General features: G+C 34.7%; 100 protein-coding genes, 1 pseudogene and 1 riboswitch. Of the genes and pseudogenes, 58 read left to right on the top strand and 43 right to left on the bottom strand.

Annotated features, from left to right (window positions below; genetic code table 11):
* Window positions 1-572 precede the first annotated feature (572 nt).
* The 4 genes from AC2YJL_RS25355 to AC2YJL_RS25340 form a co-directional block, all read right to left on the bottom strand.
* Window positions 573-2,303, bottom strand: a complete 1,731-nt coding sequence (locus AC2YJL_RS25355; protein ID WP_487375046.1) for a KAP family P-loop NTPase fold protein — start codon at window positions 2,301-2,303, stop codon at window positions 573-575.
* 151 nt (window positions 2,304-2,454) lie between these two features.
* Entirely contained in the window at window positions 2,455-3,660 is a 1,206-nt protein-coding gene (locus AC2YJL_RS25350; protein WP_487375045.1) for a hypothetical protein, read from the bottom strand.
* A gap of 1 nt (window position 3,661) precedes the next feature.
* Complete coding sequence (locus tag AC2YJL_RS25345) at window positions 3,662-4,495, bottom strand: serine/threonine-protein kinase (RefSeq protein WP_487375044.1); 834 nt, start codon at window positions 4,493-4,495, stop codon at window positions 3,662-3,664.
* On the bottom strand, window positions 4,496-5,149 hold the full coding sequence (locus AC2YJL_RS25340; protein ID WP_487375043.1) for a hypothetical protein: 654 nt from the start codon (window positions 5,147-5,149) through the stop codon (window positions 4,496-4,498).
* 429 nt (window positions 5,150-5,578) lie between these two features.
* Between AC2YJL_RS25340 and AC2YJL_RS25335 the strand changes: the two genes are divergently transcribed.
* From AC2YJL_RS25335 to AC2YJL_RS25300, 8 genes are all read left to right on the top strand, one after another.
* Window positions 5,579-6,775 (top strand): RES family NAD+ phosphorylase, encoded by a 1,197-nt coding sequence (locus AC2YJL_RS25335; RefSeq protein WP_487375042.1) that lies wholly within the window; start codon window positions 5,579-5,581, stop codon window positions 6,773-6,775.
* A gap of 909 nt (window positions 6,776-7,684) precedes the next feature.
* A complete protein-coding gene (locus AC2YJL_RS25330) occupies window positions 7,685-8,950 on the top strand; it encodes a Y-family DNA polymerase (protein ID WP_487375041.1) in 1,266 nt (421 codons plus the stop codon).
* Between the two features lie 13 nt (window positions 8,951-8,963).
* Window positions 8,964-9,296 (top strand): YolD-like family protein, encoded by a 333-nt coding sequence (locus AC2YJL_RS25325; protein WP_487375040.1) that lies wholly within the window; start codon window positions 8,964-8,966, stop codon window positions 9,294-9,296.
* Between the two features lie 51 nt (window positions 9,297-9,347).
* Window positions 9,348-9,497: a hypothetical protein gene (locus AC2YJL_RS25320; protein WP_162871457.1), complete on the top strand. Its 150-nt coding sequence runs from the start codon at window positions 9,348-9,350 to the stop codon at window positions 9,495-9,497.
* A gap of 161 nt (window positions 9,498-9,658) precedes the next feature.
* Window positions 9,659-10,402, top strand: coding sequence for an amidohydrolase family protein (locus AC2YJL_RS25315; RefSeq protein WP_487375039.1), 744 nt, complete (start codon window positions 9,659-9,661; stop codon window positions 10,400-10,402).
* 94 nt (window positions 10,403-10,496) lie between these two features.
* Window positions 10,497-10,961, top strand: coding sequence for a GNAT family N-acetyltransferase (locus AC2YJL_RS25310; protein WP_487375038.1), 465 nt, complete (start codon window positions 10,497-10,499; stop codon window positions 10,959-10,961).
* Between the two features lie 67 nt (window positions 10,962-11,028).
* Window positions 11,029-11,175, top strand: a complete 147-nt coding sequence (locus tag AC2YJL_RS25305) for a DUF8096 family protein (RefSeq protein ID WP_487375048.1) — start codon at window positions 11,029-11,031, stop codon at window positions 11,173-11,175.
* 27 nt (window positions 11,176-11,202) lie between these two features.
* Window positions 11,203-11,685 carry a hypothetical protein gene (locus AC2YJL_RS25300; RefSeq protein WP_487375037.1) on the top strand — a complete coding sequence of 161 codons (483 nt, stop codon included), beginning with the start codon at window positions 11,203-11,205 and terminating at the stop codon, window positions 11,683-11,685.
* Window positions 11,686-12,022: 337 nt separating this feature from the next.
* Here the strand turns inward: AC2YJL_RS25300 and ytvA are convergent, their stop codons facing one another.
* A complete protein-coding gene (ytvA, locus tag AC2YJL_RS25295; protein ID WP_487375036.1) occupies window positions 12,023-12,808 on the bottom strand; it encodes a YtvA family blue-light photoreceptor in 786 nt (261 codons plus the stop codon).
* 313 nt (window positions 12,809-13,121) lie between these two features.
* Window positions 13,122-13,439, bottom strand: coding sequence for a DUF3243 domain-containing protein (locus tag AC2YJL_RS25290; RefSeq protein WP_230932881.1), 318 nt, complete (start codon window positions 13,437-13,439; stop codon window positions 13,122-13,124).
* Window positions 13,440-14,005: 566 nt separating this feature from the next.
* Between AC2YJL_RS25290 and AC2YJL_RS25285 the strand changes: the two genes are divergently transcribed.
* Window positions 14,006-14,215, top strand: a complete 210-nt coding sequence (locus AC2YJL_RS25285; RefSeq protein ID WP_013084404.1) for an alpha/beta-type small acid-soluble spore protein — start codon at window positions 14,006-14,008, stop codon at window positions 14,213-14,215.
* Between the two features lie 137 nt (window positions 14,216-14,352).
* Here AC2YJL_RS25285 and AC2YJL_RS25280 read toward each other — a convergent pair whose 3' ends face one another.
* From AC2YJL_RS25280 to AC2YJL_RS25260, 5 genes are all read right to left on the bottom strand, one after another.
* Window positions 14,353-15,018: a hypothetical protein gene (locus AC2YJL_RS25280; protein WP_230932882.1), complete on the bottom strand. Its 666-nt coding sequence runs from the start codon at window positions 15,016-15,018 to the stop codon at window positions 14,353-14,355.
* Between the two features lie 50 nt (window positions 15,019-15,068).
* Window positions 15,069-15,218 carry a hypothetical protein gene (locus AC2YJL_RS25275; protein WP_155404215.1) on the bottom strand — a complete coding sequence of 50 codons (150 nt, stop codon included), beginning with the start codon at window positions 15,216-15,218 and terminating at the stop codon, window positions 15,069-15,071.
* A 43-nt stretch (window positions 15,219-15,261) separates the two neighbouring features.
* Window positions 15,262-15,996, bottom strand: a complete 735-nt coding sequence (locus AC2YJL_RS25270) for an alpha/beta fold hydrolase (RefSeq protein ID WP_230932883.1) — start codon at window positions 15,994-15,996, stop codon at window positions 15,262-15,264.
* Window positions 15,997-16,326: 330 nt separating this feature from the next.
* A complete protein-coding gene (locus AC2YJL_RS25265; protein ID WP_269067651.1) occupies window positions 16,327-16,452 on the bottom strand; it encodes a hypothetical protein in 126 nt (41 codons plus the stop codon).
* A gap of 30 nt (window positions 16,453-16,482) precedes the next feature.
* Window positions 16,483-16,758 carry a GlsB/YeaQ/YmgE family stress response membrane protein gene (locus tag AC2YJL_RS25260; protein ID WP_230932884.1) on the bottom strand — a complete coding sequence of 92 codons (276 nt, stop codon included), beginning with the start codon at window positions 16,756-16,758 and terminating at the stop codon, window positions 16,483-16,485.
* Window positions 16,759-17,210: 452 nt separating this feature from the next.
* On the opposite strand from AC2YJL_RS25260, the gene AC2YJL_RS25255 reads away from it, so the two are divergent.
* The 5 genes from AC2YJL_RS25255 (at window position 17,211) to AC2YJL_RS25235 (ending at window position 24,750) form a co-directional block, all read left to right on the top strand.
* Entirely contained in the window at window positions 17,211-18,752 is a 1,542-nt protein-coding gene (locus AC2YJL_RS25255; RefSeq protein WP_230932885.1) for a spore germination protein, read from the top strand.
* Window positions 18,733-19,836: a GerAB/ArcD/ProY family transporter gene (locus tag AC2YJL_RS25250; protein ID WP_230932886.1), complete on the top strand. Its 1,104-nt coding sequence runs from the start codon at window positions 18,733-18,735 to the stop codon at window positions 19,834-19,836. The genes AC2YJL_RS25255 and AC2YJL_RS25250 overlap by 20 nt, the downstream gene beginning before the upstream one ends.
* On the top strand, window positions 19,833-20,957 hold the full coding sequence (locus AC2YJL_RS25245; protein WP_230932887.1) for a Ger(x)C family spore germination protein: 1,125 nt from the start codon (window positions 19,833-19,835) through the stop codon (window positions 20,955-20,957). Before AC2YJL_RS25250 ends, AC2YJL_RS25245 begins: the two co-directional genes overlap by 4 nt.
* Window positions 20,958-21,522: 565 nt before the next feature.
* A complete protein-coding gene (locus AC2YJL_RS25240; protein ID WP_487375035.1) occupies window positions 21,523-24,171 on the top strand; it encodes an SGNH/GDSL hydrolase family protein in 2,649 nt (882 codons plus the stop codon).
* A 345-nt stretch (window positions 24,172-24,516) separates the two neighbouring features.
* Window positions 24,517-24,750, top strand: coding sequence for a cyclase (locus tag AC2YJL_RS25235; RefSeq protein WP_098792098.1), 234 nt, complete (start codon window positions 24,517-24,519; stop codon window positions 24,748-24,750).
* A 477-nt stretch (window positions 24,751-25,227) separates the two neighbouring features.
* On the opposite strand, the gene AC2YJL_RS25230 is transcribed toward AC2YJL_RS25235, so the two are convergent.
* From AC2YJL_RS25230 to AC2YJL_RS25220, 3 genes are all read right to left on the bottom strand, one after another.
* On the bottom strand, window positions 25,228-25,707 hold the full coding sequence (locus tag AC2YJL_RS25230; RefSeq protein ID WP_230932889.1) for a site-2 protease family protein: 480 nt from the start codon (window positions 25,705-25,707) through the stop codon (window positions 25,228-25,230).
* A 369-nt stretch (window positions 25,708-26,076) separates the two neighbouring features.
* A complete protein-coding gene (locus tag AC2YJL_RS25225) occupies window positions 26,077-26,202 on the bottom strand; it encodes a hypothetical protein (protein WP_269067652.1) in 126 nt (41 codons plus the stop codon).
* 30 nt (window positions 26,203-26,232) lie between these two features.
* The gene (locus AC2YJL_RS25220) at window positions 26,233-26,508 is read right to left on the bottom strand and encodes a GlsB/YeaQ/YmgE family stress response membrane protein (RefSeq protein WP_098792096.1); all 276 of its coding nucleotides are present in this window, start codon (window positions 26,506-26,508) and stop codon (window positions 26,233-26,235) included.
* A 279-nt stretch (window positions 26,509-26,787) separates the two neighbouring features.
* Between AC2YJL_RS25220 and AC2YJL_RS25215 the strand changes: the two genes are divergently transcribed.
* Window positions 26,788-27,228, top strand: a complete 441-nt coding sequence (locus AC2YJL_RS25215; protein ID WP_230932890.1) for a cell wall hydrolase — start codon at window positions 26,788-26,790, stop codon at window positions 27,226-27,228.
* Window positions 27,229-27,627: 399 nt separating this feature from the next.
* Here the strand turns inward: AC2YJL_RS25215 and AC2YJL_RS25210 are convergent, their stop codons facing one another.
* Complete coding sequence (locus AC2YJL_RS25210) at window positions 27,628-27,810, bottom strand: YolD-like family protein (RefSeq protein WP_487375034.1); 183 nt, start codon at window positions 27,808-27,810, stop codon at window positions 27,628-27,630.
* Between the two features lie 469 nt (window positions 27,811-28,279).
* Between AC2YJL_RS25210 and AC2YJL_RS25205 the strand changes: the two genes are divergently transcribed.
* Window positions 28,280-29,509: an NAD(P)/FAD-dependent oxidoreductase gene (locus AC2YJL_RS25205; RefSeq protein ID WP_230932891.1), complete on the top strand. Its 1,230-nt coding sequence runs from the start codon at window positions 28,280-28,282 to the stop codon at window positions 29,507-29,509.
* A gap of 225 nt (window positions 29,510-29,734) precedes the next feature.
* On the opposite strand, the gene AC2YJL_RS25200 is transcribed toward AC2YJL_RS25205, so the two are convergent.
* The 3 genes from AC2YJL_RS25200 to AC2YJL_RS25190 form a co-directional block, all read right to left on the bottom strand.
* A complete protein-coding gene (locus AC2YJL_RS25200; protein WP_487375033.1) occupies window positions 29,735-30,814 on the bottom strand; it encodes a lysozyme inhibitor LprI family protein in 1,080 nt (359 codons plus the stop codon).
* A gap of 230 nt (window positions 30,815-31,044) precedes the next feature.
* Window positions 31,045-31,266, bottom strand: a complete 222-nt coding sequence (locus AC2YJL_RS25195; protein WP_136790348.1) for a DUF3006 domain-containing protein — start codon at window positions 31,264-31,266, stop codon at window positions 31,045-31,047.
* A gap of 2 nt (window positions 31,267-31,268) precedes the next feature.
* The gene (locus AC2YJL_RS25190) at window positions 31,269-32,117 is read right to left on the bottom strand and encodes a ComEC/Rec2 family competence protein (protein WP_230932893.1); all 849 of its coding nucleotides are present in this window, start codon (window positions 32,115-32,117) and stop codon (window positions 31,269-31,271) included.
* A gap of 978 nt (window positions 32,118-33,095) precedes the next feature.
* Between AC2YJL_RS25190 and AC2YJL_RS25185 the strand changes: the two genes are divergently transcribed.
* Together AC2YJL_RS25185 and AC2YJL_RS25180 are read left to right on the top strand one after the other, a co-directional pair.
* Window positions 33,096-33,962 carry an Rpn family recombination-promoting nuclease/putative transposase gene (locus AC2YJL_RS25185; protein ID WP_211079995.1) on the top strand — a complete coding sequence of 289 codons (867 nt, stop codon included), beginning with the start codon at window positions 33,096-33,098 and terminating at the stop codon, window positions 33,960-33,962.
* Between the two features lie 225 nt (window positions 33,963-34,187).
* Window positions 34,188-34,397 (top strand): alpha/beta-type small acid-soluble spore protein, encoded by a 210-nt coding sequence (locus AC2YJL_RS25180; protein WP_013084404.1) that lies wholly within the window; start codon window positions 34,188-34,190, stop codon window positions 34,395-34,397.
* A 136-nt stretch (window positions 34,398-34,533) separates the two neighbouring features.
* Here the strand turns inward: AC2YJL_RS25180 and AC2YJL_RS25175 are convergent, their stop codons facing one another.
* Window positions 34,534-35,661 carry a 5-methyltetrahydropteroyltriglutamate--homocysteine S-methyltransferase gene (locus AC2YJL_RS25175; RefSeq protein WP_487375032.1) on the bottom strand — a complete coding sequence of 376 codons (1,128 nt, stop codon included), beginning with the start codon at window positions 35,659-35,661 and terminating at the stop codon, window positions 34,534-34,536.
* A gap of 81 nt (window positions 35,662-35,742) precedes the next feature.
* Window positions 35,743-35,843: riboswitch (SAM riboswitch) on the bottom strand.
* A 388-nt stretch (window positions 35,844-36,231) separates the two neighbouring features.
* Here AC2YJL_RS25175 and AC2YJL_RS25170 point away from each other — a divergent pair.
* The 4 genes from AC2YJL_RS25170 (at window position 36,232) to AC2YJL_RS25155 (ending at window position 38,978) form a co-directional block, all read left to right on the top strand.
* On the top strand, window positions 36,232-36,531 hold the full coding sequence (locus AC2YJL_RS25170; protein WP_487375031.1) for a hypothetical protein: 300 nt from the start codon (window positions 36,232-36,234) through the stop codon (window positions 36,529-36,531).
* 12 nt (window positions 36,532-36,543) lie between these two features.
* Entirely contained in the window at window positions 36,544-37,677 is a 1,134-nt protein-coding gene (locus AC2YJL_RS25165) for an FtsK/SpoIIIE domain-containing protein (protein WP_098792185.1), read from the top strand.
* A complete protein-coding gene (locus AC2YJL_RS25160; RefSeq protein WP_487375030.1) occupies window positions 37,674-38,369 on the top strand; it encodes a hypothetical protein in 696 nt (231 codons plus the stop codon). The genes AC2YJL_RS25165 and AC2YJL_RS25160 overlap by 4 nt, the downstream gene beginning before the upstream one ends.
* 288 nt (window positions 38,370-38,657) lie before the next feature.
* Window positions 38,658-38,978 carry a hypothetical protein gene (locus AC2YJL_RS25155; protein WP_016766664.1) on the top strand — a complete coding sequence of 107 codons (321 nt, stop codon included), beginning with the start codon at window positions 38,658-38,660 and terminating at the stop codon, window positions 38,976-38,978.
* A 576-nt stretch (window positions 38,979-39,554) separates the two neighbouring features.
* Here the strand turns inward: AC2YJL_RS25155 and AC2YJL_RS25150 are convergent.
* The 7 genes from AC2YJL_RS25150 to AC2YJL_RS25120 form a co-directional block, all read right to left on the bottom strand.
* A complete protein-coding gene (locus tag AC2YJL_RS25150) occupies window positions 39,555-40,130 on the bottom strand; it encodes an MEDS domain-containing protein (protein ID WP_308201977.1) in 576 nt (191 codons plus the stop codon).
* A 426-nt stretch (window positions 40,131-40,556) separates the two neighbouring features.
* Window positions 40,557-40,781 (bottom strand): helix-turn-helix domain-containing protein, encoded by a 225-nt coding sequence (locus AC2YJL_RS25145; RefSeq protein ID WP_016766661.1) that lies wholly within the window; start codon window positions 40,779-40,781, stop codon window positions 40,557-40,559.
* Window positions 40,782-41,595: 814 nt separating this feature from the next.
* A complete protein-coding gene (locus AC2YJL_RS25140) occupies window positions 41,596-42,489 on the bottom strand; it encodes a sigma-70 family RNA polymerase sigma factor (RefSeq protein ID WP_487375029.1) in 894 nt (297 codons plus the stop codon).
* 206 nt (window positions 42,490-42,695) lie between these two features.
* The gene (locus AC2YJL_RS25135) at window positions 42,696-43,484 is read right to left on the bottom strand and encodes a ParB N-terminal domain-containing protein (RefSeq protein WP_487375028.1); all 789 of its coding nucleotides are present in this window, start codon (window positions 43,482-43,484) and stop codon (window positions 42,696-42,698) included.
* Between the two features lie 109 nt (window positions 43,485-43,593).
* Window positions 43,594-44,895, bottom strand: a complete 1,302-nt coding sequence (locus AC2YJL_RS25130) for a replication protein (RefSeq protein WP_487375027.1) — start codon at window positions 44,893-44,895, stop codon at window positions 43,594-43,596.
* Between the two features lie 549 nt (window positions 44,896-45,444).
* Window positions 45,445-46,595 (bottom strand): IS3 family transposase gene (locus tag AC2YJL_RS25125; protein ID WP_487375026.1). Its coding sequence is split into 2 segments (ribosomal slippage): window positions 45,445-46,325 and window positions 46,325-46,595, totalling 1,152 coding nucleotides; the frame shifts between segments, so codons are not numbered across the junction.
* A gap of 113 nt (window positions 46,596-46,708) precedes the next feature.
* Entirely contained in the window at window positions 46,709-47,275 is a 567-nt protein-coding gene (locus AC2YJL_RS25120; RefSeq protein ID WP_078990593.1) for a hypothetical protein, read from the bottom strand.
* A gap of 819 nt (window positions 47,276-48,094) precedes the next feature.
* Between AC2YJL_RS25120 and AC2YJL_RS25115 the strand changes: the two genes are divergently transcribed.
* Genes AC2YJL_RS25115 through AC2YJL_RS25105 form a run of 3 tightly spaced genes read left to right on the top strand, consistent with a single transcriptional unit; the run spans window position 48,095 to window position 51,052 of the window.
* Window positions 48,095-49,075: an alpha/beta hydrolase gene (locus tag AC2YJL_RS25115; protein WP_136790475.1), complete on the top strand. Its 981-nt coding sequence runs from the start codon at window positions 48,095-48,097 to the stop codon at window positions 49,073-49,075.
* A 7-nt stretch (window positions 49,076-49,082) separates the two neighbouring features.
* Window positions 49,083-50,477: a sensor histidine kinase gene (locus tag AC2YJL_RS25110; RefSeq protein WP_335571173.1), complete on the top strand. Its 1,395-nt coding sequence runs from the start codon at window positions 49,083-49,085 to the stop codon at window positions 50,475-50,477.
* Window positions 50,465-51,052, top strand: a complete 588-nt coding sequence (locus AC2YJL_RS25105) for a response regulator (RefSeq protein ID WP_487375025.1) — start codon at window positions 50,465-50,467, stop codon at window positions 51,050-51,052. Before AC2YJL_RS25110 ends, AC2YJL_RS25105 begins: the two co-directional genes overlap by 13 nt.
* A 165-nt stretch (window positions 51,053-51,217) precedes the next feature.
* Here AC2YJL_RS25105 and AC2YJL_RS25100 read toward each other — a convergent pair whose 3' ends face one another.
* The gene (locus AC2YJL_RS25100; RefSeq protein ID WP_487375024.1) at window positions 51,218-51,613 is read right to left on the bottom strand and encodes a helix-turn-helix domain-containing protein; all 396 of its coding nucleotides are present in this window, start codon (window positions 51,611-51,613) and stop codon (window positions 51,218-51,220) included.
* A 150-nt stretch (window positions 51,614-51,763) separates the two neighbouring features.
* Here AC2YJL_RS25100 and AC2YJL_RS25095 point away from each other — a divergent pair, with 150 nt between their 5' ends.
* The 21 genes and pseudogenes from AC2YJL_RS25095 to AC2YJL_RS24995 all read left to right on the top strand — a co-directional run.
* Entirely contained in the window at window positions 51,764-51,976 is a 213-nt protein-coding gene (locus AC2YJL_RS25095) for a helix-turn-helix transcriptional regulator (RefSeq protein WP_487375023.1), read from the top strand.
* A gap of 37 nt (window positions 51,977-52,013) precedes the next feature.
* Window positions 52,014-52,262, top strand: a complete 249-nt coding sequence (locus AC2YJL_RS25090) for a hypothetical protein (protein ID WP_487375022.1) — start codon at window positions 52,014-52,016, stop codon at window positions 52,260-52,262.
* A 482-nt stretch (window positions 52,263-52,744) separates the two neighbouring features.
* Entirely contained in the window at window positions 52,745-53,209 is a 465-nt protein-coding gene (locus AC2YJL_RS25085) for a hypothetical protein (RefSeq protein WP_098919320.1), read from the top strand.
* A 28-nt stretch (window positions 53,210-53,237) separates the two neighbouring features.
* Window positions 53,238-53,486, top strand: a complete 249-nt coding sequence (locus AC2YJL_RS25080; protein WP_098383152.1) for a hypothetical protein — start codon at window positions 53,238-53,240, stop codon at window positions 53,484-53,486.
* A 21-nt stretch (window positions 53,487-53,507) separates the two neighbouring features.
* Window positions 53,508-53,813, top strand: coding sequence for a hypothetical protein (locus tag AC2YJL_RS25075; protein WP_280157782.1), 306 nt, complete (start codon window positions 53,508-53,510; stop codon window positions 53,811-53,813).
* 67 nt (window positions 53,814-53,880) lie between these two features.
* Window positions 53,881-55,005: a hypothetical protein gene (locus AC2YJL_RS25070; protein WP_487375021.1), complete on the top strand. Its 1,125-nt coding sequence runs from the start codon at window positions 53,881-53,883 to the stop codon at window positions 55,003-55,005.
* A 15-nt stretch (window positions 55,006-55,020) separates the two neighbouring features.
* The gene (locus AC2YJL_RS25065) at window positions 55,021-55,530 is read left to right on the top strand and encodes a hypothetical protein (protein ID WP_487375020.1); all 510 of its coding nucleotides are present in this window, start codon (window positions 55,021-55,023) and stop codon (window positions 55,528-55,530) included.
* Entirely contained in the window at window positions 55,520-58,102 is a 2,583-nt protein-coding gene (locus AC2YJL_RS25060; protein WP_487375019.1) for a VirD4-like conjugal transfer protein, CD1115 family, read from the top strand. Before AC2YJL_RS25065 ends, AC2YJL_RS25060 begins: the two co-directional genes overlap by 11 nt.
* A 20-nt stretch (window positions 58,103-58,122) precedes the next feature.
* Complete coding sequence (locus AC2YJL_RS25055) at window positions 58,123-58,329, top strand: hypothetical protein (RefSeq protein ID WP_029325363.1); 207 nt, start codon at window positions 58,123-58,125, stop codon at window positions 58,327-58,329.
* A gap of 23 nt (window positions 58,330-58,352) precedes the next feature.
* Entirely contained in the window at window positions 58,353-60,839 is a 2,487-nt protein-coding gene (locus AC2YJL_RS25050; RefSeq protein WP_487375018.1) for a pLS20_p028 family conjugation system transmembrane protein, read from the top strand.
* A 39-nt stretch (window positions 60,840-60,878) separates the two neighbouring features.
* A complete protein-coding gene (locus AC2YJL_RS25045; protein ID WP_097813629.1) occupies window positions 60,879-61,169 on the top strand; it encodes a DUF5592 family protein in 291 nt (96 codons plus the stop codon).
* Between the two features lie 15 nt (window positions 61,170-61,184).
* The gene (locus tag AC2YJL_RS25040) at window positions 61,185-61,898 is read left to right on the top strand and encodes a TraC-like domain-containing protein (RefSeq protein ID WP_487375017.1); all 714 of its coding nucleotides are present in this window, start codon (window positions 61,185-61,187) and stop codon (window positions 61,896-61,898) included.
* 17 nt (window positions 61,899-61,915) lie between these two features.
* Window positions 61,916-63,850, top strand: a complete 1,935-nt coding sequence (locus AC2YJL_RS25035; RefSeq protein WP_487375016.1) for a VirB4 family type IV secretion system protein — start codon at window positions 61,916-61,918, stop codon at window positions 63,848-63,850.
* 3 nt (window positions 63,851-63,853) lie between these two features.
* Window positions 63,854-64,966 carry a bifunctional lytic transglycosylase/C40 family peptidase gene (locus AC2YJL_RS25030; protein WP_487375015.1) on the top strand — a complete coding sequence of 371 codons (1,113 nt, stop codon included), beginning with the start codon at window positions 63,854-63,856 and terminating at the stop codon, window positions 64,964-64,966.
* Window positions 64,967-64,980: 14 nt separating this feature from the next.
* Entirely contained in the window at window positions 64,981-65,562 is a 582-nt protein-coding gene (locus AC2YJL_RS25025) for a MerR family transcriptional regulator (RefSeq protein ID WP_487375014.1), read from the top strand.
* A gap of 10 nt (window positions 65,563-65,572) precedes the next feature.
* Complete coding sequence (locus AC2YJL_RS25020; RefSeq protein WP_487375013.1) at window positions 65,573-66,460, top strand: hypothetical protein; 888 nt, start codon at window positions 65,573-65,575, stop codon at window positions 66,458-66,460.
* 258 nt (window positions 66,461-66,718) lie between these two features.
* On the top strand, window positions 66,719-66,976 hold the full coding sequence (locus AC2YJL_RS25015) for a hypothetical protein (RefSeq protein WP_487375012.1): 258 nt from the start codon (window positions 66,719-66,721) through the stop codon (window positions 66,974-66,976).
* The gene (gene mobP2, locus AC2YJL_RS25010; RefSeq protein WP_487375011.1) at window positions 66,973-68,169 is read left to right on the top strand and encodes a MobP2 family relaxase; all 1,197 of its coding nucleotides are present in this window, start codon (window positions 66,973-66,975) and stop codon (window positions 68,167-68,169) included. The genes AC2YJL_RS25015 and mobP2 overlap by 4 nt, the downstream gene beginning before the upstream one ends.
* Window positions 68,170-68,607, top strand: a complete 438-nt coding sequence (locus tag AC2YJL_RS25005; protein ID WP_369361709.1) for a hypothetical protein — start codon at window positions 68,170-68,172, stop codon at window positions 68,605-68,607.
* Between the two features lie 47 nt (window positions 68,608-68,654).
* Entirely contained in the window at window positions 68,655-68,930 is a 276-nt protein-coding gene (locus AC2YJL_RS25000) for a hypothetical protein (protein WP_407819257.1), read from the top strand.
* Window positions 68,923-69,906: pseudogene (locus AC2YJL_RS24995) on the top strand (ImmA/IrrE family metallo-endopeptidase); the annotation flags it as partial. The gene AC2YJL_RS25000 and the pseudogene AC2YJL_RS24995, both read left to right, overlap by 8 nt.
* A gap of 460 nt (window positions 69,907-70,366) precedes the next feature.
* Here AC2YJL_RS24995 and AC2YJL_RS24990 read toward each other — a convergent pair.
* Window positions 70,367-70,522 (bottom strand): hypothetical protein, encoded by a 156-nt coding sequence (locus tag AC2YJL_RS24990; RefSeq protein ID WP_186317061.1) that lies wholly within the window; start codon window positions 70,520-70,522, stop codon window positions 70,367-70,369.
* A 262-nt stretch (window positions 70,523-70,784) separates the two neighbouring features.
* Between AC2YJL_RS24990 and AC2YJL_RS24985 the strand changes: the two genes are divergently transcribed.
* The 7 genes from AC2YJL_RS24985 (at window position 70,785) to AC2YJL_RS24955 (ending at window position 75,407) form a co-directional block, all read left to right on the top strand.
* Window positions 70,785-71,531 carry a hypothetical protein gene (locus tag AC2YJL_RS24985; RefSeq protein WP_487375010.1) on the top strand — a complete coding sequence of 249 codons (747 nt, stop codon included), beginning with the start codon at window positions 70,785-70,787 and terminating at the stop codon, window positions 71,529-71,531.
* A gap of 114 nt (window positions 71,532-71,645) precedes the next feature.
* Window positions 71,646-72,599 carry a toprim domain-containing protein gene (locus AC2YJL_RS24980; RefSeq protein ID WP_487375009.1) on the top strand — a complete coding sequence of 318 codons (954 nt, stop codon included), beginning with the start codon at window positions 71,646-71,648 and terminating at the stop codon, window positions 72,597-72,599.
* Window positions 72,592-73,257: a restriction endonuclease gene (locus AC2YJL_RS24975; RefSeq protein ID WP_487375008.1), complete on the top strand. Its 666-nt coding sequence runs from the start codon at window positions 72,592-72,594 to the stop codon at window positions 73,255-73,257. Before AC2YJL_RS24980 ends, AC2YJL_RS24975 begins: the two co-directional genes overlap by 8 nt.
* A 414-nt stretch (window positions 73,258-73,671) precedes the next feature.
* On the top strand, window positions 73,672-74,232 hold the full coding sequence (locus AC2YJL_RS24970; protein WP_078990618.1) for a L,D-transpeptidase: 561 nt from the start codon (window positions 73,672-73,674) through the stop codon (window positions 74,230-74,232).
* A gap of 109 nt (window positions 74,233-74,341) precedes the next feature.
* The gene (locus AC2YJL_RS24965; RefSeq protein ID WP_144635439.1) at window positions 74,342-74,560 is read left to right on the top strand and encodes a hypothetical protein; all 219 of its coding nucleotides are present in this window, start codon (window positions 74,342-74,344) and stop codon (window positions 74,558-74,560) included.
* A gap of 116 nt (window positions 74,561-74,676) precedes the next feature.
* Entirely contained in the window at window positions 74,677-74,928 is a 252-nt protein-coding gene (locus tag AC2YJL_RS24960) for a hypothetical protein (RefSeq protein ID WP_234483878.1), read from the top strand.
* A 197-nt stretch (window positions 74,929-75,125) separates the two neighbouring features.
* Entirely contained in the window at window positions 75,126-75,407 is a 282-nt protein-coding gene (locus AC2YJL_RS24955) for an AbrB/MazE/SpoVT family DNA-binding domain-containing protein (protein ID WP_034655538.1), read from the top strand.
* Between the two features lie 140 nt (window positions 75,408-75,547).
* Here the strand turns inward: AC2YJL_RS24955 and AC2YJL_RS24950 are convergent, their stop codons facing one another.
* On the bottom strand, window positions 75,548-76,027 hold the full coding sequence (locus tag AC2YJL_RS24950) for a hypothetical protein (RefSeq protein ID WP_047932933.1): 480 nt from the start codon (window positions 76,025-76,027) through the stop codon (window positions 75,548-75,550).
* A 287-nt stretch (window positions 76,028-76,314) separates the two neighbouring features.
* On the opposite strand from AC2YJL_RS24950, the gene AC2YJL_RS24945 reads away from it, so the two are divergent.
* Together AC2YJL_RS24945 and AC2YJL_RS24940 are read left to right on the top strand one after the other, a co-directional pair.
* Entirely contained in the window at window positions 76,315-76,920 is a 606-nt protein-coding gene (locus tag AC2YJL_RS24945; RefSeq protein ID WP_025753554.1) for a recombinase family protein, read from the top strand.
* A gap of 236 nt (window positions 76,921-77,156) precedes the next feature.
* Entirely contained in the window at window positions 77,157-77,360 is a 204-nt protein-coding gene (locus tag AC2YJL_RS24940; RefSeq protein WP_371400299.1) for a L,D-transpeptidase, read from the top strand.
* A 162-nt stretch (window positions 77,361-77,522) separates the two neighbouring features.
* Here the strand turns inward: AC2YJL_RS24940 and AC2YJL_RS24935 are convergent, their stop codons facing one another.
* The 3 genes from AC2YJL_RS24935 to AC2YJL_RS24925 all read right to left on the bottom strand — a co-directional run bounded on the left by AC2YJL_RS24935 (window position 77,523) and on the right by AC2YJL_RS24925 (window position 80,647).
* The gene (locus AC2YJL_RS24935) at window positions 77,523-78,704 is read right to left on the bottom strand and encodes an MFS transporter (RefSeq protein ID WP_025753555.1); all 1,182 of its coding nucleotides are present in this window, start codon (window positions 78,702-78,704) and stop codon (window positions 77,523-77,525) included.
* A gap of 734 nt (window positions 78,705-79,438) precedes the next feature.
* Window positions 79,439-80,011, bottom strand: coding sequence for a flavin reductase family protein (locus AC2YJL_RS24930; RefSeq protein ID WP_025753556.1), 573 nt, complete (start codon window positions 80,009-80,011; stop codon window positions 79,439-79,441).
* A 357-nt stretch (window positions 80,012-80,368) separates the two neighbouring features.
* Window positions 80,369-80,647, bottom strand: a complete 279-nt coding sequence (locus AC2YJL_RS24925; protein WP_025753557.1) for an ArsR/SmtB family transcription factor — start codon at window positions 80,645-80,647, stop codon at window positions 80,369-80,371.
* Window positions 80,648-80,954: 307 nt separating this feature from the next.
* Here AC2YJL_RS24925 and AC2YJL_RS24920 point away from each other — a divergent pair, with 307 nt between their 5' ends.
* Window positions 80,955-81,833, top strand: a complete 879-nt coding sequence (locus AC2YJL_RS24920; protein ID WP_025753558.1) for a LysR family transcriptional regulator — start codon at window positions 80,955-80,957, stop codon at window positions 81,831-81,833.
* A gap of 177 nt (window positions 81,834-82,010) precedes the next feature.
* On the opposite strand, the gene AC2YJL_RS24915 is transcribed toward AC2YJL_RS24920, so the two are convergent.
* A complete protein-coding gene (locus tag AC2YJL_RS24915; RefSeq protein ID WP_487375007.1) occupies window positions 82,011-82,430 on the bottom strand; it encodes a MarR family winged helix-turn-helix transcriptional regulator in 420 nt (139 codons plus the stop codon).
* Between the two features lie 237 nt (window positions 82,431-82,667).
* Window positions 82,668-83,855: an MFS transporter gene (locus AC2YJL_RS24910; RefSeq protein WP_427580485.1), complete on the bottom strand. Its 1,188-nt coding sequence runs from the start codon at window positions 83,853-83,855 to the stop codon at window positions 82,668-82,670.
* A gap of 757 nt (window positions 83,856-84,612) precedes the next feature.
* Here AC2YJL_RS24910 and AC2YJL_RS24905 point away from each other — a divergent pair.
* Both AC2YJL_RS24905 and AC2YJL_RS24900 read left to right on the top strand, forming a co-directional pair.
* Window positions 84,613-85,101, top strand: a complete 489-nt coding sequence (locus AC2YJL_RS24905; RefSeq protein WP_487375006.1) for a hypothetical protein — start codon at window positions 84,613-84,615, stop codon at window positions 85,099-85,101.
* 20 nt (window positions 85,102-85,121) lie between these two features.
* Complete coding sequence (locus tag AC2YJL_RS24900) at window positions 85,122-85,964, top strand: erythromycin esterase family protein (protein WP_487375005.1); 843 nt, start codon at window positions 85,122-85,124, stop codon at window positions 85,962-85,964.
* An 85-nt stretch (window positions 85,965-86,049) separates the two neighbouring features.
* On the opposite strand, the gene AC2YJL_RS24895 is transcribed toward AC2YJL_RS24900, so the two are convergent.
* From AC2YJL_RS24895 to AC2YJL_RS24855, 9 genes are all read right to left on the bottom strand, one after another.
* Window positions 86,050-86,556: a DinB family protein gene (locus tag AC2YJL_RS24895; protein ID WP_487375047.1), complete on the bottom strand. Its 507-nt coding sequence runs from the start codon at window positions 86,554-86,556 to the stop codon at window positions 86,050-86,052.
* A 146-nt stretch (window positions 86,557-86,702) separates the two neighbouring features.
* Complete coding sequence (locus AC2YJL_RS24890; RefSeq protein ID WP_487375004.1) at window positions 86,703-87,056, bottom strand: CPCC family cysteine-rich protein; 354 nt, start codon at window positions 87,054-87,056, stop codon at window positions 86,703-86,705.
* 140 nt (window positions 87,057-87,196) lie between these two features.
* Window positions 87,197-87,640: a hypothetical protein gene (locus AC2YJL_RS24885; RefSeq protein ID WP_487375003.1), complete on the bottom strand. Its 444-nt coding sequence runs from the start codon at window positions 87,638-87,640 to the stop codon at window positions 87,197-87,199.
* 278 nt (window positions 87,641-87,918) lie between these two features.
* A complete protein-coding gene (locus tag AC2YJL_RS24880) occupies window positions 87,919-88,197 on the bottom strand; it encodes a hypothetical protein (RefSeq protein ID WP_098804209.1) in 279 nt (92 codons plus the stop codon).
* Between the two features lie 56 nt (window positions 88,198-88,253).
* Window positions 88,254-88,736: a hypothetical protein gene (locus AC2YJL_RS24875; protein ID WP_354315527.1), complete on the bottom strand. Its 483-nt coding sequence runs from the start codon at window positions 88,734-88,736 to the stop codon at window positions 88,254-88,256.
* 94 nt (window positions 88,737-88,830) lie between these two features.
* Complete coding sequence (locus AC2YJL_RS24870) at window positions 88,831-89,496, bottom strand: DUF2711 family protein (RefSeq protein ID WP_487375002.1); 666 nt, start codon at window positions 89,494-89,496, stop codon at window positions 88,831-88,833.
* 277 nt (window positions 89,497-89,773) lie between these two features.
* Entirely contained in the window at window positions 89,774-89,965 is a 192-nt protein-coding gene (locus tag AC2YJL_RS24865) for a hypothetical protein (RefSeq protein ID WP_354315525.1), read from the bottom strand.
* Window positions 89,966-90,002: 37 nt separating this feature from the next.
* A complete protein-coding gene (locus AC2YJL_RS24860) occupies window positions 90,003-90,404 on the bottom strand; it encodes a hypothetical protein (protein WP_354315523.1) in 402 nt (133 codons plus the stop codon).
* Between the two features lie 178 nt (window positions 90,405-90,582).
* Window positions 90,583-90,840, bottom strand: a complete 258-nt coding sequence (locus tag AC2YJL_RS24855) for a SunI/YnzG family protein (protein ID WP_354315522.1) — start codon at window positions 90,838-90,840, stop codon at window positions 90,583-90,585.
* Between the last annotated feature and the right edge of the window lie 97 nt (window positions 90,841-90,937).

Below are 90,937 nucleotides of genomic sequence, written 5' to 3'. Positions count from 1 at the left end.
TTTCTTTCATGTAAGAAAGTTATCTTTTTTATCGTTCGTTTAAGTTTTAAAATAAATTACGAACGTCTTCTAATATTCATACACCTTTACGAACGTATTTGGTAGAATAATTGGAATATAAAAGTAAGATGAGTATAAAAATAGAAAATTATTTTTTTGGATACGTACGTATGAGTAGTTGAGAGAGGTGAAGTAGAGAAATTTTAAAACCTAGCTAAGCTCTTCTTTCTCTTCCTAAGATAAATATTTATGGATGTATCAAATATTAGAATTATTGATGGGCACTTCACGTTCAAACAAAATGGGCAGATGACGATATAGATAGTAACAGAGATTTTTATTTAGTTAATTCTTCTGGAAAGAAGGTCAATGCTTTTTCCAATGTCTCTTATGGAGTAGATGAATTTTGGAAAACAGTTCACGGGAATAACTATGTAGAATATATTTTTGATGCCAGTATGATACAAATATTAAAGTAACTCAATAAGTACTAAAAAAGGCTAAGTTTCTTATCTATAAGCTTAAGGAGCTTAGCCTTTCTATTTGAAAGAAGGAAGGAATTTTTAAAGGTGCTATCTAATAAGATTTTCTAGAATTCTATTAGATAAAACAATATATTCTATACGAATATTATCTAGATGTTCGTATAGTATCTTTGATTGTTTAGCATCAGACGTATCCTTATATTCTTCAGGGAAAAATATTAAATGTTTAACAAGTTTAAATTCCTTATATTGATTATAATTGTAATGGCTTTCTAAATATTTCATTATACAATTCGCAGTCTCAGGGTAGAAATATTTAATTATAAACCAAGGTATCTGTTCTTCAAGTTTTAATTTAAAACCTTTTTCTTTCAATCGATTTGTACTAATTAATCTTTCCTTAGATAATAGTAATAAATTTATGATCTTTTTCATTTCTCTTGGTGTAATATCTTTATATTTAGTTACTTGGGCAATCATCTTAGTTAAAACAGCCTTTTCCGCATCATCAAAGACATTGAATTGGTGAGTGTCAGACTTATCTGTTAATAAATGATTAATATAATTTTTATAATTCTTCTGATGTGGAAGATGATAGGGAATAGTAATATATTTTTCTAAATAATTTTTCCCAAAAATTAATTTTTCATCATTTGACACTATTTCTTGATCAAAGAAATGCAAGTTATTATTAGCAAGAGCAAAACATACAGCTTTTTGATTAATTGAAATTACAAAAATTATAGATTCTATTGGTAAGAAGAGTTGTAGAGCTTCAAAAAATTCTACTATAGTTTTCTCCGAACAACGATCTAATTCATCGACCATTACCACTATTTTGCCTTTATTTTTTCGTGTCCATACATCCGTTAAAATTTCTAGACTCTCTTTTACTTTTTCTCTAGTACCTAATAAATCTTTATAATTAGGATACTTTATTTGAGAAACTATCTTTTCAGACATTTTCTTTGTTGAAGATTTTATCTTTTTTAACATTGGCATGACTATATTGGTTGCAACCGTAATACTTGAAATTAAACCTACGATATTTGTATAGACAGAGTTTCCAGTTAATACTTCTACAACTGATTTATCTTTAGAATATACCGAAATCCAAACAATAAAAATACTTATTATTATTAAGTTAACTAAGTATTTCCATTCATTCTCTCTGTAAGACTTTTTAAAGAGAGAAAAACTATATTTTATTTTTGCTTTAATTCCTAATTCCTCTTCATACTTAGCAAATAATTGGCTTAACATGGAGAACCATATTTTATCTTGATCATCATACTCTGATGCATCAAACCTTACAACATAAGTTTTGCTGTATTTTTTTTTAGAAGTATCATTTTCTTTGATAGCTACATTAATTCTTTCCAATTCGCTTTCAATTAATTTTAAGAATGATGATTTTCCTTCTCCCCACTCACCGTAAATTCCTAAAGTTAACGGACTAAGAGTTTTTGTATTAGAAATAAGTTTACTAATTTCCTGAGCATGCTCCGTTCGCGAAAGTAAATCATTATTACTCTCACTATCACGTAAAATATACCCTTCTTTATAAATTCGATTATTAATCTCGCTTATCCTAAGTTTTTCTTCATCCTTGTATTCAATTTCCCGCAACTGATGCTCTAAATCTGTTAAAGTTTCGCTTATATCATCCAACTCATCTTTGAAAAGACTTTCATCAACTGGATAGTCTTCTTCTATTGAGGCTTCTTTTCCTTCTCTTTCATGGACAATGGCATTTATTCTCTCTGTATAAATCTCTATTGCTTCTTTTAATTCTTTTTTTCTTTCTAGGCTGTCCATACTTTATACTCCTTGAATTTTTTATTAATATCTTACTGAAAGATTAACTCTAATCATCCAGTATAGTAGCCTTTGACTTAATGATATGACCTTTTTATTATTGCTAAAATGATTAAAGGAAGCCCTTTTAAAAGGACTTCCCCTTATTTATTTATAAATCTTTTAACTGTTGTAAATCATACTTTCTATCACTTTTAATAGCGTATAAAGCATTCAGAGAACTCGATATGACTTTATCATCGAAAGCCCTACTACCTAATCTAAAGCCACTATCTTTTAGAGTAGTTATAGTTTCTTCTACATTCTCTAATAGCTTAATAATGTAGTCTATTCGTTCATTAACCTTAACATTTTGAGCTGATATCCATTGATTTCTTAATTCAAATAGATAATGTTTAAAAGCTTCTCCTTCTTTCCAAGGGACATTAGCAGGATTCTCACTTTTTAAAAGGTTACTACAGTAATCGCAGTGGGGACCAAAGTACTCACTTAACCCTCGTCTATAAGCTAAAGATAATTGTGGTATTTTAAATTCGCTAAATGTATTTGCATCATAATACCATATACCTTTTCTTTTAATATCTTCGTTTTCATCATCATCAAAGAAAATTTCTGGGTCAAAGGATCTTACATTTCTAAAATTCCCACTAGCAATAGACGTAACACCAGCTGCTCCATAAATTAAACATTGCTGATTAGAATAACCTAAAAGAACCTTTTTACCTGATAAGTTTAGACTAATGAAAGCATCTAATAAGGAATATAAGTACTCCTCATCATCAATTAAATAATCTTTTGGAGACTTTAAAACTATATAATAGCCTTCAACATCATACAGTGTACACCTACTTATGAGTTCGTCAAAACTTTCCTTATTTTTCACAAAGTCCGGACCTAATGGCAAAGTTAGGTACTTATTAAAGCCGTGTCCACTTTCTAAAGCACCTTCTATAAGGTATTCCTGTATATTGAACCAATCATCAGTGGGAGAGTTTGTGAAAATATTCGGAATAATCAACTCATCTACATTTAGATTTTGTATCTGATAATCTAATACATTTTTGCAAAATTGTTTTGCATATGTACTATTAAAATCTACTGTTGAATATTCTAATTCTTTAAAATAAGGAAATTTTAATATTTTCTCCATGTTAGTCCTTGGTACATAAAATTGCGGATCAAACAGTATTTTTACATTTTTCTTTTTTAATTGGTGGGCATGCTTCTCCAAATTTTCTATTTTTGTATTTTTTTGTAGAGATCTAGGTGATAATATAACCCCTAGGTTATTGACCTTATCAGCAAATTCTTTGTTAATTCCCATCATTCCATATCCTTGTTGTAAATAAAAAGACATTTTAGTACCTCTCTTCTGCTAAGATTTCTTTAATCTGAAATACTGAAGCAGGTCTTCTGTGTACAGCTTTTTCTAAGCATTTACTAATTATCTCATCAAAATTTTCTTTACCAGTCTTTAATTTAGGAACCTTTAAATTGAGGGTATTTAAAATTATCTCTTCGCGACTATTTACTCCATTGGTAAAAGGGTTATAACCTTTTACCATTTCATACATTATAATCCCCCAAGCAAATAAATCTGTTCTATTACAAATTATCTTCTTTTGATTTTTAATCTGTTCAGGTGCTGCATATCCAACAGTCATTGGTCCAAAAAACGCTAAATCTGCAGTTAAAGATTCCTTGGATAAATCCCTAGCTATACCAAAATCAAGTAATACTATACTATCTTCTGTCACGATAATATTTTCAGGCTTTATATCCCGGTGAACTAAATGACTTTCATGCACTTTTTCTAGAGATTTTAAGATAGCAATCCCTATATTAATTACCTGATTCACGGCAATATTTGTGTTTTCGTTCATATAAGACCTTAAAGTTTGACCTTGGATAAGTTGTTCAATTACATAAATATAATTTGTTTTTTCAAACGTGATAAAGTCGTATCCGAATATTTTAGGGTAATCTTCACCTTCTAAATTAGCAGTTATCTCTAACTCCCTTATTGCTCTTTTTGCTGTACTATCGGAATGTAATTCAATTAATTTTAAAACAACCTTTCCATGCTCACGATGAACCCCACTAAATACCTCTTTCTGACCTCCACTCCCAAAGCTATCGATATCCTCAATTTCTGTAAAATTACCTTTACAAAACTCTAAAAGTTTTTCCATTCATATATCCCCTTTAATTAGCTTCTCATTTAGTTCCCATAGTAAGGGAGTGTTTATTATTTTTTTTTCTAATGGTTTTAGTAAGTTTTTTATTTTGTTTTTCTCTATAATCGACATTCCGATTCCTATTTCTTTACATTTTTCCATACACTTATTTAATACACTGGGGGAGAGTTCAGGTAACAAAATAGATGATTCATTTGTAAACCAGAGATGTCTTTCTGCTTGTTCAATAACATATTTCCAATTAGCTAATTTTGCTTCATATACTTGAATATTTTTAATAACTAATAGCTCTTTAGCAGGTTTTGATTTTACTAAATTTCCTTTTAAATCCACTAAATTCATCGAATTCATTTGAAGGAGAATATTTTTTATCTCCTTTTCATTTAATGAGAAAAATTGTTGTAGCTTACCAATAGATACCCAACCTTTCTTAAATAAAAAAGACAAGATATAACTATGTTTCCTCGTAAAAGTAATATCGTACATATTACTTTTACGCTCACCATATTTCCATTGATTATATTGTATTATTACAATATCGGGCCTACCAAAATTAGTTTCAAGCTCTGTTATAATTCTGGTTTTACTACTATTTGATTTTGTTTTAAGAAAATATTGTACTAAATCTGCCTCACTGTTAAAGTTCATATTTTATACCTTTATACCTTTATACCTTTATACCTAGAAAATGTTAATAATATTTTACACTTTTTCCACTGAAAATGTAAGAAACTAGTTATAATTTCTCGTTATTCAATTTATTCTTGAAAAGAATCCCATCAGATAGTAATAATCGGGAAAAATTTATAATAATTCATTGATTAAAGAATGGAATTATACTAACTGAAACTCATTGAAGTATTTAAATTAAAGACCAAAATGAGGTTAAATGAAATAATTGATGTTCGCTTTATCTAAAGCTAAGGCTAAGGTGAAAACGAGTCTGTATTATATTGTTCTGTTTAGATATAAGTATATTTTACTTTAGGACAATTTTATCGTTAAAATTAGGAATGCGGAATTTGATTAAAACAAAAGTTTAATCGAAATATTAATATAACAGAGGTGTTATTATCAATGAATGATTGTCAACAGATTTTCTGTAGTAATTGTAAGGAATATAGAGTGGTTTTTGAAGTGCTTGAAGAATGGCAGATATATAATGTTCCTGAAACGGTAAGAGGATATGAATATAATAGCCTCAAAGAATGTCCAGAATGTGGTAATTCTATTATGCTTGGTACATATGTAATAGAAGACATTGAATTATTTACATGTTCAATTGGTGAATTAATAGCCGAGAAAATTAGTGAAACAGAGATTGGAGAATGCCAGTATTGTAATGAAAACATTATCCTATATACTCAAAAGCATGGAGATCCTTCTGATTTAGAAAATGTTCGCACATTAGTGGAAGGTCACGGATTTCCAACTGACATTTCAAGTGAAATATATTTAAATATCTACTGTTCTAATTGTGGAAATGAATTAGAAAGTGATGATCCTTACGTCACTGCTGAAGAAGTAGAAAACTGGTATTCTAATGATGTTGAAATCGTGATTAATACCTTTAGTGGAACAACTGAACATGAAGGAAAAGATTTCATGAATTATCTCTTAAAAAATCCAATGTTAGGTATGAACCATGAATTAGGTCAGAAGATTTTCTTCCAAATAAAAAGTGGAAATATACCTAATTTAATAACAATAGAGGCTGGAAATAGGTTTCTTCGTGGAAGAACTAGAAAAGATAATGAACGAATGGCAAACTATATTCCAGAGGAATTGTGGAATCCACCTGAAGGAATACCATCGCAAGGGCGATATAACCCTCCAGGCATATCTTCTCTCTATATGGCAAGTAGCATGGATGTTGTATGTAATGAACTTGGCTTTATATACAATGAAGGTAAGTCGATAGATTTTGCAGAATTTTTATTGTTAGAGGACATGAGAGTATGGGATGTCAGAGATTTGGATATTGAAATATTTAGTTCAATGCCTTCTTTAAATCAAGGACTTAAACTCTCATACGAGTATATATTCCCCAATTTTATAGCCCAATGTTTAATGGCGAATAACTACAATGGTATTATTTATAACAGTACACGCGGAGATGGATACAATTTTTGTTTATTCAACTTTAAACGAGATAAAGATGTAGTAGTTGAAAGAGTCATTCCCTATAACTCTATAGAGAATGAACTAAAGAAAATGGATAAATACCCCAATAAAATCATTGATGAAGAGGTTGATACGGATTTACCCTTTTAATATTTCTATCAACCCTTTATAAATTCTCTACATAAAACAAGGGAACTTAAATTGATTTATAACTAAGGAAAAAACCTAAGGATAGTAAGGGATAACTTCTTGCAAATAAAGAGAAATCCGAACTATGTGGCTCTTTTTACTATTGAATCCTACTACTTTTCCATACCAATCTACATCTTTTCTTAGCCTGTTTCTAAATAGAGTTTGAGGAGTATATATGATAATAAGAAAAACAATAATAGAAAGGCCCAATTCTATTTTAGCAATAAAGAACAGCCATCTCAGGCGAGGCATTAAATTATTTTCACATTGTGAAGGTAGATAAAAGGCAGCTGAATAATAATATTTAGCTGCCTTTTTCGGAAGAATATACAACTGAAATTACACTTTATCCTCATATATTACTAATTTTACATGAAATATGTATTATTCTGTAATCTCCAAACTTTTTAATTTCTCTTGAAAAGTCACTTTTCTTCAATTTTATTTTCTTGTTAGTACCATCTCTCAATGCAAGAATCCTCAAATGAATTATATAACAAGTTCTTCTTTCTAAAAAATTTCAATTATTTATAAAATCTTTTTAATTTTAAAAAACTGTCTTCATCTCTAATTATACAGGGGGAAAAGGAGATGTTTGCAGATTCCTCTTAAGATTTTAACAAAAAGAGGTGATCTTATGGATTTATTTTTACTTAGTTCCTTGATTAGTGTTACTAGTAATGCTCTTTATCATGTGATTTGAAGTTATTTTCTTATTAAAAAAGAAAGACAAATCATAAAAGTAAAAGGATAATTTTTATTTTAGTTCCGATAGGATAGCAATAATCGGGAAAAGATTCCATTGAATAAAGAACGTTTGTTCGTATATAATAAAGAACAAACGTTCTTTATTGAGGAGTTATTCCAATGGATTATGGGCAGCTACCAAACAGAGTCATTATTTGTATTGATATGAAAGCATTCTATGCTTCCGTTTCTTCTGTCATAAGGGGGTTAAATCCGTTGAAAACAAGGCTTGCTGTTGTAGGAGATATCAAACGGTCGGGATCGGTTGTGTTAGCTGCCACACCTTTATTAAAGAAAGAAGGGATCAAAACAGGAAGTCGCCTCTTTGAAATTCCTAAAAGGAAAGATATCCATGTGGTGAATCCATCCATGGAGAGATACATCAAGGCTTCGAACTATATTTCTAGTTTGGTGTTACAGTATGTGGCTCCTGAAGACTTTCATGCGTATAGTATTGATGAGTTGTTTATTGATGCGACTGCTTCTTTGCATTTATTTGCTGAAACACCAGAGGAGCTAGCTCATCGAATACGTAATGAGATCTATCGCAAAACAAGACTGACAGCTACCGCAGGAATCGGTCCGAATCTCTTACTGGCGAAGGTGAGCTTAGATCATGAAGCAAAGCATAGCCCAACAGGGGTTGCGTATTGGCGATATGAGGATATTCCCTTTAAGTTGTGGTCGATTCATCCAATGAAGGATTTCTGGGGGATCTCGTCAGCTACCGAAAGACGCTTAAACCGTTTAGGCATCTATACCATAAAAGAGCTCGCTCTTTCTTCTAAAGAGATGTTACAAAAAGAATTTGGCATCTTGGGGGAAGAGTTGCACCAACACGCGAATGGCATTGATTTTAGCCGCATTTCTGATGTGTACATTCCTAGCTCTAGGTCCTTCGGAAAGAGTCAGATTCTCTTTCGAGATTATACAAGCCGAAAAGAAGTGGAATTATTACTATTGGAGCTATTGGACGATGTTTGCTTTCGTTTACGCATGCATCAAGTGGTGTCTCAAACAATCCATTTATCGATTGGCTACAGCAAACAAACAGGTGGAGGCTTCTCCAGACAAAAGAAAATGGGGCGGGCTTCCAACTTAAGCCAAGATATCTTTCCGTATTGTTTAACCATTTTACATACATATGATTCTGGAATGCCGATTCGCTCCATTGGCATTTCCTTATCCAACACCAGCATTCAAGAAGAGGAGCAAATGAGCTTATTTGAGGACATTGATCAGCGTGAAAGAGCCTATGCTCTTGCGAAAACAATTGATGAGATTCGGATGCGTTATGGAAAGAATAGTTTGCTGCGAGCTTCAAGTCACCTCGAGCATTCAACCGTTCGTTATCGAAATGGCTTACTTGGAGGCCACAAAGCGTAAGGAGGACAAAAACATGGAACCTAGAGGAATGAAGAAATGGCGCCCTTTTGCTACGTTGCCAGAACAATACATAGGATTACAGGAGATTATAGATAAGCAAGTAGAAGTAACGCAACCTGTTTTAACAGAAGAGCAAATGGAACAGATGAATTTCACCTTAATTGAAGCCTTACATACAAATAAAAAAGTGTACCTTACCTATTATAAGAGAGGACAATGCATAACAGAGACAGGGTCCATTCAGTTTGTTGATTCTCTCGGAGGTTTATTTGTTTTCATCGATGATGTATTTGAGTTAAAGAACAAAATGAGGTTAAGCGAGCTCATCGATGTTAGCTTAGCTTAGTTCCTGAAGAAATCGTGTATACGAAGCATTTATTTTGGTGGAGGGACGTTTATGTACAATTTTAGAATATATACGTTACGTGACGGTTCGAAGAGAATTATTAAACTAAAAGAAGGAGAATCCTTTAAACAGGAGCTTCAAAGAGCCGGTATTCAAGAAACGCAAATTTTCCAGATGCAACTAGTGGAAAAAACAACGTAATTTCAACATAGCTCATATTAAAGATTGCTTATGTCCCGAATATATAAATATACTAAATTCAAGTTAATTCAATAAGTTAAACTTATGCGTTTTAATAAATAACATAACATTTTCTTTTCGTTAGAGAGGTGGTAAATTAAAGAAAAGGAAGGGGAATTATAATGAGACTTTTTGATTCACATTTTCATATTATTGATTTCAATTTTCCAATTAACGAGAATCAAGGGTATTTGCCTCCTAGTTATGTTGTAGAAGATTATAAAACTGGAACTGCGAATTTGGATGTACTCGGTGGAGCCATAGTATCGGGTTCCTTTCAAGGATTTGACCAAGAATATTTAGTAAACGCACTTAAACAAATGGGTCCAACATTTTGTGGGGTAACTCAATTACCTTTTACCGTAACGGACGAAGAAATTATACATTTACATCGACATGGAGTCAAAGCATTACGTTTCAATATAAAGCGTGGTGGTTCAGAAGATTTATCAAAGCTCGATTACTTTGCAAGAAGAGTTTATGATTTAGTAGGGTGGCATAGTGAGCTTTATATTGATTCAAAAGAGCTACCTGAAATTGCATCAACCATTGAAAAGTTACCTGCTATTTCAATTGACCATTTAGGGTTATCAGAAGAAGGATTACCACATTTATTAAAACTAGTCGATAAAGGCATACGTGTGAAAGCAACAGGCTTTGGACGTGTGGAACTAAATGTTGAGAACGCTTTAAAATACATATATGAGGCAAACCCTGATGCTCTTATGTTTGGAACAGATTTGCCATCTACAAGAGCGAAAAGACCTTTTGAGTATAAAGATATTGAATTGATCCAAGAGTTGTTTGACCAACAGGCTGCTGATAAAATTCTATATACGAATGCTTTTAACTGGTATTTCAAGTAATTGTCCTTTTATATTTTTTTAGCTAACCCTTTATCCATGGTCCCTATTATAGGGCAAAGTTATAAACTATTCGTCCATTAAGGAGGAGAATTTATTGGAAAAAGGAATTAACTTTAGAATAGCTGCGGAACAAGATTTGGATAGAATTGTTGAAATGCTTAGTGATGATGAGTTGGGAAAGACGAGTGAGCGTTATGAACAACCACTACCAGAAAGTTATATAGCAGCATTTCAAGCTATCACATCTGATCCTAATAACGAGTTAGTAGTGGCTTATCAAGGAAATGAAGTAATCGGTGTACAGCAAATTACGTTTGTTCCATATATTACATACCAAGGTGGATGGAGAGCTACTATTGAAGGAGTTCGAACAGCTCCATCTGTACGTGGAAAAGGAATAGGTACGGAACTTATAAAATGGGCCATTCATCGTGCTAAAGAACGTGGTTGTCACTTAATTCAACTTACAACAGATAAGCAAAGAGGCGATGCATTACGTTTTTATGAACGCTTGGGATTTAAACCCACGCACGAAGGGTTAAAAATGAAATTAGAATAAGCTAGCTTATGCAACAAACAGAGGCGTTTGTTGCATAAAAGGGTCCTTAAATATGTAAGGACCCTTAATTAATCTATACGATTTTAAGCTTTGTCATAATAATAAGGTAAGTGGTCGATACGGCAATTGCAATTCATCTTACTTCAAAAGTTCCGTAAAAGATGGCGTTTTCTTACGTGAATGTCGCCAATGCGGTATGAAGAAAAGTATCTAATCACGATGAGCTATAAGGAGTATGAATATGGAACACATAGTTGATATATTAGAAACTAAAAAAAACTCTCTAAGCGATAAAAATCAAGAGCTGTTAAAGAAATTGATACGAAAAATAAAATCATTTTCTACTACCCCACTCAATCGCAAACATTGTTTACGTATGGTGCCATTTGCTGGTTCTAAAGACATAACAGAAGTTGTGATCAATATTATACAACCATACGAGCTAAAGTTGCTTGGCGACAACTGCTTTCGTGGCTACGATAGCATTGGATATCACTATTGCATCGCATTACTTGCTTGCAGAGTTGCATTAAACGAGGTAGATGAATTAGAAGTTGTAACAGTGCTTGAACATGAAGTTGAGAAAAAATTGAAAGAACATGAACTGGTAGCCTCTAGAGGTGGAGAAAACTATCATGTAATGCTTCGTATTTTTAAGTGTTTAAAAAAAGATACAGATAGGTTAAATCATTTGATGATACGACTACAAGATCACAGGGATTGAGATGCAAAAGCATGTCATTTGCTTTAGTCTACAAAATATTAGGATAGAGATTGTGAAGGTACCGTTTTCTAGTGCTGCCTCCACGGTATTTAGAAAGGTGAAGGGGTAGCTAACCAAGTGCAAAGAAGAAGAACAGAAACTGAATAGATAAAGTAAATAACTCCTAAACTAGTAAGTTTAGGAGTTATCTATCCATGTCATAGACAAAAGGTTGTTGAGTCCCTTTTTAAAAAATATGATTATATTCCCCCAACAATGACTGATTTTTTGTTTTTCAAGAAAGTCACAAACTGCAACAAACGCAATGCAACATGCTCTCTAGTTTTGAACAACACTTCTATTTTTCTTTCTTTTCAATAAAAACTAATGCATTCTTCACATGAGTAAACGTTGTTAAGTCATCAAAAGTAACATACAAATCACCCATTTTCCTGGCTAACAAAGGCGTGATTCCGGTAATCATCACTTCAGTTCCTGTTAGACTAATTAAACGATTTAAGTTATAAATACACGAAACAGTATAGGTATCAATTTCTAGTAGTCCAGAAAAATCAACAATAAAGTAGTCATCTTTTGATTCTTCAATATACATCGATACTTTTTCCATCAACATGTCGTAACGTTGTTCATTTAACACGCCAATAATCGGTAAAATTGAAACGCCATCCTTCAATGGTACAATAGGGGTAGACATCTGTGTCATTTGTTCGTGATAATCAATAATAAGGTCTCCTTGCTTTACCTTTTCTGTTATATCTTTTTGGACACCCACAAAGTACAGTTTACTTTCCATCCATAAAGGATCAATATATAATTCATTCCAAAAGGGACGGTTGTCTTTCGTATAATTTAAAATTTGAACAGTGATTGATGAGCGTGCGGTAACAGCTTGTTTCATTTCCTTAACTGTGGTGGGGTTCGTTTGTTTACCTTGTAGAAAACGACAGTTTTTCCCCAGGATTTCTTCTATATCGTATCCCGTTAAGTCTAAAAATCCTTTATTTGCATAGATAATGGGGTTATCAGGCAAAGATGGATCCGTTATAATCAGACCAGCACGTGTATAATCAAGAGCTTTCTGAATAAATTGTAGTTCATTTATAGGATCTTTATATAGGACCATTACATGCTCCCCCTTATTTTCTTCATTCTTGATATAAAGTATATCAGTGAATGAATAATATACTATTATAAGTGTGCAGATACATATGTAATTCTATAACTCTGGGTTTACCGATACGAACGTGTAATACAATCATGTCCTGTCGGGAGGACGTATACAGCCTACCTTCTACTAAACGTCATTTACTTTCAAGCACATTTTTAGATTTTTATTGTGTAAGCAACGGATAATACATAAATAAAAAAGGAAGAATGAATTATTCATTCTTCCTTTAATAAATCATGTATTGTTAGTTTTCATTACGTAATTTGAATTATTCTTTAACCAATTTAACAAGCATATGAGCTAGATGATGTTTCTCCTCTTCATTCCCAACTTTCCATAACTGATGTAACAAGTATTGCTCTTCATTTTGTGGTTCTTCATGTTTAGCAAGATAATCAGCTATTTTTTTAGCACCTAAAGTTAATTGGTCATCATTTAAGCCTAGTTTCTCACCTTTTGTGACCTTATCTCCTAAGTATGTTTTAAATTCATTAAAACTAGAAAGAATGTTTTCCTTCTTCTCTTGGCTCATCTCATTTAATTTATTATCTACTTTATGTTCAACAGTCCCTGTATTAGTGTTCATTTTTTATTCTCCTCCTATTTAGATAGTAATGTTCTTACAAGGTGGATTCCCTAGTAGCAAGTATGTAAACATTTAATGATACTTGAATGTGCTCTAGAGAAATTTAGTGCTTTTAATCCCGCCACACTTATTAGTCTGGTGTGCAATTTCAATAAAAATAGACTGAATAAAAGATGTCTTCATATGTTGTGCAAAGACATGCTATAGAGCTGAAAGAAAAGGAAAAGAAGAAGCTATAAAATTAATGACCATTAGAATAATCCGAGAAGGTATAACGAGCAGCATAATCAGTAAATTGACAGGTCTTTTTTTAGAAGAAATTGAAAAACTTCGTCATCAATAAATATAAAAAAGAGCCGTATCTTTTGGGTACGGCTCTTTTTTCGAACATGGCAAATATTAATTTTCATGACAAGGAAATGAAACATCTAATTCCACTTTTAAAGTGTGATTTGTTCCTAAAAATTAGTATAAGAAACAGGTAAGAAAATAATACATCCATTATTTACCTTGTATGTACTTCTTCTATAATAGGAAACTTAAAAGAAACAAGGAGGTGACACAACATGGCAAACAACAAAAGCAGCAACAACAACGAATTATTAGTATACGGTGCTGAACAAGCAATCGATCAAATGAAATATGAAATCGCGAGCGAATTTGGTGTTAACCTTGGTGCTGACACAACTGCACGTGCAAACGGATCAGTAGGTGGCGAAATCACTAAACGTCTTGTACAAATGGCTGAGCAACAACTTGGTGGCGGACGTTTCTAATACAATTTTATAAAATGATGGCTGAAGGAAGAATGGGTATCCATTCTTCCTTTTCCTTTTTAAAATTGGATATATACTTATATTTTGAAATAAAGATTTTGTTAAGTGGAGTATCTCATAAGAATAAAAGCATTAGTTTAATTTTTATCATGTGTTGAAAAAGTAACATAACGCTGAGTTAAAAATAAAGAAAAGATAAAAAACACCTCAAATATATTTATGACAGCCGTACTTGGAAGGTTAAATGGTATAGCACTTCCCCCAACCATAAGTAATACTCCAATCATCATTATATTCCAGCCCATTTTACGGTATAGTGATATCCCAACAATAAGCAAAACGAATGCAACAATAATAACCATTAAAGGTGGACCAGCCCCTCCTACAAGAGTATAGCGAACAATACCATAATCTTGCATTATTTTTGGCTCTTTATTAATCGTTTGTACAATCTCGTAACTTATAAGAGCTAGTGTACTTATGAGGAAGATGATTTTGAATATAAGTTTCTTAGCCCATTGAAGATTGAAATGCTTAGCCACTCCATAAGCAAAAAGTACAAGAGTAGGCGTAAATAAAGCATGAAACCAAAAACGAAACATACTGAGAAGGAAAAGGATATTACCTTCTCCAATAAATGAACCTACAGAAAGGATGACATTATCATAAATTAAACCAGTTATTACAAGAGGTAAAAATGCCATATAAAAGGGTACTGGTCTTTTTTTGATGAGTTTTATGCTAAAAAGAAGCATCACTAAGTAACAAATACTAAACAGAAAATAGAGTATCGTATCAATCATTTTTTTCTCCTTAATTATCTCAGCAAACACTAAGAGTTAATTATCATAATTCATTTCAATGTCACATTTAACAATTGATTCTTTTCATTGAGCAGTTGGTAACTTTTCCACTCATTGCGCGTACTATTTTTTACTTTTATCTTTTGAACTGGAATGTTTTTTGCCCTTAAAGCTTTGATTAAAAGATCTATTGAACTCATAAAAATCACCCTTCAACAAAATTCTCTTATAACAAACCATCAATTAGTTAATACTTTCTTTTATCCATTTTGAAGTAACAGTAACCATTTCGTCCTGTTGTTTCTTTACAGATATAGACGATTTAGAGTCACCCTTCTGTGCTCCATAAATGCCAAATTGACCATGGTTACCACCTTTTATTTCATGCATGGTTGTTTTTTGGGACAATAAATGCTTTGTATCTTCAATTTTTTCTACGGTTGATAAACCATCTTTTTCACCATAAATCGAAAGCATAGGAAGTTTCTTATTTGAGAAATCAGTTCCTTCATCTGGATAAGAACCTAACAAGAATACACCATCAATTTCTTTAGAGTGATTATAAGCAAACTTAGATGCAGTAACTCCCCCTAAGGAATGACCACCTACGACCCATTTATGGATAGAGGAGTGGGCATCTATTATCTCCTGTGCTTTGTTAGAGTCAAATAATGCAAAGTTAAAGTTCACATTGGGTATAGCCACTAAATAACCTTGTTTTGCTAATTGTTTACCGTAATAGCTATACGCTTCCGGTTCTACTTTTGCTCCAGGATACAAAACAATTCCCACTCGATTATTCTTTTTCGAGTTGAAAATAACCCAATCTTTTTCATACTTAATGTCCTTTTTATTCACGAGTGTATAAAGTTTTTGAGATGGTTCATATGTTTGTTGTGACCAAGTAAAGAAACCAAGAAAACCTATTATGATTATTACAACTAAACCAATGGAGAGATAAGTGATTTTTCTTTTCATAGATATTCGTCCTTTCTTGCTGTAGATTCTTGTTGACTAATTGTGTTTATTACTGATGTTTTACTACCTAAAGACTTAGTTGAATATAAGTTAAATTTTATAAAGATTATAACTCTATAATTAATTATATATACCGGAAGGTTAATTAATCAACTAGTTAATTTTAACAATGATAAAATGCTCAAAATAAAAAAACAAGATGTGACTAAATAGACAGCTTAAATAAGCGACCTTGTATACACGTGAAGAACGTGACTAAGGTCGCTTATGCTCCATTCCTATTTATAATTTTTGGTTTCTTTTCTTTATAACAACATACCTGACTTCTAATTAAGCTTCCGATGTAATTTCACCCTCATGGTTGATTTTTTCGAATAAATAAGTAAGGTAGGAATCCAATTCAAATTGATTATCTTCAACAAAACCTGATAATACAGACTTACTATCTTCTCTCATCTTTAGTCCCTCCACTTTATATATGTTACATTATTTTGCATGACGACCATGATTATTGTTCTGACGCATTTTTCGCAAAATGAAGCTTACAATAAGTACTAAAACGATAGATCCGATAATCGCTGGAATGATGGCAAAACCACCGATAACAGGTCCCCAACTTCCTAAAATAAGGCCGCCTAACCATGAACCGATAAAACCAGCGATAATATTACCGATAATTCCTCCAGGAATGTCGCGCCCTGTAATTAAACCAGCAAGCCAGCCAATAATTCCACCTACAATTAGTGTCCATATAATGCTCATACATTATTCTCTCCTCTCTAAATAGTTAGTTGACTTTACCCCCAAATAAGAGCCATTAATCTTGTTATTTTCTTAAAAATGTAATTACGTAGTATATCTAATGCTTCTTTATGTTATTTATTTAGAAACCTTCTAGACAGCCAATTTAATCGTTGACCTCCACAGTCTTATCAAAAGAATAAGTAATCCAGAATTATATATAGCGTAGCGATAGATTATTGAGCATTCATTCAACTTATTTTTGACATAGTTTTGAATGTAAAAGCTACATAGCTATACGGCTTTCACGCTAATGTAATTAAACTTACAGACAGTCAATTTTAAGTTACTTGTCGATTTCCCTCACATTGTAAAAAACACGTAAAAGAAAGTGAAACAACTGGAATCTTTTACATACATCGAGAATTAGTGGGGAAAATATCCTTAAATAAAAACGTAGGAGTTTAGATTTAATGAAGTTCATTAAAAAATTATTAAAGTATAACAAGGATAAAAATGAAAAGAATCCTTCAAAAAAAAGAGAAAAAATCTCTAACCATACTTTCTCAACAATTAAAGAAAATATCTTCACAATAAATCAAATTTTTTCAAATACAGAGGATTTAGTTATAAAAAATCTAGAGATAAAGAATGTGCAGGGAGTCATTATTTACCTGGAAACGATGGTAGATAAGGAAAAGATACAGAAATACGTTTTGAATCCCTGTTTACAATCACCTTTGGAACCAATCTCGGATATGCTTGGTGCTAACTTCCAGGCTTCCACTGTTTTTGATCAGGTTGAGGCCGCGCTTTTAGAGGGTTCTTGTGTTCTAAGTTTAGACGGTTATGCAGAGCTGTTTACCGTTGATGTCTCTCTATCAAAGGAACGTTCTGTTACAGAACCGGAGAACGAAAAAATTGTTCAAGGATCTCATGATGGGTTTATTGAAAACCTTTTGACGAACCTTCACTTACTTAGAAAAACAGTGCAAAGTCCTAATCTATCCGTGAAGTATCTTTCTACTGGTACACAAGTGAAATCTAAAATAGCACTTGTTTATTTAAATAACCTTGTTAATGAAGAAATAATTCATGAATGTGAATATAGAATAAAATCCATATCGATGGATAATGTTGTAAACATTGGATTCTTGGAAGAATTAATTGAAGACTCTACACTATCACCTTTTCCTCAACTATTAAACACAGAAAGAGTAGATCGTGTGGCAGGACATTTAAATGAAGGTAGAGTTGCTGTTTTAATGGAAGGAAGCCCAACTGCTTTACTTTTTCCGGTTACCTTTTTTGCTTTTTATCAGTCACCAGACGATTATAGTTCTCGGTGGATAATTGGAACGTTTGTACGTTCTATTCGACATACCAGTTTTTTAATTTCAATTATATTGCCAGCTTTTTATATTGCTGTCATCGCTTTTCACTTTGAAGTATTGCCTGATGAACTCGTAAACCCTGTTGGAAGTTCAATTAATAAAATTCCTTTTCCCCCATTGATTGAAGCATTGATTATGGAATTAACCATTGAATTAATTCGAGAAGCTGGAATACGTCTTCCTTCAAGAATCGGTCAAACCATTGGTATAGTTGGAGGACTTGTTATTGGGGACGCTGTTGTTCAGGCAGGGCTTATCTCAACTACAATGATTGTTGTTGTCGCTCTAACTGCTATTTCTTCTTTTTGCGTTCCATCTCACGGAATGAGTGACGCGATCCGGTTGTTACGCTTTCCTTTTATGTTTCTCGCTGCCTCATTTGGATTTGTTGGAATAGTGTTTGGATTTATTGTTCTTTTAGCTCACCTATGTAAATTGGAGTCTTTTGGTACGCCTTACTTCGCTCCATTTGCTCCACTTAGAATAAAAGATATTAAAGATACTTTTTTAAGATTGCCCATTTGGAAATTAAAAACACGACCATTAGATTCGCATCCTAAGCATATTGAACAACAAAATCCTTTAAGGGGATGGGACTACAATGATACGAAAAGAAAATAGAATTTCAAATACACAATTGTTTTTTATTATTATTCAAGCTCAAATTGGAGTTGGTATCTTATCACTACCTCATGACGTATCACTACTATCAAAAAACGATGGATGGATATCAACTTTAATTGCAGGGACAATGGTGCAAGTCGTTATTTTGGTTTTGTGGGGACTTGGCAGGAAATTTCCATCTTTAACTATTTATGAAATAATTCCTCGTGTAATAGGGAAAAGGTTAGGAAAGATTATTATTTTCTGTTATGCCATTTACTTTATTGTGACAGGAAGTTTAGTTTTATCTCGTTTCATTCAAGTAATTGATACATGGATCTTACAAAGGACACCAAACTGGATATTAATTTTTTTAACATTAGGAGTTTGCGTGCATCTTGTGAAAGATACCTTAAGAAGCATTGCTCGTTTTTATGTACTTGTTACGCCATTATTAATTATTTTATTTGGGCTAGTTACATACGCACTGAAAGATGCTAATTTCCTGTATATATTTCCAATTGGTCAATCCGGTGTATCAAATATAATAAAAGGTTCTAAAGAAGCTATATTTTCAATGTTAGGTTTTGAGTTTATTCTTTTCCTCTATCCTTTTGTAAAAGCAACTGATGGACGTAAACTTGTTGCGGTTTCAAGTGCCAACCTTTTTGTAACGCTGTTTTATACGTATATGGTGTTTGCTAGTCTAATCTTTTTTGAAACTAGGCAAGATCTGTATCTTACTCCCCAGCCCTTGTTGTATATGATTAAATCTTACTCTTTTCAGATTGTTGAGCGAATTGATTTGTTCTTCCTATCAATCTGGATTATATCTGTTGTTACATCTATTGCAAGCTGGATTTTTCTTGCCTCTAATGGTTTCAAATACTTTTTTAACCGTACCAATCACGCTACGTTTCTTCCATATACTGCGGGGATTGTTTTCATATTGGCTCTTTTTCCTAAAAATGAAACTGACCTTCAAAAATTTAATAAAATTTTAGAACCAGCACACTTAGGATTTATCGTGGTCATACCATTATTTTTATTCTTATTTTCGTTTTTCTTTACTAAAAAAAGACCAGGAAATCACAGTCTATGAGGTTTAAAAGATTAGTTGCAATCAGTATATGTTTACTGCTAACAGCAGGATGCTGGGATCAAAATTTGATGAAAAATGCCATCCTAATACAGACTATAACATTTGATCGCACCGATGATGACAAATTTTTATTTGGAATTGCCATACCTGATATTTATAGCAACTCATTGACATCAGGACAAGAGACTATAGCTAGTAATAGTCAAACCTTGTCTACAATTGCAAATACACCTAGAGAAGGACGCATGAAATTAAATACAGAAATACCTGGTAATTTAGATGCTTCTAAAAATAAGCTTATATTGTTCGGTGAAAAATTTGCAAAAGGTGATATTTATCCATCTTTAGATGTAATTTGGCGTGATCCACGTAGTTCTATGAGTGCCAAATTGGCAGTAGTAAAAGGAGCAGCAGTAGATATACTTAATATTAAACCTAAATTAGAGTCAAGTATTAGCCAAAACATCTTAAATTTAATACAAAGTACTGAGACGAATACAATCATTCCCGACGAAACCATACAGACTCTCGCTTCAGAGATACTTGATCCAGGTGAAGACATTGCTCTTCCTTTATTAAAAATAGGCCATAATGGTACAACTATTGATGTGGAAGGCCTAGCATTATTTAATGACAGAAAATTAACAGGAACTCTATCCCAAGGAGAATCCACACTTTTTCTTTTATTAAATAATAAGAGAGGAAAATACGCACGTTTTACAAAAAATATAAATAATAATAAGTCTAAGATGACAAATTTTATTTCTCTGAATGTTAATAATATGAGACGAAAACTAAATGTTTCCGTGGACAAAGATGGAAACGTTTTTGTTAATCTAAACCTACATTTAGAATTAGCAGTAGAAGAATTTCCTATAGGAAATGTACCTAAGAAACTTAATCAACTAAATGAAGAACTATCAAAAAAATTCACTAATGAAGCAGAAGAAGTAGTCCACAAATTGCAAGAAGCTAATTGTGATGCTTTTGGTATTGGAAGGCGACTAATTGCTTTTCACCATGGGTCCTGGTTAAAAAAAGATAAAGCAAGCTATTTCAGAAACGTAAAATTTGAATCAAAAGTAGAAGTGGAAATTGTTCGGTACGGTATTGTTAAATAAAGTAATAAAATTGAGAGAATAACGATGTAACACCGATATGAATTCATTCTTTTAATAATAAGCCTCCTAAATAGGAGGCTTATTCATATTCATATCAGAAGTCAAAAACGAGAATATATTGTATTATCATTCATCCATTTTCTACTGAAGTAGGATTTCTTTTTTATTTTTCAATTGGACAGACATGTATTCAAATTCCGATGTAAATCAAAAAAATTCCGTAATACGAATCGCTTTTTAAAAAAAGAAAGTATAAAAAATTCTTGAAACCAACTGAGAATACATAATTTAGTGGGTGAGTTCAACTAATTGTATTAGATAGATTGACCATTTCCCATTCCCCATTCCCTTACCCATTTCATGAATAAACTAGGTACCAGGCCTGATATAAAAATTAAGAGATTGGTCTATTTTTATAGCACAGCAAATATATTGTTTATCGGGTTGTTATCCAGGCCTTTGTACCCTTCATTCCTAAGGGACATTTACCTAATTCCCAAGGGAGGATAAAACCAAAATACCTAGAGTATTATGTTTAAGAATTATTTATTTCAGGAGGATTCATATGTCTAAAAATTTAACATCAGCTATTCCAGTTTCACTAAAATCTCTTTCGGTTAGTCATAACTCAATCATTTCAACCACTAGTTCAAGCCAAGAACGAATACAATACCATAAAGCAGTCCTAGAATCCGTTGGTATTACCTCAATCTCATCCCTTGGGACACTGAATTTATCAGGGAATTTAATACCCCAAGCAGGTGTTACAAGACCTGACTCTAATTTAATTACTACCCAGGCCTACTTTCAGTCAGCTTATAAAGTAAACAATACTGTAAGCGCACCTGTACTTCAACCTTTTGGTGGCCAAGGTTCTATTTTAAAATCAGTTCCATTTCCATCTAAAACAGTATCTTTTGCTTCCACACCAAGTATTGCTTCTCAAATTAATATCGATACAGCCTATTGGGTAGCTACGGAAATAAATCTACAGGATAATACCACTGTGGTTCTTAAGCAACCTCAACAATATCTTATTTTAATTGCGGAAAAAATTACAGTTGGAAAAAATGTTACGTTTACTTGGGAAAGGCCAAGCAAATCTATTCCATCTAAGCCTTGGAAACCTGGAACCCCTCCTCAAGCACCAACATCTACAACGCTTGTAGGAATTTCAGGAACAAACGGTACACATGGTATCAAAGGTAATAAAGCCCCAGATGGGAATAATGCGCCTGAGTTAGAAGTATGGGTGCTTGATATGATTGGACGTCCTGCTTTTGATTTAAGAGGGCAAGATGGAATTACTGGTGGCGCCGGACAAGATGGAGGAAATGGTGGCCAAGGAGGAAAAGGAAAACCTGCTCAATTAGACTGGTCAGGATTCTGTAAGGCAGGAGCAGGTGCTGGAGGTAACGGAGGAGTAGGTGGAAATGCAGGTCAGGGTGGAGACGGAGGACATGGAGGGCATGGAGGGAAGCTTTCAATTTATGCTCCACAGGCAGTTATCAACGAATACCTTAAAGGTTTTTATATCACTGTCGATGGAGGACGCGGGGGAAGTGGAGGTCAGCCTGGCTATCCTGGTATAGGAGGTGCCGGGGGTCCAGTTGGGGATTCCGTTAAGGCAAACTTTGGCGCAGTTTGTGGTCCTGGATCGAGAACTGCAGGATTAAAGGGACCCGATGGCTCTTATGCTGGTCAAGGTTCTAGTGGATACAGTGGAGGAAAATTCGCAGAGGCAGTCGGTATGTATGTCATCGATCCAGATGATATTCGTATTAAACTGTTAGAGCCGGCTATTTTTGAAGCAGTGCCAGCTTATGCTTTTGTAGATGATAGCATAACCTTAAAAGGTAAACGCTTTACAAAGTCCGATACCGTGTTAGTAGACGGTTCTCCTGTGCAAACAAACGCTTTTAGTGATGCTGCTCTGCAGTTTATAGTTCCTTCTTTAAAAGGTGGGCAGCATACCATTCAGGTAAAACAGCTGGATGGAACTTTATCTAATAAGGCTTCTATATATATTAAACCTAAAATCGACTCTGCTCAGCAGGATAATCAGATCACTGCACGTGTGAGTCCAGGAAGGAAGGTAAGCTTAATAGGTAGTGGATTTTCAGAAAGTGCACTTGTCCGAATAAATGATCAAGATATGCCGGATGTTACCTTATTAAGTCCTACTCAACTGGAATTTACATTAGTTAGACCAACTTCAATAGAGGAAAACCCATCGGGGGAACCAGTAAAGGTGAGCGTTTTACTATCGGACGGAACACCATCTAACACTATTAATTTAGTTTTAGATACATTTCATACGCTTGTAATAGGCGATTCTGTTTCTTGGGGTCAAGGATTAGCTGAACATGAAAAACATTATTCCCTTGTTGGGAATGCTATAAAAGTACGAAATGGGAATATCGGATACTATACTCAAGTACTTGCTCATTCAGGAGCTATTATTGGAGTCAACGATGATTCATCTCTTCCAACGACAGATGGAGAGGTGCCTAATTCATACCCGACTATCATTAAGCAGTGTGATTTATTTGTAGGAGATCCTTCTAAAGTAGATCTTATCATTATGGATGGTGGAATAAACGATGTTAACCTTAGAACCGTCCTAAATCCTTTTACTGATATTGATTTAACTGAGCTACATCGTAAGCACTTTCTCGATGGTAGCAAAATCCTATTAGAAAAAGTAGCAACTACCTTTCCCAATGCTAAGGTAATTGTAACTGGATACTACCCTCCTGTTTCTGAACATAGTGATTTAAGTGCTGTGGAAATTTTATTAGTTGCTTTAGGAATAGCAGTGCAAGGAATACCGGGTGGTATTGGTGCTGGATTTCTGACTAAGCAGCACCTTCAAATCATACATGCAAGAAGTATGCAGCTTGCCAATGAGTCCAAAGTGTTTCTTCAACAGGCTGTAGATGAAACAAATGCTAACTTAACCGGAGAAAAACGCTTTTTCTTTGCTGACCCAAATATTGATGGGGAGCACTCTGCACTTACTGATGATCCGTACGTATTTGGCATTAATTTAGATATGTCACCACAAGATTTTATTGCAGCAGAAAGGCTGGTTTCTTGTACAAAATCTGGATGTACAGGAGTCGATTTTGAGATTTGCAAACGCGCTTCAATTGGCCATCCCAACAAAAAAGGGGCCATCGCTTACGCAGAAGCAATCTATCCGTTTTTGTAATAAGCTAATTTCATAAGAAATCGATTTTTTGTAGAAATAGCGAGAATAAGAAATAAAAAAGTACACCTAAGAGTATAGATATTATAGCAAAAAGAGAAGGTTAACCCCTTCTCTTTTTTGATTATGTTTATCTTATTGTGATTTTATTGGTGTAAATAGGTATCTAAGGTTCTAGAGAACCTCCTTTACCACGGTATCGTTCCTTTTTAACACCAACCTAAAATAACAAAAGCCTTTCTTCGGAGCGCATGAAGCAATAAGTTTCATTAGATAGTTGGATAAGGTATTTGTGTTTTTAAACCGAATATATATCAGATAATTAAACTAAATTAAGGTAGAGTAGACATGGATAAAAGAGTACGTTTTGACTTTGAAGTTGATTTTACTAATGGTGATGGAATACAAGGTCAGGAATTTCGTCTTGATATTGATGACAATGATACCTCTGATGAAGAATTGGCTAAATATATTGTAAAAGATATGAGGTTGCTAATGGTTCATGAAGTAAGGATACTAAACAAGAAGATTATTAATAAAAAGCATAAACGACAACCTATTGACGAAAACATTAAAAAATAAAAAACTTATCTGTTTTTGTGTTAATTAACTCATTTTTTAGCAGGATGTGTTCCATGTGAGCTTCTACTGTCCATGAGTAGAAGCTCTTTTTATTTAAGCTTTTTCCTTTTGGATATAAAAATAAATGTAAAGTTATCTAAGTCACCTACTTTTGTTTATAATATGTTTCTATCTTGCCTTCTATCTATAGGGTAGAGGGTTTTCCTATGTAATTTGTTTAAATTATGGACCTATTGGACATGAATAGATATGTTACCTTTCTCGCAGGGTATATAATGACATTTCCATCACACAAATGGCCTTCTACCTGACAGGAGTAGAAGGTTTTTTGTTATCAATTATTATTAACATCAATACTAATTGCTGAATTAACTACATTACTTAAAGTAGTTTTATTTTTACTGTCTAACTTATTGCACAAACGAAATAATATGTAGCTTCGTAAACCCATCAATCCCCACCACTATTTCAGCTTTATTAATCAGGGTTACATGTTATTTTTCCATACCTCAATGCATCATAAATAGCACGTCCATCGCTTAAATTTGTTTCTGTATATTTAATAGGCAATAGCGAGAAGATAATATAATAAACAGAAAAATAGACAAACTGGTAAGAAAAGAGACTTGCTGAAAGGATGTCAGTCATAACTAAACCATTTATAAGGAAAATAGCAGCTAAATTAGCAATGGCACCTCCAGCATAGACACAAGCATGGGTAAATCGGTTGTCATATTTTAGTTTTTCATATACACAAAAAGAATCTAAAAAGTAAACGGATTTTATTTTAACTTTCTTCCATTTGAAAATCGTTTTTCCTTTTCCAATTGTAAAATCCACTCTCCCTCCGAAAAAGATTGCCATGATAGAATGACCTAATTGGTGAACAAGAGATACAAGTGGTAGTACAAGTAAGAAAGAAAAAAAGAACTTAGGCATATCATTGAATCCAAACACACTTCCATCTCCTTTATTATGAAATGATTTACTAAATGGTTAGCTTATCAAAGTAGATAAATTCTATTTGATAGTGGACAAGTATGCCCCAACAGGGAATGTGCCTTTTTTAATCATATGTACACCCCTTCGTCTGGCACTTCGAAAGGGACTTTAATCAACGTATAGGACCAATTGATTTTTACTAAAGCAGTAGTTAAAGTGATTAATACCCTTTGAGCCTTGCCTATGAATAATACTACCTTAAACATTCTTCATAACAATAAACGACCCTATGTATCGTAAACAAAGTTACTAAGGTCGCTTATGTTATATTCTGATTTATTATTTTTTTATCTTTTTCTTTAGAACAAAACATTTGGCTTCTCATTAAGCTTCTGACGGAATTTCGCTCTCATGATTAATTTGGTCGAATAAATAAGTAAGGTAAGAATCTAATTCGAATTGATTATCTTCAACAAAATCATCTAACGCAGATTTACTTTCCTCTCTCATCTTTAGTCCCTCCAATTTATGTTTTTTACTTTATTTTGCATGATGACCATGATTCTTGTTTTGCCCCATTTTTCTTAGAACAAAGCTTACAATTAATACTAAAATGATAGATCCAATAATGGCTGGAATGATGGCAAAACCACCAACGACTGGTCCCCAACTTCCCAAGATTAGACTACCTAACCAAGAGCCAATAAAACCTGCGATAATATTACCTATAATACCTCCAGGAACATCACGTCCGGTAAGTAAACCAGCGAGCCAACCAATAATTCCACCTACAATTAGCATCCATAGAATTTCCATATACCATTCTCTCCTTTTAAAATAGTTAGTTGACTTTACCCTCGTCTAAAATCCATTAATCCTGTTATTTTTTTCCTCAATAAAGTTTTTCTCCTGATGTACTAAGATCATATAGCTCTGCTTGCAATCTATTTTTGTTCTTTTGGACACCTTCTAACGTCTCGTCCATTTTATGAAAAATATAAGTGACTAGACTAACCCCCAGCGTATAAATTGCTATCTTATAAACCATGACATCAATATATGCTTTTTTTCATACTATATTTTGGGGGTGAGTAAATGGCAAGAGTAAAGTACAGTAGTTCAGACATTAACTTAATGGCAAGGATGATGCGAGCAGAAGCTGAAGGTGAAGGAAGACAAGGAATGTTATATGTGGGAAATGTAATTGTTAATCGTCTTGCAGCAAATTGTATAGACTTTAAAAATTTAAGAACCGTTTCACAAGTCATTTATCAAGTCCAGGGGGGGAATTATTCGTTTGAAGCTGTTCAAAAAGGCAATGTGTTTTATCAAAGAGCAAGAGGTGTTGAAAAAAGATTAGCAAAGCAGAATTTGGATTATTGGAGACAACACCCAGCGAAATTTGCTCTTTGGTATTTTAATCCACATGCTCCGTGCCCTCCAACATGGTACGGTCAACCTGCATCTGGTCAATTTAAAAATCATTGTTATTATGAACCAAAACCTGATACATGTGCTAGTGTTTACAGAGGTTAGATTATCAAGGAGTTATGATTAATTCTGGAGTAGGATGGGGGAGCTGCGAATACAACATTTTAGTCGTAAGTACAGGTAGCTAGCGCTATTTATTCAATGCAACTCCTATAGATCATGTGACAGTGGTCCGTTGAAAAAAACTTTGTCCCTACTGTAACCTATTTCTTTAATCTTTGTTTTGATGTATTTTTACCTAGCGAAATAACAAGGGAACTTCCTGGTCAGTAGGTGTTCCCTTGTTTCGCATAAGCAGTTAATCAAATGAAACAAGAAATAGTACTAATAAGGTAAATAAGTCATAAAAAAGAGGAAGAGAGTTCTCTTCCTCTTTTTTATAGCTTTATCATTAGTATTCCCTGTAATATGCATATTAAATAATGTAACTACATGATGATAGACTTAATTAATTTCAGTAATGCCCGATAGACGAATAGAGAATATATTGTGTTGTTCATCCTCTAGAGAAAGAGTTTGATCATGAAGATTAAGATCATTTACACGTCCCTTACATGTTTGTAATAAACCGTTTTGATAATAGTTAATGGTAATGACACCTTTCTTTCTCAATGCTTTCAATATCATGCTCCGTTCCCCTTTCTTCCTAATAACTAATATAGGAATGTGTTATTCAAATAAGTAATTACCATGCAGAATTTGTGAGAAAATCATACAAGTTAAAAGTTATATCGTTTTATATTATTTAGTATACAGCAAACTCGTAGGAAACGCTTACATTTCATTGTGTAAACTTTGTGAACTTTCACAAGTAAGAAAGCTCAAAGAACAAAAGAGGAAAAGAAATATATGTCTAGAATCTATATCTATGTTTCAATCCATCTATTATACCTTCTTGTAAATGAGCTTCTATTTAATGCTAATTGTTTAACAGGTAAAAATTCCCTGTACTTAATTCGTTTTAATTTCCATACTTTATGTATGTCGCATACTCTTATCAATTTACCTCATTGCTTTAACTAGTAAGAACATTAGTTTTAGAACCCTTCTAATGGATACGCAAATTAATAATTGTACTTGGAAATGGAGCGATACGATGAATAAGACGTATGATGTCATCATTACCGGTGCTAGAGTTGCCGGCTCTACCCTTGCTATTTATCTTGGGAAGGCAGGTTTTCATGTGTTGTTAGTAGACCAAGCGACCTTTCCAAAGGATACATTATCAACGCATACTTTTTTCAATAATACTGTCGCTCTTCTTCGAGAAATCGGTGTCATGGACAAATTATTGGAAACAAACGCCCCACCGGTACAGGATATTAAATTTCAATTTGAGGATACCGCGATAGAAGGACTCATCCCTAAGGTTGACGGAGAAGAAAGTTGTTATTGCATTAGAAGAACTTATCTCGATCAGATCCTACTTGAACAAGCCAAATCACAAATGAATGTAACCGTTCTAGAAAGGTTTCGTGTGACGGATGTTATTCATGCTGACGATACAGTAGTAGGTGTGGAGGGTCTAGATGGCAATAACGAGAAACAAGAATTTTTAGCTCGCCTGGTAGTCGGGGCAGACGGCCGATCCTCAATTATTCGCAAGCTGGTAAAAAGTGAACTCAAAATAAGCATTTCGGCAAAAGTCGGCATCTATTTCGGGTACTTCTCTGAATTTCGCGATGACAATGTCCCTAAATTTGAAGTATACAAGATAAAAGATAACACAGCCATTCTCTTTCCAACGAATGATAATTTATATGTTATCGCCGGCATTTTCCCATTAGAAAATAAGGAATTGATAGCACGATTGAAATTAAATCCGGAAAGCTGTCTACGCAATTTCTTAACAGATAACTTTCCGAATACAACAATAGGGACGCGTTTAAAAAATGCGGAATTAGTAGAACCAGTTAAAGGCATTCTCAGATATGATAATTACTGGTATAAAGGAATGGGAAAAGGGTGGGCGTTGGTTGGAGATGCAGTTTGTTTTAAAGATCCTGGCATGGCACAAGGTATCCATGATGCTATATGTGGAGCACGCATATTATCCAATATTCTCTCAAAATATAAGAGACAATCAAATCAATCAAATCAAATATCTGAAGAATATCAAAAGGCAATAGAAGACGAGTTTATGGTTCGGTTTCACATGGGATGTCAAATTTCGCAGAATGAACGCATCTCTGAACAACAGAATGCTGTCAATAAGCTAATCAGTTCCCATCCAGAGGCTATAGAGAAGTTTTTAGGGATTTATAATTACTCAAACGAGCCCGATGCTTTAGAAAAAGAACTCACACGAATTATACAGTCAATCTAGCAGTAATTTTGAAATTGACCTAAGAGTTTTCAAGAATTAGCAATGAGGGGAAAGTAAACCGAGGGTAGGAAGGGATATATCAAAAACAAAGATTTTATTCTGTTACGATTAGTACATTTTATCTAAAACATACTCAATATAAAAAGCCACTTGTTTCATACAAGTGGCTCTTTGTTACGTTGAATACATTAAATCATTCCCACATGTAAATATAGTACTTTCTCATTATTTCATATAATAAGTAACTAGCTCGTAGCAACGTTCTCTAGTCATTTCGTGTAAAATACGAGCTTCTTCAGCATAGGCTAAAGTTCCTCCTCCAGCTTCTTTCAACTCTTTTTGAGAAGCAGCATCTCTATCTTTAATCCATTGACGTTGTTTGATTTTTAGATTATTCATTTCTGATGCAGGTAATTGGTTTTTTAATTCACCATAGATATCGTTCAACACCTGATCCCACATTTGATAATTGGCTCCAGACGCTTGCCTTCTGTCACCATCAATCTGATCATTAACTGGCTGTACTTCACTAGCTCTAGTTTGTTCTAGTAAATCTAAATAATAAGCTTTTTTGTTATTAGTTATGGTTGTAGCTGAACTATTCGTTGATTGAGTGCTTGAAGTTGGACCAGTCTTTGATACAGTAGTAATCGGTCCATTTTTAGCTATATCAGTTAAGTATAATTGGTTATTGATAAGCACTGCTTTGTACATCCAATTATATTTATTTGTTTTTTGAGATCCATCTGGTTGTATAACAGATACAGTCTCTACAGTTTGTATGTTATAAAGAGGCCCATCAGAAGAGTTACCTGCTTTCGTAAAATTCACTACAGAATAATCTACCCAGTTCTCTTTAATACCCTTCTTATATAAGTTGCTTACTAATGATTGTTGGTCATTGTATAACGAACCTTTTAAAACATGTGCAACATTACTGAACTGGCCCGTATTAATTGCAGTTGTTAGTCCATTTATGTAGTCAGCCATTACTAGAGCTGCTGTATCTTTAGTAACAAAAGCGTTATCGGAGACTGTATTTGAATTAGTTGAGTTTTGCTGATTACTATTTTTGTGAACAGCACTCGCATGATCGCTACCTTTTATAGTTGAAGGTTCCCCAGTATTATTGTCTGTAGCATTATTACTATCTTGATTTGTTTTAGTAGCACTATTATCACTGGTCTCCTGGCTACTAACCTCCCTAGTTTCTCCTGATTTTGAATCAACCTTTTCTTCTTGTTGACAGCCAGAAACCAGTAAAGAAGTTATGGTTATTAATAAAAAAACACCTTTTTTATACATAGTTGTTCCCCCTCTAAAAGTTGTTAATTTTACGTGTATTTTACCAATATTAAAAGATAGTATAACAACGTTTTATTCCTTAATAGTGATATTATTTAATAGTGAAATATTATAAATTTTTCGAAACAGTTTATTAATAATTAATTCGTAAAAAACAGTCTCAAAATAAGAGACTGTCATCTTCTTCTTTATGTCAGAGCTATAATACTTATATAAATAGTAACTAGTTTTTAATCTTCCCAGAGTTCATTCATCAAGTCTTCGATTTCTTTTTCTCTTTTTTTAGTTTCTTGCTTATCGACTGTTACTTTATTTCCTGTAATGTAAACAACATCTCCTACTTGTGTATCTTCAGGGAAGATATCTTTTGGATAATCTTTTGTTATGCCTTCAATTTCCACAACAGCAAATCCCTCTTCAAACCGATCAATAATACCTTTTATCTTTTTCATAATTACCTCGATTTTTTAACAGAATAAGATGTTCCATCGCCCGTGATAATAATCGTACCACTTTGATCTGTTCGCAGAATACTTACTTTAGAATTTTTTAGTAAGTTCACAACCTGAGAAGTAGGATGTCCATAACTATTTTTACCCACGCTAATGACTGCATACTTAGGCTTTACAGCGTCTAAGAAGTTTTTACTTGTAGACGTTTTGGCTCCATGATGGCCTACTTTAAGTACATCTGCACGTAGTGTTTTCTTCGCCTTAATCATGTCTGATTCTGCTTTTGTTTCAGCATCCCCTGTAAATAAAAATGTATTTTTCTTATAAGCCATGTGTACAACAGCACTCCAGTCATTTAAATCACTGTTGGCATAGGTTTTGGTAGGCCCTACAATTTGCGCATTTACATCTTTAACAGGTAGCTTTACGCCTGCTTGTGCCGTTTTAATCGTTAATTTTTTCTTTTTCACAGCATTTAAAAAGTCTTTGTAAGCTTGCGTGTTATTACTTACTTTTGGTGCATAAACATTTTCTACTTTGAATGCATTAATGACTTCATCTAACCCACCAATGTGATCAGCATCAGGATGAGTAGAAATTAACACTTCTATATCATCGACTTTTTGTTTCTTTAAATAACTTACGACTGCATTTCCTTTTCCTTTGTTTCCACCATCAATAACAATGTCCTCACCGTTAGGAGCTTTAATGTAGATACTATCTCCTTGACCGACATCAATGTAATGCACTTTCATGGTTTTGGGTGTTGCTGCGTATGAGGAAGCTGGAGCTGCAGCAACTCCTATTCCTATAGCTAGCGAAGAAACAATCTTGATAACACGACTTTTCATTGTTTTATCCCCTTTTATAAATGTATTTTCATATGTAGTGTTCTTTTATAGCAAAATTAATTTTACTACACGAAACCATACGTTAATATAAAATAAATTGAATATTTTTACTTATAAAGGTGTAAAAAGTCATGTTATATATGATAATTAGTAGTAAAATGGAGGTAAATAGTAATGAAATGTACTATTTTAGGAATTTTAGTAGATTGACATTCTAAAATGATCTTATCTTTTTATCTCTAAGATACAGAAACATTAGTTTCAAACAGCCATTCGGAGCTTTTTTTTATTGAGACCAAAACTCAGAACAAAGAGTTGTTTACCTTTCTCAAATGATTGCACTAATAGAGGATAAAGGATCAACGATGGTCAAATATAGAGAGAGGGGTGGTGTTGATGGAAAAGTAGCAAGAAATGCATCTATGCATTCGATGTATACCTAGGCAGGCACAGTGAATCGCAGGACAACTATAACTTAACTTATTTTAAAAATCCTATAAAAGGAGTAATGCACATGGAAAAAGAGCTCATATTTAAGTCTTATATGTTGCTATTTGAAATTGAAATAACAATAGTAAGTATCATCGAACATGAGATGATTACACAATATGGACCATTATGGCGACAACTTTTTTTTGTTAAGTGTGGAACTGACCTATATGACAATCTCCCATTACTATTCAGATTAAACCCCCTTCAAACTATCTTCACTGATCATGAATTATTCTAGTACAACTTTTACCCATTTCTCAAGATGACGTGGATCACCTTATTAGTGTCTTGCAGCACTTAAACCAGAAGAAAGCTCTCTTATTATTTATCTAATTATATTCAGTAATGGGTTGTTAAGAAGATCTTGTACCTAATAGAGGAACAAGTTTTTCAATGTGAGCGTATCGAATTAGAACGTGTGATATAGGAAGAAGAAATCTAGTCGTGATATACTAATAACAAACATAAAAGAAAATGGAGGGCACTATGACAAAACGATTAGATTTACGTGTCGATTTTGCGTTTAAATCGTTATTTGGCACACATGGAAATGAATCCATTTTAGCTGCCTTTTTAAATGCAGCACTTCGCTTTCCAGATGAAAAGAAGATTCAAACGGTTCAGTTATTAGATCCGCATTTTAATAAAGAAAACCAAGAAGATAAACGTTCGATTTTAGATGTACACGCGCAATTAGAAGATGGAAGCCGCGTCAATATAGAAATCCAACTTAATAATAAACATGATATGGAAAAGCGAACACTCTACTACTGGTCCAAAATGTATAGCAGCCAAATGAAAGAAGGCATGGACTACGGAGAGCTTTGTAAAACCATTACCATCAACATTGTAAACTTCCGTTATTTATCTCATATTAATCATTATCACTCCACCTTTCAGTTATATGAACGTGAACAAAAATTACTCTTAACGGATATGATAGAAATTCATTTTATGGAGCTACCTAAATTATTAATTAAATGGCGTAACAGAGAGGTAGATCCACGAGAAGATCAGCTTGTACGATGGTTATTATTGCTTGAAGCATCGGAAGATGAAGAAATCACTCAAGTATTGGAGGAGATTGCAATGCAAGAAGATCACGTGCTAAAAAAAGCAATAGATGAGTGGGAACGCGTAAGCCAAGATCCAGAAGTATTATTAGCTTATGAAGCCCGAAGAAAAGCATTGTTAGATGAGAAGTCAGCTTTAAAAAGAGCCGAAAGAAAAGGGAAAGAAGAAGCTATAAAATTAATGGCCATTGGAATGATCCAAGAAGGTATAGCGAGCAATATAATAAGTAAATTAACAGGGCTTTCTATAGAAGAAATTGAAAAGCTTCGTCATCAATAAATATAAAAAAGAGCTGTATCTAAAAGATACGGCTCTTTTTTCGAACATGGCAAATGTTTAATTTTCATGACAAGGAAATGAAACATCTAATCCCACTTTTTACAGTGTCATTTGTTTCTAAAAATTAGTATAGGGAGCAGACATAGAAATGATACATCCATTTTTTACCACGAATGCACTTCTTCTACAATAGGAAACTTAAAAGAAACAAGGAGGTGACACAACATGGCAAACAACAAAAGCAGCAACAACAATGAATTATTAGTATACGGTGCTGAACAAGCAATCGATCAAATGAAATATGAAATCGCGAGCGAATTTGGTGTAAACCTTGGTGCTGACACAACTGCACGTGCAAACGGATCAGTAGGTGGCGAAATCACTAAGCGTCTTGTGCAAATGGCTGAGCAACAACTTGGCGGCGGACGTTTCTAATAAAACTTTATAATGATGGCTGAAGGAAGAATGGATATCCATTCTTCCTTTTTCCGTTTATAAGATTCGCCTGTTTATCGTATTTCAACACATCTAGAATGCTGCTTATATAAAATTAAGAAACAAATCTCCCTTTTTAGTTAACTCCCCAGACATCTTGAGCAATTTTAATTATGTGACTAATTTTATTCCATTGTTCCTCTTCTGTTAACACATTTCCTTCTTCTGTACTTGCAAAGCCACATTGTGGACTCAATGACAAGTTAGCTAGAGGAACATACTGACTTGCTTCTTGGATTCTTTGCTTAATAATCTCAGTATCTTCTAGTGTAGGAAATTTAGATGTTACTAACCCTAATACAACAGTTTGATTGTTACCTGTAAAGCTTTTTAATGGTTCAAAATCTCCTGAACGGTTATCATCATATTCAAGGAAAAGCCCATCTACATGTAAGTTAGCAAAGATTGCATCGGATATAGTATCATAGCCGCCACTTGTGATATACGTAGATCTAAAGTTTCCACGGCAAATATGCATAGTAATGAGCATATCTTCAGGCTTTTTAGAAATAGCATCATTTAAGCAACTTACTCGCGTATCAATAATGTCCTTTACATCCATACCAAGCTTCTCAACAACCGCATTGATGCGTTCTTCAGAAACGAAATCAATCCAGGAAGTATCATCTAATTGTAGGTAACGGCAGCCTGCATCATAAAAAGCTTGAATGGCTTTTTGATAAGCAGCTACAGTATCATGATAAAATTGATCTCTGTTCCCATTGTAATATGTGTCCTCTTGAATTCGAGTAAATAACATGTTGGGGCTTGGAATTGAGAATTTAGCAACTTGGCTTCCATCACCATACTGTTCGACAGCTTCTTTTAAGAACGTGAAGTGTTCCAGCATATAATGTTGATTGAAGTCTACTTTACCTACTACCTTAATCGCTTTATTTTTTGTTTTTGCGCCTTTGAATTGGCTGATATATTCTGTCTCAAACTCCTCTACGCCTTCCAAGCCTGATAGGAAGTCCAAATGCCACCATGAGCGTCTAAATTCACCATCTGTAATCGATTTGAGCCCAATTTCAATTTGTTTATGAACCAGTTTTTCAATTTCTTTGTCCTCTACAGATTTTAAATCTTCTTTATTGATTCTTCCATTCGCATACGCTTCTCTTGCTTCTTTAAGGGGAGTCGTTCGTAAAAAGCTGCCTACGTGATCAGCTTTAAATGGAGCCTTCACTAATGTCTTAGTCATGGTTTTGTTTCCTTCTTTCTTTTCAAAATAAAAAACCTCTTCTTACAAATAAGAAGAGGTTAATAATCATTATGGATTCTCTTCTTATCTTCAAGCAAATTGCTACTGGAATTGGCACAGTACTTTAACAGTCTGTTGCCGAGGCTTCCAAGGGCCAGTCCCTCCACCTCTCGAGATAAGAATATTCAATTTAATTAACTAGAAAAAAGGTTACACTTGTTTTCTTAGCTTGTCAACAAAAAGTCGAAAAAATCAGAAATAACACACCTCTTATCTCATTACTTCCTCATTACCTACTGCAGTAAGGGTTCTTTGTTATTTTTTGATTGGACAGGCAAGCTTACCGTAGTAGGTACATAGTATCTAAAGTATTGTAACTCCGTTATCTAATCAGTAGCTAGTTCAGTATCGCTACCCCGTTAATACAAGCTGTATAACCCTATTGAAGCCATTTGTGGAACCTGTAAGGGAGCTGAGCCGAAGAGGCGAAGGGGGCGACCGGATGCGGTGAGCTGAAAAAACAGGTGTGTAAAAAGCACAAAAATTAAAAGAATGAAAGAAGGTATCAGCATGAGAAAAATAAAAGGGTTTACCTTTCGAAAAATCTTCCCTCTACCTCACAAATCATCTCTTACGAGACCTCGTCCCTTCAAGGCATATTCCTTTGTTCCGTTTAGTCCACTAGCCTTGCTTGACCCCACTATTCTGACCTTAGGAGGCATTTTCTTAGGGATTGCTATCATCGAACGAATATTAGAGCGATGGGGTGTCATTGATCTCGTTGATCAGTTCTCAAAAGTAATGCGCTTTATCTTGCCTGTCACCTTTTATGCGGCTCTATTTTACTTCTTTGCGACATTTATGTTTTAAGGAGGGTTCTAGATGTTTGAGAAACTAAAATTGCGTGGAAAGCTTATTAAAGCGTTTCGTACAGCAGAGATTTACCGGGTGGTGAAACGAGGAGACCGTACCTCCTATCTGTTTCCGAAAATTCATCAAATCGATAACCATCATACGTACACTCGGTACGCCTTTTCTTTACTAAATGGGATCGACCCTGAACTTTTAACGAAAAAAAGATGGGCCTTACGACAAGTATTAGGCAGCAACATCGAAATAAACGGCAACCTAAAGAATTTTAGTATCACCGTTCATCACAAAAGCCTACCTAAGATGCTCAATTATAATTATGAGGTTATTCATCCTCATATTGAGAAGATGGAGCTTCCTGTTTGTATTGGTCAAGATATCTATGGAAACCCCGTTTCATGGGACTTTGCGGATTTGGAAACCTTATTGATATCTGGTGAAATTGGAGCAGGAAAGAGCAGCTTAATGCGCGTGATTTTGACCACATGGGTGAAATATACATCGCCTGATGATTTGCGATTAGTATTAGTGGATCTTAAACGAGCTGATTTAGGTTTGTTTCATGGCATTGAACATGTGGATGCGCTTTGTTTTGAAGTCAAGGATATGAGAAAACCTTTTGCGTTACTACGAGCTGAAATGTATCGGCGAGGCGATTTACTGTTAGAACATGGCGTAACACATATCAGCAGGCTTCCTTTTAAGCTACCTCGTATCGTTGTGGTAATTGATGAAATGTCCATAGTAAAGAGAGAAACGGAGCTTGTAGAGATGATTCAACAGTTTGCCAGCCAAGGTCGTGCGCTAGGTGTCCATACGATTATTGCCATGCAGCGCCCAGATGCTGATTTATTAAACTCTGCGTTAAAAGCTAATTTAAGGGTGCGGATTTCTGGAAGGCAAGCCGATGCCACGAATGCGAAAGTAGCTGGAGTACTCGGGGCAGAAGAAATTGATGCTGCAGCCAGGGGGCGCATGAAAATTAAAATTGATGAGGTGAAGGAGTTTCAAGCCTATTTCTTAGATGAAGAGGCTTGTAAGGAACTACTTTCACCTTATAAAACAAAGGTAAAAGATCCTGAACCTCAACTGGAGGTTGTGTCACAGTCTATCTTTGGATTGTTAGAGAAGGAGGAACAGCGATGAGCTTTCGGTTATCTCAGCGTGATAAAGACATCATTACGTTTATCAATCAGTTTCGGGCTGTGGATCGAGACTCATTAGTGGAACTGTTCTTTAAACAGCTGAAATCACCCATAAATGCGTGTAATAGCGTGATGGTACGTTTATATCGATTAGAGCTAATTGAACGCACTCAGCAGTATTCTCCGACGGTCTATTTACCTGTGGATGCGAAGATTAAAAAGAACTCTCAAAAAATATTACATTTCCTTTCCATTCTAGATATCTATAAACAAATGTGTACGTATAGTGTGCCTAAACAGGTTATTGTCGAAGATAAGCCCACAGGACGAAAAGGAGGCATTGAACCTGATCTCTTTTGTATCTTTAAAGGATCTCCTTTTTGGATTGAAATTCAACGTAATCAGTATTCAGAACAGAAAATGCAGGCAAAGATTGACCTTTATGAGGAGTTCTTCTTTTCAGATGATTGGAAAGCCTTGCATTGGCAGCCTGTGGACCAATCAGCGATCTTCCCTTCTGTCATTTTAATTACACCTGTTCGGTATACTCTGTCTTCAGAGCATATTCGCATCATTCAAGTAGCAAGCATTCATGAATTAATGGAGAAATATAAGGGGTCTTCCAAACAAACAAAAGAAGTAAGGTCAAGAACTACCTCCTCTTCTGGGGGAATTAAAATCAACTTAACATAGAGTACTAGAAAAGTGTTTGTAATCACACAAAACAGGCTACCTCAAAATAATGAAAGGTAGCCTGTTTATACACCTTTCATCCGCGCATTTGCAAAGGGTTCTGGAAACAGCATAATCACTAACATAGAAAGAGTTAGATAAAGTTGAATCAATCCAGGCGTCTGCAGGAGACAAAACTGTCATACGCGGAGAAGGCAATGGATTTGCATACTGGTATCGAATGGAATTAATTCGTATAATAAAAGAGGATAAGTAGCAATACTAAGGCAACCGAGGAGGTGAGCGAATATGAGTCTACGAGAAGAACTACTGGCGCAGGAATATGAGGAAAGAAAAAAGCCGAGAGGATTCGTATACTTTACAGACGCTGACGGACAAGTTGTCGCTAAGACTTGCCGTGAGTGCGGCGAATTAAAATATGCAAAGAACTATCATCATAAAAACGATGGGTTCGGTCACCTTGGACCATACTGTAAAGCTTGCGTTTCTATTCGTGACCGAGATTATTACATTGAAAATAGAGAACGAGTAAAACGAGTTAAAAATGCTTATTACCATAGGAAAAGAGCCGAGCAACTTTCTTTTAATTTATTTGAAAATAACGAGTAGGATTACGGCGGCCAATAAGGTCGCTTTTTTTGTTTAAATACTGATAAATTGACTAGAAGCTATCATTATTGCAATTACGCTTATTTGGTATGCATTATCCTTCGAACACATTCGTATTATACAAGTAACAAGCATTCATGAGTTGATGGAGAAATATAAAAGTTCTTCGAAACAAACAAAAGAAGTAAGGGTAAGACCATCAGCTTCTTCTAGTGGAATTAAGATCAATCTAACATAAGGAAATTACACGAGGAAAACAAGAAAAGCCCTTAATTAGTTAAGGACTGAAAGGGCTCTTCTTTGCTACGAATAAGTAATGGCTTTATAGTGGAACCATCGAGTCCATTTTATCATGTTTTCAACATAAAAAAGTAATTTTTATCCTTTAAAAAGAAAATTTTCAAAACGAATAAGGCTAGTTAGAATCAACATCTAGGCTATGACGGCTAAACAGAAGAGGTATAAAGAAACAAAGAGAAATTTTATGAAGGGCAATAAACTGAATGGAAGAAAGAGAACTAGTCATTTCCTTAACCATAAAAAACGCTTCGTATAACTACGTAAGCGTTTTTATTTTTATTCTACATCAGTTAGGGGCCGATATTGTTCAGAGGTAATTAAATCACCTTCCATGAGAATATAAGGGTGTGTTTCCATTAAAATAGTTTGGAGATACTCCGGCATCCTGTCTCCTTTGTATGCACAAATTAACGGAAAAGAGAGTTTATTCACCGCATCATCCACGATTCTTTCAAAATCTTCGATTAGATGTAACGGATCTTCCATCGTACTCCATTCTACATGTGCCCATGATCTAAAAGAAAGTTTATTTTCTAGATAGAGCTGTACGCTCTTCTCAAAGTAAGCAAGAATAGCAGGAGGATGATAACTACCACTTGAATAATAAAAATCAAAGTTGTTTATACGATGAATCATTTTCATTTGATCTGTGGTCAAGAGTGCTTTTAAATGGTTATGAATAAAAGGATAAAAACGGTCATTTTCAATAAGAAGAATGCAATCTCCAGCAAGAATCCCCTCTTGAATATAACTTACAGCTTGTTGTATATACGTTTCTTGCTGGTCATAAGCATACAGTACATGAACACTCTTTTGTTCTGCAAACAACTGATTCATTTTACTTTTCAACACACAATCCCTTCTTTCTTGTCGCTTTCTTATTATACGTGGATTGTGTAGGTAGAATATAGTGGTAATTTATTGAATTTTCAAAAATTAACTACGTGCATAAGGGGCGTTTTTATACATTACTCTAACCTCCGTCTTCAACCAAAGTCTTGTTAAATCAAGAATGTATAAAAGTTGTATACTCTGTAAAAAGAACCCCAGACAAAACCATTATGCCACAGGGAATTATTTTTGTGATATGTATCAGAAGAGGTTTTATGTTAACTAACCATTAGTACAGAAAAGTTGTATTGGAGATGAATGGACTGGGTTTTGCGGGGATTTACCATTACAAGGCATACATTAACCAATGCCTTCTATTAGTTAGAATAGAGAATCTTATATACTTAAATTATTAATCTATATGTGTACGTATATAATATGTCTACCTCATATATCGAAAAAGTCATTGGCTTTTTTATTCTTGTCTATTGTTCTAGCCGTTCTCATAATCCTTTTTAGAGTAGATGCACTCGGAATGTATTCATTATTATTGCATAGTTTTGAAATTGTTGTACGAGATACCTTACTTTCTTCTGCAAAATCGCTTTGAGAGATACCTTTTTTTTCTAACCATCTACCAAACTTTGAGCGTCTTGGATTCTTCCACCACATTATTCTAAACCTCCTTTTTTAATATTTTGTCCATTCTGTTTAACTTTTTATACATTTTTTCAAAAAAAATGAACATAATGGACAAGGTATCTCTCATATTGTTTATTAAGACTTAGAAAGGTGCTCTATGAAGAACTGGGGTGATTACATATGACCAAGGAATTAGCTCTTTCTTTATTAAACTCAAAACATGCCTATTTGACTCTAAAGGGAAAACAGATGTTAGAGGATATTTTAAAGAAATTGAGTGATGAGGAAAAGAAATAAGAAGCTAAGATAACCTATAAGGATACTCAATTAATAAGTGGGATAAACTGATGGAAATAATTTTGACGATTTGAATATGATTTAATGCCCTATTGGAATAATGTCGATATTTTGGTCATAGTCATATAGCATGAATACAGTTAAGACCGCCTTATAAACTGATACATAATGGGCGGTCTTTGTTATAGGTATGAATAGTTTTTGAATATCATAGAAAATAAAAAACAACCTGTTATAAAGCAGGCTGCCCAAGAGAAAGTAAGAACATTACTAACAACAGGAATTTATGAATTATCAGGCCAGAAAACATAATTTAATCAGTGAATGAGAAAAGAGAACCCCATCTATCCTTATAGAGTCCTCTTCTTTATGAAATAAAACAATAGATAATAGTAAAGTGTAAAATATAACATTTTCAAGCATAATATAAATTTCTATGCCTCTATAGAGCTACCTTTCTTATAAAAAAGGCTGTTTCACAAAATGAATGTGCAATGGAAAGGGCTAATATGTAGGACCAGTAAGAACAATCACAAAAAGGTAGGATTTATTGAGGTAACTTCTTTTTCCGTAGTCGGTGTAATCTCCGTTGAATTCCATGGGCTGATCTACCGATTAGTTGGCCAATTTCTTGTTGAGTACGACCTTCTTGATAAAACATGTACCATAGACGGGCATCTTCCTCTTCAGTCCACTTTTTATTTTCATATTTAGGTCGATTAAAATAATCATATTTTCTTTGTTCCCTTACCCAGTCGGGTTCTGGAATAAGGGTATTTACGGATACCTTAGAAAAATTAATCAGTTCCTTATTCTGGTATGCCCATTTCCAAAAGGCTGCTACGTTAATTCCTAAAAATGTTCGTGTGTTTGCTCTCAAGATGTTATAGGGCAATTCTCTTTTCTGAATCCAGTTATAAATGGTATGAACATCAACTTGCAGGCACTCTGCTAGTTCATATACTGTAACATTTCCCAGATGAACTCTTACGCCACGTATGCCTAAACGATATAACCTAGACTCTAATGCTTGTATACTTCGCTTTAAGCGTCTAGATATTTGGTCAAGTGACTTAACTCCATACCATTTTACTAAGTATTCATCTTCTTTCTTTGTCCATCTACGTAATGACGTTTTTCGTACTAATTTTAACAGCCTAATTCGATTCGCAACAGAAGAAGGGCTCTTGCCTAAATGCTTTCCAATCTCTCGATTGTTCATCCTATTAATATTTACTTTTAAGAACGTATCTTGGTCAGGGGACCATTTTTTGCGTATGCCATTCTGGTTGTTACGAAGTTGTAGTCTTGAGACCCGTTTATTAACCGATTCTTTACTACGATTTAAACATTCACCAATTTTTTCGAGTGTCATCCGCCCATATTGTTCTTTTAGAAATAAATCTTCTTCCTGCGTCCACAGTTTTTGATTTTTAGTCACTATATCTCCCTCCAATTCGCGACTTAGATGTATAGAAAGCTACGTATAGAGAATAGTAGTGAAGATGTTCATCTTACCTCAACAGAGATTAAATCCTGTTTCATTTACCTTTTTATCCATTGGACATAGGTTATCACTTTGTTTAGTCTGTTTTTGTCTAATTTGTCAGTAAAACTCTAAACAATCGTTACTTTTTCTGTGAGTTCTTACTTTTGATACTCATAGACAACCGGAACTTGATCCATTTTGACCGTTTTGGCCACCACATAACGACGGTATCCATCTTTTAAGATCTTTGACCCTTTTTCGATCGTCAACGGCTCATCGAGGCGCCCTGTACGCTTCACAAAATCGATTACCTTTTGTGTTTTTTCAGGGTTGGGTCGTGTCTTTAAGAACTCTTCAGGAACGATAATATCATCAACGTTCAATAGATCCTGAGTTCCCTTCGGTTGGTTGGATAGTGTTGTCTTTTTTTCCTCAGTCTTTTCCTCTTCTGTAGGCGCTTGTTGTACTTCTGGCTGAATAGGCTTTACTTCTTTCTTCTCTTCTTTTGCTACAGGTTGAGAAACAGGTACTTGCGTTTCTTCCTGTTTTTTAGATTCCGTATTCTGCGGTACCTCAGGAGACGCAGAAGCCTCTTGTTTAGGTTCTTTTTTCTCTTCGGACTGATTCTTCTCTTTATCATTTTTATTCGGGAGAACGGTAATCTGGAAACAAATTACGCCTACTTCACCAGGGCATTCATCAATGGGAATGTCTAAAGTTGGTTCCCCTTGAATTAAAACCTTTTCATGCGTGATGCTTTTCTTGGTGAGCCCCGTTTTATTAAAGGCTTTCTTTGCAACAAACACGGTATACGAAATAAAGGTACTCTTCTTTAATCCTTTAGGCGCAGATGGTGACCCTTTTTCACGCATATCAAAGGCAAAGTAGCGATCATATTCTCGTAAGGGTCCTGTGGCTGATCCGGTTAACGTAATTTTGTGTGGCATAATCGTCTCCTCCTGCGTAGATTATTAGTTATTGTTTATTTAGAACACAGTTCTAAATAAACATATTCTATTAAAACATCAGCTTCTAAGGAATTTCTACTTTTTTTGATTAGGAAGCTGTGTCTTTTAACTGGTTCTGTTGACGCAAACATTCTTGTTCCTCTGGTGTCAAAGCTTGTCCTAGGTCTTGTTTTACCTGAGCTATTTCAAACAAACTGTAGGTAGAACTGTGTTCTTGCAGCAAGTCCCCTTCTTCTGGTGTTAGCTCTTGTCCTAAATCTTGCTTTAACTGAATCATTTCAAGCTGTTGATCCACTGTAACTTCTGTTTCTTGTTTAAGTTGGTCTTGCTGCTGTTCAGTTTTTAACCAATCTGGAACGAGCTCCTTACGGATGATCCGTTTTGGTGTAGCCAATGTTATTTCTTTGCTTTCGGTATGTATAACTTCTTGTTGGTTTGCGTATACTGATGAATAATCCTGGTCTTTAGGCTTTACTAAATCATAGAATTGATTTTTCGCAATTTGATAGACTAATCGACACATATCCCGTAGGGATAACGGATTGCCTTGTTGATTGGCTTCATGTACATATTTATCTAGTCCGACAATGGATGTATACGCAATGTCATGTACTTGCTCTTTCTCAATCGTAATCTCTGTATCTCGTTTGACAGCTTTTGCAGCATTTTGAATACGAGCATAAAAGTCTTGTAGTTGATGTCCATACTTACCTGCATAAACTTGATTCACTTTCTTAGGCACACCTTTGATATAGCTGAATGACTGTGAAACAGACATTAAATGATTATTTATATGATTTACAGGTAAATCAAGGTTAATAAAGGCACCAGGTGATTTATCGGCCTCTAAGCTTGGTTTATCAACGTTTTCAGCACTTTCTGGAGACGTCACAGGACGTGTCACAGGAGTGGTCATTTCTTCTTGTTGAAGCGTTTGTATGCCTGTTGTATCATGAGCAAAAAAGATTTCGTCGCAAATGTGATGAAAGTTTTTATGGCTTTTAAGGATAAATACATAACTATCAGGATGAGTACCTGTTGCATCCTCTTTAATATAACGTGCCACAAGTACAAACGGAGTCGCTTTTAACGAGCGTACAAAACGAGAAACCGTACTTTTGGAAACATTAAATTTCTTCATAAGCGTTTCAGAACGGATGGCTTGAATGCCCGTAGCCACTAGGTTATAGATGACGTGATCGAGCATTTCCATTCTCTTTTTAGGAAATTCTTTATGTATAGCAGATTGTTGTTGTTTAAAGTGGGTACGAAGAATGTCTAAAAACTCTTCTTTCTTTTTACGAAGCGTGGACTTGTTGGTCCATAACCATTTGAACCGTCCATTGAAGGTATCTACATCTTTTAAATAACAGGTTAATATTTTTGTCATTTGTTCATCTTCTCCTTTAAGGAACACAAAAAAGACACTGTTTCCCTGGAAAAAGGAAAACAATGTCTTGATTTTGATGAACTAAGCCCTTGAAATAGCTGTCAATTTCATATAAAATAAAAACATAAGTTTTATCTTATAGAAAAACTAACTCTATTAACAAGAGACTTCGACAAGTGTTTTCCCTACCGCAATTAGGGGGAACGGTTTAAGTGTGTTGGTCGCACTACTTAAACAGTTGAAGTCTTTTTTCTATTCCGGACATTTTTGTTAGTTTTATTATAGCGTTAATTAATCTCATAATTCAATAAAAATTAGTAATATATCTCAAAAGAATTCTTTTTAACTGTTTTTCCCTAACAATAAATTTGTTTTATTATACAATTCATTTTTAAAAATGAGGAGGGTCAAAAAAATACCCCTCCTCAATGTATTGAAAATATGTTATAATTATTAAATTTTATAATGAAATTACAACACTATAATAATAAAAAGCTTCTACTAGGATGGGACTGATCCCTGTTTTTGAGACAGGGATCAAAACACCTTTCAAACGACCAGTTGCCGGTATTGTACAGGTGACTGGTTGTTTAGTTTTGTTTGAATACGGGCATTGTTATAATACGTAATATAGTTTTTGACGGTTTGCTCTACGATGGTGGTCGTAGTGTATGTCAACTCGTCAAGGTAGAACGTTTCAGACTTTAGCGAGGAATGAAACGATTCGATAGAGGCATTATCTGCGGGAGTCCCTTTGCGGGACATACTCATGGTAATGCCTCTTTCTTTGATTTTTTGTTGATAAGCATACGATGTGTACACGGAACCTTGATCGCTATGCAATGTACACCCTTCAGGCAAAGAAGGAAGTTGGCTTAACGTATCTAAAACAAACGCTACGTTTTGACAATCACCAATGGAATACGCAATGATCTCTCCGTTAAATAAATCCTGAATACTTGAAAGATACAACTGTTTAGGCCCAAAAGGCAAGTAGGTAATATCCGTCACTAGCTTTTGAAGAGGGCGATCAGCTCGAAATTCACGATTTAATACATTCTCTGCAACCTGATAAGGTTGCCCTGTTCGCTGACGTTTCTTCCGTTTTACGCGACATTGCCAACCATACTTCTGCATGACACGCTGCACAAACTTATGATTCATCTTCATCGTTCGATTGAGTAATGCTGTAATCTTTCGATAGCCATATCGAAACTTGTGTTTATGACATTGTTCACCAACTTGTTGTTCCATCCATTTCTTTAATGTATCCCGTTTTGTATGTTGCTTCCAACGATAGTACGTGGAACGAGGGATATTAAGATGTAAACAGATTTGATAAATAGGCACCTGACCTTTTAGCTCTTCCACTGTGTTCACTACGATTTCTGGTACCACTTCCTTTCCAATTCCTTGTACTTTTTTAAGATCTCAATCTGTTGCTTTAACTGCCGGTTCTCTGCCTCTAACTTAGACGTCTCGCTCTTAAATTCAGGCCCTTTCCCATATGAATATTGCTTACCTACAGGCTGTTCAAATCGATGCATTTCTCCATTTTTATACCATGTCATCCACGTTTTTAATTGGGTATGATTACGAATATTCAGCTGTGATAATACTTCTTTTACAGGTATACCAGCGAATCTCATTTCAATTGCTTTTAATTTTATTTCTACCGGATAGCTTACTCTTGTCCCCATAGAAAAAAACACCTCCAAGTTATTGTTAGGTACTACATACCCGTTTTTTAACTTAAAGGTGTTTTTTATTTGTCTCACTCTAGGGGGTCAGTCCCGATAGTAGAAGCTTTTTATTATTTACCCATTAATTTTTCCCACCATGTTTTTTTCTTTTCTAACTCTGCACTAGCAGAAGCCTCTTCAATCATTCTTTTACTTTCTGATAATCCTTTTCTTAACTCACCAATCAACTCAGTATCTTTTCTGTTTATCATTTGTTTTAATTCTTGATTGGTTTGGCTAACTTTCTGTAACTCTTCTACTAACTTTTGATTAAATTGCATTTGCTGTGTCATTTGTTGTTCTTGTTGTTGTAACATCTTTTTTATTTCACTCAGCTCATCGTTTATAGAGATAGAGCCTTTCTCTTCTTGATTCTTGACTGTAATAGTTATAGGAAGCCCATCACTTGCTAAATTATCGTTTACATCATCTTTTAGTAATCCCTCACTATAGAGCTCACGGATTTTTTTTAATAGATCTAGTGATTCAATACTTATTTTATAGCGTCTACCTTCTTTTTTGAAATTCAAAAACTGTTCATGATTAATTAAATACCTTTTTAATGTTTCAGGAGGAATATTGGTATACTCAGATGCTTCTGGTACGCCAATAAAATTTGTACTTTCAGAAGTATTCATTTAATCCACCACCATTTACTAATATTTTATGTACATTCACTCGGTTCACAGTCATTCACATATGATTTTTATAAGGGTTCATTCAATTCACGGTCAATCACTCACCTTGTTTACTTATGTTCACTCGGTTCACAGTCATTCACCTGTTGGATTCGCAGTTATTCACCCGGTTCACAGTCATCTGTTCGTTTAATTTTATATGATTTCGACAAAAAATCAACAATTCCTGTTTCGGATTTGTGTATATGGTTTATATTATGAACTGTCAAGATGTTAGTTTAACTTAAGTTCTACTTATGTGAATGGTGGTGTGTTCTGTGGTGAATGCATGGTGAACTTATGTAGTTTTTAGTTTAACTTAAGTTTTGGAAGTTAGAAAGGTGATTATTAAGTTCGACTAAGGATCAACTTATTGTTTTTGTTAACACCAAACTCTGTTTTATAAAAATAGGAGGGAACAATACAACAATGAATCAATAGCATTTATTATCTATTTTTAAGAATTGAATCAAGATAAGTTCTATTTCAAATGTAGAAAATGTTTATTGAGTTTATGGGACATTTAGCATTGAATAGAGTAACAAAAAATTCTTTTTTATAAAAGATGAGACCATAGACTATCATATGATTCAAAAAATGGTAAAAAAGTAGTTTTATTTATCTTAATGTGAACAAAAAGAGATTATTTAGTTCTCATATAATAGAAATAAAGGGATTGTTGATTCATGTAAATCTAGTCGAGAGTTTGATATCATGAAAAATAATGTAAAAAATAACAAAAAATAAATGATGAATAATCAGCTGGGGGGAGATATTAACTTGTTACTTTCAAAATTGATAGATCATTATGCTCTGCATGATTTGCATAAAGATCGAAGCCAGGAGGATCAATATTATATTGAGTCTGCCCATATACCAATAAATATAGATAGAGAAACTTTTTTTGAAGTACCAGCATCACTTTCAGATATTGGACTAGACATAACTTCTACAGACAAAAGATATAGTATAGGTGAATTTGGATTTGAAAGTTTAATACCTTCTGGTGATGTTTCCAATGACTACGTAAGAGGTGAGGCTTTCTTAAATGAAGATGAAAGTAAGCCGAATGTTATTTTTGTCCATGGTTGGAGAATGAAAGGGTTTGATAGAGTAAAGAAGATTTTTCATAATTCAATTATGAAAAATTTAGGATGGGATATGTACTATTATACTCTTCCTTACCACCTAGAACGTCAGCCCGAGAAATCACTTTATAGTGGAGAATTTATGGTTAGTGCCAATATTAATAGGACTGTTGAATCGACTAGACAAGCAATTGTTGATCTAAGGGCTTTAATTCGATGGATAAAGAATAACAAACAAGGTCCTGTAATTATAATAGGTGTTAGCCTTGGTGGCTTTATCTCAAATTTAGTTGCTACACTTGAGTCAGAAATCGATGCATTAGTTTCTATATTCTATTCTAATCGCCTTAGTTATTCGATATGGAATACGATTCCTGGTAAGTATATAAGACAGGACTTAGAGTCTCATGGTGTGAATTACAACGATTTAGTGAAATATTGGGAATTAACCGAGCCGAATCAAGCCATTCCAAAAATGCATAAAGATAATATACTACTGATTTCTGCTAAACACGATCAATACGTTCACATTCAAGAGGCAGATCTGTTATGGGAATCTTGGGGGAAGCCTACACGGTATGTCTACAATTGTGGGCATGCAGGCATAGTTCTTAAACGAAAAAAAATTGCAAAGGATACCATTTCGTTTCTACAAAATAAGCTAAAGAGGTAATTAACATATGTTTATGTTTATAATGGTGGCTTTACTGTGGTTAATGAGTTCAATTCTTTTTTTTAGAAATCCTCAAAATGAGAAAATTAGATGGGCAAGTGTTATTGGGTTTTGTGGGGGCTTTGGAGGAATAGGGGCCTTACTAGGAAAAGGGATAGATAGACCAGAGTGGATATTACACTTGGATGGAATATTTACATCAATAGGACACTATTTTACTCCATATGGTATGTTGATTTTTGGAATAGTTTATTCAGATGTCATTGGTAATGTCCGAAAGAGAAATATATTAAAGCTGCTTTTACTAATTCCGATTTTCATTATGTATTCTATGTTTCAAGTATATCCAGAGTTTAGAGTTGATTTTCGTATTTTAGCGATTTGGGTAGCACCATATGTGATAGCAGCTAATATTTTATTGATATACTCTGCATGGCGAGAAGATCGTCCAATTATTAAAAGAAGAAAAATATTGACTTGTGTATTTGTAGTTCCAATGTTTACATTTGCACTAACTACAAATATTATCTTAGAAGCATTGGGGATTGTGGGCGTATGGCGTTATAATCCTTGGATTATTGTAATCCAATTTCTTGTATTTGTTTACTTTGGAGTTAAGTATGGAATTCTTGGAGTGCGGATTAGATTTGAAAAAGAAATGCGTGATTCTACAATGAAAGCAGCGCGTTCTGGTACAGCGTTGTTCAACCATACAATAAAAAATGAAATAGCTAAAATTGATTTGTTAGTGAATCAGATCAAAGAACAGATTCCACCTGAAGACAAGTCAGCTGAAAATCTAGGGTTAGTTTTAAATTCAACGAATCACGTTTTAGAGCTTTCAAGGCGTATTCAAAGTAAGTTGGATGTTATAAATCTTAAAGAATCTGAATTTTCTCTAACTGAAAGTATCGATTCAGCAATTAACTTGCTTAAACCTTACTTAAATATGAATCCTGATATTACAATCATTAAGCAGTATGAAGTTGATGCTATAGTCTTTGGTGATACCGAACAATTACAAGAAACTTATTTAAATATAATCAAAAATGCCAGTGAGGCAATGAATGGTCAAGGTGTAATTTTAATAAAAGTCTACAAAACTCGAAAGAAGATTCATATTGACTTTATAGATGAGGGTAAAGGAATCGGAAAAGGTGAGCTTACTCGCGTGTTAGATCCATTTTATTCAACAAAACATAATCAAACAAATTTTGGGCTTGGCTTAACCTATTGTTACAATGTCCTCAAAAAACATGGTGGCGATATTTTAGTGAAAAGTAAAGTCGAAAAAGGAACAACTTTTACATTAACTTTGCCTTCCAAGAGAATTATTGAATTTAGGGTAAATGAACAATCTAACTCTAAACTAGTAGGAGAGAATAGCCTATGGACAAAATAAAATTAATGATTGTAGAAGATGATCCTGTTTGGATGCAATGTATAAGTGATTATATAGAAAAAGAGAACGATATCATTGTTGTTAAACAAGCTTACAACAAAGAAGAAGCCTTACAAGTTGATTATAATAATATTGATGTAGTTTTATTGGATTTAACGTTATTAAAAGATGAGGGTGACGAAGAAAACCTAAGTGGTCTTGAAGTCGCCAGGCATTTATACAAAAAAGGTTTAAAGAAAACTATTATGCTAACCTCTTGGGATGAAAAGGATATTATACTTGAATGCTTTGATACAGGGGTTGTTAATTACTTAACAAAAACATCTTATAGAGACATCCCTGACGCTATTAGAGAAGCGTTTAGGGGAAAAGTTAGCCTCCATGCCGATGTCGCAAATGTATTAGTTGGAGAGTTAAGGAAAGAAAGAAAAGTAAAGATATTAACACCAACAGAACGTGAAGTTTATACCTTAAGGGAACAAGGATTAAATAAATCACAAATTGCTGACAAATTATATAAATCTGTTGAAACAATAAAAAGACAATTACGAATTATAAAAAGCAAAATGCAGTGAAGAGTTAGTTTGTAGCTAATTTTTCATTGCATTTTGCTTTTTTTTGTTATGTGTTAAAGGGCTATAGTCTATAAAAAGACTATATATTATACCACAATTATATCCGTTTGAAGAGGGGTATTTTTTTGACCCTCCCCTAAACGGATAAAATCTTCTAACATATATTTATAACTTATTATTCATTAACGAGTTAAGTAAAGACTTTAAAGATTCTCTGTCGGACTGTGGTAATCGGTTAACTTTTAAAAGTATATCCGTAAGCAACCTAACTTCGTCAGAAGACAAAGCGCTAATTATATTTGTAAGTTGGCTTATTTCAGGAGTATAAGAGGCATCTGTTTTTTCTTGAGAAGCACTTATAGGCAAAACATCGTTAAGCGTGACACCAAGAGCATTACAAATTTTGGCTAAGGATTCCACTTGAATAGATCGAGTACCTCTTTCTATTTCGCTGATTGTACTCTGTGAAGTTCCCGATAAAGAACCTAATTCCATAGTGGTAAGTTTCATTGCCTTTCTATATTCTTTGATTTTTACACCCATATATTTCTTGATATCCATTGTACTTCATCCTTATAAAATATTTGTATTTAGATTTATCTTATCAGAAAAAATTCGTAAATAATAAAAACTCAAAAATATTTGTAAAAAAATTATTTTAAAACTGTTTACAAATTATCTGTTATCAAATATACTGTGTTTAAGGAGGTGATGGAAATAAAGACCATAAAAGAAAAGAGGTTGGAAAAAAAGTGGAGTCAAACCTATCTAGCTCAATTATCAGGAGTTCCGCAACCCACTATTTCTCAGATAGAAAATGGGACTCGTCAATATCCAACGTTTGAAAATATGAAGAAAATTGCAGAGGCATTGGATCTTAGATTAGAAGATATTTTCTTACCATGTCAGAAGGATATGAACTAAGTTTTTAAATACTTAACAGCTTAAAGGGGCGATGAACATGGAAGCACAAAAGCGACTAGCATTCTATGATATATTAGATGCACGAGCGAAAAGTGCCAAAACCTTTGATGGAAAGTTGTATACGTTAAAAGGAGGGGTAGCTGTAGAAAAAGGAACGGGCGATGTCAAACGTGTAGCTGATATTTATTATGAAGTACGCTCAGTAATGGATCAGGCTCATACCATCGTCGCCAAGCGCAGAAAGAAAGATGAGGAATTGAAGGAAGTGTTACAAAAGACCTGCTAGTTCTTAGATGCAGCATACAAGCGATTTTGAAACGTGCCGAGAGCACGAGAAGTGGTACCTTGACAATTACATATTGCGTGCCTCCCCTAAACGGATCACAAGGGGGTTAAGGTATACGATAACGATAAGGTTCGATGAGTGCGTCCTAAAACTCATCGGTGATCTAGCAACAAAACAGTGACGGTGTATCCATGATCTGTAAAGAGTGATGGCGTGAGGGTAAATCCGAAGAAGCGACAACACTCCAAACAGTAGATACACGAGGTTCTTCGTACATGCCGAAAACGTTGTGCATTATTGGGCTTAGTGAAAACTATGCATGCCAATATAGGGTTTGCCCTTCCAGCCAGAAACGGGTATATATTTACTTTCATAACCTTGAAAAGACAGAGATGATCGCTAAACCTGTGGTAAAATATGACTCTCGGTAGGTTTCAGAATCGCTTGTTATGTCTGAATATTAAGAACAAAGGAGAATGGTTATGAAAAACAAAAAATGGTTACTTTCTGCTGTAGCAGGAATCGTTGTGGCTCTTGGAATAGGCACAGCGTTTGTCTCTTCCTACAATTCAAGTGAAGTGAAAGGAAATGGTGAACTAGAAGAATTAAGTCCTCTTCAGATGAAGAAATTCATGAAAGAAGATGGTACTGGATTCATTATGTTCTCCTTTAATAAGGAGAATCGTGATTTATACATGAATGATGTCAAACGTGCAATGCAACAAGAGAATGTTGAAGGAAAGGAGTTAGATGGTCATCATCCTAAATTTGATGGTTCTAAGAGTCAAAACGACTATGGATTAGATCAACATGCTGATACTTTGGCTGTGTATAAAGATGGTGAGTTAAAACAACAAATTGAGTTAGATGAATATGATCCATCAAAATTAGAAACAGAACTTTCTCATTTTATTGAAACATCGAAAGAAATGTATTTCGAAGAATAAGAGATTCGCTTTGAAAGGTGGTGGTATCTTGACGATCTCCCAAAAAGAATTAAAGAAATCAAAAGATCTCGTGGAAAAGTTGCTAAAAGTGAATGGAAACAAATACAATGACTGGCTACATCAACAACACCAACAGTTTATTGAAGAAAATCAAGATTTGATTCTTCAAGCATTAAGTGCTTTTACAGGTGAAGAAGAGGAGGAGGAAAAAAACGAACCGAAAGCAGCTGAATCAGTTCCTGTAAGACCACAAAGTATTCCAGTAACACAAAACTAACGAAAAAGAGGAGTGAAATACATGTTAGATTTATTAAATAGCGTGGATGTGACGCAGTTAACTTCGCATTTAACCCTTGGGGCGGCTGATGGCATGAATGGCCTCATCGAAAGTGGAAAGTCTATTATTAAATGGTTGCAACGTATTGCGATGGTTGCCGCAGCTCTTGGCTTTTGTATAGGTGGTTATCACTTAATTTTAGGTGGAGAACGAGGTCGTCATAAATGTATCGCATGGTTTGTTGGAGGCGCAGTTGGGTTAGTTATTGTTATGGGTGCCTATGCATTAGCTGAAGGTGTTAATACAAATATCCGATTTGGAAGCTAAGAAAGCTATACAGTTGATTGTATAGCTTTTTTCTATGCTCATTTTTAGATGAAAGGAATGGAGAAACATGCTGTCTGTCATGTTTATAAAAAGTGAGACAAAAGAGTTAAATCCATTTCAAAAGTTATCGATTCCAGAAGCATGCGAGATAACAGAAACAGTAGAAACACAGTATCGACGTACTAGAAAAAAGGCTCATGCTGATTTTTTTATCCTCGATGAAGAAGATCAAGAGGTATATGCAGGAACATTGTCTATTGGATCGGGGCATGCTCGTCATGTAGCCGATCATATTAAGAAAAAGTTAAGCTCTTTAAAAATGGACGATATACAGGAAGCTCGAAAGAGAGGTTTTCTTGAACAATTGGAAAAGGAAGTACCGGACCATCTGAAAACAACAGATGGTTCTTTTTCTTTAGAGGAAGAAAAAGAGGATCATGTGCAAACGCCTCAAACGCCTGTACTTTCTACTCGTAATCGAAGGTTGATCTATGGAGGAGGGATTTTATCCCTGCTTATCCTTTCAGCAACTTGTTTTTCAACAGTGGCTACTTCTCAAGATCGAGCTGAAACGATTCAAGATTTACAAAAACAAGTCAAACTCGAACAAAAAATAACAGGAACATATGAAAAGGCGCTTTTAGGGGACTCAGAAGGGGCTTTAAAACAGCTTTCTTCTATCGATGAACAAAGTCTTACGAAAGAACAGAAAAACGTTTATATGAGTCTTCTCGTCGACGAAAAAAAGTATAAGGAAGCTGTTAAGCTTCAAGGAAACCATCCAGAAGTAGTGGAAAGCATGATTTCAGAGAAGGGGGATGTTAACGAGTTAAAAGAGTTCCAACAAACGTTTCCTTCGCCAAATGGAGCTTTTGATCTTGCCTATCACGAAAAACGTTGGGAAGATATGATGAGCCAATCAGGAGTAGACATGACGGATAAACGATATGAAATGAAGGCTTATGGGTATTTGAAGCTTGATAAAGTAAAGGAGGCCAAAGAAGAGGCAGCTCATATTCAAAGCCAAGACTTGAACCAAAAAATAGAAACCTATGAAAAAACGAAGAAGGAGATAGAAGAAACGAAAAAACAAGTGGAGGAAGAGAACAAGAAGGACAAAAAAGATGAAAACAAAATTAAGTCGTTAACGGATCAACAAAAGAAACAAGAAGAAGCTTTAAAGAATCTATAAGAAAGGATGAATAAGATGTATACACAGGCGAAAGTGAAAAATCAGAAGCAAGCCTTTGTCGTAGGCGTTGAGTACTATGAAGAAGATTTATTCCTCGAAATTGAATTAGGCAGCTTTCATACGACTCAACTTCATGCCCAACGCATTGCGAACAGTGTTCATAATGTCATTCTTTTAGAAAATCAGATTGTCATTATCTTTAAAAATGCTGATTCAATATCCATCACAGACGATTTTCTGAAATATGCGTTCAAGTTTCGATTATGCACGAAACCAACTATGCCACCTCTAGATATCTCCAAGCTTACTCAACAAGAAAAAGACGACTTAGTCTTTAGTGAAGCCTATATGGTAACAGAAGAGGATATGAAAGAGGTACAATGGGACATTAACACGGCTTTTCGTTACCTTCAGTATAAGTATGAGGCAAGAGATCGAACCTTCTTTTCTCTTTCATCGAGTGCCTATTATGTCATTCCTACTTCTGAAGAGATTGACCAGGAGGGAATGAGAAATGCAACCTAATAAATCCATCAAATATGTGGTCGCTGAAAAACAAGTACTTATTCCTTTAAGTGCTTGTTTTTTTGTGTCTATTCTACTCATCTTGAACTTTCTTTTTAATATGATGCTAAACCTTGTTCAAACAACGTTTAGCGATGTATTTGAACCGCAGCCTTTTCATTTGGAAACATCTTTTTTGACAGAGATTCATCTTCAACAGTACTCGCCTTTGTATGGAGCGATGTGTCTAGTCGCTGCCTTATTAACGGCAAGATTTGCTTATAATATTCGATCTAACTTTAAAGATTTAAACCGCAATCAAAAAGGATCGGGTCGCTTTACAACAAGACGTGAATTGAAAAAGCAATATCGAAAAGTACCTGAAAAAACAACAACGTATCAAGGTGGAGGTGGCGTACCTGTTTCACGTATTCAAACCTATGACCTGATTCAAACATGGAAAGAGTACAAAGCTTTAAAGGGAATGCAGAAGCTTCTCCACACACATCGGTTCTTTACAAAGAAAAATTACATGCTGATTGATGACACACCCGTTAACAATTTGATCATTGGGATTACACGATCAGGGAAAGGGGAAACCTTTGTTTTTCCAACAATTGATATCTATTCACGAGCTGAAAAACAACCTTCCTTAGTCTGCAACGACCCAAAGGGCGAATTGCTCGCAGCTTCTAAAAAAACGTTAGAGGAAAGAGGCTACCATGTTGAAGTTTTAAACTTACTCAATCCATTAGAATCGATGAGTTATAACCTGTTAGAAATGATAAAAGAAACGTATAAAGATGGTGATTATTCAACAGCTCAAGCGTTATGTAACACGCTATCGTATACGCTTTATTACAATCCAAATGCGAAAGATCCGTTCTGGCAACAATGTGCCATGAGTTTATGTAATGCCATGATTCTTGCCGTAACGGATAAATGCATTACAGAACAAACAGAAGAGAAGATTACAATGTACACAGTGGCAAATATGTTGTCGGAGTTAGGCTCGAAAGAGGTTGTGATTAATAAAAAAGGAGATACTCAAAATGCTTTGGACTTGTACTTTGATGGGCTGCCAACAGAGAGTGTCGCCAAAATGCAGTATGCGACTTCAAACTTCTCAAAAGGTACGACAAGAGGAGGAATCTTCACCCAAACGATGAATGGGTTATCCATTTTTACGTTTGATGAAATCGCCAAGATGACTTCTAAAAATAGTGTTGATTTAAAACGTGTGGGCTTTGGAAAAACCATCAAAGGAAAAGCAGCACCTCTTACTCGCTTAGAAATCATCTTCCCAGATGGTCAAACAGAAACGATTAAAACGGATGCCAAAGGGTTATTTGAAGTCAACTTTACAAGTGAAGTCAAGCAAAATGATGAAATTATATTAACGGAAAAGTTCAGTGATAAAATTGTTACTTCATCGAGGCTTGAAATCGTGATATCGATTAATAGGATCACGAGGGAAACCGGAGCTACGACGTTTACAGTGAACAAGCAACATCCAAGTATTCATGTAAAGGAAGTGACGTGTTTTACAAAACCAATCGCTATTTTCATGGTTACACCGGATTATGACTCTAGTAATCACGTTATTGCCTCCATTTTTGTTCGTCAATTGTATTATATACTCGCCAAAAATGCTTCATTAGCGAAAGGAAACAAGTGTCATCGAGAAGTAGTGTTTTTGTTAGACGAATTTGGCAACATGCCGGCAATTGAGGGAATGTCCAACATTATCACGGTTTGTTTAGGACGAAATATACGTTTTAACTTAGTGATTCAAGCCTATGCACAACTAAAAAATAAATATGGAAATGATGCTGAAACGATTGAAGGAAACTGTGGGAATACGATTTATATTTTAAGCAATAACTACGAAACAGCGAAGACCATTTCACAAAAACTAGGGGACGGTACCATCAATTCTACCTCTCGAAGTGGGAAAGGGTTATCAACGGATAAAAGTAAAACAGAGGGAGTAGATGGAAAGCCTTTATTAACACCCAATGAATTAATGGAATTGCAAGAAGGAGAAAGTGTGGTTGTGCGTGTTGTAAAACGTCAAGATAAAGCACGTCAGAGAATTAAAGCACATCCGATTTATAACACTGGAAAAACAGCCTTGAAATACCGTTGGGAATACCTCGGAGAGGACTTTGATACGGATCGTTCGATTCTAGATATTGATATTTCGTCTTTACATGAACAAGTCAATCCACGATCTTTGGTCATTCATAATTTCTTTCCTTTTCAATCACAAGCTCCATCAGTGGAAATGGAAGAGGAACTAACCGACGATCCGTTTACTTCTCTAACATATGAGAACTATAAAACGAAGACGGTCAAAGAGTTCTTTGGTGGAGATAAAAACGTTTCTACTGCTTTAAAAGTACACTTACCAAAAGCAATGAATAAAACGGTGGAAGAGATTGAACAACAGTCCATGAGTGAGTTTGAAGAGGAATTAAATATGCTAGGAGTTAGTGACAAACTAAGTAAAAATGTCCACCAACTTCTTCAAACAAAAATAAATACCATTATTAGAAATTTGAAACATGAGATGGAAGAACAAGAAGCTTAATACCAAAAGGGGGAGAAAGAATGACAAGTATTTCAAAGGAATTAGAGCGTATTTTAGAGGACTATGCACCGATTGTGAAAGAAGGACATCAAGTGTTAATTGGCTTACTAGATGGCACTATACATTTGGAAAAAGGACAGGAAGGAGAAGCACCTGTACAAATTCGTGTTTCTCCTCTAGATGAACGATTAGAAATAACCGTTGATACGTTGTTTCAAGGCATGTAATACGTGCATAAGGAGATGAGCAGATGAAAGATGAAGAAATTCTTGAAAAGCTACATGAGTTTTCGGAGTACTTAGATGTCGGAAATATCCTCACTTATTTATTACGGAAATTGGGTTGGGGATGTATTCAAGTTCTTTCCTTTCTAGTGGATGGACTAGAAGGGATTACAGACAGTGTATTAGGCGTTAAATCGTTTTTTAATTCTCCTGATATTCAAGACTTTATTACGAAGATTCAACCCTTTTTATATGTATTACTGGCCTTTTCCTTCCTGTATATCGGCTACATGTTGATTATTCAGAAGAAAGTCAATCGTGAACAAATTATGATTAACATTTTTATCTCAATGGCAGTCTTGCTTTTACTAAACACAAGTATGTTAAAGGCTGATAAATTCACCGATCAAGCCATTGAAGCTGTTGATTTAAATGAAAAAGGAACCGTAAGTGAAAAGATTATTAAAAGTAATCTAACGGATGTCGCACAATTTGACCTTACAAAATGGAAGAGTCCAGAATTGAAAGAACCAAATAAAGTACCACAAAAAAATATTATGATGATTGATATTACTGAAAAGATGGATGATAAATTTAAGGTTTCTAAAGATAAAGAATTGAGTGCTGATGGAAAAGACATAATTACACATAAAACTGCTTTGACACCAGATGGGAAAGATGGAGTTGCAGAACTAGATAATGGATGGTTTGATTTCTTTCCAGAACTCTATTACCGATGGTCATGGAACTTCTGGACGATTGCCATTTCCCTTTTTGTGATAGGGATGACGTTGTTATTTACGTCTATTAAGTTAGCAAAACTATGTTACGAGCTAGGATTCAATGCGATTTTAGCTCAATTAGTTGCGCCTGCCGATGTAGCAGATGGGCAGAAGTTAAAAGCTGTTCTAAAAAATATCCTAAATACATTTCTAGTGACAATTATGATCTTTATATCCATGAAGGTCTATTTAATGGGAACGGTCTTTATTAGCGATAAGCTAGAAGGTATTCCTTACCTTATCGCATTGATTGCCTTTAGTATTGCTGTTGTAGATGGGCCTGTAATGTGTGAACGTCTCTTTGGCATCGATGCCGGACTCAAAAGTGGTTGGGGTGCTCTGGCAGGAGGTTTTGCGATGGCAAAAGGACTTGAAAGTAGTATTGGCATGATGGGCAGAACCTTAAAAGGAGGAGCCAATCTTGCAAAGGGTGTTGGTAATGTAGGAAAAGGTCTTGGTAGTGGGGCTCTTCAGACAGCAGCAGGAGTTGGAGGGCTTGGAAAAGGGTTAGCTACACAAGGAAATAAGGAAAAACAACCAGCATTGCATGAAGAAATGAAAAAGGCAGGAATGGCAGGTGAAAAAGGAAACGCTGCTTCTAAAGGTCAAAACTCAGGAAATGAGCAGAAAGCTCAGCAACAGGGATTATCCTCTACTGAGAAACGAGAAGGGGGCAAAAATACTGAAGGAAATTCTTCGGAAGGAAAAGGGGCACAAGGCAGCTCTCTACAAGATGAAATGGAAGCTTCTGGCTATAGTGAAGGTGTAAATGAGGGTACTGGATCTTCTGTAGAAGGTGGAAGTGCTTCTCTACATGATGAAATGGAAGCCTCTGGTTATGGTGAAAGTGTAAATGAGGGTACTGGATCTTCTGTAGAAGGTGGAAGTGCTTCTCTACATGATGAAATGGAAGCCTCTGGTTATGGTGAAAGTGCAAATGAAGGTACTGGATCTTCTGTAGAGGGTGGAGGTGCTTCTCTACATGATGAAATGGAAGCTTCTAGTCAGAGTGGAAGCACAAATGGAGGCAGCTCCTCTGTAGGAAAGGCAAGTGCTCCTCTTCACGGTGAAATGGAAGCTTCTGGTCAGAGTGGAAGCACAAATGGAGGTGGCTCCTCTGTAGGAAAAGCAAGTGCCCCTCTTCATAAAGAAATTCAAACTTCCGGTTACGGCGGAAGTACAAGTGAAGGCAGCTCTTCTGTAGGAAGTGTGAGTACACCTGTTCATGAAGAAATTCAAACTTCCGGTTACGGCAGAAGTACAAGTGAAGGCAGCTCTTCTGTAGGAAGTGTGAGTACACCTGTTCATAAAGAAATTCAAACTTCTGGTTACGGTGGAAGTACAAGCGAAGGCGGATCTTCTGTAGAAAGTGTAAGCTACCCTACACCAACAAGAGAACCTTCTGTTTCTATGCCGATGGGGATGGATCAAGCACAAGCACAAGTGGCAGCTACACAGGAACCTCGCCAAGGAAAACAACAGATTGAAAAAGACACAGTTCCTACTTCAACAGATGATATTCCAATGCCAGATCAGAACCGGATAGAAACACGTAATATTGCACAAGTGGTAAAAGATAACTTTAAGGGAGGGGTAGGAAAGGTAAAAGAACGTATTGATAATTCGCAAACAATCCATAAAACAAAACGTTCTTATCAAATTGGACGAAATACAGGGCGAGATTTACGAAACCTTGGATCAAAGAAACGAAATAAACCAGAAGAGAAGTAACAAGTGTTACTTCTCTTTTCTATGGGAAGGAGAAGAGTCATGGCAAACTATAACATTCCGAAAGAAATCTCTACGGAATTAAAGATTAATAAATCACTTTATCTCTTCGATTTGTTGTTCATTATTGGCTTACTTATGGTCACGATGATGTTACGTTTTTTTATTCATCCTACACTTCAAATTCCCTTTTATATCTTCATGGGCATATTTGGACTGTTGATGATCGTTAGGCCAAGTACGAACCCTAAAAAACGGATGTATGAGGCGTTATTGCTTACATTGGTACGAAAGAAGAGCACGTATTGTGCGATAGATCGGGATCAAGAATAAAGGAGGGTATGATTGATGGCATTATTTGATGAAAGAATCCTAGAAAAAGAGAAACCTATTTTAAAAGAAAAAAAGACAATTAACTCCCTTCTCTTTGATGAAAAGGAACTGGATAAACAGATCGCTCGTACAAAGAAAAAGAATCCTTTTTCTCTGTTACAACTTCCAAAGGCTGAAAAGGAAAAAAAGAAAGAGAAATTACCAGAGGTGAAAAAAAGTGTGGCTGATATACTTCCCATTATCGATCAAACAGATAGTGGGTTATTTCAGCTAAAAGATGAGGGAGGCTTTTTTGGAATCTGGCAGCTTCAAAGTACCGATATCAATGCCATGCATGACCAAGAGGCAGGACGCAATATTTATACACTGGCTAAAACATACCAGGGCGACAAAGATCCTTTTAAAATCATCTCATTAAACTTACCTGTTTCCACACAAAAGCAACAACAGTATCTTGAAAAGAAGATTCGAGAGGCCAATAATGCGTTATCACTTCGATTCTTACGAAAAAAGTTAAAAGAGCTTCAATATTTAGAATGGGGGCGAACCAATCGAGAATACTTTCTTTTCCTATATGGACCGACTGAACTCGCTGTAAAAGAGCGAAAAGACCAATTTATGCGAGATATTCAACTGGCTATCCCTCTGTTACCTGTTTCGGATGAAAAACAAATTAACCTTCTTTACAAACTCTACAATCAAAACGCCAAGCTTGGTAATAAACAATAAGAAAGGATGATAAAACCATGATAACTTTACCTTTTGGTAAAAAAGAGAAAACACCTCAAGAAATCAAGCAGAAAAAAGGATATAATCCCTATTTTGTGGCACAGATTCAACCACAGGGAGGCGTGAGCTTTAAAGAAAACCTTGTTCGAAACGGAGATGGATATTCGACATGTATTCATATTTATGAGTACCCAACGAACGTGAATGATTTTTGGTTGGAACCGATTATGAACATGCCAAATGCCATTACAACCTTAGATGTGGTAAGCGATGAGCGAAAACAGGTCGTAGAAGCGATCAATAAAAATATGTCAGAACAAAATGCACGGCATGTAAATGCCAAAGAAAACATTGATCGTATGGATGCCCAAGAACAGTATTTAGATATGAAAGAGCTATACCGTCAAGTCACAAATGGTGAAGTGATCAAACGGATACACCTTCGCATTTATATTGCGGAAAAAACGATTCCTGAATTAGAAAAGCGATTAAAAGAAGTCATTCATCATCTGGAAACGCATAACTTCAGAGGATCCATTTTCTTAAATGAACAAGAGTATGAGTGGGAATCATTAGTGACGCATTTTGACATACAAAAGAAATATCCGAATAAGCGAAAAGGAAAGGAAATCCCCGCATTAGCACTAGCCGGAGGGTTTCCTTTTCATTTTACTCACTTAGATGATCCGTACGGCACGTATCAAGGAACAACCCGAACTGGTGGCAGCGTCATCTTTGATTTATTTCATAAGGATGAGAAACGTAAAAGTTATAATGCCGTATTAATGGGCTTAATGGGATCTGGAAAATCAACTTTCCTGAAAAAAGTAACCACCGATAATGCCATTAAGGGTTATAAAGTTCGTGGATTCGACATTGTAGGAGAATTTGAAAGTCTTGTCAGAGAATTAGGAGGTAAACAAACTGCGTTAGATGGTTCAGAAGGGCAAATTAATCCCTTACAAGTCTTCAAAACACATAAGGTAGAGCGAAGTAGTTTTACACAGCATTTATCCAAACTAACCGTTTTCTATCGCTTTATCGCACCAGAAGTACGGGATGATGAATTAAAAGAGTACGAGAAGCTACTTCGTAAGCTCTATATCCAAAAAGAGTTATGGAGTGATGAAAAAGGAGTTGAAAATCAAATCACAGGTCTTCCTTCTGAGGCCTATCCTATCTTTAGTGACTTTTTAAAACTCATTCGTAAAGAGTTATATGAGGACATAGAAACGAGAAGGCATCATGTTCACTTAGGTGAATATCGTAAACACCGCCTTGAATTAATTGAGCTAAATATTGAAAATATCGTTGAAAACTATGGACATCTATTTGATGGTATTTCGACGATTGAAGACTTTAACGATGAACAAGTCGTCTTTTTTTCAATTCGTCATTTATCGAAATTAAAGAATGAAATCGCACAAGCTCAACTGTTTAATGTAATGAGTTTGCTGTGGGATGAGATGTTACAGAATGGGCAGCCCCAACTCGAAGCGTACACGAAAGGAGAACTGCCTTTTGAAGATGCTATTCGTTATTTAATCGTGATAGATGAGGCACACAGGATCGTCAATACGAAAAAAGGCAGTGAACATGCCTTAGATTTCTTAACAGAGTTTAGTCGAGAAGCACGTAAATATTTTGCTGGTTTAATTTATGCGAGTCACTTAATCACAGATTTTGTTCCTGAGGGTTCGGAACAAACAGCGATTGAAAAAATTAAAACGCTCTTTGATCTTACACAGTACAAATTTATTATGAACCAAGATGATAATAACCTTGATACGATTCAGCGTGTATTTAAAACAGGGATTACAGATAGTGAACTAGCTGAGATTCCAAGGTTACCAGTTGGGGATGTACTCCTTTGTATTAAGTCCGTAAAAAACATTCTCTTTCATATTGAAATCGATGAAGAAGAAAAAGTGCTGTACGGTGGAGGTGCGTAAGCCTTGCATATCGTTTTACAGCTCATTCCAAAAAAATATTTGATTGGAGGCGCGTTGATCTTGTTAGGATTATCGGGCCTCTTAGTCATGAGTACGATTGTAGCGATTACAGGTGAATTTGAAAAAGATAGTCAACAAAGTGACGTAACAGAGATTGAAGGTGGAGGCATTGGTGTAGGAACGGCTAATGTGTCGCCAGAGGTCATGAGGTATCAACCCTTGCTTGAAAAATACGCACAAAAACATGGGCTAGATGCTTCTTATGTGCCGATTATGATGGCACTTATGATGCAAGAAAGTGGGGGGAGAGGCAACGATCCCATGCAAAGTTCAGAGTCTAAGTGTGGAAGAGTTGGGTGTATTCAGAATCCTGAGGCGTCTATCGATCAAGGGGTTAAACATTTTAAGAGTGTGCTTGAAAAGGCCCATTACGATCTAGAATTATGTCTACAAAGTTATAATTTTGGGCCAGGATTTATTATCTTCGTAAACAAAAATGGAGGGCACTATACCAAGGAATTAGCGATTAAGTTTTCGCAAATTCAATACCAAAAAGTCAAGCATACAGGAAACTATCACTGTCTTCGACCAGAGGCTGTTCCCTATCAAGCGTGCTACGGCGATATCGCCTATAAAGATGCGGTTTTGAAATATTACACAGGAACAATCACAGCTGATGGGAAACCGGCTGCTCCTGCGAGTGGTGGAAGTGGCGGTAAATCAGGTGTGAAAGTAATTGACGCAGGCAAAACGTTGATTGGTAAAACACGTTATGTCTTTGGTGGAGGACGATCTCAATCTGATATTAACGCAGGACGTTTTGATTGTTCAAGTTTTGTTAGATGGGCATTCGAGCAAGTGGGAGTGAATGTCGGTCCAATGTCAGGTGTAACAACCGATACACTCAAAACACAAGGGCAAGCAATCAATCCAAAAGACATGAAGCCTGGAGATGTGGTGTTTTTTGATACCTATAAGATAGACGGCCACGTTGGAATCTATGTTGGTAATAATCAGTTTTTAGGCTGCCAAGGAAAAACAGGTGTAGCCATCGCAAGTATGGCAAAAGGAACGTATTTTGGTGAACGATTTAATGGAAGAGTAAAACGATTTTAAAAGGAGAAAAGGCGATGAAAAATAAAGCAGCACTACTATTTGGAGCGCTTGCCGTTGTGGTGGCAGGCGTGACCATTTTCAATATCTACCTTAACCATAATATCTCCAACACAACAGCTTCGAAACAAATTCAAGTCACAAATGACAGCTTAAAAGAAGAAAATAAAGAGCTAAAAAAACAACTAAGTGAAGTTCGCCCTTCTGCACAAGAACAACAAAAACGAGATTACTTAAATACGGTTCATCAATTCATCGATGTGTCTTACCATCGTGAAAAAAAAGGATTTGAGGAACGAAAGAAGGTTGCAAAATCCATCATGGACAAAGAGCTTTATGAGCAATTTTATCCTTCTGAAAAGTTCGTATATGGAGATAGTTACACTTCGATTCCAAATGATGTACAGCTCTATGTACAACAATATGATGGAGGGCAAGAAGAGGTCGAAGTGATTGCTGAATTTACGAATCATCTTGTCATAAAAGATGAGAATGTCGACGATCAAACGCATGACATTATTAAAGTTTCTCTACGAAAAGAAGAGAATAAATGGGTGGTTTATAGTATTGAAGAATTGAAAACAGAAATCATGAAATGAGGTGAAGCAGATGGCATTTAAGAAGCAATTTGAAGATTATCGATTTAATTTAAATCGCAATCGGTCATGGAAGTATACAGCAATGTTGATCTTTTTCTTTATCGGTTTTTTATCCTTACTGACATCAAAATTCTATTTAAAAACAGAAGATCCTTTGTATCATACCAAAACCTATGAGGCAGTTTCTTCTAACATAACAGGAACCGTAACCATTGAGAATCGTGTGTATCATCCGGCTAATGGCTCACTGGATATGGTCATCAAAATGGATCAAACAGATGAAGAAGAAGTAAGCTTTGTGGCACAAGAAAAAGCGAATCCAAACATCAAATTACCTGTTCATTTATTGTATGAAGATGATGGCTATTATGTGGTAAGAATCAGCGATCTATCTCCAAATTGGGAAGCACTTGCCTTTGATCTATATCAAGAAAATCAAGAAAAAGAAACGGTAAACGTGGATGATGTAACGAGTGATTCAGAAACAGATTCAACAGAAGAAATAGATGCTCATGCGTTAATTACAACGCTCTATTCTGACCAACGAAAAACGAAAAGTGAAGAAGGAAAAGGAACAAAAACCAAACAAGAATATGCGCTTTTAGTTAATGAGTTAGAAAAAGATTTTGTCAAAAAGAAAATGAAAAACTATGAAAAAGCAATCACAGTAGAAGCCAAACATAAGCGCCAAACGCAACAAGAAATGAACGAATTACAACGTGATATGAAGTACCAAGTACAGGAGGAAAAAGCTGATACAGAATCAAAAATTGCGATGAAAAAGGATGCCATTCAATCGAGTGATGCAAGCATTCAGCTCTATAAAGATGAACAAAAAAGTTTACAAGAAAAGCTTCAAAAATTGAATGAAAAGCAACAAGATTTAGCCATGAAGTGAAAAAACACAGGGGGACGCAAAGGGGACATGGCTCAAAAACAGGGGGACATAAAGGGGACATTGGGATTTTAAAAGGGGACGTAAAAGGGACGTACACCCAAAAAAGGGGACGTGAAGGGGACATTCAGAGACTTTCTTTGCTATCACGGTTTTGCTAGGCTCTGCCTAGCCTATCACACCCTGTGATAGCAAAAACCCCTTATGCTCTTCTCTCTTTTATAGTGGGGAACCACAATTTACAGGAAAGGAACGAATGTTATGGATATTCTTTTACGAGATATTGATCCAACTGCCGTAAAAAAAATAGATGAGATTGCAAAAGAAAAAAAGATTTCACGTCAAGAATTCTTAAAAGGTCAGGTTGAAACGCTGGCTGTTTTTCAAGAACAAAAAGATCGTGAAGCAGAGCTAGAACGTCTCATTGATCGAAATATAATGATGATGGAAAGGTGTGCAGTGGCAATTGAAACAATTAATGGATTTATTCGAGATATGACAGGAGAAGATGAGGGATGAGTACACCTCCTGTTATTCCAGGCGTAGTGTTGAAAACAAAATTTGTTACATCTGATAAAAAGGCTTTTCAAGATTATGTTGATTATGTGGATCGTGATGATGCTAAAAAAGAACAGGATGCTCATGAGAAACTGTTTACTCTTTATCAAGATTACATGGATAACCCTGATAAGACATCTTCTTTGTTTACTGAACAATCGGATCAATTGAATGCGCAGGGAAAAAAACAATTAAAAAAGTTGTTTGAAAAAGCGCAAAAAAATAACAGTATTATGTGGCAGGATGTCATCACATTTCATAATCCTTGGCTTCAAGAAAATGGTTTATATGATGCTCGTGCTCATACCGTGGATGAGAAAAAACTAATGGAGATTACCCGTCAGTCCATGAAGGAAATGCTTAAAAGGGAAAGGTTAAATGAGTCGGCTATTTGGTCAGCTGCTATACACTACAATACGGGGAACATTCATATTCATATTGCAACAGTGGAACCACAACCTACTCGTGAACGAGGTAAAAGAAAGCCTAAAACATTGGATGCGATGAAGTCAACAGTCGTGAATCAAATTTTAAATCGAGGTGAGCAGCATCAGAAAATAAATGAGTTAATTCGAAAGGATATGGTCGGAAAAAAGAAGCAGGATTCTTCATTAAGGTGGAAGAATCGTGACATTCAACCATTGTTTCTTCAAATCTATAATCATCTTCCAGAAGATAAAAGGCAATGGCAATATAGCTACCGAACGTTAAAACCAATGAAGCCATTTATTGATGTGCTAAGTCAAAAATATATCGAAAAGCATCATAGTAATGAGTATCAACAATTGCTTGAAAAATTAGATAAAGAAGTAGAGGAATTAAGGAAAGCGTATGGAGAAGGAAAGGGAGATGAAAAACGATACAAGGACTATAAGCAAACGAAAATTGATGATCTTTATAAGCGAATGGGAAATGCCTTTTTAAAAGAAATGAAAGAATATGATAAGCAGCAGCAACAGATTAAAAGAATGGTAGAAAGTAAAAAACAATCAAAACGTCCTGCAAGTTTTAATCAAAAGGTCTCTATGCATTTTGCATTAAAAAAGATGGAGCGAGCGTTTAAATCAGAATATGAAAGTTGGAAAAATCAACAACATTATGAACGGTTACAAAAAGAAATTGAACATCATCGTCAGGAAGAGAGGAGTTATTAAATGAATAAACAACGTATGAAATTATCACTGGATGAGGAAACAAAACAATATATCCAAACATATATGGAAGAAAACAATATTGGATTTACAGGTGAGGCTATTGCTCAGATCTGTATGGAGCATAAAAAAACAAAAAGTAATGAATGGTCATTGCAATATATTTCGGAAGTGGTCAGCAATAACTTACATCAGGTTTTAAAAGATGAATTAACAAAGATTCGTCTTGGGGCAAACAGTGCTGATAAAAACACACAAATTTTAATTGAATATATGAACGGTCTTTTCTTCCATCACGGTTTTGATGGATTAATGACAACCGATTTACAAGAATTAGATAGCACAAAGGTTGCGAAGGAAGCTATTGAGAAGCGTATTGCAAATCAACGTCAAAAACGAATTGATTGGGAAGAGTCCAAAGGGAAACAACCATCTCATTGATGGATTTATATAAAGATAGTTTGAAAAATGTAGAGGAGGAACGAAATATGTTTTTTAACAAAGATTTAGTGTTAGCTTCAATTAAAGCTGTAGGAGAGGATCATGCCATTGTACAGTATCAAGACAAAGAAGTAGAGGTGAATTTAAGTCCAGAAGAAGCGAAAGAGTTTTACCAATATGTGGTGCATCAAGAGAATATGTTGGTACCAATGAATATTAAAACACGGAAGCTTTTTGTTGATTTAGAAGAACCGTGGTATGAACAAGAATTAGAAGAGCTTAAGGGGATCTCCTATCAAAAAGAGGAGGATGAAAATGAGTAAAACGTATGCGAAAAAATCCGTTGAGGATAAGCGTAAAGAGGTTGAAGAGTTAACAAATGGGATGGAAAAGAAGGTCGAGCAGCATTTTCATTCTGCCGAAGAATTAAAAGACTATTTATCTTTCATGGGTAAGTTTTATCAATACTCCATGTCGAACACAGCTCTTATTCAAGAACAGTTTTTGGGTGCTCAAGCTGTTGGTTCATTTAAGTTTTGGAAAGACAAAGGCTTCTCTGTTAATAAAGGAGAGAAGGGTATTAAAATTCTTGTACCAAACAAAACCGTTCCAAAATTTAAAGATGAAAATGGGAAATTAAAATCCATCAATAAAGCTACTCCTCAAGAAAAGAAGTTAATTCAAGAAGGAAAAAAAGAAGTCACTCAAGGCCGACTGTACTTTTCAGTCGGCCATGTTTTCGACGTGGCGCAGACGAATGCAAAAGCGAGTGATTTACCTAAGATCTTTCCGAATCGTTGGTTAGAAGGCAATATAGAGGATTACAAGGCACTTTATAAAGGAATGGAAGCTATTGCGGAAAAGAACGGTATTTCCATCATTGCTCCTAAAGAAGAACTAGGATCTGCAAAAGGAGTTTCTTATACATTAACAAAAGAAGTTGCGTTAAATCCCCGTAACTCTGAACGTCAAAATGTAAAAACTTTGGCACATGAGTTGGCACACGCGAAACTTCATACCAAAGAGACACATTTAAACTATACGGCGGCGGAAAAAGAGTTTCAGGCAGAAATGACGGCTTACACCGTTTCTTCTTATTTTGGCATTGATACGAGTGAGTATTCTCTAGGATACCTGTCACACTGGACGAAAGGAAAGACCTTTGAAGATAAAACCAAGCTTTTAAAAGAAGTACATGAAACGTCCGTTGGCTTTATTGAAACAATCGAAGATACCTTAGTAAAAGAACGAGAAAAAAATCAGTCACCAGAAAAAAACGATAAAAAACAGCAGCAATCAGATCCTCTTTCTTCTGAAAATGTACAAGAGAAAATGAAAGAAGGATATGAAGATTATAAACAAAAGCAGCAACAGGAATCGTCACAAAATGTAGATAGTATTTTAGATCGTGTCACGGCTGAAGAGAAATATTATTCAACCAAAACACAAGCGATCAAAAATGGATGGATGACAAAAGAAGAAGTCGTGAAACTTGAACATCAGATCGATTCGAACGTCACTAAAAACGAGAAGGGAGTCATCAATGGTCAAGTTCAGGAACAATCTCTTACTTTTCAAGAACGTGTTGAAGTGGGTAATCACATGCAATTCCAAAAACGTACAGGCACCGTCAAAAAGAAAAAAGAAGAACAGGAACTCGAAAGGTAAAGTATAGCAAGAGTATTTGACGGCACATCAGATAAATATTGTGCAAACAAAGAATAGCAAAAAGACGATGCCAATCACCGTCTCAATAGAACTAGTTTTTGTTTCCAGTGAACTTATTTTTAAAATAAAGGTAATCAACCTTGTGTTTAGTGGCCATCAACTGTGATGCAAGTATTGCTGTATAAACTGTTGTTAATAGTATCGAAAGAATTCCAATACCAACTAACGGGTTATTTTTATTACCCAAGTTTTCCCCCTCCTTGTTCATAATTCGTAGATAAGGATATTTTCTGTAAAGAGATCAATTTTATACTGGAAAAATGAAGTGATTTGAACCTAACAAAATTAAATTTAAAAAGCAGAGCTGGTTAATTCCTCTGCTTTTTCTTTTATAAATAATCCTTTCTTTCACATTTAAAACCAAATTAATTGGAGGAATATATGATGAAAGAGGGCAAAAACAAGCCTATGAAAGTGAAGCAACACTTGATTTTTTAAAGAGTCATGATGTGAATCCTGTTTTAGAGAAAGATCGAGAAATGCAGCTCAAAACGAGCTATTTTACGTTTTTACAAGCTCATGAAAAAGAAAAGCCTCAAGATATTGATAGCATGTTAGTCCGTGTGAATGCAGAAAACGATTATGTCATGTTGAAATCAAGTGCCTTAAAGGAAAAACAATTCACCTCTGAACAATTGAAAGGTATGGAGAATGAGCTTTCTCATCAGTTTCAAGCACGTAAACAGACACAAGAGAAGGACCGATATCAAGAAGATTATAAACAAGAAGTACTAGAAGCTATGCAGCAGCCTAGCGAAGAAACACAGTATAAGCAGCTATTTAAACAAAGCTTGTTAGCCCAATTAGGCATATCAGATGAAAAAGATTCTTCTAAAGGAGTGAAAAAGGAAGCTGAATCAGAAAAGAATCCTGTCGAAAAGCAGCTCAAGCAAGAAACACCTCAAGAGAAAGAGCAGCGTTTGGCCAAAATGAAGGAGTTTGAACAAAAGCACTCCTTTGATAAGGTGTACAAATTAAAAAAAGAAGTGCTGCAGGAATTAAAAGAGCTCAATTTGACTGATTCTCAACGTGAGAAATTAACCAATCTTGAAAAGGCTTTAGACACGGAGAAAAAGGATCATGACAAGCAGAAAAAAGAAGAGAAATCACAGAATGGATTTACGAAGTTTTTCGCACGGAATAGTGGAGCAAATTCTTCGAGAAAACAGAAAGAGACACAAGAAATGGAACGTTAAAAAAAGCAAAAGTTTAGACGGAATGGGAGGGCTGAAAAGCTCTCCTTTTTCATATCGTGGAGTGAAGGAGGGATTTAGGTGGGAGAACGAAAATACGTCAAGGAGGAGGAGGTTATGAAAGCCAGAGATATTGATTTGTTGTCGTATCTGGAAGCCAAAGGCGAAACCTTTGTAAAAGAAGGAAAGTATTATCGTCATACGGAGCATGATAGCTTACTCATCAAAGGAAATATGTACGCTTGGAATAGCCGGAATGAAACAGGATACGGAGCAATCAGTTTCGCTCAAATGTATTATGGGATGTCTTTTCCACAAGCTGTATTAGATATCAATAAAGGTGATTATAAAGAGCTTTCTCAGTCACATGAGCAACCGTCGGTTTCACCATCAAAAGAGCCTTTTCGCTATCCAAAAGAGTTAGAAGTGAAGGATCAAAACAAAGTAAAAGATTATCTCATAAAAGAACGTAAAATAGATCCTCGATTAGTTAACTGGCTCCTTCAAAAAGACTTAATCGCCCAGGACAAACGAAATAATGTGGTGTTTAAATGGCGTGAGCATGGAGGCAAAGGAAAAGTGATTGGGGCAGATCGACAAGGAACAGCTTCCATAAACAATAAACGAGGTTCTTTTAAACAAGTCTTACCGAACGATAACCCACATACAGGCTTTTCAGTTGATGTTGGTCGCCCAAACAAGATTCATTTTTTTGAAAGCCCAATTGATCTTCTTTCTTATTGGAGTATACAAGAGAATAGTTTGCAGAATACACGCCTTATTAGTATGAATGGCTTAAAGCCTAAAACTGTTGCTCAATCTTATATCGAAGCTCGAAGAGAAGGCTTAAGCATTCAAGAAATGGTGTTAGCTGTCGATAATGACCAAGGAGGAAAAGAATTTATTGACAAAATGAACGAAATCGTTAATGCTGATTTAATAAGAGCAGATATTCCAAAGGGAGCGAAAGATTGGAACGACGCATTAAAGAAGAATGGAAAAAGCATTCAACCTGTAGCATCACGTCTCCGGAATAAACAAACAGAACAGGAGCTTTCAATGAATGGATAAGGTGTTTCAAAGCGTGTTTTATCTTTTTCTTATCATGATTTTTTTAAAACTTTCTACATTTGCTTACCGTGTGATTCGTGAACGGAGGTATATGAAAGAGTTAGCCCAATCGGGTATGCCCTATATTGATAAAATGGATGGGTATCAATTTGAGGTATATTTGCGAGCGCTTTTTCAACAACTAGGATACAAGCCGCAGATAACGCCAAAATCAGGTGATTTTGGAGCTGACCTAGTAATGAAAGGCAAAGAAAGAATTGTGATTCAAGCCAAACGGTATAGTGCTAAGAATAGGGTCAGCCTTTCAGCTGTACAAGAAGTGTATGCAGCAAAAGCGTATTATAAAGCGAATCAAGCGTGGGTTGTGACCAATAGTTATTTTACGAAACAAGCAAAAGAGCTTGCAGCTGCATGTGATGTGACTTTAGTGGATCGTGCGGATCTTCAAAAGTTTATCAATGAAGTCAATCCTGTTTTCAAGGCACGAGAAATCTTTGAAAATATCACACCAGAACCTCGTAAGTGTCCGAAATGTGGGCAGGATCTAGTCGTACGAGATGGGAATGGTACTCGTTTTTTTGGCTGTTCCTCTTTCCCTTCTTGTTGTCATACGGAAAAAATTAATAAAGAAGTAAGTAAAAGCAGACCTTCGGTATAGTAAGGTCTGTTTTTTCTTGCTCTAAAAAGGAGCCGATGTTATAAGTTCATATATTAGTCTTAATTGATCGGTGAAGGGATATTTTTATGTATAAATCATTGGATTCATCACATAATATCAGTGTAATGGTATTGTTCTCTCCCCAAAGGGATTCAATCACACTTACCCTATTTCAATCTTCCTTCTAACTGATTGAGTGGGGTTTTTTTATGTGTATTTTAAGACACTGATATTTGCATCAAATGTACTTACGCAAAACAAACGTTAATTGCGATAGAGAATGTTTCTTTACATGTCAAAATCATCAATGAAATAGGTTTTTGTTCATAAATGATTGTTACGAAAAACACCTTCAAATAAAGAAGGTGTTTTTTTCTGGTTTATATACACATGATAAAAAGAGGAGTGTTTGAGATGAAGAATCTATTTATTAAATTAATCACTATTTTTACATTACTAATGATAACCCTATGTGTGGTTTCAGTGGGGAAAACAGAAGCAGCCAGTAAAACTGTTAATCAAGACTTCATCATTATTAATAAGCATTATAACAAACTTGCTTATTTTCACAATGGCTATATAGAAGTTATTAATCCAGTGGCTACGGGTAAAACATGGGAGAAAACACCTGTTGGCATCTTTAAAATCGTGAACAAGATTAAAAATCGGCCTTATTATACAGGACATATTCCTGGGGGAGACCCTCGCAATCCCTTAGGAAAACGTTGGTTAGGACTAGATGTAAATCGTACAAATGGCAATACCTATGCCATTCACGGTAATAACAATGAAAGTAGCATCGGAAAATACGTGAGTCACGGATGTGTTAGAATGCATAATAAAGATGTGGAGAAGCTTTACGAGAAAGTTCAGATTGGTACACCGGTTGCGATTACGTATTCCTATAAGAGCTTTATTGATCTCACTAAGATTTATGGATATACGTTTAAAGGCTACAAGTTAAAAAACAACTAATGATTAGGCAGCATTCCGTTATGACGGGATGCTGTTTTTTCTTTGTCTTTTTTCCATATAGCCCTTATCGTAGAAATAGATGAAAAATATGGTGGAGGGGGATATGGTTATGCGAGCAAAAATAGAAAAGGCTAAACATGTGGTAATGTTTAGAGCTACAGGAGAGTTTTATGCGCATGAGGTCAATCAAGATAAAATAAGAATGGGTTTCTTTGTCTGTCCTTCATGTGAAGTCACAGTACATTATAAACACGATCATTTCTTTTCCCGTGAACATACACGAAATTGTATCTATGTGAAAGAACAATTTAAGAAAAAAGCCTACTAGGTAAATGAAGATTCAATGATTTTATATGGAACTAAGGAGAAAAGGGGGAAAACGATATGAAAAATCATGTTTATCAAAATGGACGCTTAATTTAAACGAATAAAAAGTTTTCAGCATTGAGGCAAAAGCAGAAAGAATGGATAACAAACGAATTAAGACAACGCTATATTCGTGCGATTAACTACCCTCACGTCAAATTACACCCTAGGAAACGAGATCAAATTTTAGACGAAGTTTATGATCTTATTGAGAGAAAAGAAATTTGGATACCTTACGGTGAAGTGAAGAGACACTATTTTAGCAAAATCCCTTCGTTTATTCGTAAGAATAAGAAAATGATGCAAGAAGAAATAAAAGGTGAATCATAAGATGGCTAGAGTAGTTATAGAATGGGACTATTTTAAACATTCGACAGCGTTGAGACTACATAAACAGGCTAAGCTTGTTTTAGTACCATTTATATGATGTAGGAAGGAGCACTTAAGGTTCCTTTGTTGGATTGATAAATCTATTCATAGAAAATCAAATGAAGTAGAATATTGCAGCAGGAAGGGGAGAATATAAAATGAAATCAACAGGTATTGTACGAAAAGTAGATGAATTAGGTAGAGTTGTTATTCCAGTTGAGCTAAGAAAGGTTCTTGCTATTAAAGAAAAAGACCCTATCGAGATCTTTGTTGATGGGAATCAAATTATTTTAAAGAAATACATGTCTTATAACGAATGTATAGTAACAGGTGACATCACTCCTCAAAATAGGGAATATGCAAAAGGTTTAGTGCTAAGTCCAAGAGGGGCGGAAATTTTAAAGAATGAAATAGAGTTTAAGTTCAATATAAAAGCTTAATTTATTCATGGTTTTATGGAGTAGAGGTAATTTTTCAAAGGCTTGAAGCCTTGATAAATCTATAATGTGTAAAATTATGTATAAAGGATAAACTTTGATGTTACGCCATCCCTTGTCTCCTGAGGGGTGGCGTTTTGTTTTTATTTCTTTCCTGCTAAGAGCTTATTTTCCAACTTATATATCCATTTATAATATCCTAATACAATAAGTAAAAGTAAAGGATCCATAATGGCTGAATGCCATAGATTCCACCAACCGTATTTAAAGTATCCCCACGGTTCAGGTAATAATGTGATGGCTTCATAAAGTAAAATAGCTATCATCCAATAAAAAATATACATAATACGTTTATGAAAGGCTTCTCCAGAAGGATACCAATTTAGAAACATCATATTCACTGGTGGAATCAATACTGTTAATGTAAGAATTTCACGCCACCCATCAATATCTTTAGAAAAGTACCAATAGCCATGATATTTTGTATCAATATATAAATCGCCGAGTTGTTGCAAAGCAATTGTAAATGCCCAAATATGTACGATTTGATTTGCCGTCAATCTTTTATTTGTTTTAAACGCAATAAAGTTAAACAGAATAATAGCAATAATAAGTCCTATCATAAGGTTAATTTTCCTTTTTAACCAAATATACCATATACTGTTAATTAAAGAAAACTGCTAGTTACTTTATTTCGAATTTATCTTTATCCTGTTCACTCCAAGATCACACTTATCGACAAAAAGACAGTCTAAAAAAGTACACCTTTTTATACTATGGAAAAATCAATAATATTGAGTCTATTTAATATTAAAAATAAATCTTTTTAGACGTTCTAAAATAAATAGACCTTTTTATAATTTTTGTCCTATACTTAAACTATCTATTATGAACAAGGATGGTTTTCACAATGGGAATTAATTTTGGATATATTCGTGTAAGCACTAATGAACAAAACTTAGATAGACAGTTAGAAGCAATAAAACCGTATTTAACAGATAAAAAATATCTATACAGTGATAAGGCGAGTGGGAAGGACATGGAACGCGACGGCTTTCAAAATATGCTTAAGGCAATGAGAGAGGGCGACACATTGTATATTAAATCGATTGATCGTCTAGGCCGGAATAAAGCACAAATAAAAAAATATTTAGAGCAGTTTAAAAAGGAAGGAATCCGAATCAAAATTATTGATTTACCCACGACTATGCAAGAGGTACCAGAAGGTCAAGAGTGGGTTATAGACATGATTAATAACATCATTATAGAGGTTTATACATCTATGGCGGAACAGGAACGAGCAACCATCTTACAGCGCCAACGAGAAGGAATAGCCGTTGCTAAGGCAAAAGGAAAACATCTAGGGCGTCCCATCATTGCTTTTCCTAAAGAATGGGATAGGTTATATAAAGAATGGAAGTCTGGAACAATTACGGCTGTCGCATTTATGAAGGAAATAGGCATGAAGAAAGCGACGTTTTACAATAAGGTAAGGGCTTATGAAGCAAATAAGTAACTATAACAAGAAATAAAAAGAAGCCTAAGCTGAATTTATAAGATATCAGATCATGCTCTTATTTACATTGTTTTCTTTATATGATCGTTTTTATCTTTTCACTTACAAATAGACCAATAATTAAAACAACTGTTTCAAGTTATACACGACATATTCCTGGGGGCGATCCCCGAAATCTTTTAAGAAAACGTTGGTTAGGGTTAAATGCTAACGGTACGTATGGTGATACATAAGGCATTCACGGCAATAACAATGAAAGCAGCATTGGAAAGTACGTGAGCCAAGGTTGTGTAAGAATTCATAATGTAGATGTGGAAAAGCTTTATGATAAAGTTCAAGTTGGTACACCAGTTGCGATTACGTATTCCTATAAGAGCTTTGTAGAATTGACGAGCATGTACGGTTACGAGTTCAAAGGGTATCATTTAAAAGAAAATTAATCAAAAAGCAGTATTCTCACGCGTAAATAGCGTGGGAATACTGCTTTTTTGTGTGATATTGTCATTGCTACTCATTGCGGTCCACATGAGTCATTCCGACTCATCAAATGTCTTACTGAGCAGTATTAACAATTTCTCTATGATGCAGGCATTAACCATGAATTAAGAAGCTGACTTTTTATACTCTACTGACATCTTGCTTGACTTTGCTCGGTAAAGTGCCAAAGTGGTTACAATAGCAATTGCAACTCCTAGTGCGCCTATCCATGTAACTGAAGATAGTGATACTTTCTCAACAAAGACACCTCCGACTCCTGCACCAGCTGCCATTGCCAATTGCGTTATTGACTGGTTTAAACCTAATAATACGCCTGATGACTCTGGTTCGATTGTAGCCAAGTTATATTGTTGTGTCGGTGCCGTTGACCATGCAGCAAATGACCAAAGTATTAATATTATTAAAACACTCACATAAGAATTTGTTACAAGAGATAATAGTACTAACGCAATGATGTGTAACAACATTCCACCTATCAGTGTTTTTTTAACTCCCCAACGGTCTGTACTAAATCCACCAAATTTAGAACCAAATAAACTTGCAATACCAAAAATCAGAAATATACCAGTTAAAAGTTTTTCCTGTATTCCTGATACATTTAATAAATAAGGTGAAAGGTACGTGTAAGCAATTGAATATCCGCCAAGCCAGAAAAAAGTAATTGCTAATCCGATTGTAACCTTTCTTTTCTTAAAAAGAGCCAATTGTTTAACTAGTGGTACAGACTTTTCACCTTTAATAAGTGGAATAGTTGCTCTAATTATTATCATTGCAAGAATTCCTAGCAGTGCTAGTACACCAAAAACAGCTTTCCAACCTAATAAACTAGAAATAATTCTTCCAAGAGGTACTCCAACGATTAATGAAGACGAAAATCCCATCATCACTGTAGCCATCGCGCTACCTTGTTTACCTTCTGGTGCGATCTTTGCAGCGATAGTGAATGCAGTAACAACCGCCATCCCCGTCCCAAGTGCTATAATTACTCGAGTCATTACAAATAATCCGTAACCTGGTAGGACAAATGCTAAGATATTACCTATTACAAACAAACCAAGCGAAAAAATCATTAATTTACGTCTATCTATACTAGATGTTAATCCCATAAGAATGGGTGTGAATATTGCATATACAAGTGAAAATATTGTAATTAATTGTCCTGCTGCAGCCACAGTTATTCCAAGTGAATCTGCAATCGTATCTAAAATTCCTGTAATAATAAATTCGGAAGTCCCGACTAAAAAACCAATGAGGGCCAAGATATAAATCTTTAATGTGTTAGACAAATGATGTCACTCCTAATAATTTTATTTTCATATATACATATCTAAAACTATCGTCTGAAACAATAGATTTAAATTCAATAACGAACCGCACGATTAAAAAATGACAATACTGAGTCAACTTTTTTAATCGTGGGTAAAGAAAGTTGCATAATTTTTTATTCAACATTTTACGAAAACGACAAAAAAATGAATCTAACAAGCTGATGATAACGATATGTGATTTAGCTTAGCAATTCTGTCTAAGATTCCAGCAATAACATATTCTGATGTACCATTAAGAAAACTAATGGCAGCCAATAAATAAATTTTCTACATATTTGACAAAACAAATCACACCTTTCGTTTTTATTTCTATATTTCTAGAAATATAGATTTAAGTTCATAAATTAACCGAGCGTTTGAAAAATTAACTGTAAAGAGCTTAAAGCGTTACGCTGCTTATGCTGTTGGAGGACTTGCATTGACAGCCGTTGTTATACTGGCCTTTACAATGGAGACAGGAACAAGTTCCAATTCAGTTACAGGTTCTGAAAAAGCTGTGGTAGTTGAAAATGTAACTCTCGAACAAAATAAGTAAACAATATGGGCGGCCTTTCTCGTTAGAGAAAGGCCACTTTTTTTGTAAGGATGATTTTTACTTGTTCTTAAGACTCAGTCCATCCTCAAAAGCATTTCCTCTTTGGCCATTTCATCTAACCAAAATGGGACTGTGAGAGTTTTCTTTACCGATTTATTTAGTCTGTACCAGGTCCGTGATTAAATTTGGTACCTTTTCCAATAGCATAGAATTGACCGCCAGCAACATAGTGTATTGTACGCAATTCATCAGGAGCATCATCAAAAATCCAATGTCCGTTGTTGAATACTCGATCATCACTCCAAGCACCGACAATTTCACCCATGAAAAGATCATGTTCTTGTTCATTTTCAGAATTTGGGAGAACCTTGCATACTAGCCAGCCAGCAGAACCTTCAACTAGTGGTAAATCAAACTCTTCTTGGTAAAATAGTGAGATCTTATCAAGTTTATTGTCTATTTCTTTAGAGCTGTGCTCACCAACATACAAGACAGTTTCCATTTGTTTAACAGTTGGAACATGTACTACAAAATAACCACTCTTTTCAACGAGTTCACGTGTGAAAGCTTGTTTGCCGATAAATGCCATCACTTTATTATTTCCCACCAGACCGACCCAAGCGGCTGCCATTACATTTTCTATCCCATCGTGTTTAGCAGAAATCATGGTTGTTGGACCTACTTGTAATAAACGGTATGCTTTCTTTAAATCAACAGGCTTAATTGCCATTATTCATTCTCCTTTTGTTTTATATTTCTATATTTCTAGAAATATAGATTTAAGTTCATACATTAACCGAGCGTTTGAAAAATTAGCTGTAAAGAGCTGATTTTTGCACGTAGACAAAGTGACCTTTACAATTTCTTCAGAAATGTTTTATAAAGGTGACACAACATGAATTTAACGCGCTTATAATAACGATAGATGATTTGCTTTAGCCTTTTTATCTAAAGTACTAGTAATGGAGATATACTCAGAATTTAGATGAGGATACCTATCAAGCAATTTAGCCATAATCCAGACAAGAAAAATCATACCTCTTAGTTCTATATTTCCTTAAGTATAGAAATATAGAACTAAGAGAAATTACTCCATCACATATGGAGCATACTTTCCAATTAACTCACGGTCTAGGCTGTAGTATATATATGTCCCTTCTTTATAAGTACTCAGAAGTCCGCAATCAGTTAATTGTTTTAAATGATGGGATAAAGTTGATCCAGCAATTGATTCAAGTTTTGTCCCAATATCCGAACAACATAAATTTGCTTCATTAGCAAGCAAACGAGCAATCTTTAATCGGGTCGGTTCACCGAGTGCTTTATATATTTTTGTCGCCTGCTGTAACTTCGAGTTATCCTCCATTGTTAGTACCCCTTTTTCTGAATGAATTAGATACCCCATATGAGTACAAGCTAAAATTATAGTTGCAAGTACACTATAGAGATTTCATTTTCCTGATGGATGATTATATAGTATTGCTAAAGCCAAATGCACTTTAAAGATAAAACCCTCAAAACAGTACTATAAGCACAAATAAAAATAATTTATTACCATTGCTAATCCTAATTATCTTCGGTTAATTTCTTGAAGTTTAATTCTTTTTCATGATACATTAGGTTCCAATACCAATCAAATGCACATTAATTATATAGGAGATAACAAAATTGATATGAACAAATCACAAATTGAACTTATTGTCCGTATATCAGAAACAGGAAGTTTTACAAAAGCCGGTGAAGCACTACATATGACACAACCTGCAGTAAGTCGTACCGTTGCAACAATTGAATCGGAATTAGGAACGAAGTTAATTAAAAGAGATAAGAAGAATGGAATATCTTTTACAGATGTAGGAGAGAGAATATTAATTACTTTTAGAACAATCCTGAGTGAATTACAAAAAGTAGATGAATTAATTGTGGCTGAACAGGGGTTAGAAATTGGAAAGGTACACATTGGCGCTTACCGAACTGCTTGTACTAGGTTTATTCCTAAGATCATACGTGCAATGGAAAGTCAGTATCCTGGTATAGAAATCAAGCTTTCGGAAGGTAGTGTAGATCAAGTAAAAGAGTGGTTACGTTCCAGATGCATTGATGTAGGAATTATCATTCCTCCTGATAAAGATTTTGATACCTTACCTTTAATTAAAGATCAACTGATTGTACTTATGCACTCAAGCCATCCTTTATCTCAGAAAGAAACGATAAGTATTCCTGACCTACAAGGTGAAGATATACTAATTGGAAAATGCGGTTATGAGGTACAGATTCATGCTCTATTCAATGAGTATAACTTGACTCCTAAAGTACGGTTTGAGATGGATTATATAGAGACAGGATTAAGTATGATACAAGAAGGGTTAGGAATTACCATTACAACAAAACAAAATATTTGGTGGTTGCCAGACCAAGTCGTTGTTCGTGAGTTAAAACCAGATACGTATAGAGATATCAATATAGCAGTGCTAGATATGAAAGATATATCCAAAGCAACAGATGCTTTTATCCAAACAGCTCGTACCCTTTTTGCTGAAGAAGATGCTTAAATAGTACTTAAATAAACATGTGTTGCTATTTAGTGCATATAAAAAGACAGCCGTTTGATTCAAAAAGTGGCTGTCTTTTTTATTTCTACTATTTATGAATGGTAGTGGCTAGGAAGAGTATTTATTGAGTGCTTATAAAAAAGGTTTCTCTTTATAAGGAATATTCAGTAACACGGCTTATTGTATACCGTTATATACCTTGTTTAACAATGTCTTTAGTTGAGTATTTTCTTCATCACTTAATTGACGCGTGATGAAGAGGTGAGCGTCTTCAACTAAAGGTGAAAGAATTTTCTTTAACTCTTCCCCCTTTTCTGTAAGAAATAGATAGTGTAAGCGACGATCTCGTTTACTGTATATTCTTTTTATGAGTCCTTTTTCCTCCATCGCATAAATCATTTCTACAATAGTTGTTTGTTTCTTATCAATTGCTTCTGCTAGTTCTGTTTGGGTGATCCCTTTTTGAGAATCTAGAACACTAATGATGCTCCATCGTACTGGAGTCATGCCATAAGGTTTGAGCTTTTTCTTGAAATAATTCATTGCTCTTACATCTGTACGATGAATAAGATGCACTGTTAAATCGTGTAAATCCATAACGTCACCTCAGAAAGATAGAAAAATATGTCTTAAGCTAATAAGCGAGTAATATAAGTCTTTATTAGTAGGCGATACCCACGCGTGATTCTATATAATCGCTACTATTTATCTGACCAAATGTATTCATGGGACCAAACCTCTTCTTGCACACAGTAATATCACTCTATACTTTAAAAGTTGTTATATAGGCTTTTTCAAAAGTTAAAATAAAAACCACGATTTACTTCGTGGTTTTTATTTCACAGGTAGGCCTTCTGCTTTACCCTTAGCTGGTTTGGTAATCTTCCACCCTAATAAGATGGCAATGAATCCTATAATTATTAGAAGATATAATGTCGGAACGAAACTTCCTAGATAATCATGCAGAAATCCAATTATGAATGGGCCGACTGCACCGATCATATATCCAATTGCTTGGGTCATTGCTGACCAAGTACTTGCTTCCATAGGGGAAGATGCCATATCTAATGGTAACAATAAAGTTAGCGACACAAGACCACCAGCACCAACCCCTAAACATATACTTGAAACAATAGGTGTTATGTTTGTAAAACATAAAAGGGATAAACCAATTATTATACTTAAGGTAAAGGTTGTAATCCAAAACCTTCTGCTCGGTAGCACTTTTAAAAGACTAGGTAATAAAAGAGTAGCTGGTAGCTGTGCAATCATAGCGATTGTACCTACAAGACCACCAAATGCTGGCGTCCACCCTTTTTCCTCTACAATGGCTGGTAGCCATGCTGCAAAACAATAAAATAGAAGAGTTACAATCCCTACAAAAGAAGTTAATAGCCAGGCTTTTTTATTTTTTAATGGTAAAGAAACCTTCTTCTTTTGTGAGAAATTACTTGCAGGAATACGAGATTGTTTTATTACCATAAGCCAAAGTGGAATAGAGAGTAGAGCAAGAATACTCCAAAATGCTAATCCATTTTTCCATGAATGATTGAACCAGTGTTGAAGTGGTGTCGTTAGCCCAATAGAAATAGATGCACCCACTACCATTGAAGTAGAATATATGCCTATCATCGATGCTGCCTTCTCTGGAAAATGACTTTTAATGAAACCAGAAAGCAAAGGGCTTACAACACCAATTCCCGCGCCAATTAATAAAGCTGTTATTAATAGGTAAATTGAGGAATTTGTAAAGGCCCGTAGAAACGTTGCAATACCTATGCAAGTTATGGCGAAAGTAATCACCTTCTCTGGTTGATAGCGATTTGCTAAACGACCAGCAAATAACGAACAAAAACCAAAACATAACAAAGGAATGGAAGTGAGCAAACTAGCTAAAGTAGAACTCATACCTAGATCCTTCGTTATTCCATGCAATACTGGGCTAACTGAAGTTAGACCCGGCCTAAGGTTAAATGCAGCTAGTATAAGTGCAAATAGAAACAATTTATTACGATTGACCATACTAATTACCTCCAGTTAATTTCTTGAAACTTAATCCTCTTCTATGCTACATTAGGTTTTGTTATAAATGAAATGCATATTTTTTATAACGTATATAACAAAAATGTTATGAGGTTGAGAATGGAAAACGAACATGGAATACAGCAAAGCCTATTAGAAAAAATAAAGTGAATGAAACTAATGTGAAAGTGAAATAAGTATGCTTTTATCATTTTGGATGAATAAAGCACAGAAACATATACTACTTAAAGAAACCCAAACAAGTAAGCTTATCTCGTGAAAAACGACCAATACGATCATTGGTCGTTTTTATATTTCTTATAAGGACAACGCATCCTGTATAAGATTAATTTAATCTTATTAATAAAAGTAATAGTTACCGTATTTTATTAAAAGTAGTATTACCTATTACACATCTTATAGAAAAACTGCGTATTTGTCGCCACTTAGAGTAAATAGTGAAACTTTTATTTTTATAAAGTAGTTTATGAATTTACTCTCTGGTATATAATAACTTTAATTTTTATGTGTGGTTTAGTTTATATTACAAAAAATATATTAACGTTAAATGATTTTAAGTTTTACGTTTAACTGCTATAAATATAACAATTTATCAAAAGGAGGGTATGACTAATAAGAATTCGTTTTTATTAGAGATTGAATCAATAGATATAACTTACAATAATATACAAACCACTAGATTTACATAGAATTTCCAATTAAACTGTGAATGAGGTCAATAAACAGGGAGGAAACTATGAAGAATCAAAAAATGAAATGGTGTTTTCTAAGTTTTATAGTAACGTGTTTTTTATTTTGTACCTTAACGCCGCCAACATTTGCAGACACAAACGAAAAAGATGTGGAGAATTGGGAACAATGGATTAAAAGCAATTCTTATCCTTTAGAGGCTACTAAAAATTCGAGGAAAGATCATTTAAAGTTCTTAAAGAAAGTGCTAAAAGGGAAACGTATTGTCCAACTAGGTGAAACTACACATGGATCAAATGAAATGAGCGCCACAAAAGTGGAACTCATTAAATACCTCCATGAAGAATTAGGATATGATGTTCTGGCCTTTGAATCTGGCTTCGCGGAGACTAACAGTGCATACCGTCAATTACATAATTTATCTTCTACAGAGCTCATGAAACGCTCTATTTTTGGTGTCTGGTATACACAAGAAGTAGCAGATCTATTTAAATATCTCCAAGAACAAGAAAAAAAGGAGACCCTCTTACACTAACGGGATTTGATATTCAGGTAATGGGCAATCTTTTTACGAAATCAACCTATGAATGGATCAAACAAGTGGACACTTCAAAGGCTGATTTGTTTAAACAAGCTGAGGAAAGCATGATGAAATTACAAGATCAAAAAACACAAGACGATTTTGTTCAAGAACAAGCCAAAATTAATGAAAACTACAGCAGATTAGAGCGTTTCGTAGAGGAACATAGAAAGGAATTGGCAACTTTAAGCCCTCAACAAGAACAGGATGTAGACATCCTGTTACAATCTTTGAAATTAAGAAAAGAGACACTTATGAGATATGAATTACCTAATTGGAACGTTGCTCATGATATACCTATTTATGATATAGAGCAACATCCGATGGTCTTACGGGATCGAATGATGGCCGAAAATCTTGAGTACCTTGCAGAAAAAATGTATCCAACAGAAAAAATAATTGTATGGGGACATAATTATCATATACGAAAAAATAACTCTAAAGTGAAATATGCTGACTATGGGCAAAACTTCCTCAATAATATGGGTGATTACTTGCCTGATAGTTTCAAAAGACAAACCTATACCATTGGTATTTATGCTTATTCTGGAGCAAGTTTAGATAGTAGCGATAATAAAACGGTTAAACCTGTAAATGAAGTGAAAGACCCTACTGGCTTAGAAGCACTGCTTAAGTATGGGAATCACTCTTCCCTATTCGTTGACTTTCTTCATGCCCCATATAATAAAAGAACATCCTGGATATACACACCTCGCATTGCTCTTTATTGGGGGTTCTTAAAGGAAGAAATGATACTGAAAGAACAGTATGACGGAATTATTTGGATTGAACATATCACGCCAGCTAAAATCATTTAAGTTTTTTAGATGATAGTTGTTCGTATAGACTCCTTCGTTTAGTAGAACAAACAAGCAAAGGAGTCTAATTTGTGTTAGCAGTAACTTATTTTTGTCTATATAACTTCTTTAATAAGCCGATATGAGCTTGGTGATACCGACTATGATCTGCTATATGCCATATCCCCCAACGAATAGTTGCTGTTTGTCCATTTTCGTATGAAACGACCTTGGTTAGATCTTTTTCCGATAACTTGATACACTCTAAACGAAACATCGTTTGAACTTTTTCATAACTATTTATTAAATCGACAGTTGTTGTGTCTTGTACAGAAGGAAGTTGGCCTGTCGAATCAATCAAAGGACCATATTCTTTTTGAACACTTAATGGTACAGACTGATTCCTAAATCGATAAACCCAATGTAAGTCAACAACGGCTAAATGTCTTAGTAATTGTCCAATACTATTCATCTCATTGTTTGCACCTTTAAAGAATAATTCTTCTTGATCCACATCCATTACTAGCAGCTTTAATCGCTTGTATGTATCAGCCACGGTTGCATACAAAAGAGCTACTGAAGGTTCCATTTCATCATCTAAATGTAGGTCCATTAGCAAGTTAATTGCTCCCTTCTTTATTAAATTTCCTTATTATTAAAATTTAACACATATAAAAATTGAGGTAACTACTATATACATTTATAGTTACCATAATCGGCGCTACCTGCAGAAGTAACTACAAAGCGTCAGATTTCTTGCTATATCTTTTCATTTAGTAGGGCATTCTCATAGTGATTTATCTCTTTCCAAACTTCTTGCTTATCGGTTACTGAATTAAAGTTTAATTTTCCAAATGCATGTATTAATTTCATTTTTATCTTTTCTTTTTCCACTGAGGGTTTATATTCTGGGATGTTATACATAGAATTATGCTTTCTAAAATTTTTTCTTGCTTGGGTTAAAGAATACTCTCCATTAGGACCTCCCCAAATTTCATCAGCATGAGGATCATCCTGTCCATCATCTTCCCAATTACATAGGATACAGATTTCGTAATCGTCTGCATTCTCTAAAGTCAAATATTCACAACACGGACATGGTACACGGTGCATTAAACTTATCACTCCCTTTTAAAATACATACTTATGTTACTATAAATAATAGATTAACGTTCACTCTGTATACACCATACATTCGTAATTAAGATAATGAATGTTATAAGAAATCAAATAATAAAAAGATCGAATCTTTATCATTTAGATTCTTCTTTAACTTTTCCTATTGTATCTTTTTTTTCTTTCTCAAGGTGCTTAAAAATTGATTTCTGTGTCTTGGACAAGGAAGCTTTCTGGATGTCTCTTTCTAATTTGTTATTTCCTTTGTCAAATATTAAGTATTCCTTTTTACTAATCATATAGACAAAGTTTTTAGTCTCTTCAAATGAGTAAATAGGAGCGACAATTGATACTCCTTTTTTATTATCATATAAATCGCTAATGAGGTTTGTATAATGACCTGCATCATCATACCCTGCTAAAATAGCATAGCGACATTCCTTACCAAATTCAGCATTTGTATCCCTACCTCCATTTGTACAATATTTTCCTTCTAGGGGTTTGGCTACTTCTATATCACACCCTTGTAAAAATAAAGTCACAAAAGATAGCAATACCAAATACATTTTTAATCGATACAAAATCGTTCCTCCTATATAAACATAATTCGTCTTATTCTACCTGTATATTTTGAAAGAGTGAACCCATTTTATTTGCTTTTTATATGAATTAAAATATCCTACTCAGAGCAAACTACCCAAGAGACTGTAAAGTTTCCATCCTTTAATCAAATAAATGTAGCAGAAAAAACCTACTGGTTCCCTCCGTTTCAGTAGGTTTTTCTGTTTTTTAAGGTGACTATAATATATAACCTTAGTTAACATAAAACGTATTATCGGCAATCATTTAAAAACTTACATTAAGATAATTGTCTACTTTGCGCTATTTTTTCAATCCATTCTTTTAGTTCTATATCTTCATGGAAATATATATCTGGTTCAATTTCTAAATCAATACATAACAAAAAAATAAGATATTCATGTAGTTGATCTTCATCAGAAGAGAGTCTATTCCTACTCTCTAGGTTTTGAATCCATTTATAGGACCAGGCATTAAATTTCTCTCTAGACATATCTCCTTTAAGAACTTTATCTAATTTGTTTATCAAATCTTGTTTTGTTGGTTGGCTTTCTAACATTCATCTCACCTTTTTTAAATATTTACTAAAGTTAACGCAATTAGCGCTCCAGTAACTCAAAAACTTTCATTCCAAAATAAAATATGATCCAATCCATACTCATCTTCATAAATAAAGATTCCGAAATTCTTTTGATCTCCTAGTAAAGTAAACCAAAAGAGTGAGGATTCTTCTTCAAGCTTTAAAAAATTAGCTATTGGGTTTAAGTTATTCCAGAAGTCTTCAAATTTTAATTTTAATCGGTAAGAAGGAAGTATCTCCTTTTGATCTAACAATATATATTCATTTCTATATGCCTCAAATTCTTCTTGTAAAAATGCCATTTCCTTCATAATTCTATCCAAATTATGTTTGAATTGAATGTGAGGTTCTCGATCATTAGAATAAGCGTTTTGAAACTTCAATTCGATTTCCTCAGACGCAACAAACTCAAAATCAGTTATAGAAGCACAAGCGCATCTAAATTTTTCTTCCAATTGTCTTTTTAGATTCTTTCTTTTAAGTTCTTTTATTCTTTGCTTACGTGTTTCCTTGTTCATTCTCATCAACTCTATATATAAGATTTTTATTTAAAATTAATTATAACCCTATGTATGCAAAAGTAGTTACCATAATATTCCTCATCAGTACCTATTAAATAAACGAATTAAGGTGTGTTTCTTTATCACATATTAAAGCTTCAAGGTTTAGAGACTTAATTGTATCCTCAATATTTGTATCTTTAGCTAAAAGCAATGTTATAAACGAATCATAGATCCCCATAAATGCAAAATCCATATTTTCATCTGTAATAATTGACTCGTTAGGAGATAAGTTAGCTATTTCCAAAGATGACATATCATTGACTTTAAATGAACCGTTTGTGTCGTGAATAGGTTCAGAAAAATATAAAGTATTTGCCCCTTTTGAACAGAGGATCTCTACTAAACTATTTAGTATAAACAACGATGTACGATCTTCTTCGGGGTAATAAAAATCTGGATTAGAATTAACATAAGGAGCTAATTTTTTATATTCATCACTAGGCACACCAGTAAGGTGTTGCAACGCTTTGAATAGTTCCTTGTAGGATTTTAAATTACATTTGGCCATTATTTCTTTCCATGATATTGGTTCTCCAAGTTTAAGCATTTCCTCATCACTAGGATATATATGCTGATAAGGATTTTCTCTCTTGGATTTCTCCCAACCAGAGGGCATTTGAATAAAAGGGTGGAATAGAATAGCAGCAGAATTAAAGTCATTAGGTAATTGGGACAAAATAGGTGAATCTCCATCGATCCATATATAATCCAACAAAATGAGACATCTCCTTTGAATATACTTAGTTACGTACAGTTTATATACAGAGAACAGTAATTTCTAGTCAACATAACCAAAATTATCGTTACAAAAAAAGCACCTGATAAGTTTAAATAGTTCAGTTTTGAAGTAGAAAATGGTAAAAAACGAATAAAAAAACAAGTGATTTCGCACCCTTTTTGAGTACAAATCCACTAATTAAATAGCAAATAAAATGGTGTCAGTTTTTACTGACACCATTTTATTTCTTATCGGTCATTGAAAAATGTGTATTTCATTCATCTTTTACATCTTTAAACAACTTTTTTATCGCGTAGATTTCAACAAGGAACAAACCGAATGCACTACCAAATGCAACTGAAAAGGCTGTTAGGATATTTAAATTATGCTTAAAAAAGGCATTTACTATTAAATTGCTGATGAAAAAGAATGTAAAGGTTAATAAAAATCTATAAACTGGTTTCAAGATTTAACCTCCTAAATTATTGGAAGACTTTCTACCGTTAGCTATTATTCTTATTAGTAATCAGGTCATGCCAATCCCAATATGAACTATACAGTTCGTCATGTAAGAATTCTTCATCCTCATCATCATCTAGTTTTTCTTCTAACTTTAAACCGATCCATACATCTTCTTCATTTTCGGATGCAGGATCACTTACCCCATCTAGTAAACAAAAAGCACTATGAAAAGCACCCATAATATTATCTCTTACAATTTTTTGGATTGCACTAATACTTTCGTCAGTAAACTTTTGAGCACTTAAAGCACTTATTTCACTTTCAGTTAAATTAAATTCCTCCCAGGATAATTCTTTATCTGGTTGTTTCAATTGTTCTCCTACTTCTGCATATTCCTTAATGATGCTATGTATTTCTCTTAAAAATAACTGTTTAGAATCCATATTTAATTCTCCCATGTATGTTATAAGTTCTATTTATTATACCAGTTTCACTTTGGTACTCAGTGTATAAAGCATACAAATTCAGTTTACATAGTCAATATTCCCGGTAGTAAAACTAAATATTAATGGCCACATCTATGGTTAGATGTGGCCATTATATGTACATAAAGATCATTGATTATGAGTGTATTCTGCTTAGGATTGTTGCCCTGTTTGTAGTGAAAAGTATATAATCTTGCTTCTTAGTTTTAATAAAAATTCGATCAGTCGTTCCATATGGAGGACCTATACGGATTGCATCAGCTTCTTTACCACCATACGTATCATCTTCCGTAATTTCAATAATATCTTCTAGTGCAATATTAAACTTAGCAAGTTGCCATTTTATGATTAATTCTTTTTCTGTTTTCTTAACATCGATCCCCACTGTAAACATATAAACATCCCCCTTTTTTCCTTATAATTACATTTTAACACATTATAAAGATAGAGAAATGAATGAATACGATATTCATTGCTAGTTTACATAAACA

Source organism: Priestia sp. SRI_019, from assembly GCF_057586255.1.
Note: the sequence above shows the minus strand (reverse complement) of the source record. Positions and strands in the feature narration are given on the sequence as shown.

Bases quoted from the DNA above. Each gene is read 5' to 3' on its own strand.
- AC2YJL_RS24915 (WP_487375007.1), bottom strand. From the start codon at position 82,430: ATGGATTTACACGATTTAACAGTGCATCTTATTCATCGTACAGATGTA.
- AC2YJL_RS25185 (WP_211079995.1), top strand. From the start codon at position 33,096: ATGACAAAACGATTAGATTTACGTGTCGATTTTGCGTTTAAATCGTTA.
- AC2YJL_RS25035 (WP_487375016.1), top strand. From the start codon at position 61,916: ATGATAACTTTACCTTTTGGTAAAAAAGAGAAAACACCTCAAGAAATC.
- AC2YJL_RS24945 (WP_025753554.1), top strand. From the start codon at position 76,315: ATGGGAATTAATTTTGGATATATTCGTGTAAGCACTAATGAACAAAAC.
- AC2YJL_RS25060 (WP_487375019.1), top strand. From the start codon at position 55,520: ATGCAACCTAATAAATCCATCAAATATGTGGTCGCTGAAAAACAAGTA.
- AC2YJL_RS25110 (WP_335571173.1), top strand. From the start codon at position 49,083: ATGTTTATGTTTATAATGGTGGCTTTACTGTGGTTAATGAGTTCAATT.
- AC2YJL_RS24950 (WP_047932933.1), bottom strand. From the start codon at position 76,027: ATGATAGGACTTATTATTGCTATTATTCTGTTTAACTTTATTGCGTTT.
- AC2YJL_RS24880 (WP_098804209.1), bottom strand. From the start codon at position 88,197: ATGTTAGAAAGCCAACCAACAAAACAAGATTTGATAAACAAATTAGAT.
- AC2YJL_RS24930 (WP_025753556.1), bottom strand. From the start codon at position 80,011: ATGGCAATTAAGCCTGTTGATTTAAAGAAAGCATACCGTTTATTACAA.
- AC2YJL_RS25225 (WP_269067652.1), bottom strand. From the start codon at position 26,202: ATGAGAGAGGAAAGTAAATCTGCGTTAGATGATTTTGTTGAAGATAAT.
- AC2YJL_RS24980 (WP_487375009.1), top strand. From the start codon at position 71,646: ATGAAAGCCAGAGATATTGATTTGTTGTCGTATCTGGAAGCCAAAGGC.
- AC2YJL_RS25340 (WP_487375043.1), bottom strand. From the start codon at position 5,149: ATGAACTTTAACAGTGAGGCAGATTTAGTACAATATTTTCTTAAAACA.
- AC2YJL_RS24910 (WP_427580485.1), bottom strand. From the start codon at position 83,855: ATGGTCAATCGTAATAAATTGTTTCTATTTGCACTTATACTAGCTGCA.
- AC2YJL_RS25175 (WP_487375032.1), bottom strand. From the start codon at position 35,661: ATGACTAAGACATTAGTGAAGGCTCCATTTAAAGCTGATCACGTAGGC.
- AC2YJL_RS25350 (WP_487375045.1), bottom strand. From the start codon at position 3,660: ATGTCTTTTTATTTACAACAAGGATATGGAATGATGGGAATTAACAAA.
- AC2YJL_RS25180 (WP_013084404.1), top strand. From the start codon at position 34,188: ATGGCAAACAACAAAAGCAGCAACAACAATGAATTATTAGTATACGGT.
- AC2YJL_RS25055 (WP_029325363.1), top strand. From the start codon at position 58,123: ATGACAAGTATTTCAAAGGAATTAGAGCGTATTTTAGAGGACTATGCA.
- AC2YJL_RS24875 (WP_354315527.1), bottom strand. From the start codon at position 88,736: ATGAACAAGGAAACACGTAAGCAAAGAATAAAAGAACTTAAAAGAAAG.
- AC2YJL_RS25220 (WP_098792096.1), bottom strand. From the start codon at position 26,508: ATGGAAATTCTATGGATGCTAATTGTAGGTGGAATTATTGGTTGGCTC.
- AC2YJL_RS25105 (WP_487375025.1), top strand. From the start codon at position 50,465: ATGGACAAAATAAAATTAATGATTGTAGAAGATGATCCTGTTTGGATG.
- ytvA (WP_487375036.1), bottom strand. From the start codon at position 12,808: ATGGTCCTATATAAAGATCCTATAAATGAACTACAATTTATTCAGAAA.
- AC2YJL_RS25285 (WP_013084404.1), top strand. From the start codon at position 14,006: ATGGCAAACAACAAAAGCAGCAACAACAACGAATTATTAGTATACGGT.
- AC2YJL_RS24920 (WP_025753558.1), top strand. From the start codon at position 80,955: ATGAACAAATCACAAATTGAACTTATTGTCCGTATATCAGAAACAGGA.
- AC2YJL_RS25355 (WP_487375046.1), bottom strand. From the start codon at position 2,303: ATGGACAGCCTAGAAAGAAAAAAAGAATTAAAAGAAGCAATAGAGATT.
- AC2YJL_RS25205 (WP_230932891.1), top strand. From the start codon at position 28,280: ATGAATAAGACGTATGATGTCATCATTACCGGTGCTAGAGTTGCCGGC.
- AC2YJL_RS25045 (WP_097813629.1), top strand. From the start codon at position 60,879: ATGGCAAACTATAACATTCCGAAAGAAATCTCTACGGAATTAAAGATT.
- AC2YJL_RS25345 (WP_487375044.1), bottom strand. From the start codon at position 4,495: ATGGAAAAACTTTTAGAGTTTTGTAAAGGTAATTTTACAGAAATTGAG.
- AC2YJL_RS25085 (WP_098919320.1), top strand. From the start codon at position 52,745: ATGAAAAACAAAAAATGGTTACTTTCTGCTGTAGCAGGAATCGTTGTG.
- AC2YJL_RS25040 (WP_487375017.1), top strand. From the start codon at position 61,185: ATGGCATTATTTGATGAAAGAATCCTAGAAAAAGAGAAACCTATTTTA.
- AC2YJL_RS25325 (WP_487375040.1), top strand. From the start codon at position 8,964: ATGGAACCTAGAGGAATGAAGAAATGGCGCCCTTTTGCTACGTTGCCA.
- AC2YJL_RS25195 (WP_136790348.1), bottom strand. From the start codon at position 31,266: ATGAAAAAGATAAAAGGTATTATTGATCGGTTTGAAGAGGGATTTGCT.
- AC2YJL_RS25160 (WP_487375030.1), top strand. From the start codon at position 37,674: ATGAGCTTTCGGTTATCTCAGCGTGATAAAGACATCATTACGTTTATC.
- AC2YJL_RS25300 (WP_487375037.1), top strand. From the start codon at position 11,203: ATGGAACACATAGTTGATATATTAGAAACTAAAAAAAACTCTCTAAGC.
- AC2YJL_RS25015 (WP_487375012.1), top strand. From the start codon at position 66,719: ATGGATATTCTTTTACGAGATATTGATCCAACTGCCGTAAAAAAAATA.
- mobP2 (WP_487375011.1), top strand. From the start codon at position 66,973: ATGAGTACACCTCCTGTTATTCCAGGCGTAGTGTTGAAAACAAAATTT.
- AC2YJL_RS25250 (WP_230932886.1), top strand. From the start codon at position 18,733: ATGATACGAAAAGAAAATAGAATTTCAAATACACAATTGTTTTTTATT.
- AC2YJL_RS25255 (WP_230932885.1), top strand. From the start codon at position 17,211: ATGAAGTTCATTAAAAAATTATTAAAGTATAACAAGGATAAAAATGAA.
- AC2YJL_RS24855 (WP_354315522.1), bottom strand. From the start codon at position 90,840: ATGTTTACAGTGGGGATCGATGTTAAGAAAACAGAAAAAGAATTAATC.
- AC2YJL_RS24925 (WP_025753557.1), bottom strand. From the start codon at position 80,647: ATGGAGGATAACTCGAAGTTACAGCAGGCGACAAAAATATATAAAGCA.
- AC2YJL_RS25075 (WP_280157782.1), top strand. From the start codon at position 53,508: ATGTTAGATTTATTAAATAGCGTGGATGTGACGCAGTTAACTTCGCAT.
- AC2YJL_RS25215 (WP_230932890.1), top strand. From the start codon at position 26,788: ATGGCAAGAGTAAAGTACAGTAGTTCAGACATTAACTTAATGGCAAGG.
- AC2YJL_RS25265 (WP_269067651.1), bottom strand. From the start codon at position 16,452: ATGAGAGAAGATAGTAAGTCTGTATTATCAGGTTTTGTTGAAGATAAT.
- AC2YJL_RS25095 (WP_487375023.1), top strand. From the start codon at position 51,764: ATGGAAATAAAGACCATAAAAGAAAAGAGGTTGGAAAAAAAGTGGAGT.
- AC2YJL_RS25165 (WP_098792185.1), top strand. From the start codon at position 36,544: ATGTTTGAGAAACTAAAATTGCGTGGAAAGCTTATTAAAGCGTTTCGT.
- AC2YJL_RS25065 (WP_487375020.1), top strand. From the start codon at position 55,021: ATGTATACACAGGCGAAAGTGAAAAATCAGAAGCAAGCCTTTGTCGTA.
- AC2YJL_RS25090 (WP_487375022.1), top strand. From the start codon at position 52,014: ATGGAAGCACAAAAGCGACTAGCATTCTATGATATATTAGATGCACGA.
- AC2YJL_RS25050 (WP_487375018.1), top strand. From the start codon at position 58,353: ATGAAAGATGAAGAAATTCTTGAAAAGCTACATGAGTTTTCGGAGTAC.
- AC2YJL_RS25070 (WP_487375021.1), top strand. From the start codon at position 53,881: ATGCTGTCTGTCATGTTTATAAAAAGTGAGACAAAAGAGTTAAATCCA.
- AC2YJL_RS25020 (WP_487375013.1), top strand. From the start codon at position 65,573: ATGGCATTTAAGAAGCAATTTGAAGATTATCGATTTAATTTAAATCGC.
- AC2YJL_RS25290 (WP_230932881.1), bottom strand. From the start codon at position 13,439: ATGAACACTAATACAGGGACTGTTGAACATAAAGTAGATAATAAATTA.
- AC2YJL_RS25155 (WP_016766664.1), top strand. From the start codon at position 38,658: ATGAGTCTACGAGAAGAACTACTGGCGCAGGAATATGAGGAAAGAAAA.
- AC2YJL_RS25235 (WP_098792098.1), top strand. From the start codon at position 24,517: ATGGATAAAAGAGTACGTTTTGACTTTGAAGTTGATTTTACTAATGGT.
- AC2YJL_RS25330 (WP_487375041.1), top strand. From the start codon at position 7,685: ATGGATTATGGGCAGCTACCAAACAGAGTCATTATTTGTATTGATATG.
- AC2YJL_RS25320 (WP_162871457.1), top strand. From the start codon at position 9,348: ATGTACAATTTTAGAATATATACGTTACGTGACGGTTCGAAGAGAATT.
- AC2YJL_RS24890 (WP_487375004.1), bottom strand. From the start codon at position 87,056: ATGCACCGTGTACCATGTCCGTGTTGTGAATATTTGACTTTAGAGAAT.
- AC2YJL_RS24965 (WP_144635439.1), top strand. From the start codon at position 74,342: ATGCGAGCAAAAATAGAAAAGGCTAAACATGTGGTAATGTTTAGAGCT.
- AC2YJL_RS25025 (WP_487375014.1), top strand. From the start codon at position 64,981: ATGAAAAATAAAGCAGCACTACTATTTGGAGCGCTTGCCGTTGTGGTG.
- AC2YJL_RS25170 (WP_487375031.1), top strand. From the start codon at position 36,232: ATGAGAAAAATAAAAGGGTTTACCTTTCGAAAAATCTTCCCTCTACCT.
- AC2YJL_RS25100 (WP_487375024.1), bottom strand. From the start codon at position 51,613: ATGGATATCAAGAAATATATGGGTGTAAAAATCAAAGAATATAGAAAG.
- AC2YJL_RS24955 (WP_034655538.1), top strand. From the start codon at position 75,126: ATGAAATCAACAGGTATTGTACGAAAAGTAGATGAATTAGGTAGAGTT.
- AC2YJL_RS25245 (WP_230932887.1), top strand. From the start codon at position 19,833: ATGAGGTTTAAAAGATTAGTTGCAATCAGTATATGTTTACTGCTAACA.
- AC2YJL_RS24860 (WP_354315523.1), bottom strand. From the start codon at position 90,404: ATGGATTCTAAACAGTTATTTTTAAGAGAAATACATAGCATCATTAAG.
- AC2YJL_RS24895 (WP_487375047.1), bottom strand. From the start codon at position 86,556: ATGGACCTACATTTAGATGATGAAATGGAACCTTCAGTAGCTCTTTTG.
- AC2YJL_RS25210 (WP_487375034.1), bottom strand. From the start codon at position 27,810: ATGATATTGAAAGCATTGAGAAAGAAAGGTGTCATTACCATTAACTAT.
- AC2YJL_RS25200 (WP_487375033.1), bottom strand. From the start codon at position 30,814: ATGTATAAAAAAGGTGTTTTTTTATTAATAACCATAACTTCTTTACTG.
- AC2YJL_RS25190 (WP_230932893.1), bottom strand. From the start codon at position 32,117: ATGAAAAGTCGTGTTATCAAGATTGTTTCTTCGCTAGCTATAGGAATA.
- AC2YJL_RS25120 (WP_078990593.1), bottom strand. From the start codon at position 47,275: ATGAATACTTCTGAAAGTACAAATTTTATTGGCGTACCAGAAGCATCT.
- AC2YJL_RS25275 (WP_155404215.1), bottom strand. From the start codon at position 15,218: ATGAGTTCAATAGATCTTTTAATCAAAGCTTTAAGGGCAAAAAACATT.
- AC2YJL_RS25145 (WP_016766661.1), bottom strand. From the start codon at position 40,781: ATGTGGTGGAAGAATCCAAGACGCTCAAAGTTTGGTAGATGGTTAGAA.
- AC2YJL_RS24970 (WP_078990618.1), top strand. From the start codon at position 73,672: ATGAAGAATCTATTTATTAAATTAATCACTATTTTTACATTACTAATG.
- AC2YJL_RS24905 (WP_487375006.1), top strand. From the start codon at position 84,613: ATGAAGAATCAAAAAATGAAATGGTGTTTTCTAAGTTTTATAGTAACG.
- AC2YJL_RS25240 (WP_487375035.1), top strand. From the start codon at position 21,523: ATGTCTAAAAATTTAACATCAGCTATTCCAGTTTCACTAAAATCTCTT.
- AC2YJL_RS25270 (WP_230932883.1), bottom strand. From the start codon at position 15,996: ATGAAAAGAAAAATCACTTATCTCTCCATTGGTTTAGTTGTAATAATC.
- AC2YJL_RS25260 (WP_230932884.1), bottom strand. From the start codon at position 16,758: ATGAGCATTATATGGACACTAATTGTAGGTGGAATTATTGGCTGGCTT.
- AC2YJL_RS24900 (WP_487375005.1), top strand. From the start codon at position 85,122: ATGGGCAATCTTTTTACGAAATCAACCTATGAATGGATCAAACAAGTG.
- AC2YJL_RS25000 (WP_407819257.1), top strand. From the start codon at position 68,655: ATGTTTTTTAACAAAGATTTAGTGTTAGCTTCAATTAAAGCTGTAGGA.
- AC2YJL_RS25280 (WP_230932882.1), bottom strand. From the start codon at position 15,018: ATGATTGATACGATACTCTATTTTCTGTTTAGTATTTGTTACTTAGTG.
- AC2YJL_RS25315 (WP_487375039.1), top strand. From the start codon at position 9,659: ATGAGACTTTTTGATTCACATTTTCATATTATTGATTTCAATTTTCCA.
- AC2YJL_RS25005 (WP_369361709.1), top strand. From the start codon at position 68,170: ATGAATAAACAACGTATGAAATTATCACTGGATGAGGAAACAAAACAA.
- AC2YJL_RS24975 (WP_487375008.1), top strand. From the start codon at position 72,592: ATGGATAAGGTGTTTCAAAGCGTGTTTTATCTTTTTCTTATCATGATT.
- AC2YJL_RS25135 (WP_487375028.1), bottom strand. From the start codon at position 43,484: ATGCCACACAAAATTACGTTAACCGGATCAGCCACAGGACCCTTACGA.
- AC2YJL_RS25130 (WP_487375027.1), bottom strand. From the start codon at position 44,895: ATGACAAAAATATTAACCTGTTATTTAAAAGATGTAGATACCTTCAAT.
- AC2YJL_RS25335 (WP_487375042.1), top strand. From the start codon at position 5,579: ATGAATGATTGTCAACAGATTTTCTGTAGTAATTGTAAGGAATATAGA.